105 protein-coding genes and 2 pseudogenes (1 of these 107 running past the window's edge) are annotated in these 115343 nt (G+C 44.7%); 53 read left to right on the forward strand and 54 right to left on the reverse strand.

The window, feature by feature from the left end:
• Positions 1-84: 84 nt before the first annotated feature.
• From F0251_RS15240 to F0251_RS15270, 7 genes are all read right to left on the reverse strand, one after another.
• Positions 85-588, reverse strand: a complete 504-nt coding sequence (locus tag F0251_RS15240; RefSeq protein ID WP_171731268.1) for a YgjV family protein — start codon at positions 586-588, stop codon at positions 85-87.
• Between the two features lie 129 nt (positions 589-717).
• Positions 718-1344, reverse strand: a complete 627-nt coding sequence (locus tag F0251_RS15245) for a bifunctional 4-hydroxy-2-oxoglutarate aldolase/2-dehydro-3-deoxy-phosphogluconate aldolase (protein WP_171731269.1) — start codon at positions 1342-1344, stop codon at positions 718-720.
• 9 nt (positions 1345-1353) lie between these two features.
• Positions 1354-2346, reverse strand: coding sequence for a sugar kinase (locus F0251_RS15250; RefSeq protein WP_171731270.1), 993 nt, complete (start codon positions 2344-2346; stop codon positions 1354-1356).
• 3 nt (positions 2347-2349) lie between these two features.
• Positions 2350-3762, reverse strand: coding sequence for a glucuronate isomerase (gene uxaC, locus F0251_RS15255; RefSeq protein ID WP_171731271.1), 1413 nt, complete (start codon positions 3760-3762; stop codon positions 2350-2352).
• Positions 3763-3774: 12 nt separating this feature from the next.
• Entirely contained in the window at positions 3775-5238 is a 1464-nt protein-coding gene (locus F0251_RS15260) for a fructuronate reductase (RefSeq protein ID WP_171731272.1), read from the reverse strand.
• A 96-nt stretch (positions 5239-5334) separates the two neighbouring features.
• A complete protein-coding gene (locus tag F0251_RS15265) occupies positions 5335-6642 on the reverse strand; it encodes a TRAP transporter large permease (protein ID WP_171731273.1) in 1308 nt (435 codons plus the stop codon).
• A 15-nt stretch (positions 6643-6657) separates the two neighbouring features.
• Positions 6658-7170 (reverse strand): TRAP transporter small permease, encoded by a 513-nt coding sequence (locus F0251_RS15270; protein WP_171731274.1) that lies wholly within the window; start codon positions 7168-7170, stop codon positions 6658-6660.
• A 299-nt stretch (positions 7171-7469) separates the two neighbouring features.
• Here F0251_RS15270 and F0251_RS15275 point away from each other — a divergent pair, with 299 nt between their 5' ends.
• The 6 genes from F0251_RS15275 (at position 7470) to F0251_RS15300 (ending at position 13841) form a co-directional block, all read left to right on the forward strand.
• Positions 7470-8453, forward strand: a complete 984-nt coding sequence (locus F0251_RS15275) for a TRAP transporter substrate-binding protein (RefSeq protein ID WP_060981131.1) — start codon at positions 7470-7472, stop codon at positions 8451-8453.
• A 107-nt stretch (positions 8454-8560) separates the two neighbouring features.
• Entirely contained in the window at positions 8561-9343 is a 783-nt protein-coding gene (locus F0251_RS15280; RefSeq protein WP_048660902.1) for an FCD domain-containing protein, read from the forward strand.
• A gap of 208 nt (positions 9344-9551) precedes the next feature.
• Positions 9552-10739, forward strand: a complete 1188-nt coding sequence (gene uxuA, locus F0251_RS15285) for a mannonate dehydratase (protein WP_171731275.1) — start codon at positions 9552-9554, stop codon at positions 10737-10739.
• Between the two features lie 169 nt (positions 10740-10908).
• Entirely contained in the window at positions 10909-11427 is a 519-nt protein-coding gene (locus F0251_RS15290; RefSeq protein WP_116871198.1) for a TetR/AcrR family transcriptional regulator, read from the forward strand.
• A complete protein-coding gene (locus F0251_RS15295; protein ID WP_061032040.1) occupies positions 11424-12479 on the forward strand; it encodes an alcohol dehydrogenase family protein in 1056 nt (351 codons plus the stop codon). The genes F0251_RS15290 and F0251_RS15295 overlap by 4 nt, the downstream gene beginning before the upstream one ends.
• A gap of 231 nt (positions 12480-12710) precedes the next feature.
• Positions 12711-13841 (forward strand): HDOD domain-containing protein, encoded by a 1131-nt coding sequence (locus F0251_RS15300; protein ID WP_171731276.1) that lies wholly within the window; start codon positions 12711-12713, stop codon positions 13839-13841.
• Positions 13842-13945: 104 nt separating this feature from the next.
• Here F0251_RS15300 and F0251_RS15305 read toward each other — a convergent pair whose 3' ends face one another.
• From F0251_RS15305 to F0251_RS15320, 4 genes are all read right to left on the reverse strand, one after another.
• Positions 13946-14344 (reverse strand): DUF1090 domain-containing protein, encoded by a 399-nt coding sequence (locus F0251_RS15305; RefSeq protein ID WP_105058525.1) that lies wholly within the window; start codon positions 14342-14344, stop codon positions 13946-13948.
• 134 nt (positions 14345-14478) lie between these two features.
• Positions 14479-15984: an SgrR family transcriptional regulator gene (locus tag F0251_RS15310; RefSeq protein ID WP_171731277.1), complete on the reverse strand. Its 1506-nt coding sequence runs from the start codon at positions 15982-15984 to the stop codon at positions 14479-14481.
• 9 nt (positions 15985-15993) lie between these two features.
• Complete coding sequence (locus F0251_RS15315; protein WP_171731278.1) at positions 15994-17004, reverse strand: Gfo/Idh/MocA family protein; 1011 nt, start codon at positions 17002-17004, stop codon at positions 15994-15996.
• A 113-nt stretch (positions 17005-17117) separates the two neighbouring features.
• Positions 17118-18017: a homocysteine S-methyltransferase family protein gene (locus tag F0251_RS15320; protein WP_171731279.1), complete on the reverse strand. Its 900-nt coding sequence runs from the start codon at positions 18015-18017 to the stop codon at positions 17118-17120.
• Between the two features lie 227 nt (positions 18018-18244).
• Here F0251_RS15320 and F0251_RS15325 point away from each other — a divergent pair, with 227 nt between their 5' ends.
• Together F0251_RS15325 and F0251_RS15330 are read left to right on the forward strand one after the other, a co-directional pair.
• Positions 18245-18946 carry a lipoate--protein ligase gene (locus F0251_RS15325; protein WP_171731280.1) on the forward strand — a complete coding sequence of 234 codons (702 nt, stop codon included), beginning with the start codon at positions 18245-18247 and terminating at the stop codon, positions 18944-18946.
• A 144-nt stretch (positions 18947-19090) separates the two neighbouring features.
• On the forward strand, positions 19091-20098 hold the full coding sequence (locus tag F0251_RS15330) for a substrate-binding domain-containing protein (protein ID WP_171731281.1): 1008 nt from the start codon (positions 19091-19093) through the stop codon (positions 20096-20098).
• Positions 20099-20175: 77 nt separating this feature from the next.
• Here F0251_RS15330 and edd read toward each other — a convergent pair whose 3' ends face one another.
• On the reverse strand, positions 20176-21972 hold the full coding sequence (gene edd, locus F0251_RS15335; RefSeq protein ID WP_171731282.1) for a phosphogluconate dehydratase: 1797 nt from the start codon (positions 21970-21972) through the stop codon (positions 20176-20178).
• Complete coding sequence (locus F0251_RS15340; protein WP_171731283.1) at positions 21969-22490, reverse strand: gluconokinase; 522 nt, start codon at positions 22488-22490, stop codon at positions 21969-21971. The genes edd and F0251_RS15340 overlap by 4 nt, the downstream gene beginning before the upstream one ends.
• Before the next feature lie 244 nt (positions 22491-22734).
• Between F0251_RS15340 and ascF the strand changes: the two genes are divergently transcribed.
• From ascF to F0251_RS15355, 3 genes are all read left to right on the forward strand, one after another.
• The gene (ascF, locus tag F0251_RS15345; protein WP_171731284.1) at positions 22735-24213 is read left to right on the forward strand and encodes a PTS cellobiose/arbutin/salicin transporter subunit IIBC; all 1479 of its coding nucleotides are present in this window, start codon (positions 22735-22737) and stop codon (positions 24211-24213) included.
• A gap of 72 nt (positions 24214-24285) precedes the next feature.
• The gene (gene ascB / locus F0251_RS15350) at positions 24286-25716 is read left to right on the forward strand and encodes a 6-phospho-beta-glucosidase (protein ID WP_171731285.1); all 1431 of its coding nucleotides are present in this window, start codon (positions 24286-24288) and stop codon (positions 25714-25716) included.
• A gap of 30 nt (positions 25717-25746) precedes the next feature.
• A complete protein-coding gene (locus F0251_RS15355; RefSeq protein WP_171731286.1) occupies positions 25747-26358 on the forward strand; it encodes a bifunctional 4-hydroxy-2-oxoglutarate aldolase/2-dehydro-3-deoxy-phosphogluconate aldolase in 612 nt (203 codons plus the stop codon).
• A 112-nt stretch (positions 26359-26470) separates the two neighbouring features.
• Here F0251_RS15355 and F0251_RS15360 read toward each other — a convergent pair whose 3' ends face one another.
• A complete protein-coding gene (locus F0251_RS15360; protein WP_171731287.1) occupies positions 26471-27310 on the reverse strand; it encodes an SDR family NAD(P)-dependent oxidoreductase in 840 nt (279 codons plus the stop codon).
• Positions 27311-27777: 467 nt separating this feature from the next.
• Between F0251_RS15360 and F0251_RS15365 the strand changes: the two genes are divergently transcribed.
• Positions 27778-28692, forward strand: coding sequence for a LysR family transcriptional regulator (locus tag F0251_RS15365; protein WP_171731288.1), 915 nt, complete (start codon positions 27778-27780; stop codon positions 28690-28692).
• 99 nt (positions 28693-28791) lie between these two features.
• Here the strand turns inward: F0251_RS15365 and F0251_RS15370 are convergent, their stop codons facing one another.
• A complete protein-coding gene (locus F0251_RS15370; protein WP_253820275.1) occupies positions 28792-29631 on the reverse strand; it encodes a DMT family transporter in 840 nt (279 codons plus the stop codon).
• Positions 29632-29884: 253 nt separating this feature from the next.
• Here F0251_RS15370 and F0251_RS15375 point away from each other — a divergent pair, with 253 nt between their 5' ends.
• Positions 29885-30274, forward strand: coding sequence for a VOC family protein (locus tag F0251_RS15375; RefSeq protein ID WP_171731289.1), 390 nt, complete (start codon positions 29885-29887; stop codon positions 30272-30274).
• A 41-nt stretch (positions 30275-30315) separates the two neighbouring features.
• Positions 30316-30840, forward strand: a complete 525-nt coding sequence (locus F0251_RS15380; protein WP_171731330.1) for a hypothetical protein — start codon at positions 30316-30318, stop codon at positions 30838-30840.
• Between the two features lie 85 nt (positions 30841-30925).
• Here F0251_RS15380 and F0251_RS15385 read toward each other — a convergent pair whose 3' ends face one another.
• The gene (locus tag F0251_RS15385; protein ID WP_171731290.1) at positions 30926-31840 is read right to left on the reverse strand and encodes a DMT family transporter; all 915 of its coding nucleotides are present in this window, start codon (positions 31838-31840) and stop codon (positions 30926-30928) included.
• Between the two features lie 789 nt (positions 31841-32629).
• Between F0251_RS15385 and F0251_RS15390 the strand changes: the two genes are divergently transcribed.
• From F0251_RS15390 to F0251_RS15425, 8 genes and pseudogenes are all read left to right on the forward strand, one after another.
• A complete protein-coding gene (locus F0251_RS15390; protein ID WP_171731331.1) occupies positions 32630-33757 on the forward strand; it encodes a hypothetical protein in 1128 nt (375 codons plus the stop codon).
• A gap of 63 nt (positions 33758-33820) precedes the next feature.
• A complete protein-coding gene (locus tag F0251_RS15395; RefSeq protein ID WP_171731291.1) occupies positions 33821-37513 on the forward strand; it encodes an RHS repeat protein in 3693 nt (1230 codons plus the stop codon).
• Entirely contained in the window at positions 37503-38633 is a 1131-nt protein-coding gene (locus F0251_RS15400) for an RHS repeat-associated core domain-containing protein (protein ID WP_061032054.1), read from the forward strand. The genes F0251_RS15395 and F0251_RS15400 overlap by 11 nt, the downstream gene beginning before the upstream one ends.
• Positions 38634-38899: 266 nt before the next feature.
• Complete coding sequence (locus F0251_RS15405) at positions 38900-40339, forward strand: 6-phospho-beta-glucosidase (protein ID WP_171731292.1); 1440 nt, start codon at positions 38900-38902, stop codon at positions 40337-40339.
• 110 nt (positions 40340-40449) lie between these two features.
• Entirely contained in the window at positions 40450-41448 is a 999-nt protein-coding gene (locus F0251_RS15410; protein ID WP_171731293.1) for a LacI family DNA-binding transcriptional regulator, read from the forward strand.
• A 249-nt stretch (positions 41449-41697) separates the two neighbouring features.
• Complete coding sequence (locus tag F0251_RS15415; protein ID WP_061032057.1) at positions 41698-42258, forward strand: sugar O-acetyltransferase; 561 nt, start codon at positions 41698-41700, stop codon at positions 42256-42258.
• A 409-nt stretch (positions 42259-42667) separates the two neighbouring features.
• Positions 42668-43681: pseudogene (locus F0251_RS15420) on the forward strand (S-(hydroxymethyl)glutathione dehydrogenase/class III alcohol dehydrogenase); the annotation flags it as partial.
• A gap of 150 nt (positions 43682-43831) precedes the next feature.
• The gene (locus tag F0251_RS15425; protein ID WP_171731294.1) at positions 43832-45112 is read left to right on the forward strand and encodes a dicarboxylate/amino acid:cation symporter; all 1281 of its coding nucleotides are present in this window, start codon (positions 43832-43834) and stop codon (positions 45110-45112) included.
• Between the two features lie 81 nt (positions 45113-45193).
• Here F0251_RS15425 and F0251_RS15430 read toward each other — a convergent pair whose 3' ends face one another.
• From F0251_RS15430 to F0251_RS15440, 3 genes are all read right to left on the reverse strand, one after another.
• A complete protein-coding gene (locus F0251_RS15430; protein ID WP_102425863.1) occupies positions 45194-45484 on the reverse strand; it encodes a putative quinol monooxygenase in 291 nt (96 codons plus the stop codon).
• A gap of 201 nt (positions 45485-45685) precedes the next feature.
• Entirely contained in the window at positions 45686-46183 is a 498-nt protein-coding gene (locus F0251_RS15435; RefSeq protein ID WP_061016237.1) for a hypothetical protein, read from the reverse strand.
• 139 nt (positions 46184-46322) lie between these two features.
• Positions 46323-46889 carry a dihydrofolate reductase family protein gene (locus tag F0251_RS15440; protein ID WP_171731295.1) on the reverse strand — a complete coding sequence of 189 codons (567 nt, stop codon included), beginning with the start codon at positions 46887-46889 and terminating at the stop codon, positions 46323-46325.
• Between the two features lie 61 nt (positions 46890-46950).
• On the opposite strand from F0251_RS15440, the gene F0251_RS15445 reads away from it, so the two are divergent.
• Positions 46951-47520, forward strand: a complete 570-nt coding sequence (locus F0251_RS15445; RefSeq protein ID WP_171731296.1) for a TetR/AcrR family transcriptional regulator — start codon at positions 46951-46953, stop codon at positions 47518-47520.
• A 205-nt stretch (positions 47521-47725) separates the two neighbouring features.
• The gene (locus tag F0251_RS15450) at positions 47726-49255 is read left to right on the forward strand and encodes a phospholipase D family protein (RefSeq protein ID WP_171731297.1); all 1530 of its coding nucleotides are present in this window, start codon (positions 47726-47728) and stop codon (positions 49253-49255) included.
• A gap of 105 nt (positions 49256-49360) precedes the next feature.
• Here the strand turns inward: F0251_RS15450 and nfsA are convergent, their stop codons facing one another.
• Positions 49361-50083, reverse strand: a complete 723-nt coding sequence (nfsA, locus tag F0251_RS15455) for an oxygen-insensitive NADPH nitroreductase (protein ID WP_105058508.1) — start codon at positions 50081-50083, stop codon at positions 49361-49363.
• A gap of 247 nt (positions 50084-50330) precedes the next feature.
• Here nfsA and F0251_RS15460 point away from each other — a divergent pair, with 247 nt between their 5' ends.
• From F0251_RS15460 to F0251_RS15485, 6 genes are all read left to right on the forward strand, one after another.
• On the forward strand, positions 50331-51314 hold the full coding sequence (locus F0251_RS15460; protein WP_171731298.1) for an HAD family phosphatase: 984 nt from the start codon (positions 50331-50333) through the stop codon (positions 51312-51314).
• A 159-nt stretch (positions 51315-51473) separates the two neighbouring features.
• Positions 51474-52169 carry an aspartate/glutamate racemase family protein gene (locus tag F0251_RS15465; protein WP_171731299.1) on the forward strand — a complete coding sequence of 232 codons (696 nt, stop codon included), beginning with the start codon at positions 51474-51476 and terminating at the stop codon, positions 52167-52169.
• A gap of 281 nt (positions 52170-52450) precedes the next feature.
• Complete coding sequence (locus F0251_RS15470) at positions 52451-52837, forward strand: hypothetical protein (protein ID WP_061032068.1); 387 nt, start codon at positions 52451-52453, stop codon at positions 52835-52837.
• Between the two features lie 198 nt (positions 52838-53035).
• Positions 53036-53908 carry a radical SAM protein gene (locus F0251_RS15475; RefSeq protein ID WP_171731300.1) on the forward strand — a complete coding sequence of 291 codons (873 nt, stop codon included), beginning with the start codon at positions 53036-53038 and terminating at the stop codon, positions 53906-53908.
• A gap of 290 nt (positions 53909-54198) precedes the next feature.
• The gene (locus F0251_RS15480) at positions 54199-54435 is read left to right on the forward strand and encodes a YdcH family protein (protein ID WP_004740376.1); all 237 of its coding nucleotides are present in this window, start codon (positions 54199-54201) and stop codon (positions 54433-54435) included.
• A 169-nt stretch (positions 54436-54604) separates the two neighbouring features.
• A complete protein-coding gene (locus tag F0251_RS15485; RefSeq protein WP_061032070.1) occupies positions 54605-55501 on the forward strand; it encodes a LysR family transcriptional regulator in 897 nt (298 codons plus the stop codon).
• A 105-nt stretch (positions 55502-55606) separates the two neighbouring features.
• Here F0251_RS15485 and F0251_RS15490 read toward each other — a convergent pair whose 3' ends face one another.
• The 6 genes from F0251_RS15490 to F0251_RS15515 form a co-directional block, all read right to left on the reverse strand.
• Positions 55607-56416 (reverse strand): SDR family NAD(P)-dependent oxidoreductase, encoded by an 810-nt coding sequence (locus tag F0251_RS15490; RefSeq protein WP_171731301.1) that lies wholly within the window; start codon positions 56414-56416, stop codon positions 55607-55609.
• A gap of 293 nt (positions 56417-56709) precedes the next feature.
• Entirely contained in the window at positions 56710-58269 is a 1560-nt protein-coding gene (gene glpD, locus F0251_RS15495; RefSeq protein ID WP_171731302.1) for a glycerol-3-phosphate dehydrogenase, read from the reverse strand.
• A gap of 288 nt (positions 58270-58557) precedes the next feature.
• Positions 58558-59352: a DeoR/GlpR family transcriptional regulator gene (locus F0251_RS15500; protein ID WP_061032073.1), complete on the reverse strand. Its 795-nt coding sequence runs from the start codon at positions 59350-59352 to the stop codon at positions 58558-58560.
• Between the two features lie 260 nt (positions 59353-59612).
• On the reverse strand, positions 59613-61133 hold the full coding sequence (gene glpK / locus F0251_RS15505; RefSeq protein ID WP_061032074.1) for a glycerol kinase GlpK: 1521 nt from the start codon (positions 61131-61133) through the stop codon (positions 59613-59615).
• 58 nt (positions 61134-61191) lie between these two features.
• The gene (locus tag F0251_RS15510; protein WP_008215950.1) at positions 61192-62046 is read right to left on the reverse strand and encodes an MIP/aquaporin family protein; all 855 of its coding nucleotides are present in this window, start codon (positions 62044-62046) and stop codon (positions 61192-61194) included.
• A gap of 450 nt (positions 62047-62496) precedes the next feature.
• Positions 62497-62928, reverse strand: a complete 432-nt coding sequence (locus F0251_RS15515; RefSeq protein WP_061032075.1) for a PACE efflux transporter — start codon at positions 62926-62928, stop codon at positions 62497-62499.
• Between the two features lie 111 nt (positions 62929-63039).
• Between F0251_RS15515 and F0251_RS15520 the strand changes: the two genes are divergently transcribed.
• On the forward strand, positions 63040-63927 hold the full coding sequence (locus tag F0251_RS15520) for a LysR family transcriptional regulator (RefSeq protein ID WP_171731303.1): 888 nt from the start codon (positions 63040-63042) through the stop codon (positions 63925-63927).
• A gap of 93 nt (positions 63928-64020) precedes the next feature.
• Here F0251_RS15520 and arsB read toward each other — a convergent pair whose 3' ends face one another.
• Both arsB and F0251_RS15530 read right to left on the reverse strand, forming a co-directional pair.
• Positions 64021-65076 (reverse strand): ACR3 family arsenite efflux transporter, encoded by a 1056-nt coding sequence (gene arsB, locus F0251_RS15525; RefSeq protein ID WP_105058504.1) that lies wholly within the window; start codon positions 65074-65076, stop codon positions 64021-64023.
• Between the two features lie 109 nt (positions 65077-65185).
• Entirely contained in the window at positions 65186-65527 is a 342-nt protein-coding gene (locus tag F0251_RS15530; protein ID WP_061032078.1) for a helix-turn-helix transcriptional regulator, read from the reverse strand.
• Positions 65528-66011: 484 nt separating this feature from the next.
• Between F0251_RS15530 and F0251_RS15535 the strand changes: the two genes are divergently transcribed.
• The 3 genes from F0251_RS15535 (at position 66012) to F0251_RS15545 (ending at position 68880) form a co-directional block, all read left to right on the forward strand.
• Positions 66012-66809, forward strand: coding sequence for a Cof-type HAD-IIB family hydrolase (locus F0251_RS15535; protein ID WP_171731304.1), 798 nt, complete (start codon positions 66012-66014; stop codon positions 66807-66809).
• Positions 66810-66989: 180 nt separating this feature from the next.
• Positions 66990-67637: a DsbA family oxidoreductase gene (locus F0251_RS15540; RefSeq protein WP_105058502.1), complete on the forward strand. Its 648-nt coding sequence runs from the start codon at positions 66990-66992 to the stop codon at positions 67635-67637.
• 34 nt (positions 67638-67671) lie between these two features.
• Positions 67672-68880: a winged helix-turn-helix domain-containing protein gene (locus F0251_RS15545; protein WP_171731305.1), complete on the forward strand. Its 1209-nt coding sequence runs from the start codon at positions 67672-67674 to the stop codon at positions 68878-68880.
• 43 nt (positions 68881-68923) lie between these two features.
• Here the strand turns inward: F0251_RS15545 and F0251_RS15550 are convergent, their stop codons facing one another.
• Positions 68924-69862: a LysR substrate-binding domain-containing protein gene (locus tag F0251_RS15550; protein WP_061032081.1), complete on the reverse strand. Its 939-nt coding sequence runs from the start codon at positions 69860-69862 to the stop codon at positions 68924-68926.
• A gap of 106 nt (positions 69863-69968) precedes the next feature.
• Between F0251_RS15550 and F0251_RS15555 the strand changes: the two genes are divergently transcribed.
• The 4 genes from F0251_RS15555 to F0251_RS15570 all read left to right on the forward strand — a co-directional run bounded on the left by F0251_RS15555 (position 69969) and on the right by F0251_RS15570 (position 74411).
• Positions 69969-70283: a putative quinol monooxygenase gene (locus F0251_RS15555; RefSeq protein ID WP_171731306.1), complete on the forward strand. Its 315-nt coding sequence runs from the start codon at positions 69969-69971 to the stop codon at positions 70281-70283.
• 3 nt (positions 70284-70286) lie between these two features.
• The gene (locus F0251_RS15560) at positions 70287-71261 is read left to right on the forward strand and encodes a Gfo/Idh/MocA family protein (protein WP_171731307.1); all 975 of its coding nucleotides are present in this window, start codon (positions 70287-70289) and stop codon (positions 71259-71261) included.
• A 199-nt stretch (positions 71262-71460) separates the two neighbouring features.
• The gene (locus F0251_RS15565; RefSeq protein ID WP_171731308.1) at positions 71461-71799 is read left to right on the forward strand and encodes a Fis family transcriptional regulator; all 339 of its coding nucleotides are present in this window, start codon (positions 71461-71463) and stop codon (positions 71797-71799) included.
• Positions 71800-72179: 380 nt separating this feature from the next.
• Entirely contained in the window at positions 72180-74411 is a 2232-nt protein-coding gene (locus F0251_RS15570; protein ID WP_171731309.1) for a hypothetical protein, read from the forward strand.
• 72 nt (positions 74412-74483) lie between these two features.
• Here the strand turns inward: F0251_RS15570 and F0251_RS15575 are convergent, their stop codons facing one another.
• The 4 genes from F0251_RS15575 to ulaR all read right to left on the reverse strand — a co-directional run bounded on the left by F0251_RS15575 (position 74484) and on the right by ulaR (position 77404).
• Positions 74484-74945 (reverse strand): hypothetical protein, encoded by a 462-nt coding sequence (locus F0251_RS15575; protein ID WP_061032086.1) that lies wholly within the window; start codon positions 74943-74945, stop codon positions 74484-74486.
• 204 nt (positions 74946-75149) lie between these two features.
• Positions 75150-75392: a hypothetical protein gene (locus tag F0251_RS15580; RefSeq protein WP_061032087.1), complete on the reverse strand. Its 243-nt coding sequence runs from the start codon at positions 75390-75392 to the stop codon at positions 75150-75152.
• A 66-nt stretch (positions 75393-75458) separates the two neighbouring features.
• A complete protein-coding gene (gene ulaG / locus F0251_RS15585) occupies positions 75459-76526 on the reverse strand; it encodes an L-ascorbate 6-phosphate lactonase (protein ID WP_008215922.1) in 1068 nt (355 codons plus the stop codon).
• A 122-nt stretch (positions 76527-76648) separates the two neighbouring features.
• A complete protein-coding gene (gene ulaR, locus F0251_RS15590) occupies positions 76649-77404 on the reverse strand; it encodes an HTH-type transcriptional regulator UlaR (RefSeq protein ID WP_061032088.1) in 756 nt (251 codons plus the stop codon).
• A gap of 341 nt (positions 77405-77745) precedes the next feature.
• On the opposite strand from ulaR, the pseudogene F0251_RS15595 reads away from it, so the two are divergent.
• The 6 genes and pseudogenes from F0251_RS15595 to F0251_RS15620 all read left to right on the forward strand — a co-directional run bounded on the left by F0251_RS15595 (position 77746) and on the right by F0251_RS15620 (position 83211).
• Positions 77746-79564 (forward strand): annotated as a pseudogene (locus F0251_RS15595) (PTS ascorbate-specific subunit IIBC).
• A gap of 72 nt (positions 79565-79636) precedes the next feature.
• Complete coding sequence (locus tag F0251_RS15600) at positions 79637-80104, forward strand: PTS sugar transporter subunit IIA (RefSeq protein ID WP_171731310.1); 468 nt, start codon at positions 79637-79639, stop codon at positions 80102-80104.
• Between the two features lie 9 nt (positions 80105-80113).
• On the forward strand, positions 80114-80812 hold the full coding sequence (locus F0251_RS15605; RefSeq protein WP_171731311.1) for an L-ribulose-5-phosphate 4-epimerase: 699 nt from the start codon (positions 80114-80116) through the stop codon (positions 80810-80812).
• Positions 80813-80832: 20 nt separating this feature from the next.
• Positions 80833-81654 carry a pyridoxal phosphatase gene (locus F0251_RS15610; RefSeq protein ID WP_171731312.1) on the forward strand — a complete coding sequence of 274 codons (822 nt, stop codon included), beginning with the start codon at positions 80833-80835 and terminating at the stop codon, positions 81652-81654.
• 4 nt (positions 81655-81658) lie between these two features.
• The gene (locus F0251_RS15615) at positions 81659-82306 is read left to right on the forward strand and encodes a 3-keto-L-gulonate-6-phosphate decarboxylase UlaD (RefSeq protein ID WP_171731313.1); all 648 of its coding nucleotides are present in this window, start codon (positions 81659-81661) and stop codon (positions 82304-82306) included.
• Positions 82307-82314: 8 nt separating this feature from the next.
• Positions 82315-83211 (forward strand): L-ribulose-5-phosphate 3-epimerase, encoded by an 897-nt coding sequence (locus tag F0251_RS15620; RefSeq protein WP_171731314.1) that lies wholly within the window; start codon positions 82315-82317, stop codon positions 83209-83211.
• 217 nt (positions 83212-83428) lie between these two features.
• On the opposite strand, the gene F0251_RS15625 is transcribed toward F0251_RS15620, so the two are convergent.
• Positions 83429-83638: a hypothetical protein gene (locus F0251_RS15625; RefSeq protein WP_061032095.1), complete on the reverse strand. Its 210-nt coding sequence runs from the start codon at positions 83636-83638 to the stop codon at positions 83429-83431.
• A gap of 243 nt (positions 83639-83881) precedes the next feature.
• On the opposite strand from F0251_RS15625, the gene F0251_RS15630 reads away from it, so the two are divergent.
• The 3 genes from F0251_RS15630 (at position 83882) to F0251_RS15640 (ending at position 85571) form a co-directional block, all read left to right on the forward strand.
• Positions 83882-84487, forward strand: coding sequence for a beta-phosphoglucomutase family hydrolase (locus F0251_RS15630; RefSeq protein WP_105058493.1), 606 nt, complete (start codon positions 83882-83884; stop codon positions 84485-84487).
• 33 nt (positions 84488-84520) lie between these two features.
• A complete protein-coding gene (gene rpe / locus F0251_RS15635) occupies positions 84521-85192 on the forward strand; it encodes a ribulose-phosphate 3-epimerase (protein ID WP_171731315.1) in 672 nt (223 codons plus the stop codon).
• A 241-nt stretch (positions 85193-85433) separates the two neighbouring features.
• On the forward strand, positions 85434-85571 hold the full coding sequence (locus F0251_RS15640) for a hypothetical protein (protein WP_162884311.1): 138 nt from the start codon (positions 85434-85436) through the stop codon (positions 85569-85571).
• A gap of 158 nt (positions 85572-85729) precedes the next feature.
• Here F0251_RS15640 and F0251_RS15645 read toward each other — a convergent pair whose 3' ends face one another.
• From F0251_RS15645 to yiaK, 13 genes are all read right to left on the reverse strand, one after another.
• On the reverse strand, positions 85730-86941 hold the full coding sequence (locus F0251_RS15645) for a sugar MFS transporter (RefSeq protein WP_061032098.1): 1212 nt from the start codon (positions 86939-86941) through the stop codon (positions 85730-85732).
• A 71-nt stretch (positions 86942-87012) separates the two neighbouring features.
• On the reverse strand, positions 87013-87336 hold the full coding sequence (locus F0251_RS15650; protein WP_171731316.1) for a hypothetical protein: 324 nt from the start codon (positions 87334-87336) through the stop codon (positions 87013-87015).
• A 9-nt stretch (positions 87337-87345) separates the two neighbouring features.
• Positions 87346-88215: an L-ribulose-5-phosphate 3-epimerase gene (locus F0251_RS15655; RefSeq protein WP_171731317.1), complete on the reverse strand. Its 870-nt coding sequence runs from the start codon at positions 88213-88215 to the stop codon at positions 87346-87348.
• A gap of 9 nt (positions 88216-88224) precedes the next feature.
• Positions 88225-88983, reverse strand: a complete 759-nt coding sequence (locus tag F0251_RS15660) for an IclR family transcriptional regulator (protein ID WP_105058489.1) — start codon at positions 88981-88983, stop codon at positions 88225-88227.
• A gap of 7 nt (positions 88984-88990) precedes the next feature.
• Positions 88991-89656 (reverse strand): 3-keto-L-gulonate-6-phosphate decarboxylase UlaD, encoded by a 666-nt coding sequence (locus tag F0251_RS15665; RefSeq protein ID WP_061032102.1) that lies wholly within the window; start codon positions 89654-89656, stop codon positions 88991-88993.
• Complete coding sequence (locus F0251_RS15670) at positions 89649-91142, reverse strand: FGGY-family carbohydrate kinase (RefSeq protein WP_116871238.1); 1494 nt, start codon at positions 91140-91142, stop codon at positions 89649-89651. Before F0251_RS15670 ends, F0251_RS15665 begins: the two co-directional genes overlap by 8 nt.
• The gene (locus F0251_RS15675) at positions 91142-91630 is read right to left on the reverse strand and encodes a YhcH/YjgK/YiaL family protein (protein WP_061032104.1); all 489 of its coding nucleotides are present in this window, start codon (positions 91628-91630) and stop codon (positions 91142-91144) included. Before F0251_RS15675 ends, F0251_RS15670 begins: the two co-directional genes overlap by 1 nt.
• 8 nt (positions 91631-91638) lie before the next feature.
• The gene (locus F0251_RS15680) at positions 91639-92481 is read right to left on the reverse strand and encodes a Cof-type HAD-IIB family hydrolase (RefSeq protein WP_171731318.1); all 843 of its coding nucleotides are present in this window, start codon (positions 92479-92481) and stop codon (positions 91639-91641) included.
• Positions 92482-92491: 10 nt separating this feature from the next.
• Positions 92492-93184, reverse strand: coding sequence for an L-ribulose-5-phosphate 4-epimerase (locus F0251_RS15685; RefSeq protein WP_128165131.1), 693 nt, complete (start codon positions 93182-93184; stop codon positions 92492-92494).
• A 102-nt stretch (positions 93185-93286) separates the two neighbouring features.
• Positions 93287-94261 carry a DctP family TRAP transporter solute-binding subunit gene (locus F0251_RS15690; RefSeq protein WP_061032107.1) on the reverse strand — a complete coding sequence of 325 codons (975 nt, stop codon included), beginning with the start codon at positions 94259-94261 and terminating at the stop codon, positions 93287-93289.
• A gap of 21 nt (positions 94262-94282) precedes the next feature.
• Positions 94283-95563: a TRAP transporter large permease subunit gene (locus F0251_RS15695; RefSeq protein ID WP_061032108.1), complete on the reverse strand. Its 1281-nt coding sequence runs from the start codon at positions 95561-95563 to the stop codon at positions 94283-94285.
• On the reverse strand, positions 95563-96051 hold the full coding sequence (locus tag F0251_RS15700; protein ID WP_116871241.1) for a TRAP transporter small permease: 489 nt from the start codon (positions 96049-96051) through the stop codon (positions 95563-95565). The genes F0251_RS15695 and F0251_RS15700 overlap by 1 nt, the downstream gene beginning before the upstream one ends.
• Before the next feature lie 24 nt (positions 96052-96075).
• Positions 96076-97077: a 3-dehydro-L-gulonate 2-dehydrogenase gene (gene yiaK / locus F0251_RS15705; RefSeq protein WP_061032110.1), complete on the reverse strand. Its 1002-nt coding sequence runs from the start codon at positions 97075-97077 to the stop codon at positions 96076-96078.
• Positions 97078-97478: 401 nt separating this feature from the next.
• On the opposite strand from yiaK, the gene F0251_RS15710 reads away from it, so the two are divergent.
• From F0251_RS15710 to F0251_RS15720, 3 genes are all read left to right on the forward strand, one after another.
• The gene (locus F0251_RS15710; protein WP_171731319.1) at positions 97479-98648 is read left to right on the forward strand and encodes a glycerate kinase; all 1170 of its coding nucleotides are present in this window, start codon (positions 97479-97481) and stop codon (positions 98646-98648) included.
• 200 nt (positions 98649-98848) lie between these two features.
• Positions 98849-100300 carry a catalase gene (locus F0251_RS15715; protein WP_171731320.1) on the forward strand — a complete coding sequence of 484 codons (1452 nt, stop codon included), beginning with the start codon at positions 98849-98851 and terminating at the stop codon, positions 100298-100300.
• Between the two features lie 208 nt (positions 100301-100508).
• The gene (locus tag F0251_RS15720) at positions 100509-101381 is read left to right on the forward strand and encodes a patatin family protein (RefSeq protein WP_061032113.1); all 873 of its coding nucleotides are present in this window, start codon (positions 100509-100511) and stop codon (positions 101379-101381) included.
• A gap of 98 nt (positions 101382-101479) precedes the next feature.
• On the opposite strand, the gene F0251_RS15725 is transcribed toward F0251_RS15720, so the two are convergent.
• The 3 genes from F0251_RS15725 to F0251_RS15735 form a co-directional block, all read right to left on the reverse strand.
• Complete coding sequence (locus tag F0251_RS15725; protein ID WP_008215907.1) at positions 101480-102475, reverse strand: 2-hydroxyacid dehydrogenase; 996 nt, start codon at positions 102473-102475, stop codon at positions 101480-101482.
• Between the two features lie 502 nt (positions 102476-102977).
• On the reverse strand, positions 102978-103310 hold the full coding sequence (locus F0251_RS15730) for a DUF1971 domain-containing protein (RefSeq protein WP_004740404.1): 333 nt from the start codon (positions 103308-103310) through the stop codon (positions 102978-102980).
• Positions 103311-103379: 69 nt separating this feature from the next.
• The gene (locus F0251_RS15735) at positions 103380-104180 is read right to left on the reverse strand and encodes a ferredoxin--NADP reductase (protein WP_171731321.1); all 801 of its coding nucleotides are present in this window, start codon (positions 104178-104180) and stop codon (positions 103380-103382) included.
• 333 nt (positions 104181-104513) lie between these two features.
• Here F0251_RS15735 and F0251_RS15740 point away from each other — a divergent pair, with 333 nt between their 5' ends.
• Positions 104514-105458 carry an acyltransferase gene (locus F0251_RS15740; protein ID WP_171731322.1) on the forward strand — a complete coding sequence of 315 codons (945 nt, stop codon included), beginning with the start codon at positions 104514-104516 and terminating at the stop codon, positions 105456-105458.
• Positions 105459-105569: 111 nt separating this feature from the next.
• Here F0251_RS15740 and F0251_RS15745 read toward each other — a convergent pair whose 3' ends face one another.
• The 3 genes from F0251_RS15745 to glgX all read right to left on the reverse strand — a co-directional run bounded on the left by F0251_RS15745 (position 105570) and on the right by glgX (position 110407).
• Entirely contained in the window at positions 105570-106292 is a 723-nt protein-coding gene (locus tag F0251_RS15745) for a tRNA (adenine(22)-N(1))-methyltransferase TrmK (RefSeq protein WP_171731323.1), read from the reverse strand.
• 151 nt (positions 106293-106443) lie between these two features.
• Positions 106444-108186: a diguanylate cyclase gene (locus F0251_RS15750; RefSeq protein WP_171731324.1), complete on the reverse strand. Its 1743-nt coding sequence runs from the start codon at positions 108184-108186 to the stop codon at positions 106444-106446.
• A 241-nt stretch (positions 108187-108427) separates the two neighbouring features.
• A complete protein-coding gene (glgX, locus tag F0251_RS15755; RefSeq protein ID WP_171731325.1) occupies positions 108428-110407 on the reverse strand; it encodes a glycogen debranching protein GlgX in 1980 nt (659 codons plus the stop codon).
• Between the two features lie 434 nt (positions 110408-110841).
• Here glgX and lamB point away from each other — a divergent pair, with 434 nt between their 5' ends.
• Positions 110842-112065, forward strand: coding sequence for a maltoporin LamB (gene lamB / locus F0251_RS15760; RefSeq protein ID WP_061032119.1), 1224 nt, complete (start codon positions 110842-110844; stop codon positions 112063-112065).
• Between the two features lie 165 nt (positions 112066-112230).
• A complete protein-coding gene (locus F0251_RS15765) occupies positions 112231-113055 on the forward strand; it encodes a MalM family protein (protein WP_171731326.1) in 825 nt (274 codons plus the stop codon).
• Positions 113056-113533: 478 nt separating this feature from the next.
• Here F0251_RS15765 and pulA read toward each other — a convergent pair whose 3' ends face one another.
• Positions 113534-115343: the 3' end of a pullulanase-type alpha-1,6-glucosidase gene (gene pulA, locus F0251_RS15770; protein ID WP_171731327.1), read on the reverse strand. 1889 nt of this gene lie beyond the right edge of the window; the window shows 1810 of its 3699 coding nt (coding positions 1890-3699); the start codon falls outside the window, past its right edge; its stop codon occupies positions 113534-113536.

The following is a 115343-nucleotide window of genomic DNA, read 5'->3' on the forward strand; positions in this document are numbered from 1 at the left end:
AATTTTTTGATATCCAATTAATTTCCAATTTAATTAGTGATGTATTACTTCCATATTTTAAATCTAGAATAAAAAATATATTGCCTATTTTATAGTTAACAATCTGCGCTGATGTAAACGATAGATAGTGACCATGTTGGTGACAATAAAGGTGATTTCGACAAAGGACCCGCCAATCGAACCAATCCAAATGTTATGGCTAGCCCAACAGAAGGAATTGAATAAGATCAATGATCTCAAGGCGATTCCTTGTCTTGAAAAGAGTGCCCATGTCGCAACGGATGAACCAACAACCGTAATAAACTCAAAGAAATGGTTCATGTTGGGCAAAGTCATACACCACATTAATACGATAAAGAACCACATCACTTTGCGTGATTGAGTTTTTATCGATACGTAGCTTCGAATAGCATTAATAATGACACCTATAGCGGCTACTATTGCACCCATTAATATGAAATGAATACTCATGACAAAACAAAATATCATCATTTGATAGCGAAAACGCATATCATCTTTTTGCCAAAAGGCCATTACACCGATACAAAAAGCCAGGCCGCCAACTCCTTGTGTTATCCAGTTTTCCATATTTAGCCTTTATTTTTAGATGCTATCGAGCACGATCAAATATTAACTTTGAGAGAATAATGCTCAACCATAAAATAACCCTCCAAAAGGAGGGCTAGATATAACGTTAGAGTTGCTATTGCATTAGGGTTAATTGACTAACTTAACGGCTTCACGAGTCAAATGAGCCAGCTCTTCCCAATTGCCTTCTTCAATCAGCTTCTTATCCACCATCCAAGTACCACCACATGCGAGTACGCGAGGTATCGCTAGGTAGTCTTTAATATTGTTTGGATTAATACCACCTGTTGGCATGATCTCAATATCCGTGTAAGGCGCAAGAAGTGACTTAACCATGTTGATGCCACCTGATGCTTCCGCTGGGAAGAATTTCAATGTGGTTAATCCCATTTCTAGAGCGGCTTCTACTGTGCTCGGGTTGTTGACCCCAGGAATGATATCAATACCAATCTCTTGGCAGGCTCTTACCGTGTTTGGGTTAAATCCTGGAGAAACGACGAACGTTGCGCCCGCTTCTTTAGCGGCGATAGCTTGCTCACGATTGAGCACAGTGCCAGCGCCGATCAACATATCTGGTTGTGATTTACGAAGTAGACGAATAGCTTCAACTGCAGCCTCAGAACGGAACGTAATTTCTGCTGCCGGTAAGCCATTTTCAGCCAACACTTTACCCAAGGGGATGATGTCTTCAGCGTTGTCGATAGCGATCACAGGGATAACTTTCAGTGTTTTTAGTTGTTGTTTGATGTTAGACATTGGTATTCCTTAAATGGCTGTGATGGCCGCTTGAGTTAGTTCTTTTGCAATAATGGCACCACGATGTTGGATAACGACGCCTGCCATGGCATTACCGCGCTGGCATGACTTTGTTAAGTCTTCGCCCGCAAGGTAAGCAGATAAAAATCCGCCATTGAATGAGTCTCCTGCTGAGGTCGTATCAACGACGTGCTCAACAGGTAGGGTCGGCACCGCCCGTGGAGCCGAAGCGGTACCAGAATCTGGATTTATGTCACTTTGAGTGATGGCATCTTGAATGAGACAACCATTGGGACCCAGTTTAACGATGCATCGCTTAACACCCAGTGCAGTTAGACGCTCAATAGTTTGTTCTGGAGAGCTATCTCCCCAAATTAACTGTTCATCATCGAATGTCACCAATGCTAAATCCGTCAATGTATACATGGCTTGGTAGCTGTTTTTGACGGTTTGGTTTTCGTCCTGTGGCCAAAGTGCAGGGCGGAAGTTACTGTCGAAGGCGATCTCAACGCCTTGTATCTTCAACTCAACCAAGATGTTCAATAGCTCGATACGATCTTGCTCAGGCAGAATCGCTAATGTGATACCGCTGAGAAAGATCATATCGACATTGCGCAGTGTCTGTTTTATCTGATTGAAATCTGGGTGCTGCAGCAGGTAGCGTGCAGCTGATTGGTTTCTCCAATACAGAAAGGTACGTTCACCTGCGTCATCAAGCTGAATTAGGTACAGACCTGGAGTACGTTGGCTGTCTTGCAGAACTAGGTCAGTTGACACCCCTTCTTGTTGCCAGCGTTCTAACATTCCCTTGCTAATCGGGTCTACGCCCAAAGCCGTGACGTAGGACACTTTGATGTCATCTTGATTGAGGTTGGCCTCGCAGCCCCGGCTTAAATAGACCGCAGCATTGAGCGTGTCTCCGCCAAACGTTTGATGCATTGAGCCGAACGGTTTACCGTTCAGCTCGATCATGCACTCACCAATAATGGCGATATGTTTCATGGGTTACGCCCTCTCTTCGAAGTAGCGTTTTGCGTTACCAAAGCAGATGTCCTCGACCATAGGGCCAAGCAGTGACATGTCGTTTGGCACCTCGCCGTTTTCAGCCCAACGACCAAGCATGTCACACAGAATTCGGCGGAAGTATTCGTGGCGTGTGTACGACAAGAAGCTGCGAGAGTCAGTCAGCATGCCGACAAACTGGCTAAACAGACCAAGCTGAGATAGCTGCTCCATTTGGCGTTGCATGCCGTCCTTCTGATCGTTGAACCACCAACCAGAACCAAACTGAACTTTGCCCGCGATGCCGCCACCTTGGAAGTTACCAATCATAGTTGCCATCATCTCGTTATCGCGAGGGTTTAAGCAGTAAAGGATGGTGCGAGGTAATTCATTGCTTTGATCCATTTCGTCCAACAGATGCGCCAATTCGAAGGCAAATGTCTTATCGCTAATCGAATCAAACCCCGCATCTGCGCCTAACAGTTGGAACATACGCGTGTTGTTATTGCGCTGAGCACCAATGTGAAGCTGCATTACCCAACCCATTGCGGCGTAGCGCTTGCCTAACCACACTTGAACCGCTGTTGAAAACTGTGCACATTCTAGATCGGTGAGTGTTTCGCCATTGAGGCGTCGAGCTAACAGGGCATCCAAATCCGATTCTGATGGAATAGGTGCGTAGCGAACCACTTCAATACCGTGGTCTGCTGCACGGCAACCATGGTCGTTGAAATGCGTTAGGCGGCTGTCTAAAGCACTCAAGAGATGATGGAAGCGAGTGATCTCAACGTCAGCAACCATGCTTAATTTTTGTAGGTAATCAGCAAAGCCATCAAGTTCAATTTTGAACGCTTTATCTGGGCGCCAGCTTGGTAGAACCTTCACATCAAATGAACTGTCTTGAGCGATCGCTTTATGGTGTTCAAGAGAATCAATTGGATCGTCTGTCGTACCTGCCATCACCACATTCATTTGCTTCATGATGCCGCGAGCACTAAATTCTGGTGTTGCTAATAGCTCGTTGCATTGGTGCCAAATTTGGTCTGCGGTTTCTGGACCAAAGAGAGTGCCAGTAATACCAAATGGGCGGCGTAGTTCTAAATGAGTCCAGTGGTAAAGTGGGTTGCCCAAGGTTTGAGGGACGGTTCTAGCCCATGCCATGAACTTATCATAATCGCTTGCGCCTCCAGTAATCAGACGCTCATTAATCCCTGCTGAACGCATACCACGCCATTTGTAGTGGTCACCTTCAAGCCAAATCTTAGACATGTTTTCGAACTGACGATCTTGAGCCACTTCTGCCGGGTTTAGGTGGCAGTGATAGTCATAAATCGGCTGGTGGCTTGCGTGTTCGTGGTACAAACGGCGTGCAGTCTCATTCGACAGCAAAAAGTCTTCACATAAGAAATTTTTCATTGCTTGTACTCCTTATAACGCAGCCACGGTCACAACGGCACCGTGTTCAATTAGTGATTGATACGCAGAACTTACTGCATCAATGACCTGCGGGTTTTGGCCTAGCTCAGCAGGGAAAATCGCTTCAACCGCAAGCAATGCCGGAACCACAGATACATTGAGCCCATGCTGGTCGCAGATTTGGCGAAGTGTATCCGCCATTGGATCGCGAACATCAATCTCATTACCTTGCTCGTCCACGCCAGATACATAACGCATCCAGCCAGCGATAGCGGTTGCAAGCCACGAGAAATCTGAGCCTTGCTCTAAATGGAATTGCAAGCTGCCACCCATACGTTGAGGGATCTTCTGGCTGCCATCCATCGCAATCTGCCAGGTCTTATGCTTCAAGCTTGGGTTAGTGAAACGGTTGATCAGCAAGCTTGCGTAACCTTCTAAATCAGTCCCTTCAGGCATCGTTAACGAAGGTGCTTGTGATTTCATCATCATGTCAAAAGCGGCTTTTCGGTAGCCTGCATCTGTCATGGTGTCGGAAATATGGTCGTAGCCACCAAGGTATCCAAGGTAAGCAAGGAAAGAGTGACTGCCATTGAGCATGCGCAGTTTCATTTCTTCGTAAGGCACTACATCTTCGACGAACTCTGCGCCAGCGACATTCCAATCTGGACGACCTGCCACAAAGTTATCTTCAATCACCCATTGGCGGAAGGGTTCACAGGCGATAGCACATGGGTCTTCACAACCAAGCAGTTCTGCAATTTCTGTCAGTGTTTCTTCTGTTGCTGCAGGTACGATGCGGTCAACCATAGTGCATGGGAAGGTGACATTAGTTTCAATCCAATCACGTAATTCTGGGTCAAGCAGTTGAGCAAACTCAATGATCGCTGCTTTTGCTACATGACCGTTCTCTTGCACGTTGTCGCAAGACATCACCGTGAATGGTGTTAAGCCACGTTCGCGGCGAACTTTTAGGGCTTGGACAATATAGCCAAGCGCAGATTTCGGTTGAGTTGGGTTAGCTAGGTCTGCGATGACTAATGGGTTATTTTTGTCGAGTTTTCCGGTCGCAGGGTCAGCGCAGTAGCCTTTTTCTGTGATGGTCATAGACACGATAGCGACTTGAGGCTCTGCCATTTTTTCTAATACGGTTTTAATGCCGTCTAAGCTTGGATGAAGAGATTCTGTCACTGAGCCGACCACTTTAACGTCTGTGGATTCAGCGCCTTTTTCAGCTACGGTGTAAAGGTGGTCTTGCGCGCGAAGTGATTCAATTAGGTCTTCGCCGCCGAATAGGTTTATCTCACAAATGCCCCAATCAGTATTGGTTTTGCTGAGCATTTCATTGGTGAATAGCGCTTGGTGCGCACGATGAAAGGCACCAAAACCTAGGTGCACAATACGGCTTTGGAGTGCAGAACGGTCGTAGTCAGGTCGTAATACAGTGTTTGGCAGCGTAGAGTTAGCAACAGTCTTCATTATTCAGTTCCTTTTCCCGCCAGCGAACCAACGGGATTTTATTATTTGATTATACGTTTGAGTGTTTAGCAGTCCTAGAATGTATCTGTGACCAAATTACGAACCGTAGCCCAGTACTAATTCAGGTAGGAACAAGCTCAGCTCAGGGATAAAAGTAACGGCCATCAAGGCTGCAATCAGTGCTGCATAGAATGGCAGCAAAGGTTTGATGACTTTGTCGATGGCAATGTTGGCAACCGAACAACCGATGAATAGAGCACTACCCACTGGCGGCGTACAGATACCGATAGCAAGGTTGAAAGTCATCATGATGCCGAAGTGCACAGGGTCGATGCCTAGGTCTAGCGCGATTGGTAAGAAGATTGGTGTGAAGATCAGTACCGCTGGTGTCATATCCATGAAGATACCCACAATCAGCAGAATGATGTTGATGATCAATAGAATCATTAGCGGGTTATCAGAAACCGCCAGTAATGCATCAGCAATCATGTAAGGCACATCGGCGTTCGCCATTGCCCAAGACATGCCCATTGATGCCCCAACAAGTAATAGAACGATAGACGTTGTTACTGCAGACTCAAGGATGATCTTTGGGATATCACGCCATTTCACTTCACGGTAGACAAGCACAGCTAAAACAAACGTGTATACCACAGCAATTGCGGAAGCCTCAGTTGCAGTAAAGATACCGCCAATGATGCCGCCCATGATGATGCCGATCAGTGCTAAAGAAGGTGCCGCTTTTAGGAAGGTATCCCAAACCATTGTTAATGAAGGACGCGCTGCCACTGGGTAACCGCGACGTTTCGCGATGATACCCGCCACAATCATGATACTTAATCCCATCAAGATACCTGGGATGTAGCCCGCTAAGAACAGCGCCGCAATTGAAGTACCACCAGAAACCAACGAAAAAACGATCAGCGTGTTACTTGGCGGAATCAATAGACCAGTAGGACACGAAGTAATGTTTACCGCAGCAGAGAAGTTTTCATCGTAGCCATCTTTCTTTTGCAGAGGAGACATGGTGCCACCAACTGCAGCCGCCGATGCAACCGCTGAGCCTGAGATAGAACCAAACATCATGTTTGCCATCACGTTTACGTGTGCCAATGAACCCGGTAGACGGCCACCCAACACTTTTGCAAAGTTGATCAAACGCAGTGCTATGCCGCCTTGGTTCATGATGTTGCCCGCCAAAATGAAGAACGGGATTGCCAGTAGAGCAAAGTTATCAAGGCCAGCGGCCATACGTTGAGCAACTACAGCGATTGCAGGCTCAAGCGGTAAGCTCATTAAGATGGTTGCCAGTGACGATAAACCAATCGCAAAAGAGACCGGTACACCGATTGTAAGCAGTACAGCGAAACTACCGAATAAGGTCAGTATTACTTGCCATTCCATTGTGAAATCCTTCTATCAATCAAGTTGTGAGTCGGTGATCAAATCGTCACCTGACATTAATTGTTTAACGCGTGCGTAGGTAAATACGACGGAGTAAAAAATCATCAAAGCGCCACTAATCGGTAAGCAGAAGTAGATGTAGCCCATTTCTAAACCTAGAGCGGGAGTCAGCTGTCCCATCGCAAGCGTTTTAGCAGCAAGTTGGCTTCCACCGTGTACCAGAACGATATAAGAGAAAGAAGCGATGGCTATTTGGATAACGATTTCGTTGATTAATTTGCGTTTGCCAGTCAGCTTCATCGTAAGCAGGTCGATGGCAAGGTGGCGTTTCAGACCCGTAGTGTAAGCAGCACCAATTAAGGCTACCCACATAAAGAGATAACGCGCGAGCTCGTCGGTAACAGTACTTGGTTTGCCAATAACATAGCGGGATAAAACCTGCCATATCACACACAGTACTAAGAAAGACGATAGAGACACTGTAAAGGCGGCCAACCCTCTATTTATGTAACTGACCAATTTATTCATGTTTATTTCCTTTCAACAAAATTGCGTATCTCATAACAATTGGTTTACCAATGTAAGAAATTGTTTCTATGTAGGGATGGGATGTTCAAAAATCTGGCTGAATCATAAGCTATTCATTTTTTGGTTGGCGTGAGCAACTTCACAAATGATTTTGGTTGACCAATTTATGGGTTTTTATTGTGATATTGGTCAATCAATTTTAATTTCAGCTTTGACGGTTCCTTTTTTGAGCCCCAATATGAGCCCATAACAAAAAACACCCTACATTTTGGATAACCAATCCACGGAGAATAAGAATGATGATGACGCGTAAAACTTTGATTAGTGCGGTTGTCGGTGCTGCTTTCACTTTTGGAGCAACAGCTTCTGCTTATGCAGCGACAACATTGAAACTGAGCCATAACCACCCTCGTGACCATGCAGTACATGAAGCGATGACGTTTATGGCGAAAGAAGTACGTGAATTGACGGATGGTGAGGTGCGTATTCGTATTTACCCTGATGCTCAATTGGGTACACAGCGTGAATCTATGGAGCTGATGCAGAACGGCGCTTTAGATATGGTGAAAAGTAATGCTGCTGAGCTAGAAGCTTTTTCTCCTGCTTATTCATCATTCAACATGCCTTACTTATTCCGCGATCAAGCGCACTACTACAGTGTGACGGATGGTGAAGTAGGCCGTGACATTCTTAACTCTTCTCGTGATAGCGGCTTTATTGGTGTGACTTACTACGACGCTGGTGCGCGTAGCTTCTATACCAACAAGCCAATTAACACACCAGAAGATCTGAAAGGTTTGAAAGTTCGTGTTCAACCAAGCCCATCAGCAATTGCGATGGTGAAAGCGTTAGGCGGTAACCCAACGCCACTAGCTTACGGTGAGTTGTACACAGCACTGCAGCAAGGTGTAGTGGATGCGGCTGAAAATAACATTCCTTCTTTCAGCTTGAGCCGTCACAGTGAAGTGTCTAAATACTTCAGCTTAGATGAGCATACGATGGTTCCGGATGTGTTGGTTATCTCAACCAAAGCATACGATAAACTGACTACAGAACAACAAGATGCGCTAATGAAAGCGGCAAGTGATTCATCTGAATTGATGAAAAAACTATGGGCTGAATCGGAAGCAAAAGAGCGTGCTAAAGCTGAGAAAATGGGCGTTACTTTTGTGGAGCCAGACAAGGCTGCATTCGCACTCGCGGTACAACCAATGTATGACGATCTAGAGAAAACGAATCCAGAGTTGAGTGCTCTTATTGACCGTATTCAGTCTGTTGAATAACTAGCAAATATAGAAAAAATAGTAATACAAAAACAAGGTGTTACTGCATTTTAGGATATAGAGGTTGACCAATTATATTTGGTCATTATGATGGCGAGAGAAATACAATGGAAAGAAGCGACAATATCATCATGATGCCTTTCGAGCCGAAAAGACCTTATCAGGAGATAGGGTTAGTACTAAGAAGAGAACTGATTGAAGGTCTGTATAAGGTCGGAGATAGGTTGCCACCAGAACGCGATATTGCTGAACGTTTAGACGTCAGTCGCACGGTAGTGCGTGAAGCAATCATCATGCTGGAGTTAGAAAACTTAGTTGAGGTGAAAAAAGGGTCGGGTGTTTATGTCCTGAACATTCCAACTCATTCTCGCGAGAATGTGGTCAGCGATGACGCTGGTCCATTCGAGATGCTGCAGGCCCGCCAATTACTGGAAAGTAATATCGCGGAGTTTGCGGCAACTCAGGTCACTCCGGGCGACATCATTAAGATGCGCTCTGCACTCGAACTCGAGCGCGAAGAGCTTGCAAGCGGCACCACCGATTGCAGCGGAGATGAAAGATTTCACATGTGTATTGCAGAGGCCACTCAAAACTCTGTGCTGGTAGATATGCTGAAACAATCCTGGGATAGACGCGAAAAGAGTCCAATGTGGAATAAACTCCACTCTCACATCAGTGGTCAAGATTACCGTGAAGAATGGTTAGATGATCACGCTCGTATCCTCGCCGCCTTACAGCGCAAAGACCCTGTCGCTGCTAAGAACGCAATGTGGCAACACCTTGAGAATGTTAAACAGCGTTTGTTAGCGTTGTCAGACATTGATGACCCAAACTTTGATGGTTACTTATTTAGTTCTAACCCAGTGGTGCTACTTAGCACGGAAAGTTAGTCCTGAAAGCTAACGTTGAATTCAGCGACAAAACTCCTTTTGGAAGCTGGTTCATTCACTAGGTTATTAATAGGTAATCGTCTTTAGACCGGCGTAGACCGGTGCTATCTCGGGCAGTAATTGTCATTGCTGCCATTAAGAAGTCGTTATTGCATTTAGCTTGATTAATTCGAGCCGGCTAAGTGCGTCTTAAAGAAAGGTAAGTCTCATGGAACAAACGTGGCGTTGGTACGGCCCTAATGATCAAGTTTCGCTAGACGATATTCGTCAAGCGGGCGCAACTGGTATTGTGAATGCACTGCACCATATTCCAAATGGTGAAGTTTGGACAAAAGAAGAAATCCTTAAGCGTAAAGCCATTATCGAAGAGAAAGGTTTAACGTGGTCGGTTGTAGAAAGCGTGCCTGTGCACGAAGAGATCAAAACTCAAACTGGCAACTACCAGCAGTGGATTGATAACTATAAGCAAACTCTGTCTAACCTTGCTGAGTGTGGCATCGATACGGTTTGTTATAACTTCATGCCCGTGTTGGACTGGACACGTACTGACTTAGAATTTGAAATGCCTGATGGCTCTCGCGCACTGCGTTTTGACCAAATCGCATTTGCGGCATTTGAGCTGCATATCTTGAAGCGCCCGGGTGCAGAATCGGACTATTCAGAGTCAGAGCAAGCGCAAGCGTTGGATTACTTCAACAACATGACGCCAGAGCAAATTCAGCGACTGACTAATAACATCATCGCTGGCCTGCCAGGCGCTGAAGAAGGTTACACACTAGAAGCGTTTCAAGCACAGCTGGATCGCTATGCGGGAATCGACAAAGACAAGCTACGTGAGCACATGTCTTACTTCCTCGCTGAGCTGATGCCAGTCTGTGATGCGAATGGTTTGAAGATGGCGGTTCACCCAGACGATCCACCGCGTCCAATTCTAGGCTTGCCTCGTATCGTTTCTACGATCGAAGACATTGATTGGTTGACCGAACATGTGCCGAGCAAAATGAATGGTTTGACGATGTGTACCGGGTCATACGGTGTGCGTGGCGACAATGATCTGGTTAACATGATCAAAAAGCACGGTGACCGAATCTACTTTACGCACCTGCGTTCTACCAAGCGTGAAGAGAGCAACCCAATGACATTCCACGAAGCAGCGCACCTAGATGGTGATGTGGACATGTACAACGTTGTAATGGCTATCTTGGATGAAGAGAATCGTCGTGCAGAGGTGGGTGACCATCGCTTAATTCCAATGCGTCCGGACCACGGTCATCAAATGCTGGATGACCTGAAGAAAACCACGAACCCAGGTTACTCGGCAATTGGTCGATTGAAAGGCTTGGCTGAAGTACGCGGTTTAGAGATGGCATTGAAACGTGCTTTTTATACTAAGTAACCACTGATTCTAGCTATAAAATTCCCTGTTAAAACCAGAACCTATGTTCTGGTTTTTTTGTATCTGGTCCTCTTGAAGATTGTGTCTATGATTGACATGGGTAGAATGGTTGTTCTACTCTGTATGTAGAACAATCATTCTACCGGTTGTCGGGTATTAAGAGAGCACTATGTTGAGAGAACAGATTGCAGCAAGCCTTGAAGTGGCGTTCAGCCAACAAGGTTTTGCGGAACCGAGCGTTGCACAGCTGAAAACCGCGTGTGGTGTGAGCCTAAGAACCCTTTATAAACACTTCCCTTCAAAAGAAGCGATGATCGTTGGTGCCTTGGAATATCGACACCAACGTTACCTAGATTTCTTGTTGGAAACGTCACCTGAAAAGGGCCTCGAATCGGTTACTCATATCTTCAACAAGCTCCATCAATGGTTAGAAGAGTATGCGCCGCACGGGTGTATGTCGATGAATGCGATGGCCGCGTTTCCCGATAATGAGCTTATCAGCCAAGCGGTTACACAGCATAAAGAACAAGTCCGTTTGCTAATAGGCAAGCAGAGCCTGCGAGATGATCTCGCGACACCACTGTTTTTACTTCATGAAGGCGTATCAAGCGCGTGGCCAGTATTAGGCGAAGAAGCGGTGGCATCAGCACAGAATATGGTTACAAAATTACTCGAGGAAACACGATGAAATTCGAAATACCGAAAACAATGAAAGGCATAGAGATGTTGGGGCACGGCGGAGCAGAAATGCTTGGCTACCGCGAAGATATCGCGGTTCCTCAAATCGAACCTAATGAAGTGCTGATCAAAGTGATGGCAGCAGGCGTTAACAATACCGATATCAACACACGAATCGGCTGGTACTCAAAAAGCGATGACTCAGACGATGCAAGTTGGTCGGGTGAAGCCTTGAAGTTCCCTCGTATCCAAGGTGCTGACGTGTGTGGTTTCATCGTAGCAGTCGGTAATGAAGTCTCTGCTGACCGTATTGGTGAGCGTGTTCTTATCGAACCTTGTTTAACAGAAGTATACGGACGAGATCTGCCACAGCCATGGTATTTCGGTTCTGAGTGCGATGGTGGGTTCGCTGAATACACCAAAGTTGCAGCGAAGCACGCTTATGCGGTGAACAGCACCATGTCGGATGTTGAACTAGCATCTTTCCCATGTTCTTACTCAACGGCAGAGAACATGCTAACTCGCGCGAATGTGGCTGAAGGTGATCGCGTGCTTATCTCTGGTGCATCGGGCGGTGTGGGCTCGGCGGCGATTCAATTGGCGAAAGCGCGCGGTGCTTACGTGATTGCGATTACTAGCCCAAGCAAGAACCAACAGCTACTTGAATTGGGAGCTGATGAGGTGATTGCTCGTGATGCTGATTTGGTCGCAGTCTTGGGTGAAAGCAGCGTTAACGTTGTGATTGATTTGGTCGCCGGTGACAAGTGGCCAGAGTTTCTTGAAGTTCTAAAACCGCATGGCCGTTATGCCGTATCTGGTGCGATTGGTGGTGCGATGGTCGAGCTTGATGTTCGTACTCTGTACCTGAAAGACCTTAGCTTTTTTGGTTGCACAGTTTTAGAACCGCAAGTATTCCAAAACTTGGTTAACCGCATTGAGAAACATCAGATTAAGGCGATTGTTGCGGAATCTTTCCCGTTGGCTGAAATTCATACTGCACAAGATGAATTTTTGAAGAAAAAACACGTCGGTAAGATCGTACTAGAAGTAGCAGAGCGCTAGTTTTAGTCAGCTTCACAATTTAGATTGATGGAAGAGTGAGCAAGCTTTATTTGCTCGCTCTTTTTGTTCCTGGCGAATACCGAGGAGCTGAGCAAATTGTTGGGTAACAGATCCTATACAGCTAAAAGATTAATGATTCATTTATCACTGTATGGTTTATGAGTTGTCTGTGCGATAATCACCGCCGTTATATATCCCGGTCTATGTTGTATTCATCTAGGAGCTGTATTGATGTTTAAAAGGGTATTGCAGGCGCTATTTTCCCCTTTCGTTGCTAATCAAAGTAATCAAAGTTATTGTTCAAAAAGTGCCTCTCAACAAGCTACCTCCCAAAAAACCACCTCTGAGCAAGAAAACGATAAAGCAGAGCAAACCACTCCTCGCACTTCAATCTTTGTTCCGCCTTCGTCTGCGCAGCCATCATCACTCATTGTCGATAAAACGATAAGCCTTCACGATGGTGAATTTCTTGATTATCTGTTTGGAGAGTCACGTCTGCGAACGGAATCTGATCCATTTAGCGACTTTGTGGCCAGCCAAGTTGAACGTTTAATTCGTTCTCCTAAAGCGCTTCTCAATGAATTGCCTGTGATGCCTGCTTCTGTCACGACATTAATGGGTGAATTACAGGGCGACGAGTTTGATGTCGAGGCATTGCTAAGGGTGATTGAGCGAGAGCCGAGCATGGCAGCCGATGTGATTAAACTAGCGAACAGCGCATACTACAAACGTAGTGAAAAACAGGTAACCGATCTAAAAACCGCATTCTTAAATATGGGTTCGCAAGGTTTGGTAGAGGGTGTAGTGAATTCGTACATGAAGAATTTTACCCCGGGCAACAATATTTATTGGCGCCATTTCGGTGAGAAAATTTGGAACCACAGCATCCAAACGGCTTCTTTTTCAAAGGAGTTAATGAAAGAGTCGCTGTCTCAAGAAGACCAGGCTAGCGCCTATTTTATTGGGCTGATCCGTAACCTAGGTAAGATGATCATTTTCCAAATGATGGTGGAGGCTTTCAAACATGTTGACCCTTCTGTGCCACCTAACTCATTGGCTTTGAAGCGTTTGATTAATAGCTACTCTATTCGCCTCACCTATACCATTGCTAAGTTCTGGGAGTTACCGGAATCGGTACTGACAGCTATTGGCTATCAAGAGTCGAGCCGCTACGCATGTACACCACTGGGCCAAGCCGTGTTTGAGGCTAACTCGTTGAGTGAGCTGACATACTTATTGGATGCTCAGGCGATCGATATCGAGCAATTTAAGAGCCGATGTAAGGAGAGGCTGACGTCACCTGCCGCCTACAAGGTGGCCAACCGCATCTATAAAGAGTCTATGGTGGCGTTGGCTGGATAAGCCATTGGCGTTGATGCTGGTTTATAGCGGTCTTTTGCGAATGGTCTTACGAATGAGTAAGACCATGTTTTTATTGAAGCTGCTTCGATGTGTGCGAATTTGATTTAAGGGATTTCAGACAGTTCTTGCTTTAAGTCGTCAATTTTACGCTGCTCTTTTTCTATCTTGCGCTGATACTTTTTAATTTTGTCCGACCTGTTGTCTTGTTTGGCTTTTTCTAAGTCGGCTTGGTATTCAGCTAAATCTTGTTCGTTAGATTCAATTTTCTCGAGAATCTCGTCTTTCAAACCTTCGTTGCTACAGTTTTCTTTTGCCGCTTTTAATGCCGTTGTGAGTCGGTCGACTTTGTATTGATTGTTGTATTGCTTGGCTTTTTCGATTTGATGCTCGATCTCACAGAACTTTTTCTCACAGCCAGTAAGTGAGTTGCAGGTCGTGCTTGCCATACTGCTAAAAGAAAATGCACTGAGGAGCAGTATTGAGCCTTTTAGGTGTCGATTCATGATTTACCTTCTACTGGTTCTATAGGGTTGAGCCTAGTTTCATCGTAACTTAACACCCGCACGCATTGCTTATGGCAGAGGAGTGTTAAAGGTAAGTCTATGTGTAGAATGACTTATCTCTATTAAAGATAGAATCAAATATGGCTAACCCACAACTTATCGAGGTCACACCAACCGAATCCATTTACTCGTGCTCCGCGTATTTTTTCAGATACTTCTAGATTGAATGCCTCTTGCTTAAGCTCGACCACAACTTCAGTCTTGTATAGCCAGCATTTGAGTTTCAAGAGCATTTTGGCGGCTTGCTCAAAGTCTGGTTCGCATTGAATTGAGGTTAAAGCCTGTTCGATGGTTGCGAGCATTTCAACGGGTAGTGACAAATCTTCGAAAGGGAAACGGGTGAAGAAGCCTAACCAAGAAGAGAATGAATGGTTTTCATCGATAATGCTGCATAAGGCAGCGTCTCTTATTGTTGAAAAATCTCCATACTCGACGGTGAGGTTGGTCTCACCAGGCGCAGAAGATTGCTTGAAAAAAGCTTGGCATTCCGAGGTGTCTTCAACGGTGAATGTTCGGTTGCTAGAAGACAACTCTGGATTTTGAATTTTGAAAAAAGTAGAGCCGTGAACTCGCGCATGTGTACAGCTGTATTCGCCAACTTTGAGTGTCTTTTCAGGCATTTTTACGCACACCTGATTTTGAGCACACGCTTTACTCTCTGCCCACTCTGGGTAAACCCATAATTCGACTCGATTTAGGATCGGAACCTGACTTGAATACGCATCATTGCGGTTCAGTCTGAGCATCTTGTTTGAGAAGATCGCCAATGAGAATGGGCCAGAACCGACCAGCCTCTCGACAGAATTAGGTTCAAAAATCGATGCTTCGGCTCTGGCAAGCAAGCGGGGTAGATGCCAATCCGTCTTGCTGAGTTTTATTGTGATGATGTTGCCTGAAGACGCAGAGACTTCAGTAATATGTTGATAGCAGCGATGCCATAACTTGCTTGAAGAGAGCAAAGTCAGACTGTGTGCTATGTCTTGAGCTTCCAGTGTTCGGCCGTTGTGGAATTGCACACCATCACGCATTTGGAAACGCCAGATCGTTGCATCTTCATTGGGCTGCCAATGATAGGCCAAGTCGCCACATAACTTGCCTTGCTGTACAGAGGTGAGACGCTGGCAAATCTGCATCACTAAGAAACGCTCGGTACGTCTGAGTACACGCTGAGGGTGAAGCGCTTCGAGCTCACGGTGAAAGGGAATGTACGCGACGCTCTGCGCCGATTGACTAGCGCTATTTAGAAAGGCTTGCAGCTCTGTACCAGCATTGCGTCCATTAAAGCTTAAGGTATTAAAGACCTGTTCGATATTGCCTGAATCTGCTTGGCTTTGTGCGTATTGGTAGCACGCTTCCATCGGTTCAATCAGACACGTGAGTTGTGCCTTTTTATTGCGTCCTGAACTGGCTTGCCACTCAATCCAGCCTTGCGCTGTCATTGCTTTGAGTAGGGTTTGAACGTGACGCTCACTCACATGTAGAAGCGTTGCGATTTGACTGACTTGGCAGCGTGATACTCCAGGCCCAAAAGCCTGAAAAATCTTTTCGTACAGTTCAAGCTTGCGCTTTAGGTTGCCCAATTCGAATTCCTAAACGTTAGGTTGAGTTAAGTGTTGGTAGCCTGCATCAGCGAGCGCTTTTTCCATGGTTTCAAGAACCTGTGCACTTATCTTTGAGCTTAGGATATCAGACTCAAGTTTTCCTTCTAATACAAGTTGCGAGAAGTGCTCGATTTGATACTCGAACCCATTACCTTGGACGGGGTGCTCGATGGTGAAGGTTTCTTGTTTGTACTCCACCGTTATATGGGCTGGGTTCCACCACTTCTCTTTAATCGTAATGGTGATATCTGGGCCCGTTAATCGCGCTGCGCGTGGCAGGTTTCTTACCGTCGAAGCCGATATTGTCGCGTTGATCTCTCCGGAGAACTGGAAGCACGAATCGGTATCTACATTTGAACCTTCATAGAGGCTCGACATTTCGACTTGAGGTATAGAAGGCGTAATCCCAAGAGTGCGACATAAATCGTAGAAGAACCACAGACCATACACTCCAACATCAAGTGTTGCTCCGCCGGCTAAATCCGGGTTGAAGATAAACAGGTTTGGGTCGTAGTCGTGCTCATTACCAAAGCTGGCTTCTATCGAATCAAGCTTAATCTGGTTGCTGGTTAAAAATGCTGTAAGCTCGCGATAAGCTGGGAACACGACGGTCTTCATCGCTTCTAGCAACATTACGCCATTTTGCTCTGCCAGAGCTTTCATTTCTAACCAATCACCAAGGTTGGTAAAGGCTGGTTTTTCTACCAATACGTGCTTGTTATGGCTGAGAAATAGCTTGGCTAGAGGTTTGTGATAAGGGTGAACCGTGGCAATGTACACCGCTTCAACATCGGGATCTTGAGCCATGGCTTCATAAGATCCATAAGCTTTATCGCAATCAAACTTATTAGCAAACAGAGCCGCTCTTGATTGGTCACGTGCTGACACCGCGTAGAGTTCGCCAAATGAGCAGTGCTCGGTGAGTGCGGTCGCAAAGCGGTTAGCGATGTTACCTAATCCAGCTATGCCCCATTTAATCTTGCGTTGCGTGTCACTCATCATTTACTCCAATCGTTGTTTTGTCTCAGTGTACTTAGAGACGCTACAAACAAATAGAGAACAGATCTTTCAATCTGTTCTCTATTTTTGTAATTCTAATCGAAGGGGCGGTTTTAGCTTTGTGTGGAGCGCTTCCAATCCGCTAGAGCTTGAATGTGCTTTGGTCCAATACCGCAGCAACCACCAACAATATTGGCACCAAGTTCGTGCCAGCGTTTTGCGTAAGCTAAGTAACCTTGGCCATCTAACTCGCGCATTTCTTGAAGCATGTCATTCGCTTCATGTTCACTGCTGATCGGCGCAAAGTTATTCGCATAGACACCGATTTCTAGATCTTGGCCTAACTCATCCATAACCTGTTTGGTATCGATAATCGCTTGATCCATTACTTCCGGTACTGAACAGTTAAACATGATGCCTGTCGCGTTAGACTGACAAACCAGTTTGACGGCTTCTTTTACGCTCTCACCAGAACGAATCGATGCAAAGTCGCCTTTGGTATCTTCTAAGCTAAAGGCGTAGTAACACGGTTTCGTTGATTGCTTCAGTACCGTATGAATGGATTCAAACTCTTGTATGCTGCATAGGGTTTCTACTAACCATAGGTCGATATTTGGTTCTTGTGCATCATAGAGGGTTTGAATGATAGATGCCGCTTGTTCGACTTTGAATAAGTCAGGTCGGTAGCTACCAAATGGTGGTGGGATAGAGCCTGCTACTTTGACCGCTTGAGGCGCTTGGTCAGCAACTGCTCTAGCTAATTCGCCAGATAGCGCTGCTAGCTCGAATCCTCTTTGTGCGAACAGTTCTTCACCCAAATGAAAAGGCACACACGCATAGCTGTTGGTAATTATGATTTCAGCGCCTGCATCGACAAAGTTTTGGTGCGCTTGGCTAACAAAATCCGGAGCTTCAATCAGCGCTTGAGCGCTCCAAAGAGGCTGCGAGAAGGGGGCGCCAATTTCTTTGAGTTCTCGGCCCATGCCGCCATCAAGTATGGTGAGTGTTTTCATATTCAATACTATCTAAAACAATTGCTGAAGTTCTGCCGTCACCATATCAGACAACCTTGCTTGACTAAAGCTGTCCAAGCACGAGGTTTTTAACTAAGCCGATACTGCATAGATAGGAATAATAAAATTTTGTACCTCTGGCGCTATGTTGTATTAGATTTGGGGGATATATTATTAATCTAGGGCTAGTGATTAATTCGAACTCACAAGTTGTAGAGGAAAGTGCGTTGAAGTTAACGAATAAACTTGTGCGTTACCCGCACATTGATGTTGATCGTGCGTTTGAAAAAGAAGATGAGCTATTGCAGCAGATTCAGGATGGTGAGATTGGGCAAGCCTTGATGTTGTGGCAAGCCAAAACGCCGACACTTGTTTTGCCTGCAGGTAAAAAGTGGCCAGTGACGTTGGAGTCTAGAAAGCAACTTGAGGCACAAGGTTGGCAACTCTCTTCGCGTAAAACGGGTGGTGCTCCCGTTCCCCAGTTACCGGGAGTCATTAACCTATCGCACATTTATCATTGGCCTTCCGACGAAGCGTATAATATTCAAAAAGCGTATCTACATCTGTGCAATGTCTTGACCCTGTTTTTTAAAGAGTTAGGCGTTGATGTCGATGTACACGCAACCCCGCGTTCTTATTGCGATGGTGACTATAACCTCAATATCAATAAGCAAAAAATAGTGGGTACTGCTCAGCGTGTTTTGTTGAAACACGGGGGCGGTCAAATCGTACTTTCGCAAGCTTGTATCCTATTAGATGTCGACTTAGATAACATCGTTGCACCAGTAAATTTTTATAATCAAATCTGCGGTAACCCAACCATTGTAGAGCCGCACGTTCATACGCTTTTATCTGAACATGTAACGCCCTTGCCCAACGTAGACTCACTCTTTCAGCAGTTAAGCCAAGCCTTTATTAAGCACGCATAGTGCGAGTCTACTTTAAACTCTATACGAACTAGTTGGGGCACGAAAAATTCCAAAACTATGTGTTGTTGAGAACGAATGGGTTGAAGTTGAGGGAGCGGAAACTTTATAATGTTACTTGTAACATAATAAAGAGTTCAAATAGTTATGACAGAACAGCACAAGAAAACTCGAACCACACTGCAAGATGTGGCAGACAAAGTAGGCGTCACTAAGATGACCGTCTCCCGTTACATGCGCAACCCCGATTCAGTTGCAGCCAAAACTCGCGAGAAAATTGCTGCGGTTATTGAAGAGATGGGATACATCGAAAACAAAGCGCCAGCGATGCTCTCTAAGTCGTCGAGTAAAGCGATCGGTATCTTACTTCCTTCTCTATCAAACCAAATCTTCGCGGCTTTTGTTCAAGGTATTGAAACCGTGACTAAAGAGAATGGCTATGAGACCTTACTCGCTCACTTTAGTTATGACGCAGTAGAAGAGGAAGAAAAAATTGCCTCGTTGCTCTCTTATCATGTTGATGGGCTGATACTCACCGAAAGTCACCACACACCTCGCACATTACAGATGATTAAGAACTCAGGGGTGTCTGTGGTTGAAACCATGGAATTGCCAAGTAACCCGATCGATATGGTTGTCGGCTTAGACCATATCGATGCTTCTTATCATGTTGTGAAGCGCATGATTGAAGCGGGAAAACGTTCTATTGCTTACTTCGGTGCGAGGCTTGATGCTCGAACACAATTGCGTTTGCAAGGGTATGATAAAGCGATGCGTGAGGCTGGATTAGAGCCTAAGCATGTTTTGACTGAACAGCACTCAAACTTCTCTTTAGCTGAAGATCTGCTTGATCGTGCTCTGGCTGATTACCCAGATCTTGATGGTGTTTTCTGCACCAATGATGATATCGCGATTGGTACTTTGCTTATCGCTCAGCAACGCGGGATAGAAGTGCCGAAACAGCTTGCTGTGGTTGGTTATAACGCGTTAGATATTGGACAAACCATTCGACCAAAATTGACTAGTGTGGATACTCCACGTTATGAGATGGGTAAGAAAAGCGCTGAGTTACTGCTTGCTCGATTGAAAGGTCAAAACATTTCGGAAACGATAGTGGATATGGGCTATCGCATTACCGATGGCGAGAGTGTGTAGTCAAGCCAAGCATATTAGCAATCGAAAAGGGGACACTAGGATGTCCCCTTTACTTTTGAATTTACGTGAGAACGCGTTTAAACGATAAAGCTTGCACCTTGATCGGCACTTGAAACACTTTGGCGCATGACGCTGAATAAGTTTCGCCCCAGAGTTTGTTCTTCTGCTTTAACCTCAAACTTCTGAGCTTGGCGAGCCTGCATATCGCTGAGGTCATTGAGTTCGCCATTCGTGCAATCTAGGCGCAAGATATCCCCGTCCCTGACAAGTCCAATTGCTCCACCTCGAATGGCCTCCGGCGAGACATGAATCGCAGATGGTATTTTCCCAGAGGCACCAGAGAGGCGACCATCAGTAACCAGAGCGACTTTAAACCCCTGTTTTTGTATGTTGCCAAGAATAGGCATGAGCTTATGCAGTTCCGGCATCCCGTTTGCTGCAGGTCCATTGTTTATCACTACAACAATACAGTCTTTATTGAGTTCGCCTCGCTGATAGGCGGCTTCCACCTTATGTTGACAGTCGAAAACCACAGCTGGAGCTTCTATTACACGCTGTTCTTCGGCGACAGCTGAGACTTTAATGACTGCATTGCCTAGGTTTCCAGAAAGCACTCGTGTCCCACCTGTTGCTTGAAAGACGTGTTCCGGCCCCGCGATGACGTCGTGGTCTGCTGATTGTTCACACGTTCGCCAAATCAGCCGTCCATCTTCAATCTCAGGAATTGTCATTTGTTCTTCAAACGATCCAAAGGTTGGTGTGACATCACGATGCAGCAGGTTGTCTTGGTTCAGACGATGTAACAATGCTGGAACTCCGCCTGCCGCTTGGAATGCATTCATGTCAGCTGGACCATTTGGATAAACTCTGGCAAGTAAAGGAACGACTTCGGATAAATCGCTGATGTCTTGCCAAGTGAGAATAAACCCAGCAGCACGCGCGACCGCGACCATGTGAATGCTGTGGTTAGTGCTGCCACCTGAGGCGAGTAGAGCAACAATGCCATTGATTAAGCTTTTAGCAGTAAAGACTTCAGAGAGCGGGCGGAAATTTGAAGCTTGTGGTGTCATTGAAGCAATTTCAATGGCGGCATGCTGAGTGAGTGATGCGCGCAATTCAGAGTCAGGGTGAATAAACGCTGAGCCTGGTAGCATCAAGCCCATTGCTTCGAATACGAGCTGATTAGTGTTCGCGGTGCCGTAAAATGTACATGTACCAGCGGAGTGGTAAGCGTTGCATTCCATATCAAGTAGAGCGCTTTTTCCTACTTTACCTGCGGCATACTCTTGGCGTACGTTTACTTTCTCTTCATTGCTAATCCCGGTTGCCATTAATCCTGCTGGAACAAAAGCAGTTGGCAAGTGTGCAAAGGAGAGTGCTCCCATTAACTGCCCTGGGGCGATTTTATCGCAGATTCCGAGTAATAGTGTGGAATCAAAAACGTTATGGCTGAGCGACATAGCCGTGGACTGAGCAATTAAGTCTCTTGAAAACAAAGACATATCCATGCCTGGTTGCCCTTGAGTTACTCCATCACACATTGCTGGTACACAACCCGCTACTTGAGATGTATGGCCGAACTTAGCTAACGCCTTTTTGATCTGATCAGGATAGTGCTGATAGGGCTGGTGGGCGCTTAACATATCGTTGTAAGAGTTGATTAACGCCACATTAGATTTAGTCAGATCTAAGATGGCTCTTTTCTCATCGGAACAAGAAGCGGCGACAGCATGAGCCAAGTTGCCACAAGAGAGCCCTTTCCCTCCTTTTCCTGCTGAGGCTTGTTGCTGAGTTCGGCTTAAAAATTCTTGACGAGTCGCCGTACTGCGATCGAGCAATCGCTGAGTAACCGCTTGGATCATTGGGTGGATCATACAACGGCCTCATCGGTCATAGAGAGAACAATTGCCGCACAATCAACAACCTTGTCAATATCGCTATTAATGCTAATAACGACGGTATCGGCTTCATTATCCGGTCTTTCTAACGCTTCAAACTGGCTTTTAATCATGTTCTCTTTCATGAAGTGGCCTTGACGTTGGCGCATGCGCTGCAAGATTAGGTCAATATCTCCATCGAGAAACAGGAAGGTAATGTTCTTGTTTCCCTCTCGAATTTGGTCACGGTATTTTTTCTTCAAGGCCGAGCACACGATAATGCCGTGTTCATTTTTGCTTTCTAAGCTATAAGCAGCATCACGTACACGCTCTAACCACGGGGTGCGATCATCATCGTTTAGAGGTTGCCCTGATGCCATTTTTTGAATATTTGCTCGAGGATGTAGGTCGTCACCATCAATAAACTTACGTCCAAGCCTTCTTGCTAACTGCTCGCCTACTGTGCTCTTCCCACAAGCACTGACTCCCATGACGATAACACTACTACCAGTCATAACTCAATCCTCTTTACAAATTTGCGCGTGATCTCAATTTTGAACATCGCTTGAAAATATGGCTTTATCTTATAAGTGTTATCGGTAACATGTTACCGGTAACTTAAGGAAGTGTGATGAAGGACACAAAACAACATTTCACAACAATTGTGGTTGTTTTTGCACCGCATTGACTCAGAAATGGTCACATCTCACTATATTTCGCGTTTAAAAAATCACTGAAAAGAGATCTTTGGGGGATAAAATGGCCAACGATTACCGCGCAATTGCGAAATCTGTTGTTGAGCATCTTGGGGGCAAAACAAACGTTGCAGCCCTGACACACTGTATGACTCGACTACGATTCGTTTTACACAGCCAAGATGGCGTCGATATCAACAAATTGAAAGCACTGAAAGGTGTGATGGGTGTTGTTGATAATGGTGACAAAGTACAAGTTATCATTGGTAACGAGGTATCGTATGCATACAAGGAAGTGATGGCGCTTTGCGATCTATCAGATGCTGTTGAGTCAGAAGCTCCTGCAAAAAAAGAGAAACTAACGGCTAAATCAATTGGTGCGAAAATGTTAGACGCACTGGTTGGCACTATGTCGCCTCTTATCCCCGCAATCATTGGCGGATCAATGGTTAAACTTCTAGCCATGGTGCTAGAGATGCTAGGTTGGGTTGAGCCTAACGCACCTACGTTAATTATTCTGAAAGCTATCGGTGACGGTGCCTTCTTCTTCCTACCTGTTATGGTTGCCGCTTCAGCATCGATCAAATTCAAGACCAACATGTCTCTTTCCATTGCGATTGCTGGTGTCTTGATTCATCCAAATTTTATGGAATTGATGGCGCAAGCAGCAGAAGGCAAGCACGTTGATTTCTTCGGTATTCCAATTACTTCAGTTAAGTACACCTACACAGTTATTCCTGTGTTAGTCATGACTTGGGTACTGTCTTACATCGAGCGTTGGGTGGATAGCATCACGCCAGCGGTAACCAAAAACTTCCTCAAACCAATGTTGATCGTATTGATTGCAGCGCCAATTGCGATTGTATTGATTGGTCCATTTGGTATTTGGGTAGGTACGGCACTTTCAGCGCTTGTTTACACAATTCATGACACATTAGGTTGGTTGTCGGTTGCAATCATGGGCGCGCTTTGGCCGTTACTAGTGTTGACTGGTATGCACCGTGTGTTTACGCCAACCATAATCCAAACTATTGCTGAAACTGGTCGTGAAGGCATGGTTATGCCATCAGAGATCGGTGCCAATATCGGTATGGGTGGCGCGTGTCTTGCTGTTGCTTACAAAACTAAGAACAGCGCGCTGAAACAAACTTCCTTGGCTGCTGGTGCTTCCGCTATTTTCGCGGGTATCTCTGAGCCAGCATTGTACGGTGTGCTTGTTCGTCTGAAACGCCCTCTGATCGCAACAATGATTACTGGTTTTATCGTAGGTGCGTTAGCGGGCATGGGTGGCCTTGCGAGTCACTCAATGGCGGCGCCAAGCTTGTTTACTAGCGTGCAGTTTTTTGACGTGAATGACCCTATGAGCATCGTTTGGGTGTTTGGGCTTATCGCATTGTCTATCGTGCTGTCATTCGTCCTAACTCTAGTTCTAGGCTTTGAAGATATTCCTGAAGACGACGCCAATGAAAAAACAAATACGGAATCAGCAAAGAAAGAAGCTGATAAAGCAGAAGAGAAGGTCACAGTGGTATCTGCTTCTTAACTGATATTGATTTTATTTATTCAGTCACCTTACCTCATCGTAAGGTGACTTTTATTGTTTCCGAGGTATTCGATGTCAAATATTCAATTTCCTGACGATTTTTTATGGGGCGGTGCAATTGCTGCAAACCAGTCTGAAGGCGCGCACTTAGCGGGTGGTAAAGGCCTAACAACCGTAGATATGATTCCTTACGGTGAGAACCGCATGCCAATCAAACTTGGTCAGGTTGATAAGGTGACGCTCAGCGAAGACGAGTTCTACCCAAGCCATAACGCGATAGACTTTTATCATCGTTACAAAGAAGACATCGCCTTGCTGGCAGAGATGGGATTTAAAGTGTTCCGCGTATCCATCGCTTGGAGCCGAATTTTTCCAAAGGGTGATGAGCTAGAGCCGAACCAAGCTGGTTTAGATTTTTACCGTGATGTTTTTGAAGAGTGTAAGAAATACGGCATTGAGCCACTCGTTACCTTGTGTCATTTCGATGTGCCAATGCACTTAGTTAATGAGTATGGCTCGTGGCGTAATCGTAAGATGATTGAGTTCTTTAGCCGTTACGCGAGAACCTGTTTTGAGAACTACAAAGGTTTGGTGAAGTATTGGCTAACCTTTAATGAGATTAATATTCTGCTGGCAAGCCCGTTTTCGGGGGCTGGATTGTTGTTCCAAGAAGGCGAAAATCACGATCAAGTGAAATACCAAGCCGCTCACCATGAGCTAGTGGCGAGTGCTTTAGTGACTAAAATTGCCCATGAAGTGGACGAGCAGAACCAAGTGGGTTGCATGTTAGCGGGCGGTAACTTCTACCCATACTCTTGCAAGCCTGAAGACGTACTCATGGCGATGGAAAAAGACCGTGAGAACCTATTCTTTATCGATGTTCAATCGCGTGGTTACTACCCATCTTATGCTCAAAAGGTATTTGATAACAAAGGTGTGGTACTAGAGACACAAGAAGAAGATTTCGAGATCTTGAAAAATACTGTCGATTTCATCTCTTTCAGTTACTACGCTTCACGTTGCGCTTCTGCTGACATGGATGCAGGGAATACGAGTGCAGCGAACGTTGTTAAGTCAATCAAAAACCCTCATCTACCAGCCAGTGACTGGGGGTGGGTGATCGATCCTACTGGTCTTCGTATCACGATGAATACCCTATACGATCGTTACCAGAAACCACTTTTCTTAGTTGAGAACGGCTTAGGCGCTCGTGACATCTTGGATGACAAGGGTGAAGTAAACGATGACTACCGTATCGATTATCTTCGTCAGCACATTGTTGCGATGCACGAAGCGATGGAAGATGGTGTTCCACTGATGGGGTACACACCTTGGGGTTGTATTGATTTGGTTGCAGCGTCGACAGGGGAAATGAGTAAGCGTTACGGTTTCATTTATGTAGATAGAGACAACCTAGGCAATGGAACTCTGAATCGAATTCCGAAAAAGTCGTTCCATTGGTACAAAAAAGTCATTGCGAGCAATGGCAGTGATTTAGCGTAATCTTCCAGTTCAAAATAAGAGAAACGAACAATGAAAACTATTGAACAGCGACTCAGAGACACTCGGATTGTTCCTGTTATCGCTATTAACGATGTTGCCCAAGCGGTTCCTCTTGCCAAAGTGTTGGTAGAGAATGGCCTACCTTGCGCAGAAGTAACGTATCGTACAGACGCGGCAGCAGAGTCTATTCGTTTGATGCGAGAAGCCTACCCTGAGTTACTGATTGGCGCTGGTACAGTACTAACGACAGAGCAGGTGGATATTGCGATTGATGCGGGTGTTGATTTTATTGTGAGTCCTGGCTTAAACCCGACAACGGTAAAATACTGTCAGCAGCGTGGCGTTGCGATTGTACCGGGTGTCAACAATCCCAGCTTGGTTGAGCAAGCAATGGAAATGGGTCTTAAAACTCTTAAGTTCTTTCCTGCAGAGCCATCAGGTGGTGTTGCTATGTTGAAAGCACTTTCGGCAGTGTATCCAGTTAACTTTATGCCGACAGGTGGCGTGAGTCCTGCTAACGTAGATTCTTACTTAGCACTGAAATCAGTCGTTGCCTGCGGTGGTACTTGGATGGTTCCTACCGACAAAATGGATAAGGGCGATTGGGAAGGTATCGCGGAGCTAGTTCGCGCAATTGGCTAAAAATATAAATGTGAGAACAAAGGGCCGGTTGATACCGGCCTTTTTATTTCCCCTAAGTTTGTTCTCTGTATAGATAGACGGAATATCTAGAAAAAGTTAGTTAACTTAGTGGTTAAGCAGAATGTGTCACCTTTAGTTTCGCTTGTAACAGCTGCTCGATAACTTCCACCAGTTTACGGTTTTTAGTGGGATCAAGCGCATCGTTGTGAGGGTCCTTGAATAATCCAGAGTCATTATCGAAGTATCGCCCTGAGGCATCGGCAAATTCATCGCTGAGCGCTGCACGGCAAAGGATGTCTGCGCCAATTGCAAGATCATTACCATCAACGCCATAAGCATCTTTGACCAGCTTGCTCCCCAAGAAAGAGGCTGGGTTTACTGGAATAACCGCGAGGCCGTTAGTTGCTGGGCTATTTGCTAAGGCATTCGCCAAATCAATCGACCACATCGTGAGTGCGAGTTTACTTTGTGCGTAAACGGGGCCATCCAATTCTCCTGCATTTGGGCTGATAAGGGCATTTAAATCTACGGGTGATTGAGCTGCTGAAGATAGGTTGACGATACGGCCGTGCGTATCAAAAAGAGGGAGCAGCTTTTGTGTTAGTAGATAAGGCGCAATCGTGTTAACCACAAAACGCACATCAAGGTTGTCTGGAGTTGTGACTTCCGACACCTTATACACGCCTGCGTTGTTGATAAGAACGTCGAGTCGCTGGTGGTAAGCCATTATCTGAGTTGCGAGCGCTTCGACTTCTGAGAGTGTTGATAGGTCTGCAACATAACTTTCAATGACTGCTGTCTTAGAAAGTCGAGATAGAGCTGCGGCAACTTTGTTGATCTTGGCAGGGCTTCGACCATGAATCAGAATGTGGTGTCCCTGCTGAGCGAGCATTTTTGCGGTCTCTAAACCAATGCCATCTGTGGCTCCTGTGATCAGAATTGTTTTCTGCATATCTTTCCCTTGATATCGATTCCGAAGCACTTTTATAACAAAGTTTAATTGCGCAAAGTTTCTAATACCTCACAGGATAGAGAGAAGGCATGTGTTCGTTATTGAGAAAATCTTAATTTATGATGTGTAAAGTTTTGAGAAGGGAGTAAGCCTCAACCGTCGAAATTGGTTGAGGCTTTGTCGTTAGTAGCCTGTGGCTATTTTAGCTTGGTCTGACGTTGTTATCGTTATATCGCTCCGGCTTGTGGTACTTAATAGCAAGTATTTAAAGTTACTATTAGAGCTATTCCCATTTAGAGCTCGTTACGATGAATAAATGGTACACCCAACACATATAGCAAAAAATAAAGTAAGCTTTATTTAACGTATCACGAACAGTGATGTGTTTTAGTTGTATTAAGGTATCGGTTCAGAATGAAACCTTGTCGTATGCTAAATACGGCCTCAAGCAAACATGGAGAGCTGCTGTGAGCGATATTGAAAAGCTAGACCTGAATCTACTAAGTGTGTTTTTAGAGGTGTACCGATTGAAGTCGATTACTTTGGCCTCCGAATCTCTTGGCATGACTCAACCTGGAGTGAGTGGCGCTTTGAAGCGTTTACAAGGTCAACTCGATACCGACCTCTTTATTCGCGAAGGGCGCGGGATCACGCCTACCAATGCGGCAGTGCAATTAGCGATTCGAGTGGAACCTGCCTTAGAAGGGATAACCAGCGCGGTCAGCACGCTAAAGCAGTTCGATAATCAGCAGCATCATGTGTTTCGAATTTTGGTTAACGAAATCGGTCTCAACAAACTTCAGCCTCTCGTTGAACGGGATAAGACCTTAGGCAATATCTCAATCGAATTTAACATGGTGCCGAACAACGAAGAGGAGTTGCTTCAAAGCTTGAGCATGCAGCAAGCGGATCTCGCGATCGATATTCATTACCCGCAAGTGAATGGCTATATGACAAAGCCAGTAATTGAAGATGAGCTAGTGCTTATAGCTCGAAAAGGTCACCCTAGAATCAATGGCTCGGTAACACAAGAGCAGTATTATGACGAAAAACACATTACGTTTCGGATGCGTCGAACTCGCCTATACACGGCAGAATACTTCACTAAAACGCCACTCAAGCAAAGGAAAGTGAGTGCAGAGTGTGATTCGATCATGACCATGTGTGTATTGGTAGCGGGATCGGATTGCGTAGGCAGTACGTCACGTGATTTTGCTAATCAATTTGCGGAGACCTTCCAGCTACAAGTATTGGAACAACCATTCGAAATTGTTCCGATGCAGCAATACATGATCTGGCATAAAAGAACCGACTTGAATTCTGCCCATCAGTGGTTAAGAGATAAGGTTCAGCAATACATGAAGAAGTCTGAAAACAGCTGAATCTGAAGATAGAACTATAAAAATGGCCTCTAAAATGAGGCCGCTTTTGTTCTTGATTGTTCCACTTTTATTGATAATCAAAGTGAAATTATGCCGAACTTAGCTTGCTCGTTGGCGACGTTTTTGGCGTGCATTTTTGAACATCTGCGTTGGAGATAAACCGGTCACCAGCATGGTACCAGTGATAACCAAGATAGAGCCAACCACAGTATTAATGCCAATAGCTTCACCTAAGAACAAGTTACCCCAAAGGATGCCAAAAACGGGAATTAGAAAGGTAACTGAAAGCGCTGAAGGCGCACCAAGCTCATTGATGAGATTGAAATAAAGCAGGTACGCTAACCCGGTACATACTGCACCTAATAAGATGACCGATGTGGTAATCGTGAGATCGGGTGCCTCTCTCATTGGCATGAAAAACACAAAGGGTAATACGATTAACACTGCTGCCCACATGCTGCCGTGGGCATTGTTGAAAGCTTCAACCTTAGGTGCTGTTTTGGTGTAGTTAGACGCGATACCGTAGCTAAATGCGGCCATCACGGCTGCAAAGATTGGAAGAATGGCTTCTTGGCCAATATTGAATGCATCCCAACCAACTAACACGCTAACCCCAGTAACACCAACACCTAGCCCAAGTAATACCTTGCTCTCAAGTGCAGTTTTGGTCCATATAGCTCCAATGATTGCCGCCCATATCGGTGCCGTGGAGTTCAGGATCGCGAGGGTTGAAGCATTCAGTGTTTGAGCCGCATAAGCGAAACACAAAAAAGGAAGCGCGGTGTTAAACAAACCGAGAATGAAAAAGTGTTTCGAGTGAGCATTAAATGAGAGCTTTCTCTTTAGATAAAATGAAACCAAAAGTAGGGTGATTGCCGCGCATAAAACTCGCGCTTCAATTAGGACCGCTGGGCCTAAAGGATTGGCCGCAATTCTCATGAAAAGGAATGAACCTCCCCATATGGCGGCTAGCATTATCAATTTAAAATAGCTCACAGTTTAAATCTCGATTGTGTAAAACACCGACTATGGAGCAAAGCTAACTATTACACAAACTGAGATAGCAATATTGCGCAGCGACTGGGCGAAATGTCACCGATAAAATAGGAATGCTAATGGTACTTTCTGTTCTGTTTATCCTTCCTTATTTGGCGAGTAATCTAGTGTCATACGTAAACATTAGGTGATAAAAATGAAGATTGAACATATCGCGATTTGGACCAAACAACTCGAAGTACTTAAACGATTTTATGAAGATTACTTTGGCGCGACATCTAACCAGAAATACCACAATCCAACCAAAGGCTTTTCGTCTTACTTCTTGTCTTTTGAGAGTGGTAGCCGCTTAGAGATCATGGAAATGGACTCGGTTCCTGAATCGAAAGATGACATCTATGATCAATTCACTGGCTTCATTCATATGGCTATTTCATTGGGTTCAGAGCAAGCAGTAGATGAGCTTACTCGCCGCTTGGTTGAAGAGGGGTATGAACGCTTAGATGGTCCAAGAAGAACCGGTGATGGCTATTATGAGAGCTGTGTACTCGATCCTGATGGTAATCGCTTGGAACTTACCGTTTAATGTAAGAACTCGATTGAATGACTTACGGATTTGAGGGGGCAATGATGAAGCGAATTTTGGCTTTTGTTTTTAGTCTGAGTTTGATGGGATGTACGTCCTCAGAGCTAGCACAGGTTGATGCACCAGAGACAACAATCGAACCATCTCAACCGATTGGCTACCTTGGCTTTAAAGAGCATCAAGTGTGGGCTATCAAATTTAATGATTGTACGGTTTACGATCTAATCGGAGCTCAACCGTATCAATGGTTTGACCGAACTTCTGCGTCTGTAAGTTGTTATACGTTTAAGCCAAGCGATGCTATTGCCCCTTTGCCTGTTTATTCGAGTGCAAGTTTTGAAAGTGAGCAGCTTACCTCAATTGAACGCTTTCAAGAGCTACAGGTGTCGGATTCTGGCTGGGGCCGCTTTCCTATTGTCTATGAGAAAAACGGCACTAATTGGCTAAGGGTAAAAGAAGGTTGGATTCATCTTACGCTCGCCGATCAGACGCTCGTCCAGTTCTATCCTGGAACTCAAGATCAGTCTGCTAAATCACAACACGATCAGTATTTTGAGCACCATTGATAAACGAATGATCAATGCCCCTCGTTAAATGGGGTTTGGGGCATAAATAGCTAATCAGTTAACAGTTAGCCTGAACAATAGACTGTTAGTGTTTCCGCTTCACTTTTATGATAAACGGTAGGATGGCACTGAATAAAATCACGCTCGCACCGATCAAAGCGAGTGAGTTTGGTAGCTCAGCAAACAACAGATAGCCTAGAACCATTGAGTAGATCATTTGTGAGTATTCGACATTCGACACCACGTTCGCTTCCCCCCATTTATAAGCTGTCACTCCAAACCACTGCCCGATAGAAGAGATAACGCCGACCAGAACTAATAAAGCCAGTTCAGACCATGTCGGCCATTGCCATTCAATGATCGCTGGGATTAACGCAACAGCGCCAACAAAGATGGCTTGGTAGGCCAATACAACGGTTTTCGATTCTACATTCGCCATTTTCCTTACACAGATAACCGCAATAGCAGCACCTAATGCCGCGACTAATCCTGTTCCAACATAGAACATAGATTCGCTTTCTAAGGAGGGTTGTACGACTAACATCACTCCAGTAAAGCCAATTAGGATCGTCGTCATGCGAGCCCAACCAACGTTTTCTTTCAGGAATAAACGAGAGATAACTGCCACGAACAACACTTTCAGAAATCCTAATGCGGTTGCATCGGCAAACGGAATATTACTGACGGTTAAGAAGCTGAAGTAGAGTGCGATGAACGCTCCTGTGACACGCCATACATGCATCGACACCATTTTAGGGTGGAGCATTGCATCGATGTTGCTGATTATCGATGGCATTAATAAGGTCACAAAAACCAGTTGGCGAAATAGCAAGATCTGGAAAATATCAATGCTCTGGCTCAACTCGCGGACAATAACGCCGACTAATATGAACAGCGCATTTGAGATAAGCGCCAGTGCAATTCCTTTTGCTGGGTCGGACAGTCCGTCGAAAAATGAAAGCAGCGGACGAGGTACTGCGAAGGAACGATGAATAGACATAACACACCTCTTGATGAATGGGTGCTGAGCATAAAGCCTACACTGGTAGACGGGTCAAATAAGTTATCAAGAAAACTCTGAGGAGTAACGGATAGGAATTAATGAATCTTTCATAAATTTAATTAATAGGAATGAGGTAAAACCATATAGATTATTTTTATCACGATAAACGAAAGTTTATTTTATAACTTAATGATGAAAATTAAATTTTGACAAATTTAACGAGACCTGAAGTTTACTCGATAATAAGCAAAGTGATGATTATATCCTCTTTATTTATATGGTTAACTTTCTATGAATATATTCTAAATTATAAAAAACGTTCTAAAATCATTGATATTGTTAACATTAAGTGTGGGTATTGATGCGAGTGACAACAAATAAACATGCCGAATTTTATAAAAACTAATCCTTCTTTGTTGTGGAGGTGAGTGATTACTTGAATATTGTTGAACTATTAACATTAAGGTCAATGTAACTTATTGTTTTATATTTGGATGGTTTGTAAGTTTGTTTTATGTCCTAGTTTGGCTTTTCAATATTTAGAAATTTTACATTGCTAAGGTGATTAATTAACTTGGCGCTGTCCGTTTAATCAATTAAATGGGTTGTAAGTAATGGTTATCGGAATGGTCAATGGCGTTTACAAATTTGATGATGTGAACATTAAATAAGGCAAAGACCTTAAGATGATTTAATTATCAAAAAACTGTCATATCTAAAGATAACTGTGCTTTTTATTTAATTTCTTAACGAATAATGTTGAGGGTCAATACTATGAAGTTATCGATGAAGAAGTCATTGTTATTAGCAATGTCGGCGTGTGTTTTTTCTAATGTAAGTGTTGCTGCCATTAATGGTGATTATCATGTGGTCGACGATGATCTGACGGCTGATCATAATGAAAGCAATGGTGTACCAATGCCTTTTTATGCTAACGGAAGAATGCAGTCAAAACTCAGCGTTTCTGTTTCTTTTGCGGATAGCTACGGCAGACCAGTGACCGTATCTAAGAGTGACTTAGAGGGGGCGATATCTTTTTACCTAAAGAATAGTGGGCTGGAGTTAGGCAAAGATAAAGACTGCAGTTACGGAAGAGGTTGTTGGGGATACACGTTGAATCCAAATGACTACTCTCACCAAATGGGTAGCAGTTACGGTTACTCGAAAACCCTTCCTACGTCTCGTGTTTCAGCAAGTGATACTAAATTAACCGCTTGGGTGTATAGCAACGAAGTCGCTCAATATCGTGAAGTGTGTATGAAGGTTAAGTTCGATGCCGGAAGCCAGTATGACAACAATTACTACGATAGCTGTGCCTTCCCGAATGAAAGCACTGCGTTCTACCAAAGCGTGCAGCCTAAGTCTTACAGCGCTGCTGATTTTTCTGAGCTTGGAGAGGGTGAGTTGGTGTGGGAAGAAGCCAACGCCGACGGGTTCTATTTTGATAAAGCAGAGATGCGTAACTTTTATGTGACGCCGAAAGATACGTCCGTTCAACTGGTTCAGGTTGCTATGGATAACTTTGACGAGTCGGATAGCGATAAAGTGTTCCTAAACGATGAATGGTTGGGCTGCTACTCAGATTGCCCAGATGATAATCGCTCTGTGAAAGGTTATATATTTGTTCCAGGTTCAGAGCGCAATGTCTCTGACGAGTATGTTTGGAATAGTGCTGCTGGTGAAGGCAGAACTGCTGTGTGGCGTGTTAACCAACAGCTGAGATCAGTGACTCTTAGCAAGCTGTTATATTCGAATAACGCAACATCAAACAACGATTCGCAAAAGGAGTACCGATTTACTGTATTTGACCAGTACGGTAACAAGGGACCATTGAAGCTTACTTATCCTCAAAGTGAATTTACTGGTGGTGGTCAGAAATGGGATTACACCCGTTGGACCCTAGTTAGCCAATAACATTCGAACAAAACAGAGTTAGCTCAACCATTTGGGCTAACTCATTCACTTTAGGGGAAATTTATGTCTAATTGGACTTCAAATGCTTTTAACTTTGATAGCTTTTGTTCGGGCGGCGTAGACCAAAGAACCAGAAGCTACTCATACCAAATCTTACTTGGCTCTCTTATTGGTAACTGGCTCAAGGGACCAAACCTCGACATCTCCATTCAATTCTCTCCTTACTCAGCCGACAACCTTGGTTTTGGTAAAGGCTGGAAGTTGAATCTCCCGAGATACGATATTGAAAACAAACAACTCTACCTGGCCAATGGACAATCCTATCGCGCCGAATTAAATGCCAATCTAGAAATGAGTATTCGCTACAAAAAGCTGCTCGATTTTTCGGTATCGTCTAGTGCGAATGGTTACGAAATTACTTATAAAAATGGCCGTACTGATATTCTAGATAAAGATGGCAATATCATTAAGGTAGTTCAAAGCAATGGACATGCTCTCTACTTTTCTTGGCTCAATATTGGCGGCAAGAAGCGCTTGGACAAAGTTTGGGACGACAGAACAGATAAGCAAACAGCACTGCTGTGGGTTGAATATGTGAGCGCAGGGCGCATAAACATTTTTACCAATATTGGCAGCACCCATGAAGCCTTTTTTAGTCTTACGTTAAACAACAGTAAGCTGGTTCAATGCAATTTACCCGAGCGTGCGGGGAGCTATGGCTTTGGCTATCAAGATATTGGTTCGTACACGTTAATTGATGAAGTGGTCCATCCTTGCGGTTTGACTGAAAGGCTAAGATACCGAGCCGATGGTATTCGAATTAATTCGATGACCTATCTACCTGCGGTGACTGCTCATGATGTGCTGACTCTCAACTCTCCTATCATTACGACAACCTATGACAGCATTGGTACCGATAGTCGTAATTTTATGGGGTACGGATCGCCTGGTGGCGAGTTGAGCGAAGGGCTTGATAATTTGCTGGAGCGCGGCAGAGAGTACAGCTATCGCGTACAAAAAATTGAAAATGGCTCTATTGTCACTGCTCAAACCTACAACCAATTCCACTTACTTGTTGAAGAAGCTCGACACGTCGATGGCAACCTTGTTCATTTGAAAAGGTTGGACTATCCCGCCCTTGATAATCAAGAGTTTTCCGCTCAACCCGCTCAGTACTCATTGATCAGTAAAGAGGAGCAGATCTGGTTTTCTGGATCGGATAGCCAAGCTCAAAATAGATTCTGGGACTTTGATGAATACGGCAACATGCTTAGATTTGTCGACGAGAATAGTATTACGGAACACTATGAATACTATGCTAAAAATGGTGAGACGGGCTGTCCGGCATCACCAACTGGCATGGTGAATTTCGTCAAGTCTCGCACGTTAGACAATGGCTCAGAACAAAGAGTGATCGCATACCAGTATGCTTCTCTAGAGGGTTTAAATGGTCAGCGAGACGTGGTGCTGAGCTTAGAAGAAGATACGCAACGCTACCAAACTCATTATGCCTATCAAACTGATACGCGTGATACCTATTCATTTAGTCGACTGGCTTCGGTGCAAAATGACATCCTTCATCCTAATGGTGTCTATTCTGCCACTTCGCGCTATCAGTATGCACTGGATAATGATGTCCTTGAAGAACACGAAGAACTGACTTGTCATGATAATACGAAAACCAACCTTGTTGTCGGTCACTACCTTGATATTGGCGAGTTAGCGCGACATGTCGACTCGGATGGTGTCAGTTGTTCATTTGCGTATGACACGCTGCGAAGAACCACCGAAGAGCGTATTGAAGGAAGTGCATCCCGTTCGTACCAATACCTTGTTGATACAGGTTTGAGCCGACAAACTCTGTTGTTAACAGACTGCAAAGGTAATTTGTGTGAACAGAGTTGGGATGGTCAAGGGCGAGAATTAGAAGCCAAGGTTGGCAACTCAGTCGTATGGACAAAAATGTACGATGCGTTCGGCAGACTACAAAGTAAGAGTGCCTACGATGTACTGCCTGATCGTAATTCTAGATCGGCACCTGTGGTGCTGACCGAGAGCTATGAATACGATGACTGGGGGCAAGTTAAATCGACACTGCTTGCGAACGGAAAACGTCGCGTTGAATTTAACAACCTTGCATCGCGTAAGAAAACTCAGGGTATTGAAGGCTTAACCATGACGGTCAGCTCTCTGAACACTTGGGGTCTTGAAGACAAAAAAGAGCAGGGGATTCATAGCTGGGATTATGAGTATGATTCGTGGGGGAGACTGATCAAAGAAACCAACCCGCTTGCTCAATCTAAGCACTACCATTACGACCGATTTGATCGCGTGATTCGCATGACTCAAGCGAACGGTGTCGATCACGACATCACCTATGCTGAGCATACCGATCAGTCACAGGTTATAGACCTAAAGATTGGCGGGACAACGGTGGGGAAACGTGACATTGATGGCTTAGGGCGTCAGCGAACACTGCGACGCGGTGCGAGTACTCAAGCGGCGTTGAGTTGGTCCTACTCAGACAGCAGTAATATTCCTGAAACCGAAACTAGCTTGTCAGCGCCGGTGCGTAAGTTTACTCGCGATAGTCAGCTGGGTGTGTTGAGTGCGAAATCGTCTGATGGGCAGGTTGCTAACTATAGTCATGACCCAATATCCGGCTTGCAAACCGGGAGTCAAGATAATGAAGGCAATCAAAGTACCATTACCTATTCGTCGAAGGGGTTACCTGAAGTTGAGGTGAATGAAGGACAGATTCGTTACTACAGCTATTCGGATGGTGGGGTTATCGCTGCCATTGATGGCGACACGGATACTCGACAGTATGGTTATGATGAACTAGGACGCTTGGTGAAGCTGAGCTCAAACTCGACAACGGTTTATTACGAGTATGACGATTTTGATCGTGTGATTGTCGAAACCTTGGTGTCTGGAAATCAAACTCAAATCACCGAGCTTGAGTGGGATGAATACAGTCGAGAAGTGAACCGCGCTATTGCCTTGAACGACCATTATATCTTTGAGCAATCACAAGAATATAACGCGCTAGGTATGCTCGAATCTCGTACCAAAGAGTGTGCGACATTAGGCAACCTGACAGAAAGCTATACCTATGACGAGCTTGCTCAGCTTACTAAGGTTGAATTTTTTGGGGCGGGACCTTTGAGTGATTGGGGACAGCCAATGACTTCAATTGAATGGAGCTATGACGAGCTAGGTAACATGTTGACTCAGCGTACATTGACGGCTGAATCTGAAGATTTCGCTCGTTATTTTTACGAGTCGGATGACCCTTGTCGGTTGACCAGTATTACTCACTCTCATCCACAACTGGATAGCCAAATATCAATCGAGTACGACTTGAATGGCAATATGACTCAAGATGCGGACGGTCGCGTGCTCGAGTATGACAACTTCGACCGCCTACAACGCGTGTTTGCCGACAATACTGAATGGCTTTACCACTATGACAGTAATGACCGACTTTCGGCTCAGCAGTCGCCATCTGAATCTCGCCAATTTAGCTATCTATGGGGTGACCTCTCAGCAATAGAGGAAAACGGCACACTGACTCAGTATATCTATCACGAAGGGGTACCTATATGGTCAGAGACAGGCTCGGAGACGACCCTGTTAGCGACGGATCAAAATGGTTCTGTCGTTGCCTCTAATACTTCAGGAAAAACGGGCTCAACGTACCGTTACTCTCCATATGGACAACGTGAGCAAGCGGGGAATGCAAATGAAGAATAAAGACTCGGTATTTATTACCCCACTTAATCGCCGTCAGTTTCTGATTAAAATTGGTCAAACTGCTGCAGTGGCTGGTGGCATATCCTTGCTACCGACTTCAGTTCGTTTAGCGATGGCGCAGTCGATGGCAATCTCTCACTCAGACATTGGCTTCAATGGTGAGTGGCTGGACCCTGTGTTGCAAGGTTATCACTTAGGTCAAGGCTATCGCGTCTACCAGCCTAAGCTGATGCGCTTCAATGCCCCCGACAGTTTGGCGCCTTTTAATGAGGGTGTGCATAACGCTTATGTGTATTGTCACAATGATCCTATTAATTTCACTGACCCAAGTGGGCACCTGAACATCAGCAAGATCTTGTTTGGTGCTTTTGGTGTGCTTGCAGGGATAGTTGGCATTGCATTGGCCGCGCCTACTGGTGGCTCAAGTTTAGTATTAGCTGCGGGCATCATCGGCGGTATTGCAGGAATGACCAGCGGTGCATTACAAATTGCGTCTGGTGTGATTGATGATGGGGACATTTCCCGCAAACTCGATATAGCGACGATCCCATTCGATATTATTGGTGTAGTGAGTGGTGGATATTCGGCCTATAAATCGGTTCAGAATCTGCGTTGGGTAAGAGCAGGTGGTGCTTTGGAAGATGTCACACAGCCAGGCCTAGGTTCTCGCTTGATGAATAAAATCAGACCTTCCGGTGAGTATAATGTGGCATGGGCCAATAAAACGAACCCAGCAATGCGAATAGGGAGTTCTGAGGGGCAGGTGATTGCGACCAGAATGACTCAGGGCGGCAAGACAATGACGTACACGCCTCCTCCGATTCATGGCGGCTACACTAAGATCCTCCTTGGGCAAGTAAAGGTGAGTGCACGAGGTTATACCATCTATCAAGGCATAATGACGGCGCGCTCGATTGGCAGTTTGGGCTGGTCTACGGTGAAAACGATACCTGGGCGATTAGATCAGGAAAAGTCATCAGCGGATAATATGGTAACCGAAGGTCGAAGTGTTAATCCTGCAGCGAAGAAGACTCAAATGTACGCGCTCGAAGAGACCAGACAGCGTATAAAATATGGTAATGAGGTTCAACAAATGATCCGTCAATTGCCATTGTCGTAGTCTGACCGACTCTTTTCTTTAACAACGCAAAGCCAGCTCAACCCACGTAGAGCTGGCTTTTTTGCATTAGGTGTTGGCGTTTTTGAATGTTATTCATCGCTTAAGAGTGCTTTTTCAACCCCATATTGTGATCAAAAAAAGATCCAAAAAACTCTTGTTGAAACCGGTTTCAGGTTGTATCTTTGCTTTATTGAAATCGGTTTCAGAGCTGCAGTTGGCGTTCTAGTTCCGATCTTTTTCACGAATAACTTGTAGCGAGTAATGGTATGAACAACGAATTTCCGAACGATTTTTTATGGGGCGGTGCAGTAGCAGCGCATCAGTTAGAAGGCGGCTGGGATGCGAATGGTAAAGGTGTCAGTGTTGTTGATGTATTAACAGCGGGCGCTCATGGTGTACAACGTCGAATCACCGATGGCGTGATCGACCGCGAAAACTACCCCAACCAAGTTGCTGTGGATTTCTACCATCGCTATAAAGAAGACATTAAGTTATTCGCTGAGATGGGCTTTAAGTGCTTCCGCACCAGCATTGCGTGGACACGAATCTTCCCGAACGGCGATGAAGCTGAACCGTGTGAAGCGGGTTTGGCGTTTTACGATGACCTATTTGATGAGCTTCTGAAATACGATATTCAGCCAGTTGTGACACTGAGCCACTTTGAAATGCCTTACTATCTAGCTAAAGAATACGGTGGCTGGATGAACCGTAAAGTGATCGACTTCTTCGTTAAGTACTCAACCACAGTGATGGAGCGTTACCAGTATAAAGTGAAGTATTGGATGACGTTTAACGAGATCAACAACCAGATGAACACCTCGGCAGACATCTTCGGTTGGTTATGCTCTGGCGTGAAGTTCCCACAGTGCGAAAAGCCTCAAGAAGCCATGTACCAAGCGGTTCACCATCAGTTTGTTGCGAGTGCCTTGGTGGTGAAGAAAGGCCACGAGATCAACCCAGATCTTCAGATCGGTGCAATGTGTGCGATGGTGCCTTTCTATCCTCGCTCTTCAAAACCAGAAGATATCATGGTGGCGCAGCAAGCGATGCGCGATCGTTACTTCTTCTCAGATGTGATGGTTCGCGGTCATTACCCAAGCTACGCAAAACGTGACTGGGCTATTAAAGGCTTCAATATCGAAATGCAGCCTGAAGATGAACAAATCTTGAAAGAGGGTAAAGCGGATTACCTTGGCTTTAGCTATTACATGTCAAACACCTTGGACTCGTCTTCTCATCAATCGACAGAAGAAGCGATGGACGGTGGTCATGAAAACTCGGTAGAGAACCCATTTATCAAGTCGAGCGATTGGGGCTGGCCGATTGATCCAACAGGTTTGCGTTACTGTTTGGCGTCTCTTTATGAGCGCTATGAAGTGCCACTGTTTATCGTTGAGAATGGTTTTGGCGCGGTTGATACCATCGAAGAAGATGGCAGTATCAATGATGACTACCGTATTGCTTACCTTGGCGACCATATCAAAGAGATGAAAAAAGCCGTAGTGATCGATGGCGTTGACCTCATGGGTTATACCCCTTGGGGCTGTATCGATTTGGTGTCGTTCACCACCGGTGAGATGAAAAAGCGTTACGGTTTTATTTACGTAGACAAACACAACGATCAATCAGGCACACTTGAGCGTAAGCGCAAGAAGTCTTTTGAGTGGTACAAAGGCGTGATTGCATCTAACGGTGCCACTATTTAGAATGCCTCTTACTGCGTCGTTCTACGTAATATAAAGATACGCGCAATATGAACTAGCATTAAATTAGTCGGCTTATGTCGGCTAATTTTTTATATAAGGAAAAGAAGCAAATGGTCACAATGCTTGATGTCGCGAACCGCGCAGGGGTATCTAAGTCGACGGTTTCTCGTGTCTTAAACGGCAAGAATATCGTGCGCCCAGATGTGGTGAAAAAGGTATTTGATGCGATTCAAGAAACGGGCTATCGACCGAACTTATTAGCTCAGCAATTGGCGACCAAGAAGACCAATTTCATCGGCTTTGTGATCACCAATGAGCTGTTCAACGGTCCTTACTTCTCTTCTTTGATGTATCACGCGGCTTCTTACAGTGAAAAATCGAATCACCAATTGGTGATCACCGATGGCAAACACAGTGCTGAAGACGAAAGAAAGGCGATCAATTTCCTACTCGATATGAAATGCGCCGGCATCATCATTTATCCGCAATGTTTAACGGAAAGCGAAATCGCTCAGATCATCGAAAGCACGGATACACCGATTTTGGTGCTCAACCGGGAAATGCCTTCGAAGCCTGAGCATGCTATCACTACCGATCATTATCAAAGTGCTTGTTTGATGGTTGAACACATCATCGAGCAGGGGCATACAGAGATTGCGGTGATCCGCGGTAAAGCAGGGTCGTCGACCGATGAGCAACGTTATAAAGCCTATCAAGATGTGCTCACTCAGCATGGTATTGAGCTGAACGAGTCTAGTGTGGTTCAAGGCGATTGGACGATGGAGAGTGGTTACCGTGCCGCACAAGCTTTAGTAGAAAGCAAAGCAAGCTTCACTGCGATTCTGTCTGAAAACGATGACATGGCGATTGGTGCGATTAAGGCGTTAACGGAGCTAGGGTATTCATTACCTCAAGATATCTCTATCGTCGGTTTTGATAACAGCAAAGTGGGTGAGTTTTTAACACCAAGCTTAACCTCTGTGAGTGTCCCACTTGAGCAAATGACGCAAAAAGCGATTCTGCAAATCGTTGGAGATTCGGAACAATCAGGTGCCATCGACACTACTGGCAGTCTTGTAGTTCGAGATTCAGTTGCTCAGCGTACTTAAACGAAAATTACATTAATTTCATACTGGCCTTTGCTTAATAACAAAAACTTTTTATTGGTGCTATCTATGTGTTTCGTTTGTTGTACATGAATTTTAATGGGTCGTTCACTACAAATCGTGACAGGAAGCGCATCTCCGTAAGACTCTTAAAACCGCTCTTATTGTGAGAGGGAAAGATATGCGATATTGCGTTTTTTGGTCGATGTATTGACCATTACTGGGTAAGTAGTGTGGAAATAGGTAAATAACGTGAAAACAGAAAAACAGAAGATGTTGGCAGGTGAGCCTTACCTTGCTTGGGATGAAGAACTGTACGCAGAGCGGATCGAGTGTCGTAAGGTTCTTCAAAAGCTTAACAACAGTATTCCAGACAGTGACGAATGGCGCTATGCAATTGACACTCTAATTCCTGATTCTGAAGGCGCTTATTTAGAACCACCATTTCGCTGTGACTACGGCTCAAACATCAAACCGGGTAAGAACTTTTACGCCAACTTTAACTGTGTGATTTTGGATGTCGCGGAAGTAACTATTGGCGACAATGTGCTGTTCGCTCCGAATGTACAAGTGCTCACGGCAGGTCACCCATTGGATGTGAAGAGCCGTGTCGACGAAGGCGTTGAGTTCGGTACCCCAATTACCATTGGTGACAATGCTTGGATTGGTGCGGGCGTGATCATTTGCCCAGGTGTGAACATTGGTAAGAACAGTGTGATCGGTGCGGGTAGTGTGGTGACCAAAGATATTCCAGACAATGTGGTCGCAGTCGGTAATCCATGCCGAGTTTTGAAGCCAATTGATAATGAATAGTAGAACAACCAAATAGACAAAGCCCGAACTTAGATTCGGGCTTTGTTTTTTCTATTCTAGCTAGATGCTAGATGCTAGATGCTAGATGCAGCGACTTGCGGAGTCTGTTTCTTGTCTAGCAGACCACTGAATCGAGTTAATACAGTATCGAGTCAATGCGGTGTTCTATAAATCATCCTCGGTATCTAAGCGTATCTCTGCGTTTATCGATTTTATTCAGCCTAGGCTAAACCTTTGATTTACTGTTAGACGAAGTTAGTCTTGCTATTGATTATTACTGATATGTAATAATCATTCTCATAAATATGGGATTATCAAACTTGATGGTCACACCTATACTAGCCCCAACAAAACGAGAGTGCGATAACAAACAAGCTCAACGTTGACTGACTAATATAGGAAATATCACATGACTATCGAAATCAAACCTGGTCAAACTCATATCCAATCTAAAGCTATGGTTGCTTGGAAAGCTGGTGAGCCACTAAAGCGTGAAACGGTTGACGTTGAACTGCCAAAGGCTGGCGAAGTACTTGTTCGTATCGTTGCTACTGGTGTTTGTCACACTGACGCATTCACTCTTTCAGGTGACGATCCAGAAGGCATCTTCCCTTCTATCCTTGGTCACGAAGGTGGCGGTATCGTTGAAATGGTTGGCGAAGGCGTAACAAGCGTTGAAGTTGGCGACCACGTTATCCCACTTTACACAGCTGAGTGTGGCGAATGTAAATTCTGTAAGTCTGGTAAAACTAACCTTTGCCAAGCGGTTCGCGAAACTCAAGGTAAAGGCCTAATGCCAGATGGCACAAGCCGTTTCTCTATCAACGGTGAGCCAATTTTCCACTACATGGGCTGTTCTACTTTCTCTGAGTACACTGTACTTCCAGAAATCTCACTAGCGAAAGTAAACAAAGAAGCACCTCTTGAGGAAGTTTGTCTTCTAGGCTGTGGCGTAACCACTGGTATGGGTGCGGTACTGAACACAGCTAAAGTTGAAAAAGGCGACACAGTTGCTGTATTCGGCCTAGGCGGTATCGGTCTTTCTGCAATCATCGGTGCTCGTATGACGGGTGCAAGCAAAATCATCGGTGTTGATATTAACGAGAGCAAATTCGAGCTAGCAAAACAACTTGGCGCGACTGACTGCATCAACCCAATGAACTACGACAAGCCAATCCAAGACGTTATCGTTGAGATGACAGACGGTGGTGTTGATTACTCATTCGAGTGTATCGGTAACGTAAATGTGATGCGTCAAGCTCTTGAGTGTTGTCACAAAGGTTGGGGTGAATCAGTTGTAATTGGTGTTGCAGGTGCAGGCCAAGAGATCTCAACTCGTCCGTTCCAACTAGTAACAGGTCGTGTATGGCGTGGTTCTGCTTTCGGTGGTGTTAAAGGCCGCTCTGAGCTTCCAGAAATCGTAAAATCTGGTTTTCATAAAGTCCGTTAGATTGAATCTCTAACGGACTTTATTTTTTCCTAGGCACACTTTACCAAGGAATATTTTTATTAAAGGTTGTTCCCTTTAATAAAGGTATCTGAATTGTCCTACAGGGTTACTGGAATTGTCCTTATGTTGACTAAACTTCGCCACTCTTTACCTCTTCAGTTAATGTTAGCTGCTTTGCTTGCATGGCTTTTTGCACAACTTATTGCTTCAACCTCTGGCATTACCCAAACGGGGTGGTATCAGTTCTTAATGCTTGGTAAAACTACTTATATCGGCTTGCTAAAAATGGTCGTTGGTTTAGTGGTTTTATTCTCGTTGTTGCAAGGTATAACAAGCATTGGCTCGATCACTCGATTGAAGCAAATTGGCCGTAATACCGTACTTTTCTATAGCTTCACGACGCTGATAGCCATCTCTTTGGGCTTGGGTGCTTCATTGCTGCTGCCTGCTTGGGAGCCTTTAACCAGCGTTGCTACGATTGGAGACGATGTTCAGCTTATCAGCGAAGATGCGGCAGGAGGAGCTGCTATTGCCAGCAAGCTGTTTAGCATGGCATTAGTGAACCCGGTAGCGGCATTAACCAATGGTAACTTGCTCGCGATTGTTGTGTTCTCATTCATGTTGGGTATTGCTCTGCTTTCTTCATTGCCAGAAAAACACCCGATTTTTGAGGTGCTTCATGGCTTGAACAAGAGCATCAATACCATTGTTGGTTGGATAATTCGTTTAGCTCCACTAGCGGTTTTCGCCATTGTCCTTGATTTTACCGTTCGTGGTGGTGAGTCACTGTTTGAGCAATTGGCACTGTTTGCTTTGCTCGTGTTTGTGCTGACTTTGATTCACGGAGCGATTGTACTGCCGACCATTGCGAAGGTGATGACTGGGATTCGTCTTAGCACACTATTCAAAGGTATCTCGGCACCGATGGCGATGGCGTTCGCAACGTCATCAAGCTCTGCTACTTTGCCACTGGCGATGCAGAGCGCAGAAGAGAAGCTTGGCGTATCGCAAAGTACAAGTAGCATGGTGTTACCACTTGGTGCAGTGATGAACATGGATGGTACGGCACTTTTCGAAGGTGTTGCGGCAATCTTCTTGGCTCAACTGTTTGGTGTGGACCTCACGACTTCTGGCTTGGTGATGATCTTCATTATGGCGATGGTCTCTTCTGTCGGGGCTCCGGGTATGCCATCTGGATCTATGTCTGGCATGCAGCTGGTGTTATTGGCCGCTGGTATACCACTGGAAGCGATTGCGATTCTGCTGATTATTGAACGCCCGTTAGATACATTCCGTACGGCTGTGAACGTAGAAGGTGACATGATCGCTGCACTGGTCGTGGATAAATGGCAGAAACAACAAAAGACAGTGTTTGAACCTGCACTGAGCGAGTCTGTAGCTTAGAGAATACCAAGTTCAATGAAAAAGCCCGTTCAGGTGTTCTGAACGGGCTTTTTATTGTTTGTTAATGTGTGCAGTCAGTGACTAACCGATTTTCGTCATCTCATTGAGAGTGAACGACGCCACACAACCTTCGGTTGCAGCCATGTACTCAGCGAGATGAGTATTACCCATGTGCGCTTGCCACAGTTCACGTGATGTCCAGTTTTCGTAGAACGTGAAATGCGCAGGATTTTCATTGTCTTGGTGTAGGTCGTAGTTGATGCAACCTTCTTCAGCGCGAGTGATATCAATCAGCTTTAGCAACTCTGCTTTAACCAGTTCAACTTTGTCTTCGTTAGCGACGATGTTTGCAATGATAGTCAGTTGAGTCATGTTCGTTACCTATATATTTGATTCACCGAAGTGGTGTTGTTCACTGAGTTGCTCTCTATTGGATGAGCAATCATCAGTGCCGATGAACAAAGAATAGTAGGAAGGCTCATGATGATAAACCGCGCTCCGTTAGAATTATTATCAAAAATTAATTGATAATAAACTTAGGTTTACAGTCTTTAGGGTATGGGCTAAAGAGTATTAAAAACCGCCAGCCCAAGCATCAAAATCATCAATATTGTCGAGTTCTTGTTGGCTTCTTGGAGCAGGGTAATAAGGCAGAGCCAATCTTTGAGCGGAAGGTTGCAGTTCCCAATCGGGCGTAATTCTGAGTCGAGTTAACTCATCGTTGAGGCGCACAAACATATAGTAGCCGTCGCTGTGAGTATTGGCGTAACTTGCTATTGTGGCGATATCTCCAGTAGGCAGTTTTACATCTCGGCCAAGTGGGTAGAGCTGATGAAGCGCGAAGCTCACTTTCGGGTCTTGCAGCTTGCCTTGTTTAAAGCGTTCTAAGCCAATGGCGGTAGAGGTCGTGCGAGGCTTCCAGCCTGTGAGGAACAAGCCACTCAAGCTATCTTGGAACGGTTTACCCTTTCGATTACCTTCATTGCTAATGAATTGAACCGTCAGTTTGTCTCCTGATTCTTCCAGAATTTCTAAAAACTGTTCACCAGTACGATCGACTAAAAGCTTCATAAGGCATAAATACCATTAAGAATGGGATACGATCAATGGTACTAATTTAGGGGAGTTTTTAGTAGGGGCTATAAAGGTTATGCAGCGTGAACACTGTTTTCAGTGTTGATCGTTACATTCCCTTTATATGGACATTAGTTTAACGCTTACGTAGGTAATGAGTGGTTACGATTTGATCAAGATAAGTGGTGACACTTTTCAGCGTAAAGTCGAGAGGCGAAACTAAGTCCCCAAATAGCGGAGCGCCACCACCAAGAACGACAGGGAGCGTCGAGATAATCAGTTCATCAACCAGGTCTTCTTTGAGGAAGTTTTGAATGGTCACACCGCCATCAATATACAGATTGTTAAGGCCTTTGCTGTTGAGGTCTTCGATGATCTGAGTGAGTTTGCCCTTTATCAAGAACACTTTACCTTCAACCTCTTTAGGTACTTCCGTCAACGTGTTGCTCAATACATAAACCGGTTTTGTGTAAGGCCAATCAATACCGAAGCTCAGCACCATATCCATTGTATTTCGGCCCATTACCAAAGCATCGATACGATCGATATGGGCGTTGTACCCCATGTCATCACCCTCTGGATTTGGGATGGCTTGTAGCCAATCTAGACCACCGTTTTTGTCTGCAATGTAACCATCAAGACTCGTACCGATAAAGACAATATTTGACATTGTTAACTCCGAAATTGAACAGGAACTTGGCATTTACACTGTATTAAATTAAAATATTCTACAGTGTAGAAATTTAAGTTTAAGAGGTGGTGTTATGACTGTCAAGGATCAAAAGCGAGGTCGACCAAAGAGTGGATCAAGCCAACTAAGTGCCGAAAAGATCTTAGATACGGCAAAGTGCATGATGCGGGAAGGTGGTAAAGTGCCGAGTATCAGAGGGTTAGCCACAGAGCTCGGCGTCGATGCGATGGCGATATATCATTACTTCAAAAAAAAAAATGATCTATTGGAGTCGATCACTGTTTCATTAGTAGGTGAAGTGGCACTGCCTGAGCAAAACCAAGTGTGGCAAGAGAACCTTTATCAGCTTAGCGTGAGCTACCTGTCGGTGTTGAACGACTACCGTGGGCTATTAGAAACTTTGCTGACGATGAAATCGCTTGGGCCCGTTGAGGTATTTAGTGAGCGCTTTGAAGCGGTAGTGAGCCCGTTGAATCTCACATCAGAGCAATCCGAAGACGCTCTTCATTTGCTAGTAGACTATTTGCATGGCTATGCGCTTGCATTGAATTGTAACCCGGATAGAACTGAGATTACGGTTGAGATGGTGAGAAAGCCTTTAGGCCTTTATTGTTTAGGTATCGAACAACTGAAAGCATCGTGACCTTGTAGTCACTATCGATGCCTGAAAGGTGATTTTGGTACTGTGTTCCTCACGATGAAGTCGCTAAGTTTTATTTATACTGGATAATTACCTATAAATTTCTGGATTTAGCAGTAATAATCAATGAATAACCTCGAACAACTTGGTCGTTGAAAAGTTGTCGAGGCCAATTCAAAGACCTCACCGTGAAAAGGAAGTCAAACACATGCCTGTGCTCCAACGCATCAGCTTAACCTTATTACTCGTCGCCGCACTCGGCGGCTGTTCTTCATTACCCGAAGGCATCGATCACCCGGCAGAACCTTACACCTCTTATGGACCAAGCGCTTTATCGGTTTTGGCGGATGAATATCAACCCGAATCAGAGCAGGCGACGACTGCCGTTCGTTTACAAGAATCCGGTTGGGATGCATTGGCTCAGCGCTTGGCACTAGTTGAAAGCGCAGAGCACACCATCGATATTCAATACTACATCTGGAACTCGGATGAATCGGGTAAGTATCTTGCTAGTCGCCTACTAGCTGCTGCTGATCGTGGCGTTAAGGTTCGCGTGATGCTGGATGACATCAACCTCAATGAGCGTGAAGGGCTACTGTCAGCACTCGACGCTCACCCGAATGTTGAGATTCGAATCTTCAACCCAACACCAACGCGCCGTGGTTTCAGTAAGTGGTTGAGTTTCCTTGGTGATTTCTCACGTTTAAACCGTCGTATGCACAATAAATCGTTCACTGTAGATGGCACTTTGTCTGTGGTGGGTGGACGTAATATTGGTGATGAATACTTCGACCTTTCTGACGAGATCAACTTCCGAGATCGTGATGTATTGGTGATGGGTACCGTCGTTACCACTATCCAAACCAGCTTTATTGAGTATTGGGACAGTCGTTGGTCTTACCCTGTCGCTATGTTGGGTGACGAAGAGCAACCGGATCTTTCAAAGATTGACGATATAACGGTTCCACAATACAAAAACTACCCAGAGTTACCATTAAATCATGAAGCAGCAGATAGCTTGCTGAAAGAGGTTCTTGATGAGATGACTTGGGTGAATGCTCGTTTCGCTTACGATCGCCCTGTGCCTGTTGATTCAGACAATACTGATGAACCTAAAGCAACGGCGGTTTTGCTAGGTCAGCTAGCCAGTGAATCTAAACAAGAGATCTTACTTGAATCGGCCTACTTGGTATTCGATGATGGTCAATTAGATGAGTGGCAAACGTTGAATGACGAAGGCGTTGAGATAAAAGCATTGACCAACTCAATGGCGTCAAATGACTTGGTTACTAACCACTCTGCTTACGCGGGCAGACGCTACGATATGTTAGAGCATGGCATCGACCTGTTTGAGTTAAAACCAGATACCAAGTTGTGTGAAGCATCTACCCAAGACGTGTCTAAGTGTGCGCCAGAGACGGCTTATGGTCTGCATGCTAAATCAGTGGTATTTGACCGCAGTATTGCGAGTATTGGTTCATTCAACTTCAACCTGCGCTCGACTTACCTAAATACTGAGTCGGTGTTAATCATTGAAAACAAAGCGATTGCTGAAACGCTAGCTGAAACTATCGAACAGGCGATGAGCGAAGACAACAGTTGGCGTTTGGAGCTAGAAGATGGTGATGTGTATTGGTATTCAGGTGAGCAGAGTTGGGACAGCGAACCAGAAACCGGTAAGTGGGAACGCATGCAATCAGGCTTCCTACAGCTTCTCCCGATAGAGAAATACCTCTAAGAGAGTCGACTTCAGAATAATGAAAAATGTCAGCGCATAATACGCTGACATTTTTGTTTGTGATGATGGAAAGATAGCTTGTTTATCTGAGCTGGGTCTTGAACGCTATCTCTTAGTCAGTTGCTTACTGTTCAAGTACGGCAAAATATGTGGGCGAGATTCTCCAGAGAGTTTCTGTGTGATCTGCTGTGACCAACTGCTTTGCTTTTGGTTACTTGAGCGGTTGGCGTAGTAGCTCTGCATTGAATCGTCATAGCTAGCGATTTCATCTAGGCTCAATGGTTGGTATTGGTTTTCGTGCATTACCACATGAGCTGGAAGGCGGGGTTTAATATCTGGTTGCTGTGCAGGATGACCTAAACACATACCAAAGAGCACGGCTGTGTGCTGTGGAAGTTCTAATAGCTCATCAACCTGTTGAGCGCTATTGCGCAAGCCACCAATGTATACGCCACCTAATCCTAATGACTCTGCTGCGAGCATGCAGTTCTGCGCCATAATGCCAGAATCGACGGCGCCAATCAGAGTTAGCTCGGTAAAGTCGGTTTTTACCTCAGGGTTAATTTGAGCGTGGCGTTGATAGTCGATACAGAACACTAAAAACTCAGCAGCACTTTCCACATAAGGCTGGTTGCCAGCGTATTCCGCTAGCAGCTTACGTTTCTCTTTGTCTGTTACTCTGATGATAGAAACAGCCTGCAATAAGCTTGATGATGACGCGGCGAGACCTGCCTGGACAATTAAATCGAGGTGCTCTTTCTCTATTGGTTGATCGGTATATTGACGAATGGAGCGATGCCCCAAGATGGTCTCAATCGTACTATTCATAGCGCTCTGACTGTCCTTGTTTTTATGATGTATTACAAATCACCATAACGACATTTTTTAGTGGGGTAAACCTCTAACGCCACAACTCTTTTATTTTTGAACTAGCCTTTGAAGTCGCGTTTTTGCAAGCACTCAAGGAACAGCAATATAAGCGTCGGTTATAGTGTTCATAAGTGGAAAATCAGAGTAGAGCAACTAGGATGAATGACATTAAGTCCGTTAATTAATTCAACAACATGGTAGTGCTATGAAGAAAATAACCCTTTTGTCCGTTGCAATTTTATCTAGCCTCTCTTTCTCTTCTTTTGCAAAAGATTGTGATCCCAATTTGCTGCCTTCATGGAAAGACAGCGACAGTAAATCCGCTATCGTGGATTTTGTTGGTCAAGCTACGAAAGAAGAATCTGATACATTCGTTGCGATTCAAGACCGTATTGCTGTGTTTGATAACGATGGTACGCTTTGGTCTGAAAAGCCATACTACTTCCAATTGGCTTTCGCGTTAGATCGAATCAAAGAGATGGCGCCTGAACATCCTGAATGGAAAACAGAAGCACCGTTTAAGTTCGTGCTTGAAGGTGACATCAAGAGTGTTCTAGGGAGCGGTGAAGAAGGGTTATTGAAAATCATCATGGCGACACATTCTGGTATGACAGTTGAACAATACCAAAAAGATGTTGAGCAATGGTTAGCTGCAGCGAAAGATGAACGCTTCAACAAAGCCTATACCGATCTGACTTACCAGCCAATGAAAGAGATGCTGATTTACCTTCAAGAGCATGACTTCAAGACTTACATCGTGTCGGGTGGTGGTGTTGATTTCATGAGAGTGTGGGCTCCTGATGCTTACAATATCCCGTCAGAACAGATCATCGGTAGCGCACTTAAATACAACTACAGCTACAACGACGGTAATCCGACCGTTACCAAAGATTCGTCCATTTTGACCATTGATGACAAAGCCGGAAAGGTCAGCAATATTCAGCATATTATCGGTAAGAAGCCGATTCTAGCAGTAGGTAACTCAGACGGCGATCAAGCGATGATGCAGTGGGCAACCAGTCAACCAAACTCAATGGCGATGATTGTTCATCACACCGATGCCGAGCGCGAGTGGAAGTATGATCGTGAGTCCCATGTGGGTAAGCTTGATAAAGCACTCGACGAAGCGAACTCCAGAGATGATTGGACGTTAATCGACATGAAATCCGATTGGTGTGAGGTGTATTAACCCACACAAACATTCGGACAAAACAGCAAAGGCTCGGATGGTTCATTCGAGCCTTTTGCTAAATAGCGAAGACTTCGTCTTATTTTCAGCAAGATCGTACTATAAATTTTTAACGCATGACGCTTTAATCGGGATAGTCAGAAATTAAAGGAATAAAAAATGAAAACGATCGGTTTGCTTGGTGGTATGAGTTGGGAATCGACCATGAGCTATTACAAATCCATTAACGAAGGTGTTAAAGCGACGCTGGGAGGGTTGAACTCTGCAAAGATTTGTATGTATAGCGTGAACTTCGATGAGATTGAAAAGTTACAACACCAAAGTCGTTGGGCTGAGACTGCCGATATTTTAGCTGACGCGGCATTATCTGTTGAGAAAGGTGGCGCAGACTTCATCTTAATTTGTACCAATACCATGCATAAAGTCGTGCCTGAAATCGAACAGAAGATCACGGTTCCTATCTTACATATCGCTGATACTACCGCGCAAAAGCTGCTAGAACAGGGCGTAAAGAAAGTCGGGTTACTCGGCACCGCTTTCACGATGGAACAAGATTTTTACAAAGGGCGTTTAATCGATAAATTCGGTATCGATGTTGTGATTCCTGCCAAGGATGACAGAGAGAAAGTCCACAACATCATTTACCAAGAGCTGTGCCGAGGCGAAGTAAAAGAAGAGTCTCGCGCTATCTATAATCAGATCATTGAGAGGCTAAGCCAGCAAGGAGCAGAGGCCGTCATTCTAGGCTGTACTGAAATCGCCTTACTGATTCAGCAACAAGATAGTGATGTTCCTTTGTTTGATACTACAGCCATTCATGCAGAAGTCGCGGTGCGTTTGGCGACGAGCGATTAACTTACAGTTAGCTTTCAGTCATTAAGCTTGTCTTTCTGGCGCGTACACCATCAGTTGGTTGATGCGTAATTAAAATCTCTGATTTTCAATAGGTTGCGGACTTTTCTATGAGAGTGCGTTATGAGTCATTTTCTTCTTTTAGAAAGCCCCAAATTAAGTGAATAAGCACTCTGTATCACACTTTTTATAAATTAGTGGATATACTAATACACATTTATTTACCTCGTGAATAGAATCTCGTTCTAGCGTTATTTTGGCTATGTAATTGAATGAGAATAAAAATGAAATTGAAATCTATTTTTTTGGCTTGTCTGTCAGCAACGGCTCTTTCTGGCTGTTTGAGTGTCCCAATTGAAGAGTTACAACCAACAGCAGATCAAGAAACAATTGATACCGCTATTGAACATCTAAGCGACATAAAAGGAATGACGATTACAGAGAATGGCGTGATCTATTACGTTGAGTCACTGCCGGGAAATTCTCGATGGTCGACTGCACATATTTTGGAATCGAGCTATCGTTTCTCTTGCCAAGACCTTCGTTGGTTTGTTGATAGAGGCATGATCGTTAGAATGAGATTTCAAGGTAATAGTGGCACGACCCAAGATTATGACCTTGAGCGTTGTGAAACAGAAGTTCCAACAAAATTATATGAACCTAAGCAGTAGGTTATTAATCATCTCACATTGAGATTAAAGCTCCTCCTCTATCAATAAGTACATTAATACCCTCTCCATCTGGAGAGGGTATTTTATTTAAAATCTAAAAACTGATTCGACTATATTGTGGATTATCGACGAATGCTGACGTTGATACGCTTTGGTGTATTCAAGCACGCTCTGTGCTTGTAGACCGGAGAGACCAATATGAAATATGAGGGAAAAGTATATCGTCCATGGATAGAGGCGAAGAGCATTCTTATTCAAACCACATTAGGTTGCAGCATCAACACATGCACGTTCTGTAATATGTTCAGCGATAAGCGATTTAAGGTTCGCGACATCGAAGACGTGTATAAAGATATTGAAGAAGCGCGCCTAATATACCCTTACGTTGAATCGATTTTCCTTATTGATGGCAACGTGATGGCGGCTCGTACGGATTATCTGCTTAAGGTCTTGGATAAGATTCGTCACACCTTTCCTGAAAGTAGAAAAATATCACTCTATAGCGGTTTGAATGATTTCCGTCGGAAGAGCTTGAGTGAGCTTAAAGAGCTGAAAAGTGCAGGGTTAAGCATGGCGTATGCGGGTCTTGAGTCTGGTGATCCTGTTGTGCTCGATAATATCAAAAAGCGTATGACACCAGAGCAAGCGATTGAGGGCATGGCGCTGGCAAAAGAGGCAGGTATCGAAACTCTACTGTCGTTTATTTTTGGACTCGGCGGTCGTGAGCGTTCCCGCGAGCACATTGTCGAGACAACAAGGTTGCTGAATATCATGAAACCTGAGCAGATAGCGCCAATGGCGTTAGCAATACAACCAGGAACGGCTTTGGAGCAGCAAGTTAATGACGGTACGTTCATCATGCCGACTCAACTTCAGATCTTAGAAGAGGAAAAATACTTACTCGAGAACCTCAATATCGATACTTTCTATTGGGGTGACCACGGTAACAACATCGTGACTCAGAAAGGCTCCCTACTTGATTCTAGAGAGCAGTTCTTAGCCAAGGTGAATCATGCGATCACATCTAATCCAATGGCGAAGGATAGCGTGATTCAAACTTTTGCCTGGTAGGTAACTGATAGCTGAAAGGTCTCACTCAAAACTGAGACCTGTTCTCTGGATTCAAATCCAACAAGATAAAAGTAGTGCTTACGAGAATTCATGATTCTCGTGAGCCTATATCGTTACTGAGACAATTCAATTTAACACCCTCGATTTTGTTGGGGGATGTTGTAAATTTGTGAATCTAAATTGTCTATATTCTATGCTGTGTACTGGATCTCATTTGTTATTTGAGTCCCTTGCTAAGGTTAATAATGAATGTGTAATACCAATCACTTTAATCAACTTAAGAGGTTTCTATGCTAGGTGAAAATCACTCTCTTGTTCACGAATTTCCTGAAATGAAAGACAAAATTGCTGAGCTTGCTAAAACTGATGATGGCTTTGCAACTGACATGAAGACATACGACAACCTTGATAAAGAGATTCGTAAGCTTGAGCTGAAAGATTCACCCATTGATGATGGCTCAATGCACCAACTGAAGCACGACCGTTCTGTGTTGAAAGATGCGTTATATGCTCGCTTGAACAGCTAATGGACGACAGTTTCTAGAGATAGATAATAAAAACTCCTTCGGGAGTTTTTTCTTTTTGGCTCCGATTATCTGAATCTCATCAAAGTAGCGGCATATGTTGTATTGTTAGTGGGATGACGCATAATGTGGGTTATTGCGATATGATTTTTAAGATTCTATTGGTAATCACATGAACATTGAACACCTCAAATTGTTTATTCGCTTAGCGTCTACACATAACATCAGCATGGCTGGCCAAGAGTTGGGTTTATCTCCCGCAGTTGCCAGCTCCCACATCAGTAAATTGGAAGACAATTTAGGTGTTCGCCTGGTACATCGCACCACTCGTAAAGTGTCACTCACTGAAGAGGGAGAAGCATTTCTACCTCATGCTGAAGAGGTCCTGTCGAGTGTCGATGCCGCAAAATCGGCGGTTGGAGTCGGTAGTGATTCACCAACCGGTACGCTGCGTGTTACTGCCTCTGCTTCATTTGGACGTTTGCACTTAATACCAGCATTACCGGGGTTCCTTGAGCGATACCCAGGGTTAAAAGTCGATTTCAGATTGTCAGACTCCGTGGTCGATCTTGTGGAAGGCGGTTTCGATATCGCGATTAGAATCTCTGAATTAAAGGATTCGACTCTGATTGCGCGTAAGCTTGCCACAGATAAACGAGTGGTATGTGCATCACCAGATTACCTCATCAAATATGGCAAACCTGCCACGCCTCAGGACCTTAACGACCATCAATGTATTAGCTTGATTGGCCTAGAAAACTGGACCTTTCATACTGAAAACGGACCGAAAACGATTAAGGCGACCGGATCTTTTAGAGCAGATAACGGAGAGGCACTACGTGATGCTGCAGTCGGTGGGCTTGGTATTACAGTGACGTCGAATTGGTGTGCGTATGAACAACTAAAAAGTGGTCAGTTGATTCAAGTGTTGGAAGATTACCCACTCACCTCAGAACCCGCAATCTGGGCAGTGTACCCAAGTACTAGGCTGCTTGCTCCCAAAGTAAGAGCGTTTATTGATTACTTCTCGGACTACTACGGTAACCCGCCGTATTGGGAACAAACGTAAAGACAAACGTTGTACGAAAAAGCCCTGTGTTTCCAAGTTAATTTATTAGAAAAACAGGGCTTTTTTATTGAGATTTGCAAATCAACTCAGCATGAGTCGTCGCAATTAAGAAAGCGTCGCTTTGATGATCTCTTCAATTTTAGCGATAACTTGCTGTGATTTATCACCGTATAGCGCGTCTGGGTGCGGGTTCGCAAACGTGTTGTTGTCGTTATCAAAATATTGACCGCCCGCTTGTGCGAACTCATCAGACAATGATGCGCGAACGAGGATGTCAGAACCAATGCTCAGGTCGCCGCCCGCAATGCCGTAGGCGTCTTTTACCATCTTACTACCCAATAAAGAGGCTGGGTTAACAGCAACTACCATTGGCCCATTAGAACCTAGTTCTTTTGCCATCTCACGAGTCCACATAGTGATCGCAAGTTTGCTTTGCGCGTAAGCATCGCCATCAGAAAGTGGCTTTTTCCCTTCTAGTGCTTCGATGCTCACTGCGGCTTGCGCTGCCGACGATAAGTTCACCACACGGCTCAACGAATCGAATACTGGCAACAGGCGTTTGGTCAGATGATACGGTGATACTGTGTTCACAGCAAAACGAACATCTAAACCGTCTTTGGTGATTGGGTTGGGAGTATTGAACACACCCGCGTTGTTAATCAGCACATCAACCTTCTCGTGCTCGGCAATCACTTCGTCAGCCAGCGCATCAACATCTGCCAGAATAGACAAGTCTGCCACGTAGCTTTGGATCTTCGCTTGCGTAGAGAGAGCGATAAGTTGCTGCTCAACGTCTTTAAGTTTGCTTGGGTTACGACCATGCAATAAAACGTGGCGACCTTGCTGAACGAGTGCTTTTGCTGTTTCGAAGCCTATACCATCGGTAGAGCCTGTGATCAGAATGACTTTTTGCATGGAATAGATTCCTTATTAAAGCGCTGACATCGTGAGCGTTTTGAATGAATTGTTTTGTTGCGATAAAGAATAGCAACCTTTCGTAAAATTGATAATTAACCCATTTGATAAAACACTATTTAGCTTTTGTTGAAAATAGAAGAGGGTAATAGGGCGATTTGGTCGAGTGACAACTACTGAAGTGCAAGGAATTGAACGCAAATAGTGGAGGCAAATAATAAAAAAGCTTAGCGCGGGGGACGCTAAGCTTGTTTATTAATCAGGTTGTTGAACTGTGCTTGTTGGCTGGTGGATTAGCTTACTTGAGAAAAGCTTACCACTTTACGTTGTAGCTTCTCTTTTAAGTAATCAGACAATGCTTGTTGCTCAGATTCGCTCATGTACAAGCCAAGCTTGGTTCTGCGCCATAAGATGTCTTCGTCTGTCATTGCCATCTCTTGGTTGATCAAGTAATCAATCTCAGCTTGGTAAACACCGTGTGCTTCGCTTGAGAACTGGATACCAAGGTCTGCCTCACATGTAGCGCCTTCAAGCAGGCCCCATGTGTAAGTACCAAATTGGGTCACGTAACGAAGTAGCAGTGCTTTTGATGCCCAAGGGTATTTCGTGTGCATCATTGCGGCAAGCTGTTCGCGGCTACAGCTGAAGTTGCCACCCGGTAGAGTGTCGTTAGCTGTCCAAGGTGCGCCCATGTGTTTAAGGTAAGGTTCTAGCTTGTTCAGTGCCGCTTCACCGAGTTTACGATAAGTCGTTAACTTGCCGCCAAAGATCGATAGCAGTGGTGCTTGATCCATTTCTGCATCCAGCTCCAGTGTGTAGTCACGAGTGATCGCTTGTGGCGAGTCAGATTCATCATCACAAAGCGGTCTTACGCCACTGTATGTCCACACTACATCGTCACGCTCTAGTTGCTTAACAAAATGCTGGTTAACGATATCAATCAAGTAATCAACTTCTACATCGTCGATAGCCACTTCGCGAGGATCGCCTTTGTATTCAAGGTCGGTGGTGCCGATGATCGAGAACTTATCTAGGTAAGGGATCATAAACACGATGCGGTTATCTTTGTTTTGTAGAATGTACGCTTGTGGTTCGTCATGAACACGCGGTACCACAATGTGTGAGCCTTTGATTAGGCGAATATTACGTGGTGAAGTTTGTTCTAATCCATCATCAAAGAACTGTTTCACCCAAGGGCCAGCTGCGTTGACCAATGCTTTTGCTTTGCGCTCGAAACGTTGGTTTGTCATCACATCAAGAATCGTTACGTGCCAAATGTCGCCTTCGCGGTGCGCTTTTTCAACTCGGCAGTAGTTGCGTACTTCTGCGTTGTTTTCTTTCGCCGCTAATACGTTCAGCAATACCATACGCGCATCATCTACCCAGCAGTCTGAGTATTCGAAACCTGTTTTCATTTCTGGCTTCAGTAAACCTGATTGAGCCAAGTTCACCGTTTTACTTCCAGGAAGCGTCGTACGTTTACCTAAGTTATCGTAAAGGAATAGGCCACAGCGGATCATCCAAGCCGGGCGTAAAAATGGTCGGTGCGGTAAACGGAAACGCATTGGTTGTGCAACATGAGGTGCTTTTCTCAGCAACACTTCACGCTCTGCAAGTGCTTCTGAAACTAAACGAAACTCATAATGTTCAAGGTAACGTAGGCCACCGTGGATTAGCTTTGAACTTGCAGAAGACGTCGCAGAGGCGAAATCATTTGCTTCATATAAACCAACGTTTAGACCACGACCAGCAGCATCTGCCGCGATACCCGCACCATTGATGCCGCCGCCAATAACGATTAAGTCTAGAGTTGAAGATGTACTATTGTTTGAATTAGTTTGTTGAGCACTCATGGTTTTGACCTCTTTCTGAGCGAACGAGCATTTTAGAACATAATTGAATCCTATATTAACTTTCGTTTGTGGTCATTTATTATTTTCGTTTATGCGCGTTTTATGTGATTTGCGCATAAAAAAACCTTCGCTTATGACAGCGAAGGTTCAAAATGACTCTTATTCGAGCATAGAAGTGAGACTGTTCATGTTCAAGTACGATTTTCTAAGTAACAAAAAAGCCCATTATCGATAAAGTGATCTATCAATAATGGGCTCTTTTAATGAACATGATTTCTGAGCGTTTTTTTATTCGTCCGACGCTAGTGGTTGAGAAGCGGTCTCGATAACTTCTAATGGAATGTCTGAATCTTTAAGGATGTTCAGAATCTCTTCTGGTGGTTGTTTATTGGTGAATACCATGTGTGCTTGAGAGATGTTACCCAGCTTAACCATTGCGTTGCGGCCAAACTTACTGTGGTCGACTGCTAGGAAGATGCTGCGGCTGTTTTCGATGATAGCTTGCTTCACTCGAACTTCATGGTAGTCAAAATCAAGCAGTGAGCCGTCAAAGTCGATGCCGCTGATCCCTAGAATGCCGAAATCGAGGCGGAACTGCTTCACGAAATCGAGTGTTGCTTCACCCACGATACCGCCATCACGGTTTCTTACCTCGCCACCCGCCAAGATAACCTTTATCTCTGGGTTTGGTAGCAGGATACTGGCAACGTTGATGTTGTTAGTCACGACTCTGAGTTGTTTGTGGTTCTTGTTCAGCGCGCGCGCCACCGATTCTGGCGTAGTGCCGATATCAACGAACAAGGTTGCGCCATCTGGAATGTGTTTTACCAGCTCGTCGGCAATCACATCTTTTTCATTGAAGTTAAGCGCTTTACGCGTGTTGTAAGAGGTGTTTTCTGAGCTAAGAGGAATGGTTGCACCACCGTGATAACGGCGGATTTTGTTGCTATCGGCCAGCTCATTGAGGTCTCGTCTGATGGTTTGTGGGCTAACATCGAATTTTTCAACGAGCTCTTCTGTGCTCACATATCCTTGTGTTTTTACCAGGTCTACAATCTGCTGGTGTCTTGGTATCTGCTTCACTTAACTTACCACTCCCTGCACGCTATGGGTTCTAGCGCGTTACAATCGAAAATATTAACTCGCGCTATTGTGCTCGAATTGATTCTTTGAGAGAAGTAATGATGGTAAGGAATTATGTCTAAACCGCAAAAACGTTGATCAAAACATGAAAAAAAGGCCCCAAACGCCAAAAAGAGCACAAAATAGTGCTCTTTTTAGTTTCGTTTACTGAGGAACGAACAATTCAATCGATAAGAGAGTGATTATTCGAACGCTCGATTTTACTCTTCGTCGTCATCGTGCAGTTCAGACCAAACTTGTGCACACTTGATAGCACGCTTCCAACCTTTGTAACGGCGGTTACGTTTTTCTTCATCGTGGTGTGGCAAGAACGTACGGTCTAGTACTGCTTTGTCTTGAAGCTCATCGATGCTGTCCCAGAAACCAACTGCTAGACCAGCAAGGTATGCTGCACCCAGAGCCGTTACTTCAGTTACTTCAGGACGGTGAACTTCGGTATCTAGCACGTCTGATTGGAATTGCATTAGGAAGTTGTTCGCTACTGCGCCGCCATCAACACGTAGGTTTGCTAGCTTGATGCCAGAGTCCGCTTGCATCGCATCCAATACGTCACGAGTTTGGTAAGCAATACCTTCCAGTGTTGCACGGATGATGTGGTTAGAGTTAACGCCACGTGTTAAGCCAACAATTGTACCGCGAGCGTAAGCATCCCAGTATGGTGCGCCTAGACCGGTAAATGCAGGAACAACGTAAACACCGTTTGACGTATCTACTTTAGTTGCGAAGTACTCAGAGTCTTCTGCGCCAGCCAGTAGCTTCATTTCATCACGTAGCCATTGGATAGATGCGCCACCCATGAATACCGCACCTTCAAGTGCATAAGCTGGTTCGCCCGAAGGACCACATGCTAATGTCGTCAATAGGCCGTTCTTCGATGTTACTTTCTCTTGGCCTGTGTTCATCAGTAGGAAACAGCCCGTGCCGTATGTGTTTTTCGCTTGACCAGCTTCAACACACATTTGACCGTAAAGCGCTGCTTGTTGGTCACCCGCAATACCAGCGATTGGAATACGAGTACCGCCTTTACCACCAAGGTTCGTTTGGCCGTAAACTTCAGAAGAGCGTTTCACTTCAGGCATCATTGATGCTGGAATACCCATCTCGTCTAGTAGCTTGCTGTCCCAGCATAGGTCGTTGATGTTAAACAACATAGTACGTGATGCGTTAGTGTAATCCGTAACGTGTACACGGCCTTGAGTCATCTTCCAAACCAACCAAGTATCAACCGTACCGAACAGTAGCTTACCTGCTTCAGCGTCTTCGCGAGCGCCTTCAACGTTGTCTAGAATCCATTTTACTTTTGTACCTGAGAAATACGGGTCAAGGACTAAACCTGTATTGTCACGCACGTAGTCTTCTAGGCCACGCTCTTTAAGTTCTTCACAAATTTCTGCAGTACGACGACATTGCCATACGATAGCGTTGTATACCGGCTTGCCTGTCTCTTTGTTCCAAACGATGGTGGTTTCACGTTGGTTAGTGATACCGATACCCGCTAGCTCGTCGCTGCGAATGCCTGCTTTAGCTAGAGCTTCAACCAATGTAGAGCTTTGAGTCGCCCAGATTTCCATTGGATCATGTTCAACCCAGCCAGCCTTTGGATAAATTTGAGTAAATTCTCGTTGAGAAGAGCTTACGATGTTTGCATCGTGATCGAGGATTACAGCGCGAGAGCTTGTAGTGCCTTGGTCTAGGGCAACAATGTATTTTTGCTCGGTCATGGTAAGAATCCTTTTTGTTCCGTTATTTATATTTTAGTAAATGTAAGGTCGCTTGGGGTTAAGCTTGAGCTTGTTCAGCTTCTTCTTCTGTTTCACATTGGTTTGGAATTGTGCAGCCATGGCCTTCCACTGGTAGGTGAGCACCAATAACACGTGGGTACAACCAGCCACCAAAACACGCACCAGCGATAGGAGCAAGAATTGGAACGATGAAGTAAGGAATATCACGAGCACCGGTTAATGCAAAATCCCAACCTGCAAAGTAAGCGAAAAGTTTTGGTCCGAAGTCACGTGCAGGGTTCATAGCAAAGCCAGTTAGTGGACCTAATGAGCCACCAATTACCGCGATAAGAATACCGATCAGTAGAGGGTTCATTGCGCCACGTGATGCGCCATTGTTCTCGTCGCCCAGTGCAAGAATGGCAAACATCAATACTGCAGTAATCACGAATTCCACCGCAAAAGCGCCGAAGAAAGAGAGTGAAGCATGTGGGTAAGTCGAGAAGATACCAGCAGTTGATAGTGCGTCTTGGCTGCTACGAACAAAGTTATGAGCAATTTCGTAATCTGTAAACAAGTTGCTGTATAGGCTGTAAACCAAAGCTGCAGAGCAGAAGGCACCAAGTAATTGAGAGATGATGTAAGGCACTACCTTCGCCTTATCAAATCCATGGAACATGGCTAATGCAATGGTTACTGCAGGGTTTATGTGTGCGCCAGAAACGCCAGCTGTGCAGTAAATCGCGATAGATACGCCGAAGCCCCAGATGATACTAACTTCCCATTGTCCGAATGTTGCACCTGTTAATACCAGTGCAGCCACACAGCCAACGCCAAAGAAGATGAGCAGGCCAGTACCGATAAATTCGGCGAGGCATTGCCCAAATAAAGAAGGTTGTTTGTTTGTTGTCATGTTCGAGTCCTTGTTATTTTTGCTTATCTAGCACGCGTATTGTGCATAAATTTGCGAACCCGAAAATAAACGAGCATTAAAAATGAGCGTTTGAGCATAAAATTGTTAATTAAACTGGCTTGAAATGTTAAACCGAACACTTTTGCTCGAAAAAGAAGCTTGTATGGACGCTATTGCGCGAATGTATGTCTTGGGAGGTCGCTAAAAGTACCTGTATGTAAGCAGATGCACAACTGGTACGAGGAGTTAATGACTGGATTTGTGATGCTGATTCGCGAGTGGTGGTTTATTAAACTTGGATCTTGTGGACCTATCCGGGGTCTCAAATGTTGGAAAAGCGTTAACAAACAAGGATGTACTTAAGCTATGACAAAAAATGCCAGATCCATACTGAATCTGGCAATTCGTTTTGTTTATCGCTCAGTGATGATATTTGAGCGAATCGGTGAATTAATTTAGAGCGTTAACTTTGCCTTGTGTAACAAAGTAGTCTCTTACTGAATCGTACGCCCAGTTAAATCCGATAGCGTAGAGTACAAAGAAAATGACTAGGCCGATGTCCATAATCAATACGGTTAGGAAATCCAGCTTCAACACCCACATCAAGACTGGTAGCGTCACTGTCATTAAACCAAGTTCAAACCCTAATCCGTGTAAAACTCGGGTTTTCTTCGTTCGTTTTGTTCTGTCTGCCCCGAAGATTTTGTCGTAGCCGTAGTTGTAGACGTAGTTCCAAGCCATTGCTATTAGCGACATCGCAAGTGCTAACCCCGCCATTTCCCCAGCTCCATTGCCAGTAATGTAGGTTGCTAGCCCCGCCATCATGATCAGTGCGAACACTTCAAATAGCACCATATGTAGAATTCGTTCTTTGTGTGACATGTATTTTCTCTTTCTGTTGAATCTATATTTGCTGTTTGAAAGGTATATTATCTTTAATTATGATTATAGAAAGATAGTAACTATCACCAATGGTGATAATAGGTTGGTGGTATGTATAACATTGAACAACTTAAAATGTTCGTTTACGCAGTAGAGCTGGGTTCTTTCTCAGCAAGTGCTCGTCATTTAGGTAAGGTGCAATCGGCGGTAAGCCAAGGCATCAACAATCTTGAAATAGATTTCAATGTGGAGTTATTTGATCGTTCGACTCGCAAACCTTCGCTGACGAAAGAAGGTGAACAGCTCTTTAAACAAGTGAAAGCAATCGTCCTTCAGGTTGAAGATCTCAATGCTTCCGTTAGTGCGATAGGAACGGGCGAAGAAGGGCTTATTAAAATCGCATTAGATGACTCCTTATTGGTCCCCAACCTATCCAGAATCCTAAGTGAATTCAGCCAACTTTTCCCTGCAACTGAAGTTGAGTTGATCGCTTGTACCACAACAGAAGTGAATCCCTTCGTAGTTGAAGAGAAGGCAGACCTTGGTTTGATGTTCACCAACTTGGCTTTTGATGTCGGTTCTGAACCTTGCTTTATTGGGCATCTGCCGTTTGTTGCTGTTTGTCACCCAAGCCACAAGCTAGCCAAAACGGGTGTAGCGAAATTGTCGGATTTACTGCCACATCGTCAGCTCATGCTGAGGGGCGACAAAGGTAAGATGATGGATCAGTTTCCACTTATAGCGGGCAAGGTATGGTGGTCGAACAGCTTTATCGTTATCAAAGAAATGATCCTCGGTAGTGATGTCGGTTGGGCGTACTTACCTAAACACCTTGTTGAAGAAGAGTTAAGTAAACAGCGTTTGATAGAGGTGAACGTCTCATTTGACCATAAAACGTGGTCGCCTCCGGTTGATTTGGTTTTATCGAAAACACGCTCTAAAGGGCCAGCATTGCTATGGCTTGAACAAGCATTGAAAGGCCTATTAGACGAAACATAAGCTGGATGAGACTTAAATTGGATTAATCTGGATAGAGAAAAGGCTCACAAATTACTTTGTGAGCCTTTCTGTTTTAAGCGATACGCGATTTTTTTAGTTCGCAGATTTCACTGTTAGACCGTTGTAGTACTTGTCTTTCATCTTAAGTGCCACGTTCACTAGGTAAATCAGTACAGGTACTTCAATCAGTGGACCGATAACGCCTGCAAACGCTTGATCTGAGTTGATACCGAATACAGAGATTGCTACGGCAATCGCTAATTCAAAGTTGTTACCTGTTGCTGTAAATGCAATTGATGCGTTCTTGTCGTATTCAATGCCCATCTTCTTACCAATGAAGAAACTGATGAAGAACATCGCAGTGAAGTAGATTGTCAGTGGAACAGCAATCAACAATACGTCCATTGGCAACTCAACAATCATCTCGCCTTTTAGGCTGAACATCAGAACGATCGTTGCCAGTAGAGCAATCAGTGTCATTGGAGAAATGCGCGGAATGAACACGTCGGTGTACCATTGCTCACCTTTCATCGACACAAGGATCTTACGGCTTAAGAAACCTGCTAAGAATGGGATACCTAGGTAGATAAGTACGCTGTGTGCAATATCGATCATTGAGATATCAACCAGCATGCCTTCGTAACCGAATACTGGAGGAAGAACGCTGATGAACAACCACGCCATAAAGCTGTAGCTAACCACTTGGAACGCACTATTCAGAGCAACCAATGCGGCACCGTATTCTTTGTTACCGCCACCGATGTCGTTCCAAACTAGAACCATTGCCACACAACGTGCAAGACCAATTAGAATCACGCCGACCATGTAACCAGGGTGGTCACCCAAGAATGTAAGCGCTAATACGAACATTAGGATAGGGCCAACCAACCAGTTCATAATCAAAGAGAGCTTGATGGCTTTCTTATCTTTTACCACAGTGCCCAATAGACTGTAGTTAACCTTAGCCAAAGGTGGGTACATCATTAAGATAAGGCCAATCGCGAGTGGAATGTTGGTGGTGCCAACAGACATTGAATCGTTCCACTGTTCGATCTGTGGGAATAGGGTACCTAGCAGTACACCAAGGCCCATGGCGATGAAGATCCATAGTGTTAAGTAGCGATCTAGAAAACCTAACTTTGGTTTCATGGTAATCTCTCTTTTTTGATATCGTAAATCGTCGAAAGACGATTGATTGTGGCAAAAAAACACGCTTAAAAGTAAAGGCTATCAAAGCCGATCCCTCAAGCGTGAACTTCTATTTTAGAATGCTGTTAAATACCGATTCGAAGCGTTGAATATTGTCGCGGTCGATGCGGTAACACATCTTCGGCGGGATAGACTCAGCAGTGATAAAACCAGAGCTTTTCAATATTCTTAAGTGTTCTGATACCGTTGATTGAGCCAAACCCAATTCACTTACCAGATCACTGTTTAAGCAGCCGCCCGACTTTTCCAATGCAGACAAGATACTAAGTATGCGAATTCTCGCTGGATGCGCGAGTGCTTTTGCTAACACTGCCATTTCTTTTTCTGCTTCAGCATTACTCGGCGGAAGAGGTAGAGAACAGCTTTCTGTTGCTTGGCATGTTGCAGTCATACTTAGGTAGCTCACTTAATTCTAATCGTTAAAAGACGATTAATAGTAAGCCTATTTTTTTTGTCGGTCAATGCGAATTTTAAAAGTTGCCTTAAATGGGCCGACGCAGCTTGTCGTATTGACGTAGCTTGATACCCGATTTGCTATCGATTTTAAACCTTATGGTACATAAGCAATATCTAAGATTTAAGCAAAGAAACTCACCGAAAAGCATTGCATTCACTGGCTACTATAGCGATATAATCGAACGCAGAACCGTTACCCAAGATAACGAAAAATCATAATCTACTATTTAATTTTTATACCAATCACAGTAAGTAAATGATCAGAAATAGCGCAGGAAAAAGACTTGAGAACAAGGCGGAATTTTTTGGTAAGTAGTTATTCTACAATCAAAAATTCTAACGCAGTTATCGAGTATTTTAACCAGCTACGATGAACAGTTATTTACTACGATTGGTATTACTTATAGGTAAGCTCTGAAATGCCACAACAGAACATCAAATTTATCGCTGCTGATATGGACGGCACTCTACTTAATGAACACGGAAAGTTAGACCCTGAATTCTTTAACCTCTATGAGCGACTAGAAGCTCAAGACATTATTTTTGCTGCGGCATCGGGTCGCCAGTATTACAGCTTGATGGAAACCTTTGCTCCTATTAAAGATCGTATGATGTTTGTTGCTGAAAACGGCACATTGGTGATGCACAAAGGCCAAGAGCTATACAGCTGCTTGCTTGATACTGATGCCATCAAAGACATCATCAAAGAAGCGCGTGCTATCGAAGGTGCCCATGTGGTGCTGTGTGGTAAAAAGTCAGCATACATCGAAACCAAAGACGAACGTGCTCTAGCGGAGATCTCTAAGTACTACCATCGCCGCGAGCAAGTAGAAGACCTTTTGGCGGTTGAAGACAAGTTTATCAAGGTTGCTATTTGCCACTTTGACGGCTCGCAAGAGAAAGTAAACCCAAGCATCAACGCTAAGTTTGGTGAAAATTACCAAGTGGTTGTAAGCGCGAAAATTTGGTTGGATGTGATGAATGCTGAGGCTTCAAAAGGGGCGGCAATTAAGCATCTACAAAACACATTAGGTTTCACTTACGAACAGACCATGAGCTTTGGTGACTACCTAAATGATTACGAGATGCTTAAAGAGAGCTACCACTCATATGCGATGGAAAATGCACATCCAAAACTGAAAGAGATTGCTCGTTTTGGTGCGCCAAGTAATGTTGATGCAGGCGTATTCCAAGTGTTAGAGAAACTTCTCGCATAACGTTCGAAATCCTTTTTAGATTTTTATCAAAGCCGACTCACTAACATGAGTCGGCTTTTTTGTTCGCTACTGGTGCATTGAGTTAAATTTGAACGAGTGTTCAGTTTATTGTAGTCTGATCAGAAATATGGGTATCCATTTCGAATTGGATACGCCCTAGCAACGATATTTGGAATGACGATGAGCAAGAAACTTCAACTCGATATTATTTCTGACGTAATGTGCCCTTGGTGCGTTGTCGGCTACAAAAACCTAGAGCAAGCCTTATCAGAACTTGGCTTAGAACAACAAATTGAACTTGAATGGCAGCCGTTTGAGCTGAATCCAGATATGCCACAAGAGGGTGAAAACCTGCGTGAGCATATCATGAGAAAATACGGCTCTAGTGCGGAAGAGAGCCAACGTTCACGTGAGCAACTGGCAGCTCGTGGCAAAGCGGTTGGGTTTGATTTCAATTTCTATGACAGCATGAGAATGGTGAATTCACGTCACCTACATGTGCTGCTTGATTTTGCTCTCGCGCACGGTAAACAGACTGAGTTAAAGCTACGCTTCTTTACTGCGCACTTTTCAGAGAAAAAAGATCTGTCTGATCTTGAAGTGATTGCACAAGAACTTGAAGCGGTTGGTTTGGATTCAACGAAGGCACTGAAACGCCTAAAGAACATCGACAACTTAAAGCAAATAGAAGCGCAAGAGTTTGAATGGCAACGCATGGGCATCTCAGCTGTTCCTACTGTGGTATTCAACCGCAAAAGTGCAGTCACTGGCGCACAGACGGTCGAAACGTATAAGCAAATCCTTCAAGAGCTTATGGCCGAATCATAAGCCGATCATTGGTATTAATTAGAGTCTGAATTTCATGGAATCACTTTCACTCGCACAAGCACAAAAAATGGTATTGCTTTCACAAAAATTGCCACCTAAGAAGCAACCCCCAAAGAAGCAAAGTAGTGGGGGCGCTTTGGCGAACACGCTGTCTGCGATTGAAAACCTTGGCTATGTGCAAATTGATACCATTTCGGTGATTCAGCGAGCCCACCATCATACGTTGTGGAATCGCAATCAGGGCTACCAATTGAACCATCTGGATAAGCTGTTAGAGCGTCGAGAGGTGTTTGAATATTGGTCGCATGCCGCTGCGTATTTACCTATGCGTGACTTCCGCTTCAGCCTACATCGCAAGAATGGCTTTGCGAGCGGTAAGCTCAAGCATTGGTATAAAAAGGATGACGCACTGATGGCTCATGTTCTCAAACGTATTGAGAATGAAGGGCCGTTGATGGCGAAAGACTTTGAAGGGGATCGACCAAACCCCGGAGGTTGGGGCGGTAAACCGGCTAAGCAAGCTTTAGAAACCTTGTTCATGCAAGGCGATTTAATGGTGCCAAGCCGAGTTAATTTTCATAAGGTGTATGACCTAACCGAGCGAGTTCTACCGAGCGGAATTGATACCTCTGAGCCGACAGAACAAGAGTACATCGAGCATCTGATCACGCGTTATTTAGAAGCGAACGGTGTGGGAATCGCATCTGAGATGAGCTATCTCCTTAAGAACACCAAACCACTGATTCAGAAAACACTCCAGCAGATGCTTGAAGACAAACAAGTCGTGAAGGTGGATGTTCAAGGCTCTGACTATTATGTGTTGCCTAATGCGTTTGAGCTTCTGAATCAGTCTCTTTCTCGAACTAAGTTAAAGATATTGTCTCCGTTCGATAATCTGTTGATTCAACGTAAGCGAATGCAATCACTGTTTAACTTTGATTACCTTCTTGAGTGTTATGTTCCTGAAGCCCAGCGCCAGTTTGGTTACTTTAGTTTACCGATTCTGTGGCAAGGTAAGCTGGTGGCGCGAATGGATTGTAAGGTTGACAGGAAGACCCGTTTACTCAACATTCGCAACTTAGTTGTTGAAGACAGAGTTAAAACTCATGAGTCATTGATTCACGCTTTATGCGAAGAACTAAAGCACTTCATGGTGTTTAACCAATGTGATGAGGTGGTCGTCCATAACACCACGCCTTCCGACCTTGGCAAGCGCTTGATGAGTCATTGGCAAATGGTTTAACGTTTATCGCTGCTTAAAAGCCCTAGTTACATAAACCATCTCGTTATTCAGCAAGCTCGGCTAATAAAAACTCGACAAAGGTTCTGTTCTTCAACGACAGTTGCTTGGTTTTGTAGAGCAAGTGAATCGGCTTGGGTAACGGCGCCATGCCGGGTAGGATTTCCAACAGAGCACCACGCTCAATCTCTTCTGAGACTAAGATAGTCGGCTGTAACAACACGCCCACGCCTTGTAGGGCTGCATATCGTAACACATCCCCATTATTCGACATCAAACGCACTTGCCCTTTATTCACCGCGCTATGCGTTGCTTGGTGGTTCTGAGAGGCTAGGAGTTGCGCTTCATTGTTTTGCGTACTCCGCGTTTGTGCATCTCGACCACTCACATCACGACGACTGCTATAACTGAATCCAAGTGATGGGTGTCGCGCGAGATCTTCTAATACACGAATCTCTGCATGTTGGTTTAGGTATGCAGGAGCTGCGCAGTAACACATCTCGTAATCCCCTAAATATCTGGCGACTAAACTCGAGTCAGACAGGTCACCAATTCGCACAATTAAATCAATATCCGAAGAGTAGGGATCAACAAGATCGTTGTTCAGTACGAGCTCGACATTAATCGTCGGATTATTGGCAAGGAACTTCGCCACTATCGGGGCAAGCACCTTGTTCCCATAGGTCACTGGGCAGTTTATTTTGACCGTGCCTTGAGGCTGGTTTTCTAAGGTTTGAATTAGATTTTCAGCATTGCTGATGTCTTCCAGAATTCGTTTACATTCTCGATAGTAGAGCTGCCCTGAATCGGTTAAAGACTGCTTGCGTGTGGTGCGATGAATCAGTTGAGAGTTGAGGCTCGATTCAAGATGATGGACATGTTTACTGATCATGGTCGCCGACAGGTTGAAGTGGTTGGCGGCGCTGCGAAAGCTGCCCTGTTCCACTACGTAAACGAAGACTTTCATGCTGGTTAACTTATCCATTAAACACTCTTGGTTGATAAATAATAAACAAAAGGTGAGTTTATCAATTATTAGGGGTTAATTATATTAATGGCAAATCGATAATTAACTAAAATAAGAGCGTGAAATGCCTCAAACGAACGAAACCATCTTTGTTACTGCCGAACTTAAGATTAAAACCAATATTGAACGTGAGGCTGCGGTTGAAGCCATCGAACAGTTTTGCCTAGATATGCAGAGCGAATCGGGCTGCCTACAAGCAATAGCAACCTATGACGAAAACCAAAGCGATCGCGTGATCCTGCTTGAGCAATACGCTAACCGTGAAGCCATTAACCAGCACTTTGGTATGCCTCACACCCAAGCGTTTATTGAGCGTGACATTACCGAATTAGTTCAAGCGTTCGAAACGCAGCTAGAATCAAAAGAGCAGGAGAAGTAAGCCATGAAATGGGGAATCCTAGGAACCAGCTTTATCTCAGGCGTTATGGCGGATGCGATTAAAGGCGATACTCTAAGTGAACTGTATGCCGTTGCAGGACGCACAGAGAAAACACTCAATGAGTTTGCAGCGCAGTACCAACCAACACGAACCTTCAACAGCTATGAAGCCTTGATTGAAGATGAGTCGGTCGACATTATCTACATCGCGCTACCTAACCACGTCCACCACGAATACGTGATTAAAGCCGCTCAAAAAGGCAAAGCTATTCTGTGTGAAAAATCGTTATCGGTTGATATGGAAAAAACCGAACAAGCACTACAAGCGGTGAAAGAAGCGGGCGTATTTTTCGCAGAAGGTTTGATGTACTTAAACCACCCGCTTATCGTCAAGCTTCATCAAGAATTAGCTACTGGTGAGATTGGTGAAGTACGCTCTATTCAAGGTTCATACGTTGCTGCGATTGACCAGTTTGTGAATCCAGAAAGTAAAGGTGCACTGTACAACTTAGGTTGTTATCCAATGTCGCTGATTCACTCTGTCGCGCAGCACCAGTTTGGTGAGAGTGTGTTTGATGACGTTAAGATCGCGGCAATCGGCCGACGTGGTCAAGATGGTAACATCTGCGAATCATCGGCGATGATGCGCTTCAACGACCACTTCACTGCGCAAATCCATACTGCAGAAGACCACGGCTTAAAGCATGGTTTTACGATTTTAGGCAGCAAAGGTTGCATCACTCTCGACACCAACCCATGGTTACCGACTGAAGAGAATACATTCACGGTTGAGATCTATGAAACATCGAAACGTGAAGTGAAAGTCGAAGCGCAAGGTGACGGCTTCCATTATCAAGTGCGCAATATCCGAAAAGCGGTTGAGCAAGGCGACACACAACTTGCAGCACCTATGGCGACTCATCAAGACTCTCGCGTAATCATGAAGTTACTGACTGATTGGGAACAAGCGGCGAGCTAGTTTCTTTGTCAAACCCTGTACACGCCTCATACTTGGTAGCTTCGTAAGCTATCAAGCATGAGGTGTTTCTCTAATCCCTCTCGCCCATTATCCTCAATAAATACTTTGCATTTGAAACAGCCACAGTGTCCAATATCGGTTAAGACAATATTGACTTAAAAACCTTATTTTTTAAGGTGTTAAATAGGATGCCTGCTTCATGCGTAAATCAGATAAGAAGATCGAAAATCAAATCAGAGATGTGCTAACTGACGTTTGTGAAGACACGCTAAAAGGCTTCGATGGTTTTTTGTGGGTGACTCACTCGGTCAACTTCTCTTCATTTCCGCAAAGTTTGAAAATCGTCTGTGTATTCGATACCAATCAAGATAGAACGAATTTCTTAGAGGTTGGTGGTCAACAGCAGGTGGCTTCCGTTATTCAAAGCGCATTCAATCAGGTTGGGATTAAGCTGAAGAGCATTGATAAGCACCTAAGCTTCGATACACAAGAAAATTGCGACCGTGACCACCAAGGTAAGTGGAATTTAAGGCTGTAATTCTCCCCCCTGAACCATCTTGATATTTGATCAACGGTACCGGATTTTGGTGGTGTTGCTTTGGAAACACCACAATCTCTTTCTATCCAAAATTCTCATTTTGAGAATAATTGCCCCCTCAATTTTCACTATCTGTGAAACTTCCCTTACGAGAAAAATTAAGATTATAAGTTTTGAGTTTTCCTTGTAACGCGCTGAGTTTGAATATCTATTTATATAGGCTACTGGCAGGTAACTGGCTTTCAGGCGGAGCACCCTTGATCAATACTTATATCTAACCAATACTTTTTCTTATTTTGATTCCTAAATTGACACGTAAGTTGGCTGACTTTTCGTCTCGTTATATGAGTTACGACAGTATCGATTAGGAAGTTTTGATAATGAAAACCTACAATCTCTGGGTACTAGCGCTCATACCATCATACTTGGTTGCTAGTCACTCATTTGCCGTTGGTACAGCGGTAGTATTACCTGGGCAACATGAGCCCGGCACTGCTCTCGACGGCTCTCCTTTGTCTGCGGATGATGTTATCGATTGGGAGATCGCTAACAGCGACATTGTATTCGGCGCTTATTCAGACATCACTGACAACCAGCACGCTACAACAATTGGTTATATGTATAACCAAGCGATGGCGGTGAATTCTGGTTGGTTGGAGAACGATCTGCGTAATCAAGCCGAGTTGGATGGCATTAATTTCGAAGACTATTTCCTTCATTTCTCGGAAGATACGGTCATTGCTGAAGTTGATAAAACGCACGGTGAAAACACGCTTTTAAACCGAAAACCCGTAATTGTCGGGTACACAGCCAGTGAAGACCATGCGGGTTTTTGGCTTTACCAACAACCACCGTGGGATGCAGATGTATTTGAGAGTTTCGAAAGCGGTGGAGCGCTTTATATCTACCATGCTGAGCCGTTTGATCGTTTAACCTTCAAGTTTTCTCAGTTTGCTGCAGGTGGCGAGTTTTGGATTGAATACCCAGCAGCCGTTGATTCTCATGGGTTGGTATCGCAGTGGCAAACACTAGAGATCAAGAAAGATAGAACCCTCAATATGACCAAAAACCAGTTTGTGATTTGGAACCCACCAAGTGATTGGGTGAGAGCATCGACACACGATGGCAGTGGTGCAAGCTATGGTGGTGGGCAGTATTTTGGTTCAACCTTTGTAAGAGATGGCGGGCGCTTTTATGTTGTTAGGGTTCGTTGGCAGGGGGATAACCCACAAGACCGCCCGCGTTTGAAAGACGTGACGCTGAAAAACAGTTTTCCGACGGTGAAACTGACCGATGCACCAATAGTCACGCCAGATGGAAGTCTTATCAGCCAATGGCGAAAGATCCGTGGTTTTGATGTCGCTGCAGACCTCAATGGTGATAACTACTTGTCACAAAGCGAGTACCGCAAGCGCACAAACAAAAATGCTACCGCTCGCTTTCGCTGGGAATCGAGAGTCATTCCATTTGGTCGAATGTGGAGTGCAAATTCCTCTTGGGCGTTAACGAATATGGATAGTTTGGACTACCTATCGGCAATACAGGGCTATTACCAACAAAGTTGGGGCGAACAAGGTCTCAATGGTGCTTACAACGATGATACCAATAAGCTGATCGGCTCTAATCAATTCTTTGTTTACTCTGGTGGGCATGTCCAGGAGCTTGGTGCGGTCGCTGGCTCAAGTGAAGCGGATACAATCTATAAATTGCAATTTTCAGAGTTCCTGAAAAATCTATCATTGTTGGATAGTGCTGCGTTGATTGGATTGAATATAGGAACGGCAAATTTGCTAGGAAGAAATGGTCAATCTCACTTACGAGAAGCCGGGTCTCTATACCTCAGAGAGCATTATATTTTCCCTTCTACCGGTTTTAGTGGCTACTCAGGAATATCAAAACATTGGGATAACTCTGCACTCGCTTATGCTGAACAGGGCGTTATTTTTCAGGCAACTACGCGCTATGGACGAGTTCATCATTACGGGAATAGTGAACAAAACTGGAAGCAAGATCAGTACTCTGCTTTAGCGATTTACCATTTGAGGCGCCACCCTCACTATAGCTATTTTAACCAATGGAATAACGGCTATGTATATGGCAGTGGCAATACCACATCAGATAACTTTTGGCGGAGTGGTATACCTAAGAATTTGGCGTATCAGCCAAGCTCGCTGTTAGCTATTGAGTTAGGTGAGCCAGCGAACCACATTCCACAAAGCTTTGACGCGATCCCTCTAATGCTCTCGACAAGTACGCCTGTGCCGGCTGATTACACTATAGTCGGTGATACATCGATGAACGAAATGGTACACCAAGACTTACCCGACGGAATGACACACGTATTGCCGACATTTACCTATTTTATCTACCAATCTGAAGAGCAAGTGGTCGCTGGTGGACCTGAAGATATGGTGTTAGCGAGAGAGTTTGATCATGGGCGAGTGCTGTATCGCACTGACTTCCACGGTAAGAGCGCAAGCTTTTATGAGATAGAGAAACTGACGATTACATTGGATGTTCCGATGAAGCCAGTCGATGCAGATGGCAATATTGGTGAATATGTTAATCAGATAGAAATTGGCGGGTATGAAGGGTTGTTTCTACTTTATTAGCGTGAAACTCGAGGTGCTTTCAGTTGTTTGTCGGGCTTCTATTTTGGAAGCCCACTCTTTGCCAAGATTGAATTAGGCCCTTGAAATCAGCTTGTTGTTTTTACACTGTTTGAACTCTTTGGCTAGCCATGACTTTTCATTCAAGCCATTGTCAATTAAGGCAAATAGGTAACCATCAACCTTGCTTGAAGCGGCTGGGTATTCTTGAAATACGTGCTTGGGATATCCCGGGTAATTCGTTTCATATTTGCTGTCTAGTCGCTTGCCTTGCTCTCGCCATTTAACGAATAGTTCTGAAGAAGAGGTTGGTTTTTTGTATTGACCTAGAATCCGTTGGTGATGAACCAATGCTACTTTAGCGCAGTGGTTAGTTTGAACGACTTTCTGTATTAACTCAGCTTGTGTTTCGCTCATTGTTTTCGCTAGTGCGTTTTCTTGCTCGATGCGCTCTATTCGCTCACCGAAGGTTTCAGCGTGCGTAGAAAAGATAACAGAAATGGGTAAAACCAATGCCAAAAGGCGCTTGCAGAACATAACCTAACTCATTGAATGGATTCGTGACTATTATGCCGTTGAGTAACAATATTATTAACGAATAAACACGCTTAATTGTAAGAATTATTTTTATCGAGTGGATTAATAAATGCTTATTCCTTTAGGCTATTCGTCACCTGAATGTTTTAGCTGTTTATCGGGTAAGTATTACTTCTCAGCTTGCATGAGAGATTAACGCACTGATTATAAATGTTGAATATCAATCTCTTGATAAGGGAAGCCAATGGCCTTGGCTGCATTTAGTAAGGCTTGCTGACTCTTAAACACTCTTGGTTGCATCTTTCTATCAGACTCAAGAAAACTGTTTACTCCCCATTTATGGCTTTTTACGAGTAGATAATAGCCATTGGTTCCTGGGGAAACCACTCCGATCGCAGCTTTCAAGTCTCCGCGGCCAAAGTGCTCTTTGAATTCACGTAACAACATACCAACTTCCTTATTTGAATATTAAAAAAGGGAGCAAAGTGCTCCCTTATTGAGTAAGGTTAATGGTTATAGGAATGCGCGGTAAGGCAGTTCTGGATCATTCTTGAAGATGTCAGCAAAGCCGCGGAAGTGCTGGTAGTGCATACGACCTTTGTCTGTTGGGTAAGTGTACTTACCACCCACTTGCCAGAAGAAAGGAGCGAAGCCGTATTGAAGACGCTCTTTCTTCATGTTCCATAGCATTTCGATTTCACGTGGGTCGTTTTGGAAGTTAGCCCAGATGTCATGGTGGAATGGAACCACCACTTCACAGTTTAGAGATTCAGCAGCACGAAGAATATCTGAAGACGTCATTTTATCAGTCACGCCACGTGGGTTTTCACCGTAAGAAAGCAATGCTACATCGATTTTGTGGTCGTTACCGTGCTTCGCGTAGTAGTTCGAGTAGTGAGAATCACCAGAGTGGTAAACAGAGCCGCCAGTTGTTTCTACCAAGTAGTTCACTGCGCGATCATCCATGCCATCCAGAATGTCTTTATCGATAGAAGATGTACCTTCTGGAAGAGTGACAAGCGCTGTACGGTCGAATGCGTCTAGAACCTTGATGTTTACGTCTTTGATGCGAATCTCGTCACCAACTTTAGCGATAACACAACGATCTTCTGGCACACCCCATTTCATCCATAAATCAACACACGCCTTAGGGCCAATGAATTTCACGTGATCGCCACAGTTTTGTAGAACTGCTGCTGCAACGTTGATATCGATGTGGTCGCCATGGTCATGTGATGCCATTACCGCATCAATTTCTTTAATCGCAAATGGGTCTAGCGGGAAGATAGCAGTACGTAGGTTTGGTTGAAGCGCTTCAACACCACCCATACGCATCATTTGGTGTTGGTTTTTCATTTTTTGAACCGCTTGTGTCTTCTTACCTGTACCACACCAGAAGTCCATTGATAGGTTTGCACCTTCTTCTGATTTTAACCAGATACCTGTACAGCCAAGCCACCACATAGAGAACGTGCCTGGTTCAACTACAGTTTGTTCAATCTCTTCATTTAACCATGTGCCCCACTCAGGGAATGTATTTAGGATCCAAGACTCGCGAGTGATTTCGTTTACATTGCTCATGATAATACCTTTTATTTCAATAATTTGATTAATTTTGGATGTAGGGAACCGAGCGCCTTAATTTGGACTAAGGCACTGAGCTGAAATTTATTATTATTTGAGGGCGGGTTAGCCCATAAGATTTACACTAAGATGACTTGCGTCCCTTGAGCTTCAATCTTTTTAACCACGTCTGGGTTGGCATCTTTACCGGTGATTACGATGTCAATTTGTTTAGCATCGCAAAACAGCATTCCGGTCCTTTGTCCAACTTTAGAGCTGTCTACCACAACGACTAACTTGTCGACTTGTTCTAACATCTGTTGCTCGGCAACCGCGGTTAGCATGTCGGCTTTATAGAGACCTGCATCAGTTAACCCTTTACCTGACGTAAACATCCAGTTCCCGGCATATCCACCCAATGAGTTTGGTGCTGGGTTTAAAAAGATGTTTTGTGCCTTGTTGTATTGGCCACCAATGATGATCACGTCGTCATGATCTTCGTTGATCAAGTAGCTGGCTAGTGGGAAATAGTTCGTTACGATCTGAACGTCTTCTCCACACAGTTGTTGACCCAAAAGGAAAGCGGTGGAACCACAGTTTATGACTACAGTGTCACCCGCCTGACAAAGCTCGGCCGCGGCATGCGCTATTTGAGCTTTCTCTTCATAAAACTCAGTACTGTTGATATTGAGCGGTGACCACTTTCTCTTTTGGTTTTCTATTCTTTCGGCGCCATTTCGTACTTTTCGAAGTCTACCTAGCTCATCTAATTTTGCGATATCACGTCTAGCTGTCGCCGGTGAAACACTAAAATTATCAATAATATGAGAGACATTAATCGTCTGCATTTCTTCTAGTAACGACAGGATGCCGTTGTGTCTTTGCACTTCGTTCATATTTATCACTCTATTTGTCGTTGTGACAACTTGATGATTACTTTTGATTTGTTTTGATTCTAATAATCACATTTGTGATTGTCAAATCCTTGCTGTTGTAAAACAAGACTTTAATCACAAGTTTTTATAAGTTGTTGTTTTTGTTGATTTTTATGTTTTTGGGTGTGATCCAATGCCCAATTAACCACATTCTAATGGTGGATAATTGATATAAATCAAAGTAATCACAAGTGAGCATTGAATGATTACTTTTGATTGTTAAAGTCTATCTCGTGAGCAAAACAAGACATCACTGAATCCTACAAATCATTAAAAATACAAATTATATCAGGGGTAAAGATATGGAGTTCTTATACGATATCTTCTATATTTTTTATAGTCAGGTTATGACCAAAGCACCTTTGCTGCTTGGTATCGTAACTTGTCTCGGTTACATCCTTCTCAAACGTGACGCAACAACCGTTATCTCCGGTTCAATCAAAACCATTGTTGGCTTTATGATTGTTCAAGTGGGTGCGGGAACGCTGGTAGCAGGTTTTAAACCTGTTATTGAAAAGATGAGTGAAATTCATGGACTGACAGGCTCGGTAATCGACCCTTACACCATCCATGATGGCCACCATGGAAACCATGGGCGACAATTACTCTTGGGTTGGGTACGCAGTCCTTATGGCACTGGGCATCAACATTCTATTGGTTGCCTTCCGCAGAATTACGGGTATCCGCACCATCATGCTTACGGGACACATCATGTTCCAACAAGCTGGCTTGATTGCTGTTTTCTACTTCGTGCTTGGCGCGGGTATGTGGGAAACCATCATCTACTCTGCAATTTTGATGGCTCTATACTGGGGCATCTCTTCCAATATCATGTTCAAGCCTACACAAGAGGTGACAGGCGGAGCAGGCTTCTCTATTGGTCACCAACAGCAGTTTGCATCTTGGGTTGCAACGAAAGTTGCTCCGAAGTTGGGTGACAAGAACGACAGTGTAGACCATATCAACCTACCGAAATGGTTACACATCTTCCACGATAGTATTGCTGCGACAACTTTAGTCATGACGGCATTCTTCGGCATCATTCTTCTCTCTTTCGGTCTTGATAACCTTCAAGAGATGGCGGGTGGTACACACTGGCTGATCTACATCTTCGAAACGGGCCTGAAATTCGCGGTAGCGATTCAAGTTATCGTAACCGGTGTACGTATGTTCGTTGCCGAGCTTTCTGAAGCGTTCAACGGTATTTCTCAACGTCTAATCCCGAATGCGGTTCTTGCGATTGACTGTGCGGCTATCTACGCATACTCACCAAACGCAATGGTGTTCGGTTTCCTTTGGGGTGCAGTGGGTCAATTCACAGCAGTATTGGCGATGTTGGCTTTCGATGCGCCAATCATGATCATTCCTGGCTTCATTCCAATGTTCTTCTCTAACGCAACGATTGGTGTGTTCGCTAACCACTTCGGTGGCTGGAAAGCGGTGATGAAGATCTGTTTCGTGATGGGCATTATCGAGGTGGTTGGTTCAGCTTGGGCTATTCACATCTTCGCGCAATCAGGTACTGAGTTTAACGGCTGGATGGGCATGGCTGACTGGGCTCTCGTGTTCCCACCAATCATGCAAGGTATCTCTAGCTCTAGCATGTTCTTCTTTGTTGTTGTCGCACTAGCGGGTGTTTACATGTACTTCGCATCTAAGGCACTTCGTGCTGAAGAAGATGGCGAAGCGCAACAAGCGCAAACCATGACAGCAGTAACACCAGAAGGCGTAGAAGTTGAGGTTGAAGCGCCTAATTCTCAAGCGCCAGTAAAATCTCAAGCGGTGGCTGAGGCTCCACAAGCGAGCAGCGCCACTGAACAGAAACCAGTACGAGTTCTCGTGTGTTGTGGCTCTGGTCAAGGCTCATCAATGATGTGTTCTAAGAAGATTAAAGAGTTCTTAGATAAGAAAGGCGTACCAGCAACTACATTCAACAGTGCAATCACAGACTACAAATCACACTTAGGTTCATTCGACATCATCGTTACTTCGGTTGCGTTGGCTGAAAAGATTACCAACCTACCGGAAGGTAAACAGCAGCTAGCAGTGAAGAACATGATCATGGTGAAAACCTTTGGTGATGAGCTGATTTCACTTATCGAAAACAACTTCCATAAATAATTGAACTAGCCCAGCGGCAAAGCGGCTGGGCTAATAAAAATACTAATAACAAATTACTAAGTGAGCGAAACAATGAACTTGAAAGAATCTCTGATTACCAACAACTCAATCCAACTTAATGCAAAAGCAAACGACTGGCAGTCGGCTATCAAAATCGGTACTGATGCACTAGTTAAAGCAGGTGTGGCTGAAGAGCGTTACTACGATGCGATCATCAAAGCGATTTCGGCTGAAGGCCCTTACATCTGTATTCACGATGCATTTGCTCTACCACACTGCCGCCCAGAAGATGGCGTGATCAAAACAGGCTTTGCATTAACAGTCTTAGAAACCCCAATTCTTTTTGATGATGTAGACGAGCCAGTCGATGTGTTGATCACCTTGGCAGGTAAAGATTCAGAAGAGCACATCGAAGGCACGATGCAGGTCGCGAACCTAATCGAGTTTGATGAAGATTTCTCAAAACTACGTGCATGTAAAACACCGCAAGATGTGGCGAACCTGATTGATATGGCACTCGCACAAGCTGAAGCGGCTTAAGGAGTCGATATGTCCAAATATAGCCAATTGAAACAACGTGTTTTAGAAGCGAACTTGCAGCTTCCTAAGTACGGCTTAGTGACCTTTACCTGGGGCAATGTTTCTGAGTTTGACCGTGAAAATGGCGTGATAGCGATTAAACCTTCAGGTGTTGAATACAGTGACATGACGGCTGAAGACATGGTGGTAGTGGATTTAGAGGGCAACATCATTGAAGGCAAGCTGAATCCTTCAAGTGATACTGCTACTCACCTGGAGCTCTACAAAGCGTTCCCAGACATCGGCGGCATTGTTCATACCCACTCTCGCAGTGCAACGATTTGGGCGCAGGCGGGCATTGATATTCCAGCTCTCGGTACGACACACGCTGACTATTTCTATGGTGATATTCCGTGTACTCGCAAGCTCTCGAACAGCGAAATTGCTGATCAATATGAGAAGAACACTGGCTTGGTGATCATCGAAGAGTTTATCCAGCGTCGTATCGACCCGATGGCAGTACCGAGTGTGATTGTGGCGGGGCATGCGCCTTTCTCTTGGGGCAAAGATGCCAAAGACGCCGTACATAACGCTGTGGTGTTAGAGGAAGTGTCGGCAATGGCATTGGCTACACGCTCGCTGAACAGCGGCATCAAGATTCAGCCAGAGTTATCAGACAAACATTACCTACGTAAGCACGGTGAAAATGCTTACTACGGGCAGCAATAAGCGCGACGTGAGGAGAGGCGATGTATCAAGTATTGGCGTTAGACCTTGATGGAACCGTGTTGACCGATGATCACACCATCCATCCTGAAGTGAAAAAAGCGATCCAAGAGGCCAAGCAACATTGCCATGTGATGATCGTGACCGGTAGGCATCACACCGCAGCAAGGCCTTATTACTATGAGTTAGGGCTAGACACTCCAATCATCTGCTGCAACGGAACTTACGTGTATGACTACCAAACCGAGACCGTTTTAACTCAGAACGCAATTGAACATCAGCATGCTCTGACGTTCATCGACCTAGCACAGGAACACAAACTGAAGATGGTGATGTATATCACCGATGCGATGACCTACTCCAACTACAACCCATTCGCCTACATGTTGGCGTTGGAAGAGTGGGCTGAGCAAGCACCAGAGCACCACAAGCCAAATATCTATCGCGTGGATTCATTCTCCGAAACGGCGAAGAACACCGAGTTTGTGTGGAAGTTTGTGGTGGAAGGGGAGCAAGAGTCGGTTGATCGCTTGATGCAAACGCCTTGGGTCAAAGACCACTTTAACGGCGAACGTTCGTGGTCGAACCGAATCGACTTTGCTGCGAAGGGAAATAGTAAAGGCCTACGCCTTGCTGAATACGTGAATGAACTGGGTTTTAAGCCCTCCCAAGTGATTGCCATTGGTGACAATCACAACGACATATCAATGCTTCAATACGCAGGCTTAGGCGTAGCGATGTTTAATGCTGACGACACCGTCAAATCGAACGCTCAAGCCGTGTGCAAAACAGACAACAATCAAGATGGCCTTGCTCATCTAATACGTGAACAAATTAAAGGATAAAACCATGACTAAACCAATGATTCAAATTGCCCTAGACCAAACGAACCTACCTGCTGCTATTGAAGTCGCGAACAACGTAGAGAGCTACGTAGACGTGATAGAAGTGGGGACTATCCTTGCGTTCGCTGAAGGCATGAAGGCGGTTTCGACACTGCGTAAAAACCACCCTGACCATATCTTAGTGTGTGACATGAAAACCACAGATGGCGGGGCGATTCTGGCTCGTATCGCATTTGAAGCAGGTGCTGACTGGATCACGGTTTCAGCAGCAGCGCACATTGCAACCATTGATGCATGTAAGAAAGTCGCTGATGAGTTCAATGGTGAAATTCAAATCGAGATCTACGGTAACTGGACTATGGAAGATGCTCAAGCTTGGGTTGACCTAGGTATTACACAAGCGATCTACCACCGTTCTCGTGATGCTGAGTTGGCGGGCGTGGGCTGGACAGAAGCAGACTTAGTGAAGATGCGTGCTTTGTCTGAGCTGGGCATCGAGCTTTCTATCACAGGTGGCATCGTCCCAGAAGATTTGTACCTATTTGAAGGCATTAAAGCGAAAACCTTCATTGCTGGCCGCGCGTTGGCGGGTGAAAAAGGCCAAGAAACCGCTGAAGCACTGAAAGAACAAATTAACCGCTACTGGAACTAGGAGGCGTTATGTACCAAAACTTAACGCGCCATCGTGTCGGGCTTTATGAAAAAGCCCTTCCGAATGACTTAAGTTGGGAAGATAAGCTAAAAACGACGAAAGAGTTAGGCTTTGATTTCCTTGAAATTTCGGTCGATGAATCTGATGAAAGACGCAGCCGTTTAGACTGGTGCGATGAAGAGGTTTATGGCCTACGCCGCTTGTGTGAAGAGCATCAAGTGCCGTTGCAGTCGATGTGTTTGAGTGCACACCGCAAGTTCCCATTTGGCTCAGCCGATCCGAAAGTGCGAGAGCAAGCCGTTATCCATATGGAGAAGGCCATTACGTTGGCGTACAAGTTGGGTATTCGCACCATTCAGCTCGCAGGATATGACGTCTATTACGAACCTGCAGATGAAGCGACACACCTGCGTTTTATCGAAGGTATGAAGCTATCGGCACAACTGGCGGAGCGTGCTGGGGTGATGCTAGCGGTTGAAATCATGGACACGGATTACCTGAACTCACTGAGCAAGTTTGAAGTGTTGAGCCGTGAGATTGACTCGCCTTATTTCACCGCGTATCCAGACGTCGGTAATATCTCAGGTTGGAACTATGACATCGTGACAGAGCTTAAGCTGAGTAAGCCGCGTATTACGCAGATTCACCTTAAAGACACGTATCGCGTCACTCCTGAATATAAAGGGCAGTTCCGTGATTTAGTGATTGGCGAGGGAGAAGTCGATTTCAATGCGATTTTCAAAACATTGAAAGAAACGGAGTGTGTAGTACCACTTGTTATCGAAATGTGGGCGCAAGATGAACATTGGAAAGAGAACATCTTGAAAGCTCAGGTTCGCTTAAACGAAGTTTGTCGTCAAACGGGAGTGATGCCCCTGTTTGGAAATGAATTGCTTGGAAGCTAATCGTTTGGACAAGAAGCGTTTGGAAGCTAATCGCGTAGATTGAGATTGCGCAAAAATAACAGAATAGCAGCTCAGTTGGCTTAATCGATTAGCGAATCAAACATCGCTAATGTCAGAAAGTTCATGCTCCTTTCTGACAATAAAAACGTGCAGCATATTGCCCCCAACATGTTGCACGTTCTGCTTTTTCTGCGGTGAAGGACTCGATCGCCGTTGGTTAGATAGCAACAGTGATGTGGTCGCGTCCTACCTTTGCCATCTCCATCAGAACTTCAGTGTGGTACTTCTTCTTCACGGTAACGTGAGTACCAATCTCACTGGCAATCTTTACGATTTCTAGTGCGTCTGTTGGGTGTAGAGAAGAGTCTTTTGTGATTTCGATGTTTACGCCTAGTTTGACGAGTTCAATTGCGTCGGTTGAATGCATGGTATTTTTCCAAAATTGAATTTTGGTGGACTATATCACTTTCATTTTATTCAACTCTATACGCATTCCTCAAAAACGGATATCGATCCGATCAAAATAGGATTTCAAGAGTAAAAGCACTCATTGTTTACCACTGCAAAAACTATTTACCGTATTGGTGGCGGAGATCATATTCACAACAAGAATTGATAGTTCCGCTGCGCTGTTCTTATTATGATAAGTGGTAAAAGGATTAAAAAAGTCATGCCGAATTTAGACAAATATAAAGGAATTATCTTTGACTTAGATGGTACCTTGGTTAATTCCATGGTTGCCCACGCCCATGCTTGGGAATTGACTTGCAGTAAGTTCAACATCCCTTATGACAAAGAGTGGTTGGATCAACTGGGTGGCATGCCTTCACGCAAAGTCACGCTTGAGATCATGAAGCGATATGACTTATCTCTTGACCCACAACTGATCACCAAAGACAAAATTGCAAACTTCGAAGCAATTGAGCACAAGGGCGACGTATTACCTGAAACCTACGCCATATTAGAGCGTTATTATCAGCTCAAGAAAGTGGGTATTGGTACGGGCGCACAAGCTAAGCATGCTAAAGCCATTCTAGATACCACCGACATTCCTTCAATGATCACTGCGCTTGTGACCTCCGATGATGTCGATAATCACAAGCCTCACCCAGATACGTTTTTGAAAGTCGCGCAGCAACTTGATGTATTACCAAGTGACTGTGTTGTGTTTGAAGACACACTCATAGGGCAGCAAGCGGCGAGCAGTGCCGGGATGGACTGTTTTATGGTGGAAGAGGGGGTTGTCACCACCTTCATACCTGCCAACAACGAATAACTCAAATATACAATAATGACCTCAAGGAACCCTATGAAAGATTACCTTATCGCGCCTTCCATTCTGTCTGCTGATCTTGCTCGTTTAGGCGAAGATGTTGCAAATGTCATTGCAGCAGGTGCTGATGTGATTCACTTCGATGTAATGGATAATCATTATGTACCTAACTTAACCTTTGGTGCTCCGGTGCTAAAGGCTCTGCGTGATTACGGTATTACTGCTCCCATTGATGTCCATTTAATGGCAAAACCCGTTGATTCAATGATCCCTGATTTTGCAAAAGCAGGGGCGAGTATGATTACTTTCCATGTTGAGGCGTCTGAACATGTTGATCGTACGCTACAGCTGATCAAAGAGTGTGGTTGCCAAGCGGGCGTAGTGCTGAACCCTGCAACACCGTTAAGCCATTTGGATTACATCATGGACAAAGTGGATCTTATCTTAGTGATGTCTGTGAATCCTGGCTTTGGAGGCCAATCGTTTATTCCTGCGACGCTAGATAAACTGCGTGAAATTAGACGACGTATTAACCAAACGGGGCGCACAATTCGTTTGGAAGTCGATGGTGGGGTGAAAGTAAATAACATAAAAGAGATTGCTGATGCCGGTGCTGACATGTTTGTTGCTGGGTCGGCGATTTTTGATAGTGAAGACTATCAGCAGACGATTGACGCTTTGAGAGCGGAGTTGGCTAAGTTGCGCTAACAAAGGCTCGACAACTAACAGGCTTGGTTTCTTCTTGGTTCAAAGGGGGGCTCCAAGCCTTTTTTGTATCTCTCAATCTAGAATGAATATTGTCTAGAAGAGCCTTAAGGTGTGGTTAGCTTATCTTTAGCGTGACCAAACTAACGATTTACCACTGTGTAATAAAACTACAGAAATTGTTGACTTCAATCACATTTAGGAGGAAAATTAGCCATAGATCACACAACAACGAGAACGAACAATGAATGCTACAGTAATCACAAACGAAAGCAGCAAAACATTAGTAAAACCTTCTGTAATGAATGAAGTTCTTTTCTTTGCAAAGTCTACGGCAATTATGGGTGCAATCATCCTACTTGTTGCTTCTGCTTGGGTTTAATCTCAACAGATAAACACTAGCTAAGTGTGATCAGGGGTGATGCAATATCACCTACTGATACAACTTAGTTCAAGCTCAATTCAACTTTTCCTTACTTCCCTTGTACTTCCTTCATCAGTCATGCTGATCTCTATCTCATCGTTATATTTAAACTCTATTTAAGCGATTGATTTAGCTTGGTGCTTCACCACCGACCAATACAACACGACCATGCCGATATAAGCCAATGCTGGCGCAACATAGCTCATACTCAGCGTAAATGCGTCAATTAAGCTCGCTTGTACAAAAGGCAATGCAATTCCACCAATAGAACACATGATCAGAATCGCGGCTCCTTGTGAACTCTGTTTGCCAGCAGCTTGAAGCGCTTGAGCGTAAATGATCGGATAAAGTGTTGAGTTACATAGGCCGACGACCAGCAGTAAATAGCCTGTCCAAAGGTGATCAAACAGCAATGCGACGATACTGATAGCAATGGCAACCGAGCATGAACACAAAAACAGAGTGTGTGAGTTCAGACGTTGGCCAAACTTGGCAAACAACAAACGGCCAATAAACATAAATACCCAATACGCAGCAATGATTTGGGTAGCTGAGATAAGCCCTAAATCACCATACTTTGCGTCTGCCAGGTAGGTGATAGTGAAAGTACCAAAACTCACTTCAACCCCAATGTAGAACAGAAGAACCAGAGCCAATTTTAAGAAAGGGTGATTTTTCAATAACGTTAGCAACCCACGCCAGAAGCCAGTTAGTTGCTTAGGTTTAATATCAGGGACATCAATGCGCTGAAAGAATACGAGCAAACCAAGGAAAAAGAGCGCGATCAGTAGAAAGAGAATGGAGACTTGCTCGGCTGTGCTGTTAATTTGATAACTTGTCGCTATCACTACTACCGCACTCAGTACTAAAGGCCCCAACACCGTTCCTATCGAGTTAGACGCTGTTGCGATGCTCTGTCTAATCACGCTTTTATCGGGTGTTGAAAGCAGAGACACATAAGGTGAGCTGACGACTTGAATGGCAGAGAGCCCCGATGCCATTAACAAGATACCAAGCAAGGTAAGCGTTAATTCTTGTGAGCGGACTAAATAAGCCATCACCAAGCAGCCTAATACACACCAAAGTAAACAGACTTTTAATGTGCGGCGATAGCCGATTTTTGCCATTACGAATGATGTCGGAAGCGAGACGGTCACTCGAGTGATAAAAAACGCCATCGGAAACAGCATTGCCATTTTATAGTCGAGAGCAAAAGCTTCTTTGTAATAAGGAATGAGTGAGTTACTTGAAACGGTGATTAGCCCCCAGATAAAAAATATCAGAGACAGCAAAACCAGAGGGGCATCTTTTAACTGGAATACTTTCATAGTGATTCCTTATAAATAGCGACAAAAAAAGCAGAAGATGATCTTCTGCTTTTGATTTAAGTTACTGACAATTAGTCACGTACAAAATTAATGTGATGCACATGAATATTGTATTTTTCGATGATCACCTTAGTAGCGTGCATGCTTTTAATGCGAGCGTCAGAGTCGAGGGCTTCCGCCATTGCTGACTCACTTTCGTAGCTGTGCTGCATCATAAGTAGCAGGTTTTTATGGCTTTCTGCTTCAATCGCTTCAGGTTTATTCAACGTTAAACCCTGATTATTCGGGAAAGTGCGAATGATCGGTGCGACTTCATTTTCCATGTATTGGTAGAAGTCTTGTTTTTGCTCTTCGGTTAAATCAGCTTCGAAAAATGCGGTGCGAAAAATAGTCATGATCGCTCCTTATAGCTCAAAGCCAGATTGGTTCGCGATTGACTTCAAGGTTGCTTTCGCTTGTTTGATGTCTTCTAACCAGTTGTCATTTTGAGCCCACATCTCGATCACTAGTGGTGCGCTGTAATCAATGTCTGCCAAGGTTTTGAAAATTGCAGGGAAGTCGACTTGGCCTTGACCAATCACAAGATCTCGGAACTGACCTTTACAGGTTTCAGAAACGCGCAGTGTATCTTTTAGATGCACCTGAACTAGGTGGTCACGGCTCAGTTTCAGTTCAGTACAAACATCGTAATTCCAACCAGAGATATTGCCGACATCTGGGTAGGCCATGAAGTAAGGAGATGGGATCTCACGTTTTAGTACTTCAAACTTGCTTAGCGAGTTGAGGTAAGGCGTATCCATGATCTCCACGCCCAGCATAATGCCAGCACGCTCTGCCATTTTCGTTGCTTGCTTCATACCATCGATAAAGCGTGCATGTGTTTCAGATGATTGTGGCTCGTAATACACGTCGTAGCCCGCCATTTGAATACAGCGGATGCCCAGTTTGTATGCAAGAGAAATCGCTTTCTCCATGATGATGAAAGACTCTGTGCGAATCCCTTCATCCATAGAACCGAATGGGAATTTACGGTGTGCGCTTAGACACATTGATTGGAAAGGCATTTGATGCTTTTCACATAGGCGGCGAAGCTCGTAAATTTCTTCGTCTGACCAATCGAGACGTGCACGACGCTCGTCGGTCTCATCGACAGAGATTTCGACAAAGTCGAAACCTGCGTCTTTAGCATAAATAAAACGTTCTTCCCAAGTGAGAGAAGCCGGCATTGCTTTCTCGTAAATACCTAATCTGAATTTGTTTTTAGAATCAAACATTCTTTTTCCTTAAAAGAGTTGTTGTTCTATACGCGCCGTGATGTCTTGGATTTTGTTGGCAATTTCTTCATAGCCTAACGCTTTCATTTTTGGCGTTAGTGAAGAGACACTTACCGCGTATACAGGGGATTTGTTCTTGTCGAAAATAGGGACAGCAACACAAGAAATGCCCGCTTCGTTCTCTTCATCGTCCAGTGCATAACCGCGCGCTTTGATCTTGTCGAGAACATCGAAAAACTGAGATTTATCGAGAATCGTATTCTCAGTTAATGGCTTCATGGTGCTGACATTGCGCTGCCAGTAGGTTTCGCGCACAGCGTCAGAGCTGAACGCGAGGTAGCATTTACCAGCGGCAGAGCAGTACATAGGAGAGTGCAGACCGACGTATGTGCGAGTACGAAACGCGGAATTTACCGGTTCAAACTTATCTTTGAAGATGATGTTGTCAGCGTCAAAAGAGAGAAAGTTCACCGTCTCATTCACATCGTCGAGCAGCTCAGAGAGGTAAGGCTTAACAGTGCCAGTCACGTCAGAGTTGATGGCTGCGTGACCTAGCTGAACTAACTTCATTGTTAAGCGATACTCTTTGCCTGAGCACATTTGAGCAACATAACCAGAGGCTTCAAACGTTGCCAAAATACGGTGGACAGAAGACTTGTTGAAGCCTGTCCCTTCAGACACTTTCTGTAGTGAAACGCCATTAGGATAATTCCCAAGGAATTCTAGAACAGTCAGTGCTTTAGACAACGATTTAATTTGCTCACTCATATATGTGCTACCAGTGTTTACCTATTTCAGTATGGAAATTTTCTGCAATATCACGTCCATTGCTTCCGGCTAAAGCACGGCCAGCAATAAATGACTTTGCAGACAGATTCTTAAACAAATGCAGATCGTCTGGCACAATACCACCAGTAATGGATAGTTCAATTCCTATATCCGATAATTTCTGCATTTTTATCAAATCTTCTTCGGTCCAGCTCACACCAGCCAGTTCGGCATCGCGTGAACGGTGATAAATTGCTTGCGTAATACCCATATCGACCCAAGCGCGTGCATCATCCATCGTCCAGTGGCCGTACAATTCAATTTGTACTTCGCCGTTAAACTCGTCAGTGACTTTCTTCGCGGAGCGGATAGTTTCAATGTGAGCGGCTGCGCTAACGGTTACCCAGTTGGCACCGGCTTCCATTGCTAGGCGGGTCAAAATTGCGCTCGCATCGGTGATTTTCATATCACACACGATAGTGTGGTTTGGGTACTTTTCTCTCAGGATTCTTACGCTGTCTACGCCGTGAGCAAAGGCCAGAATCGTCCCGATTTCAATCACGTCGAGCTTGTCTGCGACATGCTCAATAGACGCGAGTGCGGTATCAATATCCGTAGCATCAAGCGCCATTTGTAACAAAGGCTTAGATGGTTTTAGTAAGGACTTAGGCATCCATTTCTTCCTCAAATTGTTTAAACAACTGAACCAGTCGTTGGTAGTGCTTGTATTTCTTCTGATATTTTTCGTAGTTTGCTGGGTTCGGCTCAACACGAGAAGCTGAGTGAGTAACGCTTTGCGTGCACTCTGCTAAAGAAGCAAATTCACCAGCGCCAACCATAGCCATCATGGCTGCGCCAAGTGACCCTGTTTCATCTACGTCGGAGACTTCAACCGTCATTCCGGTAAGGTCTGCCAGCATTTGCATCCAAACTGGGCTGGAGGCAGGACCGCCAGTCACTTTCAGCACATCCGCTTTCGGGAAACGCTGACGCATACGTTCAAGATGAAGGTTGTGGCAGAACAGAATCCCTTCCCAAATCGCTTGAATTAGGTGACTTTTGGTGTGGTGAGACTGTAATCCGTAGAAGCCAGATTTAAGCCCTAAGCCTTGGTTTGAGCCATAAAGGAATGGCACAAAGTAGACCGAGCTAGATGCCGGGTCTAATGCATCGACTAATGCTTGATTCTGAGCATGGTCCAGTTTGCCATCTTCACCAAGGTAGTCAGCAAACCATTCATAGTTACCAGCTGAGGTTGGGCTTGCTTCATGAATGATGTATTCCCCATCGACCGCATAGTGGCCATAGACAAAGTTGTGCGCCTCTTGAGTGACTTGCTTGGAAATACCAGAGGTTACTGCCCAAGTGCCCATCACATAATTCAAGGTGTCTTCTGATGAATTGATACCAGAGCAGATGGCTGTTGAAACCACATCAAATAGACCACCAAAGACTGGAGTGCCTAGTGCAAGGCCTGTCTCTTCAGCGATAGCGGCTGTAATTTTTCCTGCTTGCTGCTGAGGTTTTACTACCGGTGGCAGCGCATCCCAGATCTCTTCAATACCAAAGGTTGTCAGCAGTGCTTTGTCGTATTCGCCAGTAATGGAGTTGAAGAAGTTGCTTTCTGAAATATTGGTCAGTTCAGCGGCAACTTCACCCGTTAAGCGATAACGTAGGTAATCGTGCGACATCATGACCGCTCCGATTTGGTCGTAGCGCTGACGGTCGTTCTCTTTGACCCAGCGAATAATCGATACTGGGTGACCTGTCCACAGAGTCTGCAATGTAGTTGGGTAGATCTCTTGTGCTTTGCCTTGCTCTAACCATTCTTTAACGATAGGTAGCGAGCGAGAGTCTGACGACATGATGCCGTGGCCCAAGTTTTTACCGTGCTTGTCTAGCAAGTAGACGCCTTTACCTTGCGCTGAAATACTTAAGCCTTTGATGGCTGTTGGCTCAACTTGTGTGGTTTCAAGTAGCTGTTTAATCACGGCTACAGCGTTGCCCCACAGCGCGTCTAAGTCACGTTCGACCCAACCTTGCTTTTCGTTAATGACGCTCGCTGAGACACGTGCCAAGCCTTGCTGTTCGCCTTTGGCATTAAACAGCGCGGCTTTCATAAAGGTACCGCCAGAATCAATTCCGATGTAGTAATTCATTATTTGGCATCCAGTAAGTCATTGTGAATTTTTACTACCAACTTTCTAACAATCGAGCTGTCGTCATTTTCAATGTTGGTGATATGAACGGTATCGGGTGTGAAGAGATAGAACTGTTGCGGTTTGGCATGGATAAAGTTCAGTTCAACACCTTCGAACTCATAAAACTGCAGATCTCTCTGTTCGTTGTAAGGTTCTGCGAGCTTGTGGTCGCCCGTGTCTTTAGACCAAGCCATGATCTCTGAACCCTTAAGTACAATTTGTAGATCTGAGTATTGCTTGTGTACCTCTGGCTTAAAGCAGGCGAGTGGCTCTTTTTTATATTCGAGTACAACGAACCAAGCTTGGTCTGCATCAAAATCAGGTAAGGTGTGGCGCCCAATCGCTAGAGCATCAGTATCTAGGCTGTTGATATGCTCAAGCACATTTTGAACAGCGACTGGGTAGCTTCGGGTAAATTTAGAAGGTTGAGTATTTCCGACTAGCATAAAATTCTCTATTTAAATAAGCGGCTTAAAAGCTCAGCGAGCCCTGTCTTGTCATCGTTATTTTTGTCTGTGACAAGGTCTGCAGTGTTCTTAACGGTGTCGTCGGCATTGTCCATAGCTATACCGAGGCCTGCGGCTTGCAGCATTGAGATGTCGTTGTGGTTATCACCGACAGCGACACACTCTTCAAGGCGGATGCCTAGTGGCTCGATGTAACGAGTAAGCGCATTGCCTTTGCTGTTTCCTTTCGCTGCGAAATCGACGCGATCGATCCAAGACCGCTCGCCATTAAAGTGGTCTTGGACAAATGGAAGTTTGGCGAATTGGTCGACTTCTCCCTCGACGACAAATTTCCAAACGTACTCAGACGCAGCGGCTTCATGATGGAAGTCGTCTACTTTCTGGATGTTCGGACGTTGTGCTGGTGTAAATGTCTCAGACCATTCAAGTAGCGCTTCCATGTATTCGATAGGACGACTTTTCGAGTAGAGCATGGCGTCACGCACATACATCACCATTTTGAGATCATGCGTTTGCGAGAGCGTGATAAATTCAGCTGCCATCTGTTTGTCGATGGCATTTTCTTCAAGAACAGTATTGGTTTGGTAATCAAAGATATAAGTACCGTTACAGCAAATGATCGGCGTCGATAAACCCAACTGTTCGTAGTAAGGTTTAGCAGCAACATGGTGACGGCCTGTCACTATCACCACATGTGTGTCTTTTGCGATGCTCTTGATAGCGTCGATTAACTCTTGGCTGATGGTGTGCTGAGAGGTGAGCACTGTTCCATCGAGATCGAGAGCTAGAAGTTTATGTTTACCAGACTTGAGCGGTGATGACGTATGCATGTGCGAGGCCTTACTTCTGTCCGTAGTATGAGTTCTTGCCGTGTTTTCGGTTGTAGTGCTTATCAAGCAGTTCAGGTTGAATCGCGACCTCTGGGCTGATTGAGCGAGTTGCGGTTGCCATTGCTGCGATCTCTTCCATCACAACAGCGTTGTGGACAGCATCTGAACCATCTTTACCCCAAGTAAAGGGGGCATGACCGGCAATGATTGCACCTGGCATTGCTTGCGGATCAATATCGCGTTGGTTGAACTCTTCGATGATCACAAGACCTGTGTTTTTCTCGTATTCAGATTCAATTTCTGCTTTGGTAAGGAGTCGGGTACAAGGTACATCGCCGTAGAAGTAGTCGGCATGTGTGGTACCTAGTGCTGGAATGTCTCGGCCTGCTTGAGCCCAAATCGTCGCGTTGCGAGAGTGCGTATGAACAATGCCGCCAATTGATGGAAACGCTTTGTAGAGTTCAATATGAGTTGCGGTATCGCTAGATGGGTTCATTGTCCCTTCAACACGATTACCTTCAAGGTCGACAACCACAATATCGTCTGCCGTCATTACATCGTATTCAACACCAGAAGGTTTAATCGCAATGACACCACGCTCGCGGTCGATTTCAGAGACGTTACCCCAAGTGAAAGTCACAAGGCCGTATTTAGGAAGTTGTAAGTTAGCTGCGAGAACGCGTTCTTTTAATTCTTGGTACATAGTGATTTGCCAATGTTCAATAAGTAGAAGTCAGAAGGATGGAAATTAAGGCTGCCTCAGTGGATAGGCTGGGCAGCCTTTATCGATTGATGTGCTTTAGGTTTACTTAGCTGCAACCTTGATCTTGTTGATCATCACATCACCGTTTTTCTCAATGTATGCGTTCCATACTGGTTGAATCGCTTCTTGGAAGGCTTTGCCATCAACGTCGCGGTTAACTTGCATACCGTTCGCTTCAAGCTGAGAAATCATTTGTTCTTCTTTCTCAACGCTTAGCTTACGTTGCATTGCGACTGCTTCAGCCGATACTTCTTCGATGATTTTTTGTTCTTCAGCACTTAGCTTGTTGAACTTGCGTAGGTTCATTGTCAGAACTAACGGTGAGTAAGCGTGCTGTGTCAGGCTTAGGTACTTTTGTACTTCGTCAAACTTGAACGACAGCGTTACTGGAATTGGGTGGTCCTGTGAATCAACAACGCCCGTTTCAAGTGCTGTGTATAGTTCAGAAACTGGTAGCTGTTGTGGGTTAGCACCTAGCTCGTTGAACATATCGTTCAGTGCTTTAGAGCCGTTTACACGCATTTGCAGACCTTCAACATCAGAAGGAACACGAATAGGTTTTTCGTTGTTGGTCATATTGCGGTAACCGTTCTCTGGGAAACCAAGACCTTTCAGACCGAATTTCTCGAAGTTAGTTAGCACTTCTTTACCCGGTTCACCGTCCAGTACTTTGTATGCCGTTTGGCGATCTGGGAACATGAACGGCAGAGTGAACGCTGCTGATTCAGGCATCAGGCCGTTGTAGTTGTTCAAACCAACCATCGTTAAATCAACGATGCCAGCACGAGAACCGTCGATCATCTGCTTATCACTGCCTAACTGACCTTGAGGGTATACGTTGACTTTGATTTCGCCATTTGAACGAGCTTCTACTTCTTTCTTAAAGAAAAGAGATAGATCTTGTTGCAGGTCAGACTCAGGTGCAGCGTGTGCAAGCTTTAGAGTTGTTGCAGCAAACGTGTTAGCGCTCATCGCGATGGTTGAAGCAAGTAGAGTCATTTTTAGTAGGGTTTTCATTATTATTTTCTCCGTCGAGGATTAACCAATGACATACGACATTGGCACAGTGATAATGCTAGGGAAGATGACAAACAGTGTGAGTAGGGCCATGTATGCAGCAATGAAGGGTAGTACGCCTTTCACAGCAGTCGACATTGGCACTCGAGCTACACCACACACTACGTTTAGTACGGTGCCTACTGGAGGCGTAATCAGACCAATTGAACAGTTGATAACGAACAACAGGCCAAAGTAAGTTGGGTCGATTCCAGCCATTTTGATAACAGGCATCAGTAGCGGAACCAGAATTAGAATGGTCGGGCTTAAATCCATCACCATGCCAACACACAGAACAAGCAGCATAATTACGGCCATTAGTAGTCGAGGACTATCGACCAGTGGACCTAACATTTCAGCAAGCTGTTGTGGTAATTGAGCGACAGTAATTAGCCAAGCTGCCACCATGGCACAGCCAACCAAGAACATAACCATCGCTGTAGAGCGACCAGCATTAAGTACAATGTGGTAGAAGCTCTTTAGCGTTAGCTCTTTATAAACAAACGTTGAGATGAAGATTGCGTACGCTGCTGCAACAACCGCCGCCTCTGTTGGGGTAAAGATACCGAAGCGGATACCCACAATGATGATGACAGGCAAGAACAGAGCCCAGATACCATCTTTAAGTGCTGCGCGTTTTTCTGCTTTTGTTGCGCGCTCAGAGGTTGCTAAGTTCTCTTTGCGAACCGTCATGCGCCACACAAACATCAATGTCATACCCATTAATAGGCCAGGAACAATACCGCCTAAGAACAGGTTTTTAATTGAAATACCGCCAGCAACACCAACTAAGATAAGTGGAATTGAAGGTGGGATAACCGGGGCGATAATACCGCCTGAAGCGAGCAGACCCATTGATGGTGCTTCTGGGTATTTTGCTGCTTTCATCATTGGATAAAGGATACTTACCAATGCAGCTGCATCTGCTACCGCTGAGCCTGAAAGGCCGGCAAGTAGAACCGAAGTCATGATCGCTACGTAACCCAAGCCACCTTGGCGGTGACCAACATACGTAGTTGCTAGTCGAACAATACGTTGTGACAAGCCGCCCGACGCCATTACTTCACCAGCAATTAGGAAGAATGGGATAGCGAGTAGCGTAAAGCTGTCGACACCATTAATTAAAGACTGCGCAAGAATGTCCGCACTAAAGAAATCCATGTGCAGCATCAGTGCCATTGAAGACAATAACAATGCAAACGCAACAGGAAGACCAAGTAAGATTGAGACAATCAATACCGATAAGAAAATGGCTAACGTCATTATTCTTTCTCCTCTTCTAAGCTATCTAGTTGCCAGTCTGGGTTGAAGATTCGCACAAACGCAATCACACCCATTAACACGCCTGACACCACGCCAGCTAAATAAAATAATGCTGAAGGAAGCCCTGTAAGTTGAGAAATATCTGACCAGTTGGACATCATTTGACGGTATGAACCGATGTAAAGCATGCCGACTGAAACCAGTACTACCACCCAACAAATTCGTCTTAGTACGGGCACTGCTTTAGGGAAAAGTCGTTCAGAAAATTCCGCAACAGCGAGGTGTTCACCTCGGCGCAGCACAACGGCTGCACCGAGCATCACAATCCATACAAGACCAAGGCGAGATAGTTCTACAGAGGGACGAAGACCAGAGGAAAAGCCGTAACGCAACACTACGTTTGTGAAGACCAGTACAATCATACAAGTCAGAATAACGGCCATGATGACGTCGATACTTTTCCAAATACTCTTAAATACACTTTGCATAAAGCTTTCCCCACCTCAGGCTAATTACAGAGACGTAATTTGGTCCCAGATTCCATCGTTGATTTCAATACCGCCAGCCGCTGCGTGCTTGTCGATGAAGTTCTGAATTTCAGAACCTGCAATCATTACTGAACCTGTTTCTGCTGGTTCTGATGCAAGTACGTAGTCACGGATGCGCTTCATCTCTTGTGCGTATTGGCCTTCACCCATTGTTTTGCTTAGGTCAATTGCGATAAGGAATTGCGAAACGCCGAATTCGCCGCCCATGTCTTCTGTTAGTGCTGGAACTGAGTTACCACCAGTGATTGCGGTTAGCATCATGTCTAGCACGATTGCCATTGAAGAGCCTTTCCAGAAACCCATTGGCAGTAGACGTTTGTTTTCCCAAAGTACGTGTGGGTCTTTGGTTAGGTTGCCTTCGTTGTCGAAGCCACCCACAACAGGAAGTTCTTTGTCTGCAAGTACGAAGTTTTGTAGTTGGCCGTATGAGAATTGTGTCATTGAGCAGTCAACCACGACTGGTGGATCGCCTGCGATCGCCATGATCAGAGGGTTAGAACCAACGCGGTGATCTTTACCACCCCAAGCTGGCATCACTGCGATAGAGTTTGTTGATGCGATACCTGCAAAGCCTTCACGAGCCATTTTCAGAACGTATGCACCGCCGCGCATCCAGTGGTTCGAGTTACGCATACCTACCATGCCGATACCGTAGTCACGAGCCAGTTCCATTGCGCGTTCAGCACAGATAAGGCCGTTCAGTACGCCAGGGCCAAAATTACAATCCCATTGCTCAAGTGCACCCATGCTGTTCACACATTCAGGCTCTGCGTTGAGCTTGATTTGACCTTTGTCTACTTGGTCAATGAACACTGGGAAACGGTTGATGCCGTGTGAATAAGTACCCTCATTAGCCATCTCAACAAAACCAGCGGCAAGCTTGGTTGCCATCTCTGGTTTCATGTCTCGAGCTAGTAGGATTCGTTCATATTCTTGTTGTAGTTTTTCAGTGGATACTAAAGGCATCTCTGTTCTCCGATAAAGTAAATTCCATAATGCGGAATGAATTATTGTTGAGATTCCAAATTAATACTGTGAGCAAAGTTGCGCTTTATTTTCTTATTAAGTTTTTCTCTAATAACTGTTAACGAGTTAAAAAATGAAACAAAAAGATCTAGGAATTCCGCAATACGGAACAAAAAGCGTGTTCATGATCAGGTTTTGGTGAATAATTCAGTAAAATTGAACCTCTCGATGGCGGCAAAAGTGCCAAAAAGTGTGTTGAGAGCAAACGGTAATTTTACTGAAGTGGTTTATCGGTGGTTGAGTTTCGAGATCCCTGACAGGTTTACTATGTTCGGGAAGCTTAAAGTTTCCTCTTCTATATAGTAACGTTGTTGAATATCGACTTATCAGAGTGCCTAGTTATGAAAATTGTTATTGCACCAGACTCGTTTAAAGAATCTTTATCGGCGGTATCGGTGGCGGCGTGCATTGAAAAGGGCTTTCGTGAAATCTTCCCTGATGCGGAATACGTGACGCTTCCTCTGGCTGATGGTGGTGAGGGTACTGTCGATGTCTTGCTGCAAGGCTTGTCTGGTAACAAGTATCAAACCGAAGTGATGGGGCCGCTTGGCGATAAAGTAATGGCCGAATGGGCGATGCTAGAGCCTTCGGACACCAATCCTAAACGTACCGCTCTGATTGAGATTGCAGCCGCATCTGGGTTGGATCTACTAACTCCAGCCCAACGAGATCCTTTGGTTGCCTCTTCTTTCGGTACTGGGCAACTGATATTAGAAGCGATAGAGCAGGGTGCTCAAACCATTATTCACGGATTAGGTGGCAGTGCGACCAATGATGGTGGCGCTGGTATTGTGCAAGCGTTAGGTGGAACACTGTTAGATAATGCAGGGCAAGTGCTTAATCGAGGTGGTGCTGCGTTAGCGGAATTAACATCTATTGATCTAACAGGTCTAGATTCACGCTGTGCTGATATCGAATTGATTGTCGCGTGTGATGTGGATAATCCGCTGTGTGGTGAAAACGGTGCCAGCCATATATTCGGCCCACAGAAGGGAGCAACTCCGGAACAAGTTTTGATGCTTGATAAGGCCCTTGCTCACTTCGCTCAAGTTTCTGATTCACAAGGCTGTGTTGAAGGTGAACAGTCGATTTACGAACGTGCTGGTTATGGCGCTGCTGGTGGCACACCGATGGGGCTGAGTTTGCTATTCAACATGCAGATCAAACCGGGCATTGAGATGGTGCTTGATGTATTACAAGCTGATGAGGTATTGAAAGGTGCTGACCTTGTGATTACGGGGGAAGGGCAGATGGACAATCAAACTCTACAAGGAAAAACACCTTATGGGATTGCTAAACGAGCTAGTTTACAAGGTATTCCCACGATTGGGATAGCTGGCTCTTTGGGTACTCAAGTTGAGGCTTTGTATGGTGAAATGGCCAGTCTATTCGGAACTGTACGTGCTCCCCAGCCTCTTGAACAAGTGCTGCAAGAAGCCGAATTGAATCTAACCAGAACCGCAAGAAACATCGCATCAACGCTGAAGTTAGGTCATGCAATTCTTAAATAAAGTTCGGTGATACAAAGGCTTAGTTAACTCACCTGTTCGATAGGTTTTATAGATAGCAACGATAAATATAAACGATTATATTTTCTGGTCACTCAGGTCTATTCTTTATCCATATTATTTTAGTGGTTTTTAAAGTATTGAATCCACTTAAATCTAAGATGTGGCAACGATGCGATATCTTTTACCTTAAGGAATAGACCATGAGTAAAAAACTAACTACAGCTGCGGGTTGTCCTGTTGCTCATAACCAGAATGTTCAAACGGCGGGCAAACGTGGCCCACAGCTTCTACAAGATGTTTGGTTTTTAGAGAAATTGGCTCACTTTGATCGTGAAGTGATTCCAGAGCGTCGCATGCACGCAAAAGGCTCAGGTGCTTACGGTACATTTACCGTGACCCACGATATTACCAAATACACCAAGGCGAAACTGTTCTCTGAAGTTGGCAAGAAAACCGACTTGTTTGCACGTTTTACGACCGTAGCTGGCGAGCGTGGCGCGGCTGACGCAGAGCGTGATATCCGTGGTTTTGCATTGAAATTCTATACCGAAGAAGGTAACTGGGATATGGTGGGTAACAACACGCCTGTGTTCTTCTTACGTGATCCTCTTAAATTCCCAGACCTAAACCACGCGGTGAAACGCGACCCACGCACTAACATGCGTAGCGCGAAGAACAACTGGGATTTCTGGACTTCTTTACCTGAAGCGCTTCACCAAATCACTATCGTAATGAGTGATCGTGGTATCCCAGCGACTTACCGCCACATGCACGGTTTTGGTAGCCACACATTCAGCTTTATCAACAGTGACAATGAGCGTTTCTGGGTTAAATTCCACTTCAAATCTCAGCAAGGTATTAAGAACTTGTCGGATGCTGAAGCAGCGAAGCTGATCGGCGAAGATCGTGAAAGTCATCAACGTGATCTGCTAGAAAGCATCGATAACCAAGACTTCCCGAAATGGACACTTAAAGTTCAAGTGATGCCAGAAGTGGACGCAGCGAAAGTACCTTACAACCCATTCGATCTTACTAAGATCTGGCCACATGCAGACTACCCATTAATTGAAGTGGGTGAGCTAGAGCTTAACCGTAACCCTGAGAACTTCTTCGCTGAAGTTGAGCAGTCAGCATTCAACCCTGCTAACGTGGTTCCGGGTATCAGCTTCTCTCCAGACAGAATGCTACAAGGTCGCTTGTTTGCTTACGGTGATGCGCAGCGCTACCGCTTAGGTGTGAACCATCAGCATATTCCGGTGAACGCGCCTCGTTGCCCTGTCCACAGCTACCACCGTGACGGTGCGATGCGAGTAGATGGTAACTTTGGTGGCACATTAGGTTATGAGCCAAACAATGAAGGCCAATGGGCTGAGCAACCAGACTTTGCAGAGCCAGCATTAAACCTTGATGGTGCGGCAGCACACTGGGACCACCGTGAAGATGAAGATTACTTCTCACAACCGGGTGATCTGTTCCGCTTAATGACTGCAGAACAACAAGCGATTCTGTTTGATAACACAGCTCGTAACCTAGGCGGCGTGCCTAAAGAGATTCAACTGCGTCACTTAAGACACTGTTACAAAGCCGATCCAGCATACGGCGAAGGCATTGGTAAACTGCTTGAAATCGATGTAAGCGAATTTAATTCGTAATCAATAAGCTTGATTAGTTAAATGAAAGGCCGTTGAGTTAATCACTCAATGGCCTTTTTTATATCATTGGTATAAGTAAACTATTGAATCTTAGACAATTACCTAACGATAGTTTTTCCCTATCGAAGTAATAAATTATGCCCATTATCTTTATGATTTGGGTGGGATTATCCTACGGCTATCAGTTTATAAAGTAGTAGAGTTTGAGATGAGTAAAAGTGCATTAATCGTTGAAGGTGGGGCAATGAGAGGCATCTTTGCAGCCGGAGTATTAGACGCCTTTATGCAAGACGATTTTCGTCCTTATGATTTTGCGATTGGTGTATCTGCGGGTGTGTCTAATTTGGTTGGTTACTTATCTCAAGCGCCAAAGCGTAGCTACGGTGTGATTACCACGATGGCGACTGATAAAACTTTCTTTAACCCAGCCCGCTTCGCTAAAGGTGGTAACTTGGTTGACGTGAAGTGGTTATGGAATGAATCAAATCAACGTTACCCACTGGATTGTGGAGAGCTATTTTCAAGCATTCCACTGATTGCCGCGGTGACTAATGTCGACACAGGCAGTGCAGACTATTATCACATCAAGCCAGAAAACCTCTCGAATGTGGTTGAAGCAACAACGGCTTTACCTATCGCTTACCGTGAAACACCGTGTTTCTCTGGTGGTTGCTATACCGATGGTGGTGTTGCAGATTCAATCCCAGTTCGTGAAGCTTATCGCCGTGGTGCGCGCGATATTACCGTGATTCTTTCTCACCCACTGAGCTACCGAATGAAGCCGCAGAAGTATCAATGGATGCTGAAAAAGCTGTTAAAGAAATTCCCTAACATTGCAGAGTCGATGGCGGTGCGTGCCGAAAACTATAACCAATCTTTGGAGTTCATTCGTAACCCTCCAAAAGATGCGACTATCAAGGTGATTGCGCCACCGGAAACGTTCGCAGTTAAGCGACTCACTATGGATCAAAACATCTTAGATGCAGGCTATCAGATGGGCTTGAAAGCAGGGGAAGAACACTTAGCGATTCGTAAAGGGACCTATGGCTTAGATATCGAGGACTGCCACTTTTGCATCTAATTCTGTCTACGATACAGGCATAAACCAAAAAGCCACGCTGTTCACTAGGGATAGCGTGGCTTTATATTTGTAGAGCGAGTTTGTTTTAACTCAGTCCGTTATTGAACAAGCTCATTGCCGCTTGTGTTGCCTGCAAAAAAAGCGTCAACACTGGTTAGGGTTGTATTAGCAATGTTGAACAGAGCATCTTTGGTCAAGAAAGCTTGGTGGCCAGTGAACAGCACGTTATGACAAGCCGATAGACGGCGGAACACGTCATCAACAATCACGTCATTTGATTTGTCTTGGAAGAACAGCTCTTTCTCGTTGTCGTAAACATCAAGCCCAAGCGCACCGATCTTGCTCTGTTTAAGCGCTTCGATAGCAGCTGTGGAATCCAGTAGTTCACCACGGCTTGTGTTGACGATCATCACGCCATCTTTCATCTTCTCGAATGCAGTCGCGTCTAATAGGTGATAGTTCTCTTTACTCATCGGGCAGTGCAGAGAAATCACATCAGACTCTTTGTAAAGCTCGTCTAGCTCTACATATTTAGCACCTAGCTCAACGGCTAGTGGGTTTGGGTATGGGTCGTAACATAGGATGTTCATGCCCAAGCCTTTCAGAATACGCATGGTCGCTAGGCCAATTTTACCGGAACCAATCACACCCACAGTTTTGCCGTAAAAGTTAAAGCCAACCAAGCCTTCTAGAGAGAAGTTTGCATCACGAGTGCGTTGGTATGCCTTGTGAAGTTTACGGTTCAAACACATCATCATGCCGACAGTGTGCTCTGCTACTGACTCTGGTGAATAAGCAGGAACGCGAACCACTTGCAGGCCAAGCTCTTTGGCTGCGTCTAGGTCGACTTTATCAAAGCCAGCACAGCGCATTGCAATCAGCTTGGTGCCGCCTTGTGCAAGAATCTCCAGCACTTCTCGTGATAGGTCGTCGTTTACAAACGCACAAACCACTTCGTTGTCGTGCGCCATTTTCGCTGTGGTTGTGGTGAGGCGAAAATCATGGAAATGAAACTCAGCGTTGAGTTCGCCTTTCGCAAGGTTGAATGATTTTTCGTCGTATGATTTTGAGCTAAAAAAAGCAATGTTGAGCATGGCTTCCTCTCTTACCTAAAAAGTGAATACCCCAATTATGTTTATTTGATAAGGGGTTAAAGCTAGGGCGTGTTGACCTTTCGTGGTTAAATTTTGTTCGAGATAAAAGCGTTTTAATCGCGGCGAGGGGGAAGTAGCCTAGTCACTCTAAGTAAATCCCCCTCAACAAAGAGTAAAACGCTTTTTGCGGGGGCGCCCAGCTCGAACCCTTCGGGCAGCGTTTGCTGGTCATTTCTACTGCGTTATCGGCTTCTCATGTAGGCTAGCTACACATCGACGCCTCTGCCTTGTATAAATACCCAGCAACTCGCTGTAAAAATCAGCTCGAAAGGTCAACACGCCCTAACAACTTCGTTCAGTGTGCTAGAGTTTATTTGTCTTGTCTATCACCATTAGTCATTGTAATTACTATGGTTATTTGGTCTTTTATCTTTACTTATTGAACGCTAAAAATCACAGTACGAACTAGCTTGCTTATAAGTTCATCAATATCGAATAGATCTTACTTTCGAGTGTTGAACATCTTCTTGGTCTCTTTTTCTGACCAGAAGTTAATGTTGAATTGTGCGTCGTCACTCAGCTCTACTCGGTGCCAATATTGAGGTGGACTGGTGGCAAATTGCCCTGCTTCGATAGTGATAACGGTTTCTGGTTCTGTTGCTTCAGCATCAGCAAAACCATAGAAGGTCACTGTGCCTTCCATTACGCAGATCTGACCAAACACGCCTTCAGCCGTATTGTGATGATTGAGCAATGCTGCTGGGATGTTGTCCTTAGTGAAAAACGGTGTTGAACGTTGAATTTTCCAGTGAGAAGGAATACGTAAATGACTCATATAAAACCTCTTATTTTAACTTTAACTGTGCTTTGAAATAGATACCACGGTGTTTTAGGTGGCCTATCTTTACCAGTAATTTTCACTGCTGAATTGACCAGGCTTTCGGCGTAGATGCTTTTCGAAACCTAAACTTGTTAGCGCGTCACTTGTGTCACGAACCATTTGCGGATTGCCGCAAAGGTAGAAGAAACTGCGGGTTTGATTGAAAGTGACAGACGCGGCTTGCTCGAGGTCGCCTCCAAGTAACAAACTTGGGATTCGTCCGCGCAAAGTTCCGGTAACTGATTCTCTAGAAATAATTGGCACATATTTAAGTCTCCCTTGAAAGTGATCAACGAGTTGAGTGATACGATCTCGATAAGTGAGGTCTTGCTCTGTTCTGACGGCATGCACCAGAACTAGGTTTTTGAATGAAGAGGCTTTGTCTGAAGCCAACTCATTCTGCTGTATCTGAATGCTCTCAAGCATTGAGAAAAACGGACCTACCGCGGTTCCGGTTGAAAGCATCCATAGATCGTCGACGATCTCTGGGATCTCATCTAATGTCATAAAACCACTTGGGTCTTTGCCGACAAAGATGTCATCGCCAGCTTGCAGTTCGTGAAGCTGAGGCGAGAGCTGACCGTTCTGATCCTTAATAATCAAAAATTCTAGATGTTGATGGCCTTGCTCATGCTCTGGTGCATTCACCATGGAATAAGCGCGTCTCACGAACTCACCTTCGTTATTGAGCAAGCCAAGCTTAGTAAACTGACCTGCCTGATAAGAAGAGACCGGTGCACTAACCTGGAGTGAGAACAATTGATCTGTCCATTCTGTTTTGTTTAGGACTTTGCCTGTAACTAAACCATGAGGAATATCTGTCATATCATCCACCTTTAAGAAGAGAAGTTATCTCATTAAGGATACTCAACTATTTACACTTTAGAGTTGCATGTATCATGCCAATAATGAGAATGCTTATCAATACTGGTTTGAAGGGTGGTTGTTGGATCGAATGTTGTCAAAAAGACAATATACCAATAATGTCTAAATGACTTATCTGTGTGTTTTTGGTTTCGTTTTAATAGGCTTTCGCTGGTTGAACATCGTTAGCATAGGTTGAGTGGTTTGACCCCTAGGATATTCAATCAATTACTGAAGAGAATAATTTATAGATGCGTATAATGGCGGTTTTCGTTCTCAATATAACTGTGTTTTATGCTTGATAATCTTCGTATGGCCTTGAACGTATTGTTCGTGACCATTAATACTGCATTCACCGCATTGGCTGTGAGTCTGTTTGCCCTAATCAAACTTATTTTGCCAATCTCTGTCGTTCAAAAATCATGCACTCGCTTAGCTAACTTCACATTCTGGTGCTGGGCTTCTCTTAATTTATGGATGTTGAACGCCAATAACGATATCGAATGGCAAGTGGAAGGGGGGGAAGATATTTCGACCAAGCAGTGGTATTTGATGATGTCTAACCACCTAAGCTGGGCAGATATTGTGATTTTGTCTTCAATCCTAAAAGACAAAATGCCGATGACGAAGTACTTCTTGAAACATGAACTGTTGTACGTACCATTTGTTGGCTTGGCGTGTTGGGGCTTAGATATGCCATTCATGAGACGCCACTCTCGTGAGTTCCTATTACGTAACCCAGAACGCCGTAATGATGACTTCAATGCAATCAACAAAGCGTGTACTAAGTTCAAATTAGCACCGACAACATTGGTTAACTTTGTTGAAGGGACTCGTGCAAACCACGAGAAACTGACGTCAGCGAAAACCCCTTACCGTCACCTACTGAAGCCAAAAACAGGTGGTGTGGCGTTTGCTTTATCTGCAATGGGCCCAATTTTGGATGGCATCGTGGATGTGACCTTAGCTTACCCTGAAAACCAAACCTCTCCGTTTGAAGATATGCTGAAGGGCAAAATGACGAAGGTCGTTGTGCGTATTAAATTGCATCCAATGGATGAGAACGTGAACGGTAATTACTTTGAAGATAAGGCATTTAAACGTCGCTTCCACAATTGGTTGAACAATACGTGGAAAGAGAAAGACGCCTACCTTGATACGGTCTATGGGGTTGAGAAGCCTTCTGAGGTAGAGACAGTTGATGAGGCTGATAAGCTTTATAAGAAACAAGAACAGTAAGCTGAAACTGAATCGATAGGATTAAAAGAGCCGATAGTTCATTGAACTATCGGCTTTTTTATTGAATTAGGTTTTTTCAGAGGCAAGCGAGAGAGTTAGTGCTCACTCCCGTTAAATAGATTGGTACGCATCGATGATGTGTTTGACTTCACTGGGCTTACCTTGCTTCTCTTGGCCTTGATGAATACGTAAGTAGTGCTGCAGTGTTTTGGCTTTGTACTGCTGAGATACCTTCATTTGTTCATCACAACTCGGCGCCCAGATCTTGTCACCCACGTTTGATATCTCACTAACCGATCGGCTCTGTTCAGCTTCGCCTGAGTTATTGGTGACCAATAAAATTTCGTAGTAACGGCGGTTCTCTTCAATTAGCACTTCATCAATAAGGCCGAATTTGAGCGACTTTAAATGGCTTCTCAATTCGAATTGTTGATGCACAGGGCACAGCAAGAAATCGATCGCTTTGTTTGGGTGTTGACGGTGAATATCATCGACTAGTTTCTGAGTTAGATCGCCACCCACACCAGCGATAATGACTAGATGTCTGCCAGTGTGCTTTTCCAATGGAATCGCTGCGACATCCATGCAGTAGGCTTGCCATTGGCTGGTAACCGCTTGTTGCTCTGAATTATCTTGGGGAAAGTAACGTGTTAGCTTGCCTTCCAGTTCATTCATCAGAGACGGAACAATATCGACAAAGTGAATGTGAGGCGCTTTGTTATCCGCCAACAGTTGAACACCCAAGAAGCCGTGATCACAACAACAGTCCCAAATGTGTTGGTAGTCATTGCTGACAAGGGAATGGAGAGTTTGCAGTCGGTTACTTAGCTTCATAAGGCTCGTGTCGTTAGAAAAGGGGTATTGTCGTGTTGAACGCGCATTGTAATGACTTTCCATAAAAACAAAAGCACCTAGGGTATGAATCCTAGGTGCTTTGTTGTTATCGGTATCCAAGTAAAGGATAAAGTGAGCTTGTTAGGACAACCTATGAAGCCTTTGCAACTGCCCTGATGTGGCCTTCAACTCGATTCTTTCCAAGCTGTTGAGCAATAAGCTTTGCTTGCTCCGCAAGTGCTAGGGCTGTATCTGGCTCTCCCTCTATCTGAGAAAAACCGACACTCACGCCTAAAGAGAGGCTGATGTCTGGCGTCACAATAGTTTTCTCTGCTACGCCAATTCGGCACTGGTCTAGTTGGAGCTTGGCGTCGTTGGCGCCGTTTGCTTTAAATAATACTGCGAACTCTTTGCCTCCAACACGAGCAAGGCATAGTCCTTTAGGCTTCGGAAAGTACGAGCGTAGTGCTTCTGCTGTCAGCTTGATCATCTTGTCACCCACAGCTTCACCATAAGCACGGTTCACGTGGTCAAAATTATCGATATCGAGTAGAGCGATATAGGTTTCAGGCTGGTTGGCGTAGTTTTCCAGTGCAATATTAAAGCTACTTTTATTGTCTAATTGCGTCATTAGGTCTTTACTACTCAACTGGTGCTGAAGCAGTAAGTTAGACAGTGAGACTTCCGTGTAATCTCTGATCATACGTAAGATATTCTGGCTAATAGGCAAGTTCGCATTCACATATAACACCGCAATTAACTGCTGACGTGAGTATAAAGGGAGACAATAGTGGCGCTGGTCTATTTTGAGTTTACGGGCGAGTGGATCTGCGTCTTTACCGTTTCGATAAACCATAGCATTTGCGACAAAACGTTCTGAGAGCGCTTTGTCACAATGCACAGTTGATTTGTTCCCATGATAATCAAGCGTACTGAATGAGTGGTTCTCTGGTTGATACAGGCAGAACTGAATACCTTTATGGTAGGTAAAGTTATCCAAAATAGACTTCAGTTTGCGCTTAAAGCTCGCAAGGTCTTCTACTTTATTGAGCTGAGATAAAGAGACATTTAAACGATAAGCCAGGTAGTTGGCACCAATCCACAATAGAAGGAGCGAGCCAAGTACTACGCCTGTTAACGTAAATTGATGTGAACTGGTTAAGATGTCATGACGGTCGGTGCCCGCAATAAACACCCAATTCAAGCTGTTGTCTGCATCAAATACCGATATTTTGAAATTATCTTGATAGTAGTACTCATGTTTTCCGGCCAATTGCCCTTGCGAAAGCTGGTGGCTAATACCCGCATGATAGCTAATGGACTTCGAGCCAATTCGTTTTGGATCTGGATGGAAGACGAGTCGTTCAGTTGCTTTATCTACAACAAATACATAGCCATTATTAAGCGTTTTTAAATCTCTTAAACCTTGCGTGGTATGCATTAAATCAAACTCAATCCAGATTTCTTCGTTGAGCTTTTCTGCAGTGTGTTTAACGGCGAAAACCCATCGTCCATCGGCTTTTTGGTAAACGGAAGAGATGTAAAAATCTTCTACAACACCGTCTATTGAATGCCATTGTATTGTGGCGATTTGTTCATTGGAAAGAGGAAGACCACGAGTGGAGACATAATGTTGGGAGTTAGGTTGGTATCGAATGATATCGGAGAAGTTCGGTGTTCTTGTTAGAATATTATCGCTAAGTTCGCGAAATTTTTGGTCGCTAAAGTCAGTGGCGTTAGGTATGCCCAGACTGGTTTCTAAGAAATAGAGTTTACCGAATACGGCCTCTATGTTGGAACGAATAGTCGCGCTTGCGATGCGAATGTTTGATGCTGATTGGTTGGTTGCTGCGGTCTCTACTTTTTCTAATTGAGCTGCTGCGAGGTAAAGCATTCCTCCGGTTAATAAGATTATGTATGGTTTAAAAAGCCGAATAAGTGTTTTAGGTAAAGCCATGATATCCAAAGACGTGATAGATTCATTTTTATAGTACGGCCATACTAAACAGTTTTATTAATCACATCAATGCAAATGATTCCATATAAAAGAATGAATTTTGTGATATTCAGCTAACAAAAAAGCCAGCTAAAAATATAACTGGCTTTTATGGTTTTTGCTTTTTTATTGACTGGGCTTAACTTTCACTTAACTCAGTTTTGTTTGGCGAATAGTGCAAAATCGCCATCGATGTTGGTGAGAGCAGCAATTCCCCTTCGGCATGACCTGGCTTTACGTTTCTCAGGTTGGTATCACATATCGTCACCCAATTTTGTTCACGGTCATTGGGTAAGCTGAAACGCGCTGGGGCGTTGGTTTGGTTGATCAGATAAATCAGCTCATCGCCATCTTTACCAATACCAAGATGCAGTGCTACTGAGCTTAAACGGTTCCAATCATCATGCTCCATCAGCGTGCCATCGACACGGCTCCAGAAGATGCGATTAGAGTTACGTTTTTCGCCGCTGAACGCCTGGATAAAAGGCACCATGTATTGCTGACGTGCGGCGATCATTTCTGACAGCCAAGTTTTGAAGTAGGTCTTGCGCTCTGAATCTTCCCAGTTCAGCCAACTCGTCTCACTATCTTGGCAGTAAGCGTTATTGTTACCCTTTTGAGTATGAGATAACACGTCTGCTGTCAGAATGTGTGGAATACCGAAAGCAAACAGCAGGCTCGCCATGAAGTTACGTTTCTGCTTTTCACGAGTCGCGATAACCAAGAGGTTTTCGGTCTCACCCTCTACACCGTAGTTTTCAGAGCGGTTGTCACCATGCCCATCGCGGTTATTCTCACCATTTTCTTCATTGTGCTTGTGCTTGTACGAGACAAGGTCTTGCATGGTGAAGCCATCATGGTAAGTGATGTAGTTGACGGTTAGTTTGTAAGGCCAGTGCGCTGCACTGTAGATATCACGAGATCCCATTAGGCGTGTAGCAAACTCTTTTAGGTAACCCTGATCACCGCGCCAGAAACTACGTGTGATGTCTCTCAGCTTGTCATTACATTCATTCCAACCAAGTGGGAAATTACCCACTTGATAACCATTAGGGCCAATATCCCACGGCTCTGCAATTAACTTAGTTTCTTTAAGTACAGGGTCTTGAGCTACGGCTTTAAAGAAAGCAGCCTCAGGGTTGTAGTTGTCACCTTCGCGCCCCAGTGTGGCTGCCAAGTCAAAACGGAAGCCGTCGACTTGGAATTCGCTTACCCAGTAACGAAGCGTGTCCATGACTAGGTTGAGTGCTGGCTGGTGGGTAAGGTCGACTGTGTTTCCACAGCCTGTGAAGTTTGCATAATGGCAGCCGTGCTTGATGTAAGTTCGGCTATCTAGTGCCTTTAAGTTAAAGGTTGTGCCACCTTCGCCGCCTTCTGCTGTGTGGTTGTACACCACATCTAAGATCACTTCGATACCGTTGCGGTGCAGTTCACGAATCGCAGTTTTGAGCTCTGTGACGGCGTCTTTCTCTGCATAACGAGGGTCGGGTACCATAAATAAATATGGGTTGTAGCCCCAGTAATTCACTTTACCCATATCAAGTAGGTGGGGTTCGTGCATGCAGGCCGCAATGGGCAAAAGTTGTAATGAGTTGATGTTTTGTTGCTTGTAGAACGCAAGCATTTCAGGGCTGACTAACCCCAGGTAACGGCCTTTGATATTACTTGCGACTTCAGGGTGAAGTTGAGATAGGCCTTTAACATGCGTTTCAAACAGAACGGTCTCTTCACGGCCAATTCGTGGCTTTTCGACGCCTTGCCAGTCGAAGGTATCATCAACAACGACACATTTCGCCATCGTAAAGCTTTTCTCATTACTATAAGGCGTGGTGTAGTGGAGCGGCTCACTTATCGCTTTAGCATAAGGGTCAGAAAGTAATATTGGACCATTAGCTGTTTCTGCAATGAATCCGTATTTTTGCCCCGCTTTAATACCTTCGATAAATACATATCGAATATCAGCGTATTCATTGTCCAATTTATAAGTTGTGAACTCCTCGTTCTCATCAAAAAGAGCGAGTGAAAGAGATTTACAGTCAGGAGAATAAATAGAGAAGTTGCAGCCAGTGTTACCTAGCGTTGCGCCTAGCGGATAAGGGCGAGCGAGCGTTCTAGTCATTGCTTGATTTCTTGTTCGTTTATCAACATCAGTGAACTATTAGTAAAAGGCTTTGTCACAGTAAGGTCAAGCATCTTCACAGATTAATTACGGTTAAAAAAATAATTGATCGATGAAGTTCAAATTATATATTTGAAGTAGATCTCACTTATGCTGAATAATTAGATCTTCGTGCTGTCTACTCCTCCTAGATTAAGTGATCCACCTCTTTAAAACACCATTCTGTATATTTTCTACTCCCCTCTAGTCCCCCTTAATTTAGTTGGGGGTGGAGGAAGTCAAACTTGTCATCCCCTCTTAATATTGACCCCGTTGAAACGAATCAGGGGAAACCCTAAACCTCTCTATCTTACGACTACCATAACTGCCTTTGGTTGCCGCAAGAGAGCAAAAATATAAAAACCTAAAATAAATCGTCCTTAATGGAGTTAAGAATGAAAAAAGTAAGTTTGATTGCTGCTGCAGTGGCGACTACGCTAGCTGCTGGCTCTGCGTTCGCTGTTGACTTTAATGGTTACATGCGTGCTGGTACTGGTATCAGCGGCAACGGTAATGGTGATGTATCAGTTAACAAAAACGGTATTGGTCGTCTAGGTAACGAAAATGACAACTACTCTGAGTTTGGCCTAGCTGAAGAACTAAAAACTGGTGAGCAAACGTGGCGCGTTGAGTCAATGATTGCTTCTGGTGCACCAGGCGCAAATGGTTGGGAAGATTCTGATTTTAACGTTGCTCAGTTCGCGGTTAAAGCGAAAGGCGTTCTATCTTTCGACCAAGAAGCGACTCTTTGGGCTGGTAAAACATACTACCAACGTAAAGATATCCACATCACTGACTTCTATTTCCTAAACACATCTGGTACTGGTGGTGGTGTTGAAAACATTTCAATCGGTGACCAAAAGCTATCTGTTGCACTAATCCAAGATGGCGCGACTGACGATTCAACTGGCTACATCTTTGATGCTCGTCTAGCGAACATCGGCCTATGGCAAGATGCATCTCTAGAATTAGCACTAGCGTACAACTTCGCAACTGATTCAGATAACGCGAGCGAGTCTGCTGACGACGGCCTACTAGCTTCTGCAATTTTACACCAAGGAACGAGCAACGGCTTCCACCAGACAGTACTTCAGTACGGTACTAACGGTTACGGCGTACAAGCTGCAAACTTCTGGGGTTCTGGTTCTTACTACGCACGTGGTACTGAAGCATTTAACGAAGCATCTGGTTTCCGTCTAATTAACTGGGGTGTAATGAACCTTGGCGAATCTTGGGAAATGGGTCACCAACTAGCTTACCTAGCGGGTAGCGATATCGGTGGTGCAGATAAAGATGGTAACTACACAAACAAAACTTTCGACATCGATCAGTACTCTGCTGTAGTTCGTCCAATGTACAAGTGGAATGACACAATGCGCACAGTATTTGAAGCTGGCTACAACGCTGGTGAGCGCATTGCTGACGGTGGTCTAGCAACTGAAGACTTCGGTAACGCTAAATTCACAGTAGCTCAAGCTTGGGCTATGGGTGACAGCTTCTGGGCTCGTCCTGAAATCCGCGTTTACGGTTCTTACATCCTAGATACTGAAAACAAAGAAGCATTCAACGGCGACGATACAGAATATGTGTTCGGTATCCAAGCTGAAGCTTGGTGGTAAACACTTAGCGTAACCAATCCTAAACTGTCCTAATTCATAGCCGGCTCGCGTCGGCTATTTTTTTAAGGAATGTACGATTAAGTGGATCGTTCCCTAGGTGAATAGTTTTCTTTGTGGTAATTAAAGTTAGTAAATTTCTTAAAAAAATAACAAGAAGGAAGAGTTATGTATTTTAAAGCTCTAATGTTGAGTGGCTGTGTTGCGTTGGCCGGTTGTCAATCTGCACAAGTTGTAGAGCAGGTGCAAGTGGCACAAGCTGAACAAGTTAACTCTCTTGCTGGTCTTCAATTTGCCCCGATGAAGCTGCCAAGCTCGGCAATTTTCGATGTAACACCAGACAGCCAAATTTTGAACTATCAGGGTATAAATAGCCCTGTAGTCGCGATCGAGCTACCGGCGGATCGCGGTGAATACTCTATTAAGATTACAAGCATGATCGGCGACACTGCATTTGTCCCTAATGCGGTTATCTATGATAAGAACGGTCGTGAGTTAGAGCGCTATGGTAAAGATAGCTTCGAATATGCAAAACCAAGATTACATTTGGGTAATCGACTTGTTGCTGAAAACGATTTCTACCCGCCGACCACATCTCAGTCGGTTTACTTAGTTATCTATACAGATCAAGCAGACCTTGATGGTTTCACTGATGTCATTCACCCAGCTCGTTTGGACGCGGAAGGCCGTGGTAACTACCTACCAGAAGTTGAAGATATTCCAGTTCCAAACTCGAACGTTGGCAAAATAGAAGTAGCGATTGATCGAGTTGGTTTCTTCTCATTCGGTTCAAGCATTGAATCAAATGCTAAGCCAGCAGCCGCGAAGGTTGAGGCGATTCAGCCAGAGACACAAACTTACTACCACAATGCAATCAAAGCCGCTGTCGAAGCAGACAATATTCCAAAAGCTTTGGGTCTATTAGACGAAGCGAAAGCACTAGGCATTGAAGGCGCACAAGAAGTCTTTGTAAAAGCAGTTAATAAAAAGTAGCTGGTACAATTACAAAGTCTGATTTAAGAGAAGGGACCCTAATAGGGTCCTTTTTTATTATCCGCGATAAATGAAATACTTTAATTAGTTAAATATTTGAGATTCGAAGACGCGAGCTTATAGATATTCACTAACGCTCTAGCTGATTAACGTAGGTCAATGTCATTTGGATCCGTGATTACTATTAAGTAGGCGTTGGCCTAGACAGCGTCTCTCATTTCTCTATTTCATGTACTTGATTCAAGAAAGCTTATCCTGGGTACAGGAACTGAAACCGAAAGTGAATAAAAAGAAACCTTCTTATTCACCAAGTGCCAACAAGGTTCCTCAATCACTAAAGGTTGAATGTGACTTATGTGTGTTGGGAGAAGGCTTTCTTAGGTTTGCGTTTATTGGGTACAAAAAAGGGAGACTGACGTCTCCCAAAGGCTAGCTTTCGCTTGTTTTATTATCTGTTACTTGAACCTAAGCTTGGAGCTTAATTCTTAGTGACAGATACCACAGCTTTGTCTACATTGTCGTCAAGCTCGTGAATCGCATTCAAAGTGAAGGTGTAGCTGCCCGCTTCCGTTACGCTCAATTGGCAATTGCCACCAGTGCCAATATCGATTGACCCGCTTGCAAGCTCTACAGAATCGCAACCAAAGTTAGGTGTTTTCCAATCAGCATCCGAAAACTTGAAGCCATAGCTACCCGCGTCTAAGTTGCCTGTTACAGAATAAACCCCATTAGCAACAAAGCTCATCGCCCAATCATCAACAGGGTTCCAACCATTCATATCACCACGCACGTACACGGTAGTTTGACCGTACGGAGGAATGCTAGATACATCCTTGTCTGAGTTATCAACCGGCAAACCAACGCCTTGTGCACCGTTTTGTGCTTGTACAAACACAGCGGTGGTTAGTGCTGGAACAGTGAATGATTCATTAGCAAAGCTTGCGCCTTTCACTATGTCATCCGCTGAGTTTTGTTGAACCTCGTGAAGCGCAAAGCCTGTCGCTCCTGAGATTTTGAACGATTGAGATTCATTGGTTGAGTTTACAATCGCGACAATCGCATCGTTCGCTGGATCGAGGTCTGTACCTGCGGATACACCATCATCGATAGACATCACGATTAGGCCTTCGACTTGGTCTTCGCCAACGTTACGGAAATCGACTCGCTTCATGACTTCGTCAGCTGTATCTAAGCGGAACAGTTCACTTGAGCTACGGATCTTTAGTAGCTCTAGGAATTGCTGCGTAGTTAACTCGATGTCGTCTGCGTCTGGTTTCGCCGTTGGGTCAGCAATGATGGTTTTGATCAGATCCCAGTTCGCACCATCTTTGTCTTCACGAGGTAAGCCAACATTCCAGTTACTGTCAGAACCGTCGAAGAACACGCGGTTGTACCAATCACCAGAGTCATAAGAATCGCGCTGCATCGACTTAGAACGAAGCAGTTCAGAACCCATGTGGATGAATGGAATGCCTTGGCCCAACATTACGGTAGAGAGCGATACAGATTGCATGCGAGCGCGTTCTGCTGAACTAGTACCAGTGGCGATCTTGTAAGCGTTGTTGTCCCAAAGTGTTTGGTTATCGTGTTTTGAAACGTAGGAGATGTTCTCTGAAGGCATCTTGGTGTAACCCGCAGGCGCGCCATTGTAGTCGACGTTTTTACCCAGTTTGGTATCGCCTTTGTAATCAATTAGCACGTATTCAGCGAGGTTACCTGCCATACCTAAGCGAACAAGATCTTGGTTGTGTAAGCGACCGTTGATGGAGTCTTGATCTGTCTTGGTTTCTTCATTGGCAATCGCAGCGTTACCGAAACCTTGGTTGAAGCGGAGTGGGTGGTTACCTTCTGAGTCGACGCCGCCATCAAACGGGCTACCGCCACGTACAGCGTCACGCAGTCGATCCGAGAATGTGCCGATCTCAGTGCCCGCCATGTTGATTTGGTTCGCTTGATCGAAGCGTGCATTATCGGCTACTTCGCCAAAATCCCAACCCTCACCGTAGAACAGGGTATTCGGGTCGATTTTGCGCACTTCTTCCAGCGCTTCGACCATCACGTCTTTTGGCTGGTGGCCCATTAAGTCAAAACGGAAACCATCCACTTTGTAGTCGTCAGCCCACACCTTGAGTGAGTCGACCATCAATTTACCCATCATTAGGTTTTCAGTCGCAGTATTGTCACAACAAGTCGAGTTTTCTACGCCACCTGTGTTGACGTTAAGACGGTGGTAGTATCCAGGGACAATCTTATCTAGTACCGACTTATCATTCACTCCAGATGCGTTG

This window comes from Vibrio sp. 070316B (genome assembly GCF_013114115.1).
Lineage (GTDB): Bacteria > Pseudomonadota > Gammaproteobacteria > Enterobacterales > Vibrionaceae > Vibrio > Vibrio chagasii_B.

Excerpts from the sequence above, each read along its gene's own strand:
- F0251_RS15385 (WP_171731290.1), bottom strand. The coding sequence starts at position 31,840 with ATGTCTATTCATCGTTCCTTCGCAGTACCTCGTCCGCTGCTTTCATTT.
- edd (WP_171731282.1), bottom strand. The coding sequence starts at position 21,972 with ATGATCCACCCAATGATCCAAGCGGTTACTCAGCGATTGCTCGATCGC.
- F0251_RS15295 (WP_061032040.1), top strand. The coding sequence starts at position 11,424 with ATGAAATTCGAAATACCGAAAACAATGAAAGGCATAGAGATGTTGGGG.
- F0251_RS15275 (WP_060981131.1), top strand. The coding sequence starts at position 7,470 with ATGATGACGCGTAAAACTTTGATTAGTGCGGTTGTCGGTGCTGCTTTC.
- F0251_RS15360 (WP_171731287.1), bottom strand. The coding sequence starts at position 27,310 with ATGCAGAAAACAATTCTGATCACAGGAGCCACAGATGGCATTGGTTTA.
- F0251_RS15610 (WP_171731312.1), top strand. The coding sequence starts at position 80,833 with ATGTATCAAGTATTGGCGTTAGACCTTGATGGAACCGTGTTGACCGAT.
- F0251_RS15490 (WP_171731301.1), bottom strand. The coding sequence starts at position 56,416 with ATGCAAAAAGTCATTCTGATCACAGGCTCTACCGATGGTATAGGCTTC.
- rpe (WP_171731315.1), top strand. The coding sequence starts at position 84,521 with ATGAAAGATTACCTTATCGCGCCTTCCATTCTGTCTGCTGATCTTGCT.
- F0251_RS15390 (WP_171731331.1), top strand. The coding sequence starts at position 32,630 with ATGAAGAAGTCATTGTTATTAGCAATGTCGGCGTGTGTTTTTTCTAAT.
- F0251_RS15625 (WP_061032095.1), bottom strand. The coding sequence starts at position 83,638 with ATGCATTCAACCGACGCAATTGAACTCGTCAAACTAGGCGTAAACATC.
- F0251_RS15690 (WP_061032107.1), bottom strand. The coding sequence starts at position 94,261 with ATGAAAACCCTACTAAAAATGACTCTACTTGCTTCAACCATCGCGATG.
- F0251_RS15570 (WP_171731309.1), top strand. The coding sequence starts at position 72,180 with ATGAAAACCTACAATCTCTGGGTACTAGCGCTCATACCATCATACTTG.
- F0251_RS15510 (WP_008215950.1), bottom strand. The coding sequence starts at position 62,046 with ATGACAACAAACAAACAACCTTCTTTATTTGGGCAATGCCTCGCCGAA.
- F0251_RS15480 (WP_004740376.1), top strand. The coding sequence starts at position 54,199 with ATGCTAGGTGAAAATCACTCTCTTGTTCACGAATTTCCTGAAATGAAA.
- F0251_RS15400 (WP_061032054.1), top strand. The coding sequence starts at position 37,503 with ATGAAGAATAAAGACTCGGTATTTATTACCCCACTTAATCGCCGTCAG.
- F0251_RS15735 (WP_171731321.1), bottom strand. The coding sequence starts at position 104,180 with ATGACAGATATTCCTCATGGTTTAGTTACAGGCAAAGTCCTAAACAAA.
- F0251_RS15395 (WP_171731291.1), top strand. The coding sequence starts at position 33,821 with ATGTCTAATTGGACTTCAAATGCTTTTAACTTTGATAGCTTTTGTTCG.
- F0251_RS15615 (WP_171731313.1), top strand. The coding sequence starts at position 81,659 with ATGACTAAACCAATGATTCAAATTGCCCTAGACCAAACGAACCTACCT.
- F0251_RS15405 (WP_171731292.1), top strand. The coding sequence starts at position 38,900 with ATGAACAACGAATTTCCGAACGATTTTTTATGGGGCGGTGCAGTAGCA.
- F0251_RS15550 (WP_061032081.1), bottom strand. The coding sequence starts at position 69,862 with ATGGATAAGTTAACCAGCATGAAAGTCTTCGTTTACGTAGTGGAACAG.
- F0251_RS15630 (WP_105058493.1), top strand. The coding sequence starts at position 83,882 with ATGCCGAATTTAGACAAATATAAAGGAATTATCTTTGACTTAGATGGT.
- F0251_RS15380 (WP_171731330.1), top strand. The coding sequence starts at position 30,316 with ATGATGAAGCGAATTTTGGCTTTTGTTTTTAGTCTGAGTTTGATGGGA.
- F0251_RS15410 (WP_171731293.1), top strand. The coding sequence starts at position 40,450 with ATGGTCACAATGCTTGATGTCGCGAACCGCGCAGGGGTATCTAAGTCG.
- ulaR (WP_061032088.1), bottom strand. The coding sequence starts at position 77,404 with ATGAACGAAGTGCAAAGACACAACGGCATCCTGTCGTTACTAGAAGAA.
- F0251_RS15600 (WP_171731310.1), top strand. The coding sequence starts at position 79,637 with ATGAACTTGAAAGAATCTCTGATTACCAACAACTCAATCCAACTTAAT.
- F0251_RS15270 (WP_171731274.1), bottom strand. The coding sequence starts at position 7,170 with ATGAATAAATTGGTCAGTTACATAAATAGAGGGTTGGCCGCCTTTACA.
- F0251_RS15245 (WP_171731269.1), bottom strand. The coding sequence starts at position 1,344 with ATGTCTAACATCAAACAACAACTAAAAACACTGAAAGTTATCCCTGTG.
- F0251_RS15445 (WP_171731296.1), top strand. The coding sequence starts at position 46,951 with ATGACTGTCAAGGATCAAAAGCGAGGTCGACCAAAGAGTGGATCAAGC.
- F0251_RS15470 (WP_061032068.1), top strand. The coding sequence starts at position 52,451 with ATGAAATTGAAATCTATTTTTTTGGCTTGTCTGTCAGCAACGGCTCTT.
- lamB (WP_061032119.1), top strand. The coding sequence starts at position 110,842 with ATGAAAAAAGTAAGTTTGATTGCTGCTGCAGTGGCGACTACGCTAGCT.
- F0251_RS15620 (WP_171731314.1), top strand. The coding sequence starts at position 82,315 with ATGTACCAAAACTTAACGCGCCATCGTGTCGGGCTTTATGAAAAAGCC.
- F0251_RS15565 (WP_171731308.1), top strand. The coding sequence starts at position 71,461 with ATGCGTAAATCAGATAAGAAGATCGAAAATCAAATCAGAGATGTGCTA.
- F0251_RS15300 (WP_171731276.1), top strand. The coding sequence starts at position 12,711 with ATGTTTAAAAGGGTATTGCAGGCGCTATTTTCCCCTTTCGTTGCTAAT.
- F0251_RS15685 (WP_128165131.1), bottom strand. The coding sequence starts at position 93,184 with ATGTACCAAGAATTAAAAGAACGCGTTCTCGCAGCTAACTTACAACTT.
- F0251_RS15660 (WP_105058489.1), bottom strand. The coding sequence starts at position 88,983 with ATGAGTGAGCAAATTAAATCGTTGTCTAAAGCACTGACTGTTCTAGAA.
- F0251_RS15715 (WP_171731320.1), top strand. The coding sequence starts at position 98,849 with ATGAGTAAAAAACTAACTACAGCTGCGGGTTGTCCTGTTGCTCATAAC.
- F0251_RS15675 (WP_061032104.1), bottom strand. The coding sequence starts at position 91,630 with ATGCTAGTCGGAAATACTCAACCTTCTAAATTTACCCGAAGCTACCCA.
- F0251_RS15370 (WP_253820275.1), bottom strand. The coding sequence starts at position 29,631 with ATGAGAATTGCGGCCAATCCTTTAGGCCCAGCGGTCCTAATTGAAGCG.
- F0251_RS15290 (WP_116871198.1), top strand. The coding sequence starts at position 10,909 with ATGTTGAGAGAACAGATTGCAGCAAGCCTTGAAGTGGCGTTCAGCCAA.
- F0251_RS15720 (WP_061032113.1), top strand. The coding sequence starts at position 100,509 with ATGAGTAAAAGTGCATTAATCGTTGAAGGTGGGGCAATGAGAGGCATC.
- F0251_RS15560 (WP_171731307.1), top strand. The coding sequence starts at position 70,287 with ATGAAATGGGGAATCCTAGGAACCAGCTTTATCTCAGGCGTTATGGCG.
- ascB (WP_171731285.1), top strand. The coding sequence starts at position 24,286 with ATGTCAAATATTCAATTTCCTGACGATTTTTTATGGGGCGGTGCAATT.
- arsB (WP_105058504.1), bottom strand. The coding sequence starts at position 65,076 with ATGAAACCAAAGTTAGGTTTTCTAGATCGCTACTTAACACTATGGATC.
- F0251_RS15440 (WP_171731295.1), bottom strand. The coding sequence starts at position 46,889 with ATGCCAAGTTCCTGTTCAATTTCGGAGTTAACAATGTCAAATATTGTC.
- F0251_RS15240 (WP_171731268.1), bottom strand. The coding sequence starts at position 588 with ATGGAAAACTGGATAACACAAGGAGTTGGCGGCCTGGCTTTTTGTATC.
- ascF (WP_171731284.1), top strand. The coding sequence starts at position 22,735 with ATGGCCAACGATTACCGCGCAATTGCGAAATCTGTTGTTGAGCATCTT.
- glpK (WP_061032074.1), bottom strand. The coding sequence starts at position 61,133 with ATGACCGAGCAAAAATACATTGTTGCCCTAGACCAAGGCACTACAAGC.
- F0251_RS15730 (WP_004740404.1), bottom strand. The coding sequence starts at position 103,310 with ATGAGTCATTTACGTATTCCTTCTCACTGGAAAATTCAACGTTCAACA.
- F0251_RS15680 (WP_171731318.1), bottom strand. The coding sequence starts at position 92,481 with ATGCATACGTCATCACCGCTCAAGTCTGGTAAACATAAACTTCTAGCT.
- F0251_RS15260 (WP_171731272.1), bottom strand. The coding sequence starts at position 5,238 with ATGAAGACTGTTGCTAACTCTACGCTGCCAAACACTGTATTACGACCT.
- F0251_RS15375 (WP_171731289.1), top strand. The coding sequence starts at position 29,885 with ATGAAGATTGAACATATCGCGATTTGGACCAAACAACTCGAAGTACTT.
- F0251_RS15545 (WP_171731305.1), top strand. The coding sequence starts at position 67,672 with ATGGAATCACTTTCACTCGCACAAGCACAAAAAATGGTATTGCTTTCA.
- F0251_RS15530 (WP_061032078.1), bottom strand. The coding sequence starts at position 65,527 with ATGACTGCAACATGCCAAGCAACAGAAAGCTGTTCTCTACCTCTTCCG.
- F0251_RS15465 (WP_171731299.1), top strand. The coding sequence starts at position 51,474 with ATGAAAACGATCGGTTTGCTTGGTGGTATGAGTTGGGAATCGACCATG.
- F0251_RS15450 (WP_171731297.1), top strand. The coding sequence starts at position 47,726 with ATGCCTGTGCTCCAACGCATCAGCTTAACCTTATTACTCGTCGCCGCA.
- F0251_RS15710 (WP_171731319.1), top strand. The coding sequence starts at position 97,479 with ATGAAAATTGTTATTGCACCAGACTCGTTTAAAGAATCTTTATCGGCG.
- F0251_RS15315 (WP_171731278.1), bottom strand. The coding sequence starts at position 17,004 with ATGAGTGACACGCAACGCAAGATTAAATGGGGCATAGCTGGATTAGGT.
- F0251_RS15330 (WP_171731281.1), top strand. The coding sequence starts at position 19,091 with ATGACAGAACAGCACAAGAAAACTCGAACCACACTGCAAGATGTGGCA.
- F0251_RS15430 (WP_102425863.1), bottom strand. The coding sequence starts at position 45,484 with ATGACTCAACTGACTATCATTGCAAACATCGTCGCTAACGAAGACAAA.
- F0251_RS15320 (WP_171731279.1), bottom strand. The coding sequence starts at position 18,017 with ATGAAAACACTCACCATACTTGATGGCGGCATGGGCCGAGAACTCAAA.
- F0251_RS15340 (WP_171731283.1), bottom strand. The coding sequence starts at position 22,490 with ATGACTGGTAGTAGTGTTATCGTCATGGGAGTCAGTGCTTGTGGGAAG.
- F0251_RS15740 (WP_171731322.1), top strand. The coding sequence starts at position 104,514 with ATGCTTGATAATCTTCGTATGGCCTTGAACGTATTGTTCGTGACCATT.
- F0251_RS15520 (WP_171731303.1), top strand. The coding sequence starts at position 63,040 with ATGTATAACATTGAACAACTTAAAATGTTCGTTTACGCAGTAGAGCTG.
- F0251_RS15695 (WP_061032108.1), bottom strand. The coding sequence starts at position 95,563 with ATGACGTTAGCCATTTTCTTATCGGTATTGATTGTCTCAATCTTACTT.
- nfsA (WP_105058508.1), bottom strand. The coding sequence starts at position 50,083 with ATGAATAGTACGATTGAGACCATCTTGGGGCATCGCTCCATTCGTCAA.
- F0251_RS15745 (WP_171731323.1), bottom strand. The coding sequence starts at position 106,292 with ATGAAGCTAAGTAACCGACTGCAAACTCTCCATTCCCTTGTCAGCAAT.
- yiaK (WP_061032110.1), bottom strand. The coding sequence starts at position 97,077 with ATGCCTTTAGTATCCACTGAAAAACTACAACAAGAATATGAACGAATC.
- F0251_RS15250 (WP_171731270.1), bottom strand. The coding sequence starts at position 2,346 with ATGAAACATATCGCCATTATTGGTGAGTGCATGATCGAGCTGAACGGT.
- F0251_RS15575 (WP_061032086.1), bottom strand. The coding sequence starts at position 74,945 with ATGTTCTGCAAGCGCCTTTTGGCATTGGTTTTACCCATTTCTGTTATC.
- F0251_RS15460 (WP_171731298.1), top strand. The coding sequence starts at position 50,331 with ATGAAGAAAATAACCCTTTTGTCCGTTGCAATTTTATCTAGCCTCTCT.
- F0251_RS15535 (WP_171731304.1), top strand. The coding sequence starts at position 66,012 with ATGCCACAACAGAACATCAAATTTATCGCTGCTGATATGGACGGCACT.
- ulaG (WP_008215922.1), bottom strand. The coding sequence starts at position 76,526 with ATGAGCAATGTAAACGAAATCACTCGCGAGTCTTGGATCCTAAATACA.
- F0251_RS15670 (WP_116871238.1), bottom strand. The coding sequence starts at position 91,142 with ATGAATTACTACATCGGAATTGATTCTGGCGGTACCTTTATGAAAGCC.
- F0251_RS15650 (WP_171731316.1), bottom strand. The coding sequence starts at position 87,336 with ATGACTATTTTTCGCACCGCATTTTTCGAAGCTGATTTAACCGAAGAG.
- F0251_RS15750 (WP_171731324.1), bottom strand. The coding sequence starts at position 108,186 with ATGCTTTACCTCGCAGCAGCTCAATTAGAAAAAGTAGAGACCGCAGCA.
- F0251_RS15435 (WP_061016237.1), bottom strand. The coding sequence starts at position 46,183 with ATGAAGCTTTTAGTCGATCGTACTGGTGAACAGTTTTTAGAAATTCTG.
- glgX (WP_171731325.1), bottom strand. The coding sequence starts at position 110,407 with ATGACTAGAACGCTCGCTCGCCCTTATCCGCTAGGCGCAACGCTAGGT.
- F0251_RS15645 (WP_061032098.1), bottom strand. The coding sequence starts at position 86,941 with ATGAAAGTATTCCAGTTAAAAGATGCCCCTCTGGTTTTGCTGTCTCTG.
- F0251_RS15605 (WP_171731311.1), top strand. The coding sequence starts at position 80,114 with ATGTCCAAATATAGCCAATTGAAACAACGTGTTTTAGAAGCGAACTTG.
- F0251_RS15765 (WP_171731326.1), top strand. The coding sequence starts at position 112,231 with ATGTATTTTAAAGCTCTAATGTTGAGTGGCTGTGTTGCGTTGGCCGGT.
- F0251_RS15305 (WP_105058525.1), bottom strand. The coding sequence starts at position 14,344 with ATGAATCGACACCTAAAAGGCTCAATACTGCTCCTCAGTGCATTTTCT.
- F0251_RS15425 (WP_171731294.1), top strand. The coding sequence starts at position 43,832 with ATGTTGACTAAACTTCGCCACTCTTTACCTCTTCAGTTAATGTTAGCT.
- F0251_RS15555 (WP_171731306.1), top strand. The coding sequence starts at position 69,969 with ATGCCTCAAACGAACGAAACCATCTTTGTTACTGCCGAACTTAAGATT.
- F0251_RS15485 (WP_061032070.1), top strand. The coding sequence starts at position 54,605 with ATGAACATTGAACACCTCAAATTGTTTATTCGCTTAGCGTCTACACAT.
- F0251_RS15265 (WP_171731273.1), bottom strand. The coding sequence starts at position 6,642 with ATGGAATGGCAAGTAATACTGACCTTATTCGGTAGTTTCGCTGTACTG.
- F0251_RS15355 (WP_171731286.1), top strand. The coding sequence starts at position 25,747 with ATGAAAACTATTGAACAGCGACTCAGAGACACTCGGATTGTTCCTGTT.
- F0251_RS15665 (WP_061032102.1), bottom strand. The coding sequence starts at position 89,656 with ATGCCTAAGTCCTTACTAAAACCATCTAAGCCTTTGTTACAAATGGCG.
- F0251_RS15515 (WP_061032075.1), bottom strand. The coding sequence starts at position 62,928 with ATGTCACACAAAGAACGAATTCTACATATGGTGCTATTTGAAGTGTTC.
- F0251_RS15540 (WP_105058502.1), top strand. The coding sequence starts at position 66,990 with ATGAGCAAGAAACTTCAACTCGATATTATTTCTGACGTAATGTGCCCT.
- F0251_RS15640 (WP_162884311.1), top strand. The coding sequence starts at position 85,434 with ATGAATGCTACAGTAATCACAAACGAAAGCAGCAAAACATTAGTAAAA.
- F0251_RS15580 (WP_061032087.1), bottom strand. The coding sequence starts at position 75,392 with ATGTTGTTACGTGAATTCAAAGAGCACTTTGGCCGCGGAGACTTGAAA.
- glpD (WP_171731302.1), bottom strand. The coding sequence starts at position 58,269 with ATGAGTGCTCAACAAACTAATTCAAACAATAGTACATCTTCAACTCTA.
- F0251_RS15725 (WP_008215907.1), bottom strand. The coding sequence starts at position 102,475 with ATGCTCAACATTGCTTTTTTTAGCTCAAAATCATACGACGAAAAATCA.
- F0251_RS15280 (WP_048660902.1), top strand. The coding sequence starts at position 8,561 with ATGGAAAGAAGCGACAATATCATCATGATGCCTTTCGAGCCGAAAAGA.
- uxuA (WP_171731275.1), top strand. The coding sequence starts at position 9,552 with ATGGAACAAACGTGGCGTTGGTACGGCCCTAATGATCAAGTTTCGCTA.
- F0251_RS15700 (WP_116871241.1), bottom strand. The coding sequence starts at position 96,051 with ATGCAAAGTGTATTTAAGAGTATTTGGAAAAGTATCGACGTCATCATG.
- uxaC (WP_171731271.1), bottom strand. The coding sequence starts at position 3,762 with ATGAAAAATTTCTTATGTGAAGACTTTTTGCTGTCGAATGAGACTGCA.
- F0251_RS15655 (WP_171731317.1), bottom strand. The coding sequence starts at position 88,215 with ATGTTTGATTCTAAAAACAAATTCAGATTAGGTATTTACGAGAAAGCA.
- F0251_RS15475 (WP_171731300.1), top strand. The coding sequence starts at position 53,036 with ATGAAATATGAGGGAAAAGTATATCGTCCATGGATAGAGGCGAAGAGC.